The following is a 115,343-nucleotide window of genomic DNA, read 5'->3' on the forward strand; positions in this document are numbered from 1 at the left end:
ATGATTTCGTCGCGCACCCATTCGTACACGCGGTCGCGTGCGGATTGGTTCGAGCCTGGTTCGCTGACCGTGGTCGACACCGGTGAACCCTTCCTGTTGCGGCCTGGGGGGACCGCCCTCAGACTACTGGACACACGGCGTACATCCTGTGTATACACAGAATGTACTGCGTGTGTGGTGCGCGCCACACCCTGTCCAGGTCGAACGAAGGAGCGTTTCCCCATGGCCCCGAACCGTCGGTATGCCATCTGGCTGTCCGGACCCAACACCGCCGCCGCGGAAATCGCCCGTCAGGTGGGCTGCGGCGCCGTGGTCCTCGACATCGAGCACGGCACGTTCGACCTCGCCGCGCTCGAACGCTTCATCCCGCTGTGCAAGGCCATCGGCCTGGAGGTCGTCGCCAAGGTGCTCGGCCCGGAGCGCGGGCCCATCCAGCAGGCGCTCGACTTCGGTGCCGACGTCGTGGCCATCCCGCACGTCGAGAACGTCGCGCACGCTCGCGCGGTCACCGCCTTCGCCAAGTTCCCGCCCCTCGGTGACCGCAGCTTCGCCGGTGGGCGTACATCCGCGTACGGTGGCTTCACCGACGAATGGGTGCGCGAGCAGGACACGCGCACGCGGTGCTATCCGATGATCGAAGACGCGGGCGCCATCGACCAGATTGAGGAGATCCTCGCTCTGGACACCGTGGACGGGATTTTCGTCGGCCCCTCCGACCTGTCGCTGCGCCGCGGCCGCGGCGCCTACACCCGCGAGGCGGGCGACTTCGACGACCTTGCCCGCCTGGCCGCCGCCGCCCGACAGGCAGGCAAGCCATGGGTGCTGCCCGCATGGTCCTCGGAGGAGAAGAAGTTCGCGGTCGAGCACGGCGCGGACCAACTGGTCCTCACCATGGAGCACGGTGCGCTGCTCGCCGGGTTCGCCGCCGCCCACGCCGAAGCCGTCGAACTCGACCGCGTGCCCACCCTCGCCCGGACCGCACCATGACCAGCCCGCGCATGACCAGCTCGCGGACCGCCGAACGCCTCGACGACCTCACCGGACCACCGCCCGGCACCGGCCGCACCCGCTGGTACATCGGCGGCCTGCTCGGCGTCGGGATGTTCGTCAACTACATCGACCGGGTCAACCTGTCCGTCGCCACCCCGGCCATCATGGCCGAGTTCGACATCTCAGCGGCCCAGATGGGCGTCGTCGCCTCGGCGTTCCTGTGGACCTACGCCATGCTGCAGATGCCCATCGGCACCATCATCGACAAGATCGGCGTGCGCTGGGTCAACCGTGCCGGCGTGTTCCTCTGGGCGGTGGCCTCGTTCCTGTCGGCCGCCGCAGGCGGACTGGGCCTGCTGCTGGTGGCCCGGCTCCTGCTCGGAGTCGGCGAGGCGCCCACGGTGCCCGCGGGCTGGAAGGCCATCGGCCAGTGGTTCCCGAAACACGAACGCGGCACGGCCACCGCCATGTTCGACGGTTGCGCCAAGATTTCCAACGTCATCGGCATCCCCATCATGGCGTTCCTGGTGCCGACGTTCAGCTGGCACGCCGCGTTCATCTTCACCGGTGTCCTGAGCGTGCTGTACCTCCTCGCGTGGTGGCTGCTCTACCGCTCACCGGCCAACGCGGTGGCCGACGGCCGCATGTCGGCCGCCGAATTGGACTACCTGCGCGCCGGCGGCGCCGAGGACGAGAACGCCGAGACCGGCGGTTCCCTGCAGGGCATCGGCTACCTGCTGGGACGACGCAAAACCTGGGGCCTGGCACTGGGTTACGCGTCCTACACCTATGCCTACTACGTACTGCTCACCTGGTTGCCCGGCTACCTCGAGAAGGAGTTCGGCGTCAACCTACTCAAGGGCGGCATCTACAGCATGATCCCGTGGCTGGTGGCCGTCATCGCCCAGTTCCTCATCGCCGGTGTCCTGATGGACCGCTGGACCCGGCGCAGCGGCGACATCACCCGGGTGCGTCGCATCGTGTTGGTGACGAGCATGCTGGCGGCCCTGTCGGTGACGGGCGCCGCGTACGCCGACACCATCGGCGCCGCGCTGGTGTTCCTGTCCATCGGCGCAGCGGGACTGGCGGTTTCGGTGCCCGCCGGGTCCAGCATCGTCTCGCTGATCGCCCCGCAGGGGTACACCGGGTCCCTGGCCGGCATCGTCAACTTCGTCGCCAATCTCATCGGCATCGCCGCCCCGATCGTCACGGGGATGGTCGTCGACCGGACCGGTTCGTTCGCGGGGGCGTTCATCGCCACCGGAGTGATCCTGGTCGGCGGAATCCTCTGTTACACCGTCGTTCTGGGCCGTATGGACCGCATGCCCGCACCCTCGATCAAGGAGTAGACATGACCACGAGCATCACCGTCGCCGTCGCCCAGTTCGCCCCCGGCGAGGACAAGGATCGCAATCTAGCCACCATCACCGGCTTCGTCACCACCGCCAAGGCAGCGGGCGCAGAACTCGTCATCTTCCCCGAGTACGCGATGTTCACCGCACCAACGATGGACGAACGCTTCCTGTCCTCGGCCGAGTCGCTCGACGGGCCGTTCGTCGCCGCGGTGCGGGACCTGGCACGCCGCGAAGCGATCACCATCGTCGCGGGCATCAACGAGACCACCGACGGACCCGACCAGATTCACAACACGCTGATCGCCGTCGACGACGGCGGCAAGGTCGCTGCCACCTATCGGAAACTGCACCTCTACGACGCGTTCGGCTACTCCGAATCCCGTTTCGTCCGACCGGGTTCGGCGTGCGCGCCCGAGACGTTCGCGGTGGGAGGGCTGACCTTCGGCATGCAGACCTGCTACGACCTGCGGTTCCCCGAGACCACGCGCAGGCTGGTCGACGCCGGCGCCGACGTGGTGGTGATGCCAGCGGAGTGGGTGCCCGGCCCCCTCAAGGAAGACCACTGGACCACACTGCTGCGCGCGCGGGCCATCGAGAACACCGTCTACGTGGCCGCCGCCGATCAGTGCGGCGGCAACGGAGCGGGCAACAGCATGATCGTGGACCCGATGGGCGTGGTGCTGGCCTCCATCGGCGAGGAGGAGGGCATGGTATCCGCCACGGTGCACGGCGACCGTATCGCTCGGGTGCGGCAGAAGAATCCGGCGCTCGCCCTACGCCGCTTCACCGTCACCGAACGGTAGGGCTGGCCGGGCGTGTGAGCTGTCAGCAGATCGGTGGGACCTGAATGTGCTTGCGCGTTGCCTCAGGTTCGATCGAGGATGGATGCACAGGTTCGAGTTAGGGGTTTGGGGAGACGCGTCGATGGCGCTAGGCATCGTGAAGTTCTACAAGTCCGAGAAGGGGTGGGGCGCCATCTCCTCGGCGGAGTTACCACCGGGGTTGGATGCGTTCATCTCCTTCGCTGACATCAAGGGGCAGAAGGGCTTCCGGGAGTTGGCCGTCGGAGACCGCGTGGAGTTCGAGTACCAGCCGGCCCGCCAAGACAGTTTCCAGTTCGTGGCGACATGGGCTCGCAGAATCAGCGACGCAGACGGCGACGGGGGAGCGACCGTCTGGTCGTAGCCCTGTCCCGGCGGGCATCGAGTGTCCCGGGTGAGTCCTTGTCTAACCGGGAGAGCTACGTGAGCGCTCGACGTCCGTTGCGGTGGCGCCATGTTTGGGCTGAGGAGATCACCCTTTTGACATCTGCCCGGTTATTGGTGCGGAGGCTGAACGTTGCGACGGCTATACGCGGCATGTCGGCGCGGTCGTCAGCCGGGCACGTCCATGCGCTGGGTCCCGACCACCGACAACAGCCGCAGCGCTTCCTCGGCAGGAGAACCCGGGTCGGCGGTGTAGAGAAAGACTCTCTGATCAAGGTCGGCGACATCGAGGGTGTCGCAGTTGAGGGATATCGGTCCCACCACCGGATGCGCAAAGGTCTTGCGCGTGATTGTGCGGGCGCCAACGTCCCGCCGTTGCCAAAGCCGTGCGAATTCCGCACTGCCGTCGAGCAATTCGGCGATGAGCGCGCAGGTATGCGGATCATCAGGATACGTGGCAGCGGCAACACGCAGATGCCGGACGCAGATCTCGCCGAACCCATCCGCGCCAACCAGGCCCCACAACCGCTGACCATCCGAGCCCGGCCCGAGGAACACCCGCCTGGCGACGTTGCGTTCCCGAGGGCTGAGCGCCGAGAAGTCCTCCATCAGTGCGCATGCGAGATCGTTCCAAGCGATCACGTCGTAGTTGGCGGAGACGATGATTCCTGCCGCGAGCGGTAGCCGGCGCAGCAGATCGTGAAGGCTCCGCCGCACCTGCAGGGGTGGGCCGCCGGGCGTCGCGGGCTCGACCCCGGCCAGCCGATGCAGGTATCTGCTCTCGCCGTCGCTCATCCGCAGTGCGCGCGCCAGACCCGACAACACTTCTCGCGACGGGCGGGGAGCCCGGGCCTGCTCCAGCCGGGTGTAGTACTCGGTGGAGATGAAGGCCATGTGGGCCACTTCGTCGCGGCGCAGGCCCGGTGTTCGGCGACGCGGACCGGCAGGGATCCCGACGTCTGCCGGTGCAATGCGCTCCCTGCGGCTGCGCAGGAATGCACCCAATTCGATCTTGTCCACCTGCCCATTCTGCCCGCGAGAGTGCGCTCATCCAGGTACGACCAGTACCTGGATGCCACGGTTGGGGCTTGTCCAGACTCGGTTGGCATGAGCACAACAGAGACAGGCAACGGTCTGCTGGCCGGCAAGGTCGCCTTCATCTCGGGCGCCGGTCGCGGCATCGGCGCGGCCGCGGCAAGGCTGTTCGCACGCGAAGGAGCCCGCGTGATGCTGGCAGCGCGAACCGAGTCCCAATTGGCCGACGTGGCCGCAGCAGTCCGGCTGGGTGGCGGTGAAGCGCACTACGTGAGGTGTGACCTGCGGCAGGCGGACAGCGTGCGGCACGCCGTCGGCCGAACCGTCGAGGTGTTCGGCCGGCTTGATGTGGCTTTCAACAACGGCGGCATCATCCAGCCGCCCCGCCCCCTCGACACCGTTCCTGAAACCGACTTCGACGACATCTACGCCGTCAACCTCAAGGCCGTGCACCTCGCGATGTCCGCGGAGGTGGAAGCGATGCGGGCCAGGGCGGGTGGAGGTGCCATCGTCAATACATCGAGTATCGGGAGCTTGCGCAGCACCCCGGAGATGGCGCCGTACTGCGCGATGAAGCGTGCGGTCAACAGCCTCACGGAGTCGGCTGCCGTGACTTACGGGCCGGAGGGGATTCGTGTCAACGCGGTGTCGCCGGGTTCTACCTTGACGGAGATGATGCGGGACTGGGACGCCGACAGCCCGGGGGTGATCGACGACATCGCGGCCCGCACGCCCTTGCGCCGGGCCGCAGACCCCATGGAGGTGGCCGAGGCGGCCGCCTGGCTGCTCAGCGACCGCGCGTCCTTTGTCACCGGTGCACTTCTGCGCGTCGACGGCGGCTTGCACGTCTGACCTGTTGGCGGTCATCATCGGTGCCCGGACGATCACTCGCGATCGTCCTTGCCGGACTGTACGCCACAGCCTGGGGCGCTCGACGACGCCGCGAACTAGGACCAGGACTCGTCGAGCTCGCCCAGTGAGGCGATCAGGGCGCTGTTCGCACGATAGTCAACCGGACACGCGATGACGCTGACGGTGTCGGCTGCCAGCGCCTCGCGCAGGGTCGGCAGCAGCTGGTCGGCGGCGGAGACACGGTAGCCACGGGCACCGAAACTCTCTGCGTACGAGACGAAGTCGGGATTGCCGAAGGCCGTGTCGACGTTATGGCCGATCTCCAGGTCCATCTTCCAGCTGATCAGCCCATAGGCATCGTCGACCCAGATGAGAATCACCATGGGCGTCCCGACCCGCAGCGCGGTCTCGATCTCCTGGGAGTTCATCAGGAACGATCCGTCACCGGTCGCCACGAGGACCTTCGCCGCCGGACGCGCGATCTTCGCGGCGATAGCACCGGGCAATGACCACCCCATGGTCGACAATCCATTGGAGATGAGGCACGTGTTCGGTTCATAAGTCGGATACAGCCGGGCCATCCACATCTTGAGGGCACCGGTGTCGACCAACACGATGTCGTCCCGGTCGAGCGCCGCCCGCGTATCGGCGACGATCCGTGCCGGGGTGAGGGGAAAGCTGTCGTCGGCGCGCCCGCGGTCGAGTTCGTCTGCGAGCAGACCCCGGATGCGTTCGTCACCGGACGAATACGGGCGATCAGAGCCCACCGCACCGGCCAGCGCGTCGAGGCTACGGCCGATGTCGGCATGCAACCCGACGGCGACGTCGTAGTGAACGTCGACCTCGGCCGGAAACCGGTGCACGTGAATGATCTTGGCGTCGCCGCGTGGATTGATCCGGACCGGATCGAACTCCTGCAACTCGTAGCCAACGGCGACGATCACATCGGCCCGGTCGAACCCGAAGTTGACATAGTCGTGGCGCATGAACCCGACGGCACCCAGGGCGAGCGGGTGGTCGTCAGGCATGACGCCCTTGCCGTGGAACGTCGTGGCGACCGGCACGCCGAGGGACTCGGCAAACCGTCGCACGGCCGCCGACGCATCGCTGCGCACCGCACCGTGCCCCGCGAGCAGCACGGGGTTGCGTGCACTTCGCAGGATCTCGGCGGCCCGAGCGATCTGGGCGGCGGACGGGTCGTCCGACCGCGGCACATTGACGCGTAGCGGGGCGGCTTCGGCCGGCGCGTCGGCGTCCTCGACGTCCTCGGGGACGGCAAGGTACACCGCTCCCGGTCGCTCGGTCTGCGCGAGCTTGAACGCCTTGCGGACCATCTCGGGAACCGACTCAGGCGTCGCGACCAGCGCGGACCACTTGGTGACGGGCGCGAACATCGATACCAGGTCGACACTCTGGTGGGATTCCTTATAGCTGCGCCGCATTCCTACTTGCGCCGAGAGTGCCAGCACCGGAGCCGAATTGGTGGTCGCGTCGGCCACTCCGAGGAGCAGATTGATGGCGCCGGGACCGAGCGTGGCCGAGCACACCCCGGCCCTGCCGGTGAGGCGGCCGTAGACTTCCGCCATGAACGACGCACCCTGCTCATGGCGGGTGAGTACATAGTCGATCGACGAGCGGGATAATGCGTCGACCAACCGGATGTTCTCTTCCCCAGGGATCCCGAACACGTGCGTGACGCCCTCGTTCTCCAAACATTCGACGATCAACTCGGCGGTGCTGCGCTTGGTCTCCGGCATACGCTCACGGTACCGGGAAGGCTTCCAAGGTAGTCCGAACATGTTCGGCTGCTCGCCACGCTCGATTCGGAGCGCCGACCTGCGGACGCTCAAACATCGAGACTGCGAATCCGTAGGGACGGAATGAGCTCAGGCGATGTCGGTGGCTACTCGATGTGGTACCTCGTCCCGCCTACGTGGTGGTCAGCCCGTCGCGAAGCGGTCAGAGGGTGCTGGCCTGGCGCACGAGTCCGAGGCTGAAGGCGAGCCCTGCGGTGGATGTGCGCCTCCGGAATCCGGTCAACCACACCAGGCTCCACAGCGCTGCCTGCAGCAGTGCCAAGGGAATTGCCGGGCAGAGCCAGAAAGGCCGGTGTTTGCGCAGTAGGCGAGCTTCCCCGCGCCCGAGCCTGAACTGGCGAGCGAACACGTCACGCAGCGAGTCGGGTTGAGTTTTGGTCACCACTGCATCGGGCACAAACTCCAGCCTGTACTTCGCGTCGGCCGCGCGGCAGAAGAAGTCCACTTCATCGGCTCCGCCGGAGAACGACTCGTCGAATCCGCCGATATCGTCGAAGACGGCGCGAGTGAAACCGCAGTTTGCGCCGTTGGCGTAGGTATAGCGCCCCAGCAGGGCGCGATACAGTCGGCGTTCCCGACGAAGGAGCCGGCCGTCGGGCAATGCGCAATCCAGTCCTCCGCCGACAAGTTGCGCGCCGCGGCGGAACGCGCGGGCATAAGCCTCCAACCATCCGTCGTGGACCACGTCGTCGGCATCGGTGAGCACGATGAAACCGCTGTGCGCGGCTGAGACACCGACATTGCGGGCGACATTGACACCGGCGGCGCGGGAAGCATCAGCGAGCCGAACCCGCGGACTGGCATAGCCGCGCACGACTGCCGCAGTGCCGTCCACCGAACCGTTATCGGCGACCACAACTTCGAAGTCGGTATCAGAGGACTGGGCCAGGATCGCATCGATTTGCCGAGGCAGGGTGTCGGCACCGTCCCGGCACGGGATCACAATGCTGATCTCGGTCACCCCTGCAATATAAGCGTATTGTACGATTTTTAGCGAACGTGATTCCGTCTGTACCGGCGATGGTCAGCAGCACGCCTCCTGTCGGGTCGAACGACGCGCACCGGTCCGCTGCGGACGATGAGCGAGGGGTCTACTTGGCGCGTCACCATTTGCGACGCCGCGATAAAATCGCCGGAGAGGATAACCCTGGCGAAGACCCAGTCCGCGCTTGACGCCGCGGTAGTGGCTGGTGAACAACGCGTTAAGGCCAGCTCGCGGCGGTATCTGCAACAGTATGGACATATTGTAGTTGTGCTACATTCCTCTCCGATCAACGAGTGGCCGAGTCCCGGAGAAACATGCAAAGAGCCGAATCCGCCCCAGTCGAGAACGCGTGCTACGGCAGGATGGGTGAGCACGTACGGCCTCAAAGGATCGCGTCGCTGGCAAATAGTCAGGTCGATACCTGCAACGCGTTTGCCCGTTCCGGGCGACGTCATGCCCAAACGCTCAAGGTGCTTCTGGCCGGCGCTCTCTGCGGCGCTGCGCCCCTGACCTCCGGGGCTGGCCCGGTCCATGCAGACTCGCCAGGACCTCGTGATCAGAAGTACATCGACCTGCTGACGTCCGAAGGGCTGGGGTGCTCGACGGATGTTCCCTGCACGGCCACGGGCACTGACCAGGATCTAATCCAGCTCGGGCAGACGATCTGCGCTGCGCTGCGCAGCGGACGATCGGAGCAGGGGCTCATCAACTACCCGCCCGGCGGCGTCGCCGTAGACCGGTATCGCGCTGGGCTTCTCATCGGCATCAGCGAAGCGGCCTTCTGCCCGGGAATCTCCGCGCCCCCAGCGCAACCCGCCTAATTCCGGCTGATGCCAAAGACATTCGACGCCTGAACTCATGTAGTCATCTCGTGGCGCCGCGCCTTGTGCACACAAGGGCCAACGAGTTGTGCGCACGTAACCCTTCGCTCGGCGACTCATCCACGGTGAACGGCAAATTCTCGGAGCGCATGGACGAGTTGGCCAGAAACGCACACCGCGTGGGGTGGCGGTGCATAGAACGTAGCCGAGTCGTTGCCAATGCAAATACCGTCACGGGTTCCGTGAGTACCTATTCCACTACAAAGCCGAGGTCACGGCCCACGGGTCAGCCACCGCCTATGCGTAACGCAGTGAAACGAACGGAGGGGTACCCGAGGTCAAGAATTTGCGCTGGAACTCAGGTGCGCTCTGTGCGCATTGCGCCGATCCCGACCTCACGTCCGCCGTTCGGATGACACATGTATTCCGCTCCACGCCAATGCAATCGGCAACTTCAGACTAGATTGTTGGGCGCCTCCGAGTGTGCAACAATATGCGCGTATTGGATTGCCGATGGCTATGAGTTACGCGGTCACTTCGCCTCTGTCGGGGTGAAGGCACTGTCTACTCGGTGGGGGTTGCAAGGGGAGTGCACATTGTTCAAGAGGCTGCGTAACTGGTGGTCCAAGCCCGTCGTTCGGCCCGTCCCTTTCATGCTTGAGGACCGCTCGGCCCTGCCGGAGCTTGCGAGAACGGACGGCGACCGGCCCTGCGCCAAGAGTGGCTAAATCCGCCTTTCTCCGAGTATGGCAAACGTGGGGTGTCGTGACGCCGGGTTGTGCGGTGGGGGGATGCGGCTGGTCTTGGGCGGCAGGGGTCTGCGCGCTGGTCCGTCCTCGGCTCTCGTAGAGGGCGGCTGCTGAGGTTACTGCGGAGGTTGCCGTAGGCGACGTGGTTGCAGATCGGGAAGATGGTGACCACCGTTCCGTGCAGGAACGGAAATGTTCTGGCGCCCAGATTGATTCGCTTCAAGCGCACCCGTCGCGCCCCGACGATTCTGCCGTCTGCGTTAGCCGGCGAGGTGGGACGGTACACGACGGTCACCTCCCTGTGAGCGGATCGATCGCGGGCCGGGATCATTGCAACCCGATATCGGATGCACGCTCAACGATCAGGTGGCCCGGCAGGAGCCTGCCGTCCCGGCAGGCCGATATCCGAATATTGCTACATCTGACAACCACGAAGCTCCGGGCTCCTCCTATACGGTGAGCCGATGACATCGGACGACAAGGCCGAGTTGATCCGCGACGCCGCCCTCGCCGAGTTCGCAGCCCGCGGAGTAGCCACCACATCGCTGCGTGAGGTGGCGTCGGCGGCTGGAGTGTCGGTCGGGCTGATCCAGCATCATTTCGGCACCAAGGCCGACCTGGTGGAAGCTGTGGATCGCCATGTCACGGAGGTAGTTCGTACGGTGCTCGCTACCGGCACGACGGCCATCACGGTCGAGGATTATGGACAGCAGGTAGCCGAACTGCTGGCAGAGCACACCACGGCGGTCGACTATCTCGCCAGGGCGCTCGCAGATGGCACCCCATACGGATCGTCGATTTTCGACACCCTGACCGACATGGGAATCGCGCGCTGGGAGCGGCGAGCCGAGAAAGGCCTCGCCGCCGCCGACTTGGACATTCCTTGGGCAGCGATCAACAGCGTCCTGGTCATCTTCGGTACCGTGTTGCTTCGTCCGCACATCGAACGTCATCTGCCCGATTCGCTGTTGTCGCCGTCGCAGCTGGCGCGCTGGCAGGCAGCGATCTCGGCATTGTTGAGACGCGGATACCTGCGCTGAGCCCAATAAGTGTGTAGCGGCCAGCGCACGCTCAATCGGTGCTGAACTCGGCCGGCCTCCTTGCTCGCGAAGCAGTTGTCACATCGCAGACCAAGCAGACGAACTCGCGCGCCACGTCGAAACCGCACTGCGGGAAGCCATGTCCGACGCTGCTTATCAGCGGCTGTTACGCCTCCTTGAGCGAGCTGTCGACCTGGCGCCCACTCTCGACATCGATGTCTGAGCGACCGAGGCGTCAGGCTGGTGGCGTGACCAGGGCCCGGATGCCGCCTTCAGTAAAGCGGAGGAGAGCGTCGTGGCGCTCGTCGACGTCATCGGTGTGCATCCGGCCGGCGGTGAGGCTGTCAAGGCGCAGGTTTTTGGAGTAGGTGTGCAAGCTGGCGGCCACCAGGTGCAGGTAGGCATCGTGGATCGCGACGTCGTCGGCGTCCGGAAACAATGACTGCAAGGCGGCGATGAAGTCGGCGGCGATGGCGTTGTAGTCCTCGGCGACCAAGCGCTTGATGGGTTGTCCGGAGTTCGCGAGTTGGGCGATGAAACGGAAGTAGTTGTCCCACCCCGGATCTCCAGCTCGCTGGCGCATGGGTTCGGTGAAGGCGTCGATCAGTGCGCGCAGTCGCCGTGCCCGGCTCCCGCGGGCGGATAGTGCTGCCAATCGGGTGCGGCGGTCGTCGTTCAGGGGTTGGATACGGCGCAGCAGGACAGCGCGAAAGAGGCCTTCCTTACCGCCGAATTGGTCACTGACCGACGCGAGACGGGTGCCGGCATGGTCGGTGATGTCGCGGACGCCGACGCCGAAGTAGCCGCGGTCGGCGAAGAGCTCTTCGGCGCTGTTGAGCAGCCGGTCCCGAAGGTTCTTGCGGTTGGCTTCGCGCGTGCTGCGTGGGAACTGTTCGGCTGATGCGGAATTGGTCATGAGTCGATGATGGTGTGTGTGATGCGGCCGATGCCGTCGATGGCCAGCTCCAAGGTGTCGCCCGGACTCAACCAGTGGCCGGTTTCCATGCCGCTGCCGCCGGGAAGTGTTCCGGTGGCGAAAAGTTCACCGGGTCGGAGGCGTTCGCTTCGGGAGGCGTGGGCGAGGACCTCGCTCAGGCTGTGTTGCATACCGGCGCTGGACACCGTCGACACCGTCGAGCCGTTGATGGACACCGTGCCGCGTAGCGTGTCGACGCGGGGCAGGATTTCGTCGGCGGTGACCGCGACCTCGGACAGCGAGCTGGCGAAGTGCTTGGACTTCTGCGGGCCGAATCCGCTGTCCATTTCGGCACGTTGAACGTCGCGGGCGCTGAAATCGTTGAGCGCGACGAAGGCGCCGATCGCGTCGAGCGCCTCGGCCGGGCTGGCATTGAACAGTCCGCGCGCCAGCACGAATCCGATTTCCAGCTCGTAATCGAGGGCCTGACTGTAGATGGGGAAGCCGATCGGCGTACCCGACGGTACGAACGTCATCGCGTTGGACATGTAGTACATGGGTTGGGCGTAGAACAGCGGCTTGGGTTTCAGCAGTGGGAACGTGCGTCGGGTGAGGGCTTCGACAGTCTTGACGATTCGGTACTGACCGGGATGGAAGCGTCGGACCAGCCCCCGGCTGGCGTCCAGCACATGCTGCTCGTAGAGCATGAAGTCGCGGAAGGATACCGGCTGAAACGGCAACAACATTGCACTGTGCTGAAGGTGCTCATCGGCGCGGGCGAGTTCCCAATTCTCATCGAAAACCCGTCCACCCAACGGGGTGTCGTCGTCGGTCGGCTGCCAGGAGCCGGTGGTGTCCTGGGCCTGCAGCTGCACACCGTCGGCGGTGCGTACACGTCGGAGCTTCACCGAGAATCGTTCCTCCCGTCGGAGCGGAACAGTCGTTCCACAGTATCGCAGAACGATGCTACTCTCGGAACAATCGTTCCGCCTCGGTGAGGAGTCTTGCGTGCGGGAGATCGCCGACGACGTGTTCTGTGTGGAAGGCACCGCGGTCAACTGGGTGTTACTGCGCGACGGTGCGGAGCTCACGCTCATCGATGCCGGCTGGTCGGGAGACACCGGGCGGGTGGAGGACTCGATCCGCGCATTGGGTCGGCATCCCCTGGACGTTCAGGCGATCCTGTTGACCCACGCCCACCTGGACCACATGGGTGCCATCAACCATTTCCACAAGCGTTACCGCACCCAGGTGTTCATGAGCAGTGCCGAAGTCGGCCACGCCCGCGACGGGCACCTACAACAAGCAAAGCCCGGCGACATCGTCAAGCGGTGCTACCGGCCCTCGGCGCTGCGCTGGACCGCACGGATCATCGCGGCCGGGGCGCTGAAACCGGTCAAGCTCCCGCACGCCCAGCCCTATCCGCACACCGGTTCGCTCGATCTACCCGGAGCCCCCGTGCCGGTCGCATGCGGGGGACATACCTCTGGCCACAGTGCCTTTCACCTGCCCCACAAGGGTGTCCTGATCACCGGTGATGCGTTGGTTACCGGACACCCGCTGTCACCGGTCAGCGGTCCTCAACTGCTGCCACCGTTCTTCGCCCACAACCCCGCCGAGGCCGAGGACGCCTTGACAATCCTGGCCGGAATCGATGCCGAAATTCTCGTCCCTGGGCACGGGGACCCGTGGCGCGGAACCCCGGCCGCCGCTGCCGAGCACGCCCGCCGACGGGCGAACACCACCAACACACCCTGACGCGGGCGCCGGCACCGCATTCGGAAAGGACTCCCCATGGCAGAGGCATCCCTGCTGCAGAAGCTCGCCGTCACGATGTGCGCTGTCACCGGCAGCACGGACGTGGCCGCCCGTTGGGCCGGGGCGGCACCGTTCCTGCCCGCCCTGTTCGTGCTGCGCTATGCCAACATGGGCGGGCTCGATCACGCATTGTTCGCCGCGCAGATCCGCGGCGCTCGGTCCTTCCGTGACGACCGCTGGTGCGGCTACTGGAACAGCATCGCCGACGCCCACGCGCGGCGAGCGTCCGACATGCTGCGCAGCCTGGCCGGCGCCGACTCCGCCGCCGTGCCCGACCTGACCGACCCGAACGCCGCGACCGCCACCGGACACGTCGAGCGGCTGGCCGCGTGGATCGCTCCCGCCGCGGTGCTGTTCGCCGATCACGGACCGCAACCGGACGCGCCCGGCCTCACCGCGCTCGTCGACGAGCACGCACCGGCCGGCGATCGTGACCACATCAGGTTGGCTTATCAGGCGATTGACGCATGGGTAAAGGCGATCACGTACTACCAGGTATGTGCCTTTCCTGGTCACGCCCCTCATCGGATGCGGGCCTACTGGCACTCGCGGCATCTCTTCGACGCCCTGATTGGCGCCTTGGCGCCCACGCTGGGCCTCACCGTCGAACACGTTGACATCCCCGTCGCCGGTGGTGACGCCGTCCGCGGCTACCTCGTCGTACCGCCCGGATCGGGGCCGCACCCGGTGGTGCTGACCACCAACGGTTTGGAGGGTACCGTCCAAGAGTTGGCGATCCCTCAACTGCGCTACCGCAATTCGGGCATGGCGATGTTCCTGATGGAGATGCCCGGCAGTTACGCCTACACCGATCGGATGCGCCCGGAATCAGAGGCGTTCTACCACCAGGTTATCGATCATCTCGCCGCCGATCGACGGCTCGCCCCGGATCGGATCGCAATGGTGGGGGTCAGCTTCGGCGGGTACTGGACCGCGCGCCTGGCCGCCACCAACGATCGGCTGGCCTGTGCGATTGCGTGCGGGGCACCCACGCACCGTTCTTTTCACGGGGGCGCACTGGGTATCCCGCAGATCATCCTGCACGCGTTGGCCGAGACCGTCGGGGCGGTCCACCCCATCGACCTGATGAGCAAGCTGAGGGCGTTGTCCATTCGGGATCTCTACCGGGACATCACGATTCCGCTGTTGGTGATCAATGGGGATCATGACACCCTGATGAGCACCCAGGACTCCAGCGACCTCGCCCACGCCGCAGCGGACGCCACGTTGCTGCTCTATCCCGACGACGATCACTGCGCGATGGGTCACTACCGCCAATGGCTGGACCGCTCCCAGCAGTGGCTCCTCGACCACCTCGCGGTGACGGCGCGCTAGACACAAGCGTGGCGGGAACCACGCGGACTGCACCTCAGTCGCGGTAGTCCGGTTGCGTACGATCGAGCATCCGCAGCATCGCCGCCCAAGCCAGGTCGTATCCCACGTCGTCGGTGAAGTCATCTCCTGCCGCGTCGCCGACGAGCTGCTGGGCGGTGTGCTCGCTGATGCTCGGGTCGGGAAGGACCAACTCTCCGAGTTGCGATGCAGCGACCTGGATTTCGCAGGCCTTGTTCAAGTAGTACATCCGCAGGAAGGCCCGCGCGGGGGTCGCGCCCACCGTCAGCAGGCCGTGGTTGCGTAGGATCAGCGCGTCGTGTGCCCCGAGATCCGCGACGAGTCGCTTCTGCTCGTCGAGGTTGAGCGCCACACCCTCGTAGTCGTGATAGCCCACTCGGTCGAAGAACTCCATCGAGATCTGGTTCACCGGCAGCAGTCCCGAGGCCGCCGCCGCCACGGCGCAACCGGCGAGTGTGTGGGTGTGCAGCACGCACATCGCGTCCTGACGCGCTGCGTGGATCGCCCCGTGGATGACGAAACCGGCCGGATTCACGCGGCTGCGTGGTTCACCGATGACGTTGCCGTCCAGATCGATTCGTACCAAGCTCGACGCCGTGATCTCCTCGAAGAACAACCCGTACGGGTTGATCAGGAAGTGGTCGTCCTCGCCGGGCAGTCGCACCGAGATGTGCGTGAATACCAGGTCGGTCATCCGGTAGTGGGCGACCAGACGGTACACCGCGGCAAGTTCCTGGCGCAGTTGCGCCTCGGTCGCCGCGGGGTCGCGTGAATCGATACCCATGCTCAGTATCCTTGGGCGGTAGGGCCGGCCATGCGGTCGGCGACCAATTGCTGGAACATGGCGGTCACCTGATCCCAGTGTGGCACCAGGCTGGTGCGATCCGAGGCCGGCGAGTGCCGCCCCGCCTGCAGCTTGTCCAGGATCGGCAGGTCCTGTTCGTTGACCCCGAACAGCACCTCGGCCAGTCGCTTACGGTTCACCGAGTGATCCTCGGATGCACCGTCCTGGTCGACGAAGATCGCCATGTGCTCGACGGTGCGGTCGGCGCTCAACGCTTCGAAGCCGATCACCTGAAACCAATCGGCCTCCAGGAACAGCAGTGCATTGGGGAACACGCAGAAGATGTCCTGGTTGTCGGTCTTCTCCGGCGGGACCTCGCCGAGGAACGGCAGCGCCTCGGATGTCTTCGCCGCCTTGCCCGTCGCCCCCCGCGGGTAGCAGCCGCCGATGATCTCCGGTGCCAGCACCTCGTCGTCGACGTCGAGCGATGAATTCACCGGGCCGACCTGCGGATGGATGAACGGCAAGTGGTAGAAGTCGAGAAAATTCTCGACGACCAGTTTCCAGTTGGCGGCGACGTCGAACACGCGCTCCGCGGCCAGCCGGATCCGGCCGAAGTCGATGTGTGACCATCGTTGCGCCAGCGGCGCGACGAACCGATCGAAGGACGCCGCGGCCGCGGCGATATCGCGTTCGGCGAGGTCGACGAACACCATTCCGGCCCACACCCGGCTGGCCACCGGCAGCAGGCCCAGCGCCCGCTTGTCCGCCGGCCCGCTGCGCCCCTGGCGCTCGCGCTGGAAGTACGGAGTCGCTGCGAGGCTGCCGTCCAGGTCATAGGACCAGCAGTGGTAGGCGCATTGGATACGGCGCTTGACCGTGATGGGTTCCTCCGTCAGAGCCATCCCGCGATGCCGGCACGAATTGTGGAAGACCCGGATCTCGCCGTCCTCACCATGGATCATCAGAAGTGGCTGGCCGGCAACGGCAATCGGCTTGACCTGTCCCGGTTCGCCCACCCAGTGGGCGTAGCCGGCCCAGACCCAGCCGGTGCCGAAGATCCGCTCACGTTCGAGCTCGTGCACCGCAGTGCTGGTGTACGAGTGCGCGGGAATGATCGCGCACTGGGAGCTGTCGCTGGTCAGCGGTCCCGTCGCCACCCGGTTCCCCGTGGAGGTGGTGTGGAAGTCGACATCGTGCATCGTGTGCCGTCCAATCGTCATGGTGCCGTTGCTGCTGATACGCCCAGTGCCGAGTCGAAGGCATCCGCCGCCCAACGCATCAGGGTCATCGACTCCGCCCAGCGATCCGAGATCTGCACTCCCTGCGCGTCGGTGATCGCATACGGCGTGGTTCCCAGCTCGGTGACGAATCGCGCCGGACGGTCCGGGTGGCGCCGCAGCAGCGACCCGAAGCCCCGGGCCCACCAATCTCGGAACCGGGCTTCCCACGGCTGCGCCATCGGATGTCCGAGCGGCACCTGGATCTGGGCGCGGGTCGCGATGCGCCCCTGCAGAGACCCGGACCGCTCCAGGATGTTCGCGACGAGGGATTCGTACTCCGGTTCGGGTAGTTCTGGGATCTCGTGCGCGCAGACGTAGTGCGACAGGTCGGCGGCGAGCTCGATCGACTCGTCGAGGTCCTCGAGCAGCATGCAGGTGAACCGCAGGTCGTTGGTGACCGTGTTGCGGTGCGTCTCCAGCTCCATCTCGATGCCCGCGTCGGCGCACATCCGGTGCCACCTGCCGAGCAGATGCGCCAATGCGGGCACGTCGAACCCGAATACCCGTGCGCAGCAGATGATCCAGTCCGCCCCGACGATCCTCGCGTAGTCAATCGCCTGGCGGATGTCGTCGTCGGTGGCGGCGAACACCAGGACGCACCCGCGCAGACCGTGCGCGGCCAGCAACGGGGCGATGTCGGCCGCCGAGGGTGCCTGCCGCGCCCCCAGGTCGACTCCGATGCCCGCGTAACCCGCCCCAGCGATCCGCGCCACCTGTTCGGACAGGGTCCATGGTGCGCCCCGCCACGGCAGGTCCTCCATCGCCCACATCGACTGGTAGAGCCGCAATTCCGTCACGACCGCACCTCTGCCCGGTTGATGGCGCGATCCGGCCGGCCATTGGTGCGCCATGACACCACCGCGTCGGCCTGCCGTCGCACGTATTCGGCGTCGGTGGCGTCGGACAGAAAACCGACGTGCGGCGTCGTGAGCACCCGGGGATGGCCGAGCAAGGGATGCGATGCGGGCAGCGGCTCCTGGGCGAACACGTCGAGAGCGGCTCCGGCGAGATGCCCCGAATCCACGGCGGCCAGCAGTGCCTCGGTATCGACGACCGCACCCCGGGAGACGTTGACCACGTGCGCACCGCGGGGCATCCGTGCGTAGGCGTCGGCGTCGAGCAACCCGCGGGTGTCCTCGGTCAAGGGCAGGAACACGCCGAGGACGTCGCTGACGGCGAGCACGTCGGCGTAGGGTGCCAGGTCAACCCCGGGCACCGCCACCGCACCGGGACGCTCGGCCGCGACGACGCGGCGCGCTGCCGCAGAGGCGAATTCGGCGTACCGGCGACCGATGGAGCCCAGGCCCAGGATGCCGACCGTGAGTTCGGACAGCCGGCGCGGGGCCTCGGCGGGGCGGGCGTCCCACGGGTGCGCGACGCCGCAGCCCATGAAGAAGGGGAGTCGACGGATCAGCGCCAGGGTGAGCGCCCAGGCGTGGGTCGCGACTTCCTCACTCGCCACGGCGCCGACCGTCGCCACCCATATCCCGCGGCGGGAGGCGGCCTCGACGTCCACGTTGTCCGAGCCGTTCGACAGCAGGGAGATGACACGCAGCTTGGGCAATCGCTCGAGTAGGGCATCGTCGACGGGTGCGTACCCGACCAGCAGCGCCTCGGCGTCCTGTGCCGCGGCAGCGATCACGTCGGGGTCGCGCGACTGCGCGAAGGTCACCTCGAAACCGTTGGCCCGCAACAGCTCCATCCCCACGGTAGGGTCATCACCGTCGTCGAGATCGGTGTAGACCGCCAGCGGTGCGCGCATCAGTGGCCCACCCCATGCAGGTGCGAGAGGAACTGGCGGGTGCGGTCGTGACGGGGATCGTCGAAGAACTGGTCGGGTGGCGCCTGTTCGACGATCACGCCGCCGTCGAAGAGCATGACCTCGTTGGCCACCCGTCGTGCGAACCGGGTCTCGTGGGTCACCACCACCATGGTCATCCCGGCGTCGGCGAGGCCCTCCATCACCTCCAGCACCTCGCCGACCAGCTCCGGGTCGAGTGCGGACGTCGGTTCGTCGAAGAGCATCACCGAGGGGTTCGTGACCAGGGCGCGGGCGATCGCGACGCGCTGTTGCTGACCACCGGACAGTTCGCCGGGGTAGTGCCGCAGCCGGTCGGCCATGCCCACCCGCTCCAGCATGGCCTGGGCGCTGGCGGCCGCGTCGGTCTTGCTCATTCCGACGACCTCGGTGAGTGCGAGGGTGACGTTGCGCAAGACGTCGAGATGCGCGAACAGATTGAAACGCTGGAATACCATCCCGATGTCACGGCGCTGCACCGCCAAGTGGCGCTCGGGGAGTCGGCGAGTGGAGCCGTTCGACGACGTGGTGACGCCAACCTGCTTGCCGTTCAACAGAATGTCCCCGGCATCGGGGTGTTCCAGGAGCGCCATCAACCGCAAGATCGTCGACTTTCCCGAGCCCGACGGGCCGAGCAGGGCCTTGACTTGCCCTCTGGCCACGGAGAAATCGACGCCCTTGAGGACCTCGGTGTCTCCGTACCGGCGATGCAGATCGATCGCCTGCAGGACGGGCGTACTCATGCGGGCACCGCCGCGCCGACCTGGTTGCCCGGAACCTGGCCGATGCGCCCCGCGGAGATCCACCGGTAGCGGCGCTCGACGATGTGTTGCACGGCCATCAGCGCCGAGACGATCACCAGGTAGTAGACCAGCGCGGCCGAGTAGTACTCGGCGTAGCGAAAGGTCACCGACACCTGTGACTGGGCGGTGGTCAGCAACTCACGCAGCGAGATCACCGATGCGAGCGACGTGTACTTCAGCATCGCGATCAGCTCGTTTCCCGACGGCGGGATCGCCACCTTGATGGCCTGCGGCAGAACAACTTTGAACAAGACCTTGTGCGGGGCCAGGCCAAGGGCCCGGGCCGCCAGGTGTTGCCCCTCGTCGACCGAGAGCAGCGCCGACCGCAGGATCTCCGCCATGTATGCGGCCTCGACGATCGAGAACCCGATCAGCGCGGCGAGGAAGGGCGTGAACCAGTCGTCCCGCAACGCGGGCAACAGCTGAGGCCCGGCGTTCCAGATCAGCAGCAGCACCAGCAGTGTCGGAATGGCCCGGAAGAACCAGACGTACGCACCTCCCAGGGCAGTGGCGAACCGGTTGGAGGCGATCCGCAGCAGTGCCACACCGAACCCGACGATCGACGCCAGCACCATGGCGCACACCGCCAGTGCCACCGACAACAAGGCGCCCCGCAGGAACGCGCTCGACGTCAGGGCCGCAGTGAACATGTCCCATTCGAAGTCCATGGCGGTCAGGGGCTGACGAGTCGGGACGGATCCAGACCGTACTTCTTCGCCAGGTCGGGCAGGGTCCCGTCGGAGATGAGCTGCTTGATGCCGGCGGTCACGGGCTGCGTCAACTCCGAGCCCTTGCGGGTGAACACCCCGAACTGCGTCTCGGTGGGGAAGATCCCGGGTTTGGAGACCAGCTTGCCGCCCGACTTGCCGACCATGTCGACGACGGCGACATCGGTTTCGATGAGGGCATCGGCCTTGCCGTTGGTCACCGCCGCGACCGTCTCCGCGGTCTTCGGGTAGGGCTGGATCGTGATGCCGGGCTTGCCCGCGGCGGTGAACTTGTCCGAGAGTCCCTTCAGCGTCAGCTCATTGGCGCCACCGCCTTGCACGGCGACGGTCTTGCCGGACAGGTCGTCGGCTGAGCGGATCGACTCGTCGCCGCTGCGGACGATCAGCCCGGGACCGGTGGTCATGAATGGGATGCCGTCGGCGACGAGTTGGCGCTCGGGGCTGACGTAGAGGGCGGACCAGGTGATGTCGCAACGCTTTGCGTTCAACGCCGGGATGAGCCCGTCGAAGGACGTGTTCTGGAACACCACCTTGACGTCCCAGAGCTTGCCGAGGGCGCGGGCTCCGTCGGAGTCGAACCCCGTCGGGTTGGCCGTGTCCCCGTTTTCCAGATATTCCATCGGCGGATACTCCGGGTCGGTGCACACCGACAGCTGCCCCGCCTGGAGCAGACCGGCCGGTGCCTTGCCCGACGCTTCGCTCGTACCGCCACCGCCACCACAAGCGCTGAGCAGGACGGCGCTCAACGCCGCACCGAGGATGGTGGCGACGTGGGCAGGCTGGCTCCGCCGATTCATGGGGACTCCTGTGATGGGCTGCGGGGTGCAGTGAGAACAGTAGGAGCGCCGCCACGAACCATCAACACCAAAAATGCACTTGCGCTCGGCAATATCGATGATTCGTCAAGCTAGACTGGTCGATAACGTACGTATCTGCGTACTGGCGCCGAGGTATTGAAGATCTGCGTAGTGGAGGCGAGGTGTTCGTTCTTTGTTAAGTTCAGATGACTCGCGGTTCGGCAGCCGACTCGACGACCTCGACGATCAGATCCTTGCGGCATTGCGCGTCGACGGGCGGATCGGGCCGGGGGAGTTGGCCACCCGCCTGGGCGTCTCCCGGACGACGGCGTCCAAGCGGCTGGCGGCCCTGCTGCATACGACCGACGTGCGCGTGGTCGGCATGGTGCATCCCGAGACGGTCGGCGTGCGGTCCCTGGCGCATGTGTCGATCGCCACCGACGCCCCGGCGATCGAGGTCGGCAGGCGCCTGGCCGCGCGCCCCGAAGTTCCGTTCGTGTCGTTGGCCAGCGGTGCCTATCCGTTGATCGCCGAGGTCCGTGCTCACGACGACACCGAACTCTCCGAACTGCTGGACGTCATCCGCTCCCTGGACGGCGTCGAATCGACCGAGACACTCGTCTACACCGATCTGGTGCGCGATGTCCTGGGGCCGACCAAGGTGTCGGTCGCGTGGCTCGACGGCGTCGACCGGCGACTGCTCTCGCTGCTGCAGCTCGACGGCCGGATGCCCTACACCGCGCTGGCCGCCCGATCCAGCGTTTCGGTGGGGACGGCCCGGGCGCGCACCCTGCGCATGATCGAGGCCGGGGTGGTCCGTATCGGTGCGATTGCGGCGCCGGGCCGGGAAGGCCGCAAGGTCGACGTCGGGCTCGGGGTCCGGATGCGGGGACGGGCCGGCGCGGGCGTCGAGCGGATTCGCCAGCTCTCGGAGGTCCGGTTCTTGGCCACCACGATCGGGCGGTACGACGTCGTCGCGACATTGCACGCCGACACCCTCACCGACGTGGTGACCGCTCTCGAAGAGGTTCGGTCCCTGACCTCGGTGACACAGCTGCACAGCTGGGTGCACCTGCACACCCTGAAGGAGAGCTACCGCTATCCGATCGAGACGGGCCGATGAATGCACCGGTGCCCGATCGCGGTCACCATCACCGAACTGCCGGTTGTGGATTCGGGCCCGACGGAGGACCCCACCACAGCTCATGGATATGGTGATCGGACGCGCTGATACACACCACGTGCTGGGTCTGCTGCGCCTCGAAGGTGTAGCCCGTGACGACATCTGGGCCGCAGGGCGGATTATCGGTTGCGGCGGTCAAGTTACCGGCATGCCAACCGTCGGCCCACCACAATTCGTAGAGCCGCCCATCGGCACCGACATACACGATGTGCTGGGTGCCCTGCCGGTCGAAGGCGTAACCACTGATTCGGCGTGCGGGAAGCGCGAGCGCGACCGTGCTCAAGTCGGTGACATGCCAGCCCGCCGTGCGACCGGACCACAGCTCCAGCAGTCGCCCGTCCGCTGCGGTGAAGACAACGTGCTGAGTGCGCGTCGCCGTTGTCGTATAGGCGGCGAGATTTCCGGACGTGCTCGTCGGTCCCGGCGTACTCGTCACGCCGCTGAGATCACTGGAATGCCAGTCGTCGCCGACACCGGACCACAGTTCGTACAGCCGACCGTCGGCACCGGCGAAGACCACGTGCCGGGTGCCCTCACTGTCGAACGCGTACGCTCTGAGTTCGCCGTTCGGGGCCGGCCCCGGCGTTCCCGTGAGAGAAGTGAGATCGGTGGATTTCCAGCCTGTTTGGCCGTATGACAGATCGTAGATGTGCCGTTCGGTGCCGACGAACACCACATGCTGGGACCCGCCGCTGTCTGAGACGTACCCAGCGATGGTGCCCGGTCCGATCGCCGGCGGGGCCGTTGCCGTGGCGGCCGTCAAATCGCCGCTGTGCCATTGACCGGCATCCGACCACATTTCGTGCAGATGGCCGTCAGCGCCGACGAAGATGATGTGCTGGGTCATCTGGCCGTCGAAGGCATAACCGTAGATCGCCGACCGGTCGGCGACCGGTACGTCGCGTGCAGTGGCGGTGAGATCGGTGAAATGCCAACCGTTCACGTTCCACCACAACTCCAGCAGATGCCGGTTCTGGGCCCCGGCATAGACGATGTGCTGGGTGCCCTGTGCCTCGAACGCGTACCCGGCCAGGGCGGCCCCATCAGCCGGCGGAGCTCCTGTCGATGCGGTCACGTCGTCGGCCTGCCAGACCCCATGGCCGGCAGGATCGCTCCACGCCGGCGGCCCGGGCTGGATGGCGGGTGCGGAACAGGCCACGGCGAGAGTCGACAAGAGTGCGGTGAGCAGCAGAACGTATCGGCTCATCGTCTGCACCCTTTCTGCTCCCGGCGGGCGCATGCGCCCACCTGATCACTGGCTGTCGGTCACGTTGCCAGGGTCGACACTGCGTTGATACCCAGCCGAGTCAGAAGCCAATTCCGAAGCCCCGGACCGTAATCCGGGCGATCCAGCGCGAAGTCAACCGCAGCCTTGAGGTAACCCTCGGGGTTACCCAGATCATGCCGCGCGCCCCGGTGCACGACGACGTGCACGGGATGGCCCTGGGCCACCAGAGTTGCGATGGCATCGGTGAGCTGTATCTCGCCACCGGCTCCCCGCGGGGTCGACCGTAATGCGTCGAAGATGGCCCTATCCAACAGATAACGGCCCGCGGCCGCATAATTCGACGGGGCATCACCGGGCGCCGGCTTCTCCACCATGCCGTTGACGCGCAGAACGTCGGGGTTGATGATCGGCGGCATCGGGCTGACGTCGAACACGCCGTAGGCGCCGATTTCTTCCTGCGCGACCTTGATTGCGCAGAGCACGGATCCGCCGAAAGCCTCGCGGACCGCCATCATCGTCTCAAGGACGCCGGTGGGGAATACGAGGTCGTCAGGCAGCAACACGGTGATCGCGGTCTCGTCGGGGGAGAGAAGTGATTCCACACATGACACGGCGTGCCCGAGGCCGAGTGGCTCACGCTGGACCACCGACTCGACCTTTATGAGTGCGGGTGCGCGCCGCACCTTCTCCAACATCGAATGCTTGCCGCGGGCTTCCAGGGTGCCCTCCAGGACGAGGTCCTCGACGAAATGGGCGACCACGCCGTCCTTTCCCGGGGAGGTGACAATGACCAGTCGCTCGGCCCCGCCTTCGGCTGCCTCGGCGGCGACCAATTCGATTCCCGGCGTGTCGACCACCGGGAGCAGTTCTTTGGGCACGGTTTTGGTGGCAGGCAAGAAGCGGGTGCCCAGCCCGGCGGCGGGTACGACGGCGGTGCGCGGTAAAAGTACCTGTGGCGCAGACATGAGGGGACCATAACTGATAATCCAGTGGTTGGCTCATCTCAAGTCAGTAAACTCTTGGATATTAGTACGTTCGTATCATTGCGTCGTTCAAACGTATGACTTCGTTCGTACTCATCTCGGTGAGAATCCAACCATTCGTGATGCAGCTCACATATTGCTTGGTTATCTCGCCGCGCGCGTAGAGGTAAAAGCCTTGTATAAGTTATTCGAGGCGATGAGCCTCGATGGTAGGTGGTCGTTGCGAGCGCAACCAACGGAGACTGCGAAGGCGGGCGACCGGTCGGAGTTCTCGGGAAGGCTGCCGCAACTGATGGTTATGTGCAGGTAAAACGCACTCGGATCGCGTCGATGTCGCGGATGTGGGAAAGCCTGCGAATTATCTCAATCATGTTCGATAATATCGACGATATGCCTTGAATGGCTTCTCTGATGCTGCCGAATTATCGATATCACGATCGCGTTTCTGGTATCAATTGGATGGTTTTTTTCTCGGATATGATCACTAATTCAATCGGTACCTGCAGACATGCAATTACGCCACATAATTCAATAATATCGAATGAGAAAAGATACGCGATGCGGCAATTTTGGCAATCGATATTCCACACGAAACGAGCTCACAATGACTAGTTCCCGGCTTTGCGTCGTACGTTGCTTGGCGTTGCTGGTCGTCGCCTTCGGGGGTACCTACATGGTGTGGAGGTGGTCATCCACCATTGCTTGGGACGCCTGGTGGATCGCCATCCCGCTCGTGCTCGCGGAGACCTACAGCCTGAGCGAATCGGTGCTGTACGGCGTGACGATGTGGAACTCTCGCCGGCGCCCGGAACCCCCGCCGGCGCCGCCCGGGCGGACCGTGGACGTGTACATCGCGACCTATAACGAACCACTGGATATCGTGCTGACCTCGGCGATCGCAGCACGTGACATGACCTACCCGCACCAGACGTGGATTCTCGACGACGGCAACCGGCCGGAGTTCGCCCAGGCGGCCAAGCAAATCGGCGTCGGCTACATCGTCCGGGGGCCCGACTGGGACGGCCGTCCCCGATTCGCCAAGGCAGGCAACGTCAACAATGCGCTCTTCCAGACCTCCGGGGAGTTCATCGCGGTGTTCGACGCCGATCAAGTCCCCGACCCGCGCTTCCTCGATCGCGTCTTGGGCTACTTCGACGACCCTGAAGTGGCCTTCGTCCAGACACCGCAACGGTTCTGGAACGTTCCGCGTTCCGATCCGCTCGGCAGTGGCGCCGACCTGTTCTACGGGCCCATCCAGCAGGGGAAGGACGGATGGGGCGCCGCATTCTTCTGTGGCTCCAACGCCGTGCTGCGGCGTGAAGCCCTGATGGCTCTCGGTCTGACCATGTTCTCGCGCTCGGCCGCCGAGCGTGTGCGCAAGGCGCTGCATGATGGACGCCGCCGCGTGCAGGCGGCCGTGAGCGTCCATCTGCCCGGTGATATCGGGTCGATCATCGGTCGGCGTGCGGTCGGTCTTCTGGTGGAAGCCGAGGCGCGGGTGCGACGGGGCGACGTCCTCGCCGATGTCACCTACGACCTGCGCCGGCAGATCGCCAGCGTGGCCGTTCCGGACATGTTGCCGCAGCCGGTCATCGATGCGATCAACGACACCCTGGGTGAAGCCGAAGTGGCCCGCACCGACCGGGCATTGGCCATCGATCCGATCGTCACCTCGTCGATCACCGAGGACATGGCGACGGCGATGCATCTTCACGCACTCGGGTGGGCCAGTGTCTATCACCACGAGGTCCTCGTGTACGGGCTTGCGCCCGAGGACGTGCGGACGATGTTGTCCCAACGTCAACGCTGGGCGACCGGGACGATGCAGGTGTTCTTCTCCGACAATCCCCTGTTCCTGCGCGGACTGACCATCGGTCAGCGACTGATGTACCTGGCCACGATGACCAGCTATCTCAACGGATTTGCCGCCGTCGTCTACATTGCCGCACCCATGGTGTTCCTGGTCAGTGGGATCTTCCCCATCAGATGTGACTCCATCGCGTTCTTCGTGTACTTCATGCCGTTCTTTCTCTGCTCACAAACGTTGTTCGTCGTCGCAGGCAACCGAGCCCGGGGACTGTGGCGCGGTCAGCAGATGTCGTTCGCCCTGTTCCCGACCTGGATCAAGGCCACGATTGCCGGGGCCAGCGCGGCCTTCTTCGGCAAGGCGCTGACCTTCTCGGTCACCCAGAAGACCAAGCAGGCCACCGGGATCGGCCTGCGCCATATCCGTCCGCAATTGGTCGCCATGGCTGCCTTGGTGCTCGCCGGAGGGTACGGCGCCGTTCAAGCCGCGGATGGTGACCGGCCGCTGTTCGCCTCCATCATCACGCTGGTGTGGGTCGGTATCGATATCGTGCTGCTCTCGGCGATGGTGCGCGCGGCGCTCTACCGCGGGCCCGGCGAACACATTGTCGATCCGTTCCCTGCGGCGCTCACCGATGAGGTGCGTGACGTCATCGTCGACATCGACTACCGCGCGCTCGCCGCGTCTGCCCCCGACTGGCAGGCGCACACTGCACCCCTGCCGGTGGCACCGCAGGTGCCCGGCCAGGCGACGGGACCGGAGCTGGCCACTCGGCTTGATCTGGCGCCCAGATTCGACGCCACCGCCGCGCTGGCGATGCGTTCGCAGGTTGCGGCAGGCCTGCGCGAGGGCGCCTCGGTGGTCCTTGTCGATGTATCGGGTGTCCGCACCATCACTCCCTCGGCAGTGGCCGTCGTGGTGGATCTTCTTCGGCTGTTGCGAAGCGGCGGCGGCGATCTGCGCATCTTCGGAGATTCCCGCACCTTCACCCTCGCCTACGAGACGATGGCCCTGTCGCACGTGACGCGCCTGCACGGCGACTCGGAGGAAGCGGCGGACCCGGCCTACCGCGGCCCGTGGCGCAGAGGCCCGGCGCTGCCCGGACGCGGTGCGCACCGGCACCCGACGATGATGTCCACCCCGAGATGACGGTGAGCGGCCGGCCGATATCGGGGCCGAAATGAGCTGTCGGTCAGGACCGTTGCCGATCGGCAAGAGCACGCTTGAAGGCGTTCTGGGATTGACCGGACGAGTTCAAGCGCCAGTCACGTTCCTTGTCCATCTGGAACCAGATCACCGCTGCGACCCTGTCCTCGCGGGCGAGGAACTCGAAAAGGCTGCCGATCCAGGCGGCTTTGTCGGTGCCGGACTGGGGCCCTTCGACACTGGCCGTCTCACCGATCACAATCGGACGGTTGCCCTCCAGCGCCCGAAGTTGGCGCAGACCTTCGGCGAAAATCTGCTCGGGACCCCGCCACGTGTGCCCGCCGCCATCGCCCCAGTTGTAGCCGTCCAAGCACAGCAGATCGACCGCATCGGCACCGGGGTAGGCGCCGGCCAGATCCTGGGATCCTTCACCCGGGGCATCAGGGCACCACATGAACGACACGTTGGTCGCCCCTGCTTGCGTGAAGCGTTGCCGGACATGGGCCCATGCGGCCCGGTAATCCTCGGCCGAGTTGCCGTTCACCCCGATCGACCACGGGTAGTGGTCGCTGTTCATCTCGTGTGCGAACCGAAGCACGATGGGCTGGCCCCACTCGCCGAGATTGTGTGCCCACGTGTCGAGTTGATGATCGAGATCGCCGGCAGCGATACGCGCCAGCGCATAGGCGGGTTGGTCGGTTCCCGCGCCCGGCTCCCACGGCTCCAGCGTCAGTACCGGCTGCGCACCCGAACTCGCGATGACGTTGAGTTCGGGGATCGGCGTGCGGTCGTCGAGGGAGGCGAATCGCATCACATAGCGCGGCTGCGAACCGGTCATCTCCCGTACCGTCCACAGATTGCTGGACGGAGCCCCGTCGTCGGGCAGGAACACCCCCCAGTCGACCCAGTGAGGCGCACTCGGTCCGGCGACGGGGGCGGCCGTGTGGCCGCAGCCGGTGATGGCCGCCAGCACCGAGATCGTCGCAGGCAATGCCAAGGGCGAGAAAGTCGTTCGGCGAACCGCATGGTCGCGAATTCGCTTCCGGTCATTCGACTTGGGCCGATGAAAGGCGCTGAGCATGACATATGATATGCACGACAACGGAGTTCGCACATTCCCGAACTCGGCCGGACCCGATGACGAACCGGAGTTCCGCGGTCACCCCACACGGCGACGGCGCCGTGGGCAAAACGTCATCGTGCCGTTGATCGCGATGGTGTTGGCCGTCGTCTCGGTCATCGTCATCGAACCGCAAATCCGGCCGCTGCAACTGCTACTCGGGCGGTGCAAGGTCAGCAACGCCAGTGCGGTCATACCCAAGGACGGTGTGCTGTTCGGGGTCAACCTCGACTGGAAGTCCGAGACGCTGGATGAGCACCGCGCGAACATGGGTCATGCGCCGGCTGTGGCAGTGGAGTTCTCCGACATCCCGTATGACCGGCCGACATGGGAACACACCAAGAGCGCGGCCCGCCAGATCAAGCAGAACGGCGGGGCGCTGCTCTTGACACTGGAACCGCACGGCGGACTCGACACCGTGAGTCCCGAGGTGATCCGCACACTCGCCTATGACCTGCTCGACCTGAACAACAGCGGGGTCGCGGTCGTCGTTCGCTTTGCCCACGAGATGAACGGGTCCTGGTATGCCTGGGGCCAGCAGCCTGACCACTACAAGGCGGTGTTCCGCCAGGTCGCCGATGCGGTCCATCAGATCGCGCCGGGATCGGCGATGATGTGGGCGCCCAATTATGGTGGCGGATATCCCTTTTCCGGCGGCAAGTTCGCCGCCGCGCCAGGTACCGAGGTCTACCACGAACTCGATACCGACCATGACGGCGTCCTCACGATGGCAGACGACTCCTATGAGCCCTATTACCCTGGTGACGCATACGTCGATTGGGTCGGGGTATCGCTCTACCACTGGGGCAACCGGCGCCCCTGGGGCAACAACGAGGTCACCGAACCGCACAAGTTCATCGACATGTTGACCGGCACCTACGACGGCACCGCCGGTGACGACCGCGGCGTGCCCGACTTCTATCAGGTCTACGGCGTCGACCACCACAAGCCGGTTGCCATCGTCGAAACCGCCGCCATCTTCACCCCTTCGCGCACCGGCCAGTCCGAGCTGGCGGTCAAACAGGCGTGGTGGCGTGAGGTGTTCTCTGCCGAGACGCGCCAGCGCTTCCCGCAGCTGAAGATGATCAACTGGTTCGAATGGCGCAAGTTCGAGATCGAGATCAACGACTGGGTGGACTGGCGGACGGCGGGTGCGCCTGCCATCAAGAATGCCTTTGTTGCCGACCTTCCGGGCTGGCTGCGCTACGCAGATTCGGTCGACGCCTGCGAGTAGCTCACCGTGTCCGGACGCCGCTCAGTACGACGATATCCAGTGAATCGGGCAACGAAAGAGTGCAACTAGGTAGTCCACTACTCACGTGCAGGAAGGGGGAGATATGTCATCATGATCTTGAAATACAGCGAACAACGGCCCGCCTTTCTCAGATGCCGAGGACACGTGCCCACGACTGTGCTGTGCTGGCCACCGCACTCGCCGGATCGGGTACGGCGCACAGCGGGCCACAGCCAGTGAGCGCTGGGTGTGAACCAAGGAGTCGGCATGGCCGAGGACCACCGCTATCGGTCGCCAATGTCGGTTGTCGTCGTATGCTCACCGCCGCAACGGATTTGCGCCAGCATCTACGGGTGGCTGGAGGAGTTGGGCGCCTCGGTCGCCGTGCTGGCCGTGCACGCCTCGCTGGGCGAGTTCATCCAGTCCGACCACCATTCCGCCGGTCGGCGAATCGATCTCGTCGTGGTCGCACAGACCTTCGACGACGACGGTGACGTCGCAGCCCTGAGCAGGATTTGCGCGGCCGGGTATCGCGTCGTCTGTTTCGGAACGAGTCTCAGCGATGCCGCGGTACTACGCTGTCTCGGCGCCGGGGTGGACGCGTTTGTCGTCGGCGATCGCCACCCCGCAGGATACGCGGCGGTCACGATACGTACCGCTGCCGAACTGAAGATGTCCGCGACCGGCGTCATGCTTCCCGGCCTGACGCACCGAGAGTCGCAAGTGCTCATCGCGTGGTGTCACGCCAGCACAAAAGAGGATGTCGCTGAACGGCTGGATATCGAACGTGCCACGGTGAGTTCACATCTGCAGCGAATACGGGCCAAGTACGCCGCCGTCGGGCGCGCAGCGAGCACCAAGGCCGCCCTCATTGCCCGGGCGGTACAGGACGGGCTCGTCGACGTCTACGAACTGTGACCCCTCGAGGGTCGAGGATGCCGAACAGTTCTTGTTTCAACCGAGGGGGACAGGAGTCATCTCGGTGAGCACGTTGAAGTCGAACCCGTCGGCCTCGGCCAGATACGTGCGGAGGGCCGTGTGTCCGGCGTCGAGGCGCTGCACGCCGCGGGCGCATTCGTACACCAGCGAATTCGACAGCGTGTTCACCAGGTTGAGGTCAAGGGTGCCCGCGGTACGGGCCAGCGCGGCCAGCAGGTGCAATCCCTCGTAACACGATTCACCCATCGTCCCCACCAAGGGCGCGTCGGCGCCGAACCGTCGGGCGTATCGCCCGACGAAGTCGAGACTGTCGGACGTGCACAACGACGAGAAATAGCCGGCGCCGACATACAGGCCGCGGCAACTGTGATCGCCCGCCGCCAGCAGCATGTTCTCGTCCATCAAGGGCGTCAGCCGCACCGCCTTGGCGTCCAGCTCGCGTTCGGCATACTGCCGGTGGAATTCGACGGCGTCCTGTCCGACCAGGAGAACGACCACCGCCGTGGCGGTCGAACGCTCGAGTCGGTCGAGATGTGCGCCGAAGTCGGACGTGCCCAGCGGAACGTACATCTCGTCGACGAGTATCCCGGATCCTGTGGTGGCGAGATGTTCCCGGATAGCGCTGGCGGTCCCGCGGGGCCACACGTAATCGTTGCCGACCAACGCCCAGCGGGAGATACGCCTCTCTCCGGCGAGCAGTGTCATCGCGGGCAACAGCTGTGTCTCCGGCGTCTCGCCGGTGACAAAAACGCCCGGGCGCCGCTCGCCACCCTCGTACAACGAGTTGTAGATGTAGGGGATCGCGCCGCCGATGGCCGACGCCAGTGCTTCCCGGACCGTGGACGTGTGTACGCCCGCGACCGCTTGTATTCTGCCTGCCATGGCGAGTTCAAGCACCTCGGCTCGAACTTCGTGGACCTGCGCACCGCCGTCGATGTGCACGAGTTTGACCTCGCGGCCGAGTATGCCGCCATCGCGATTGATCTCCTCGGCTGCCAGCTCCGCACACAGTTGCGCCGACGGGCCGATGATCCCGAGCGGTCCCTGTAGCGGATTGACCACGCCGACGACGACGGCGTCTGATTCCGTGCGTGCGTTGCTGTCCATGCGGTCCATTTCCACCACCAGGTCGGGGTTGTCGTTCGATTACCCTGAACCACCCGCTACGGTAATCCACGGCGGGAGGTAACGACAGTTGGGAACCGTGAGCCAGGCTGCGCTGGCATTGAGCGCGATCCAGAACTCGCTGCTGGAGCGGGTTCGCGAGGTGCTCGCCGCAGCGGGGTGCACCCTCGAGGAGTGGCGGATTCTGGATTGCCTCAAGCGCTCTGGAGCGCTCGCCATGTCCGAGATCAGCGAGACGACATCGATTCCGCCATCGGCACTCACCAAGATCGTCGACCGCATGGTGGCCAACAACCTGGTGTATCGCCGGACGGACAACGTTGACCGGCGCAAGATCAATCTCCGGCTGACCTCGCGTGGCGCCAGCTCCCACCGGCAGCTGGCCGAAACCGTCGATCGCTGTGACCTGCTGTACGACCAAGATCAGCTGCAGAAGCTGACGGCGTTGTGCGACTTGGCGCGGGACGTGGCGGATTCCGCCCCGCGAAAAGGTGGGATCCCGGCCTAGGGGCGCGGCCGGGCTCGGTCACCCGGCATAGATCTCGTCATAGATCGCGGCGATGTCATCGGCGTCGGGGACAAGTGGATTGTTGGCCGGTGACCCCGAGGCCAGTGCTTGCTCGGCCATGGTCGGAATGAGCCGATCCCAGTCGCCGCGAGAGATGCCGTAGTGCTGGGGTGTCGGCACGGTGAGGTCGCGGCAGAGTTCGGATATTCCCTCTACGAACTTCGCGGCAGCGGCCGCGCTCGGATCGTGCTCGCCGGCCATCCCCATGACACGCGCGCAGTCGGCGTACCGATCCAGGGCGCCGTCGATCGAGTATCGCGTCACTGCAGGGAAGAGCATGGCATTCGAAAGGCCGTGTGCCACATGGAAATGCGCCCCGATCGGCCTGCTCATTCCGTGGATCAGGGCGACGCTGGAGTTGGAGAACGCCATTCCGGCCTGCGTGGCCGCGATCATCATGGCCGCACGCGCTTGCTCGTCGCTCCCGTCGGTGACCACCCGCCGGATGTTCTGACCGATTGCTCGGATGGCAAGAAGGCAGAGACCGTCGGAGAACGCGTTGGCCTTGCGGCTGACGTATGCCTCGACGGCGTGGGTGAGCGCGTCGATACCGGTGTCGGCGGTCAATCGCGCCGGCATCGACATGGTGAGGCGGTAGTCGATGATCGCGGCGACCGGCAGGAACGACGTCCCGATGCAGAGCATCTTCTCGTCGGTGGCGCTGTCGGTGATGACGGTGAACTGAGTGGCCTCCGATCCGCTGCCGGCGGTGGTCGGGATCGCCACGATCGGTAGCGCGGGGCCGTTGTAGAGGTTGGGCGCCTTGAACTCACGCATCGGTTTGTCATTGACGCCCAGCACGGCAAGTGCTTTGGCGGTGTCCATCGGGCTGCCTCCACCGAAACCGACGACGCTGTCGGCCCGATGTTCGGCGAGCGCCGCCTTGGCGGGGGCCAGCGAATCTGTGGTCGGGTCGGGCACGGTGTCGGAGTACACGGCGGCACTCGCCCCGGCGCCTTCCAACGATGCGACGAGTCTGTCGACCTGGCCGGTGCTGACCAGGAATGCATCGGTCACGATCAGGGGGCGCCGGGCGCCGAGGTCGTTGAGCACTTCACCGGCTCTGGCGACGGCGCCGCCGCCGATCCTCATGGTCCGCGGCACTGAAATGGCATGTGTCACATGGGTCATAGGTGTCCTCGTTCGTGCTTGCTGGTTCGGTTCGTAGCAGTTCGCGGGAGTGGCCCGCACCGACCGAAGGGGGAATCGCTATCAGCCTGCTGGGCGAATATGCACCAGTCAACAGCCAGATCCGCACGAGGCTCGTGCACTTCTGCACGGCATGATGGGGCTATGGATTCTGCCGACAACCTCCGTTACCTACTCGAGGTGACGCGCTCTGGCTCTCCGCAAGATGCCGCACGGCGTCTCGGGGTGGACCGCACGACGGTGACCCGCCGGATTGCAAGCCTGGAGAGAGCGTCCGGAGAGCGCTTGTTCGATCGCTCCAGCGGTGCCTGGCAGTTGACCGACGCCGGCCGGCGCATGCTGCCGCACGCCGAGGCCATCGACGCGGCTGTCGCGTCGGCTTTTCACGATTCCGAGCGGCACCAGGGCCTGCACGGACAGTTGCGGATCGTCGCCTCGGACGGGTTCGGGGCTTATCTGCTGACCCCGGGTCTACGACCGCTGATCGACGAACATCCCGACCTGGAGGTTGCGGTGGTCACCGCCACGGCACACGGTGTGCTCACGATGCGCGACTTCGATCTGGCCATCACCCTGGAGGAACCTTCGTCCCACGCGGGTGTGGTGCGTCCGCTCGCTGACTACGAGCTCGGCCTCTACGCGGCCTCGGCGTACGTCGGAAAGCACGCCGAGGTGCGCAGTCTCGATGACCTCGCCGCACACGTCGTCATCTGGTACGTCGACGCCTTGCTCGACGTCGCCCCGCTGCGATTCCTGGGCGGTCTGCTACCCGGTATCCGTGCCCGCGTGCAGACCACCAACATCGCCGGACATCACCAGGCGGCGCGCGCCGGCTTGGGTATCGCGCCTCTACCCACCTACATCGGTGACGCGGACGACACCCTGATTCGTTTGTTGCCAAGGGAATTCGCCGTCACGCGACACTACTGGGAGGTCGTTCCGCGCGAGATCTCGCGGCAGGGGCGCGTGCGGGTGTTGCGCGCTCTGCTGGACGACTTGGTCCTGACGCATCCCCGGCTGAGGCCGCCCGGCCGGCGGGCGGCCCTCGACAACGCGAAAGTTAAATAGTTTGCATCTGTATAAATGCGCAGTTCAAGACGGTGTATGTAACGTCGACGTAACATAACACGATATCGTTAACGTAAACGTAACGAGGATGTCTTCAGCATTGACCGTCCGGCTGGCTAGCGTGTGCTTTCGATCACGAGCGGATCGGGGCGCAGATTCCCGGCCGGAAAGGTGCACACGTGAAAGACATTCAGGTCGCGGCCATTCAGTTCGAGCCGACACTGTTCGACAAGGCGGGCAACATCGACCGCGTTGCAGAGTTGGTCACCCGCGCAGCCGCCGGCGGCGCCAAACTGATCACCGCTCCCGAAATGTGCACCACGGGTTACTGCTTCTTCGACCAGCACGAGGCTGAGCGGATGGCAGAGCCGTTGCCCGGTCCGACCACGGAGCGTTTCGTTCAGATTGCCCGCGAACACCACTGCCACATCGTGTTCGGGATGCCGGAGCGTGATGAGGAGACCGGCTTGCTCTACAACGCTGCGGCGTTGGTCGGTCCTGATGGGCTCATCGGAAAGCACCGAAAAACGCACGGGTACATCGCGGAACCCAAGTGGGCCGCCCCGGGAAACCTCGGGCACCAGGTTTTCGACACCGAGATCGGGCGCGTCGCCGTGCTCATCTGTATGGACATCCACTTCGTGGAGACGGCACGACTGGCCGCGGTGGGGGGCGCCGAGGTGATCTGTCATCTCAGCAATTGGTTGGCCGAACGAACCCCAGCGCCGTACTGGATCTCCCGAGCATACGAAAACGGTTGCTACCTCATCGAAAGCAATCGATGGGGTTTGGAGCGGGGTGTGCAGTTCAGTGGCGGGAGCTGCATCATCGCACCTGACGCCACCATTCTGGACCAGATAGATTCGGGCGATGGGATCGCCACGGCGACCATCACGGTCGACGCCCCACGTACCGACTGGGCAGATCGTCCCGCACTCCGCGCGCGGCGGCCCGAACTCTACCGTCAGTTGCAGATCAACAGCTACCTGTGGAATCCGAAGGACTTCTTCGGTCTCTACGGCCACCGTGGACTGCCTGAGGGGAAGTTGGCGACGGTGGCGGTGGCGCAATTCGCACCGGTCGCCGACCTGGATGTCAATCTCGCCACGATCAGCCGGCTCTTCAGCTCGTCGGTCGCCGAACGCGGTGCAGAACTCGTCGTCTTTCCGGAGCTGTCGCTGACCACCCGGGCGGTGACGCTGCAGGATCCAGTCGTCGGACATCTCATGCAGGCGGCCACTGCGGCATCGGCTTGGCTGGTCGTCGGTCTGGCAGAGTGCGACCCGGCCGATGGCCGACAATACAACTCAATGGTCCTGATCGGTCCCGACGGTATCGAGGCAGTGCACCGCAAGATCCACCTCCGCGACGGTGAACATGCACTGTTCGACGCGGGTTCGGCCTGGACCTATGCAGATATCCCGCTCGGCCGCGTCGGATTGCTGCATGGCGACGATCTGCTGTTACCGGAATCCGGCCGGATACTCGCCCTCAACGCCTGCGATGTGATCGCAGGAAGTGCCGACAATCGCGAGCGGATCATGCTGGGCCACAACGGAAGCAAAGTCGGACAGAGCTATCCGATTCCTACCGGCCCATCGTTGACCCACTGGCACCACATGCGGGTGCGAGCAGGTGAGAACAACGTCTACCTTGCCTTCGCGAACACCGTGGACGCCGACGGGGGCGGCGGGTGCTCGGGCGTGTTCGGCCCGGATACCTTCGCCTTCCCACGTAGTGAACAGGTGTTGGCCGGCCAGGAGGGCGTGGCCGCCGTGCGGATCGACACGCGGGACGCGGCTTCGGTCTACCCGTCGAATGTGGTCCGCCGCAAGGATCTCGTCACCATGCGCTTGCCGCATTGGTACGGCGCGCTGTCGGGCCCCGATGGGCCGGTGCGCGACGCCGACAAGCTGTTCGAGGACTGGCGCGTTCAGGAATCGAGTCACGCAGCGATCTCGTAACCCGACGCCTCACAGGTGTGGACGTGCGCGCATGGCGTCCACACGGTCCCGTCGTGTCACGTCATGCCGACGGTCGGTACGTCTCACCCCACGGGGTGTCCACACGAAGAAGGTGAATCCTTGTCCCTCAAGAGTTATTTCCAGGGCCCTGCGACGAGTCTGGACGAGCAGGTCGAGAGTTATGCGACCACGCGCGTGCCCGACGATCAACGGTGGCGACGACCCGCCGTGCTGCTTGTCCTGAGCGGCAACATCACGGCGATGTTCTGGTTCGCCCTGGGTGGCCAGATCGGCTTCCTGGTGGGTTGGCCGATGTTCCTGATCCCGGTGGGGTACATGGTGATCGGCGCGACGATCATCGGCGCGCTGGTGATGCGCATCGCCAGCCAGGAGGGCCTGTCGCTCACCTTGTTGTCGCGGGGCCTCGGCTTCGGCGCCAAGGGCTCGGCGATCGCGTCCATCGTGTATGCCGTCAACTACGTCTTCTACTTCGTGTTCGAGGGCAGCATCGTGTCACACGGACTGAGTCACCTCCTGGGCATCCCGATCGACTCGGGCCAGGCGACGGTCGTCTTCGCCGTGATCGCCGCAGCGGCTCTGTATTTCTCCTGGCGTGGAATGCATTCCATGAATCTGCTGCAACGCTTCGGGCTGCCGATCTTCCTGATCCTGTTCGTCATCGGCATGGTGATGCTGGCGAACGGCTACGTGCTGGTGGGCCCGGGGGAGTGGGCGGCGCAAGGCGGGCTGACCGCAACGTCGATGTGGCAGGCGATGAGCCTCGCCAACGGGCAGGTGGTCTTCCAGGCGTTGATCGCGACCGACTACGGCCGGTTCGTCAAGCGTTCGGTCGGTTATGCCGGAACTGCGGGCCTCATGTTCGTCGAGTTGGCGATGATCGTGGTCGTCATGTTGTTCGGTGTGCTACTCGGTTTCACCATGCTCGGGCACTTCGAGGGCACGGATGCGCAGCGCCAGCTCTCGGCAACCGATCCCGGCCTGATCTTCGCGGTTGTGATGGGAGTCTTGGGAGTCGTCTTCGCGGTTATCACCCAGGTACGCATCAACGTCATGAACCTCTATTCCGGCTCGTTGGCGTTGTCCAACGCCTGGGATGCGCTGTCGTCCAGACGAGTTGGCCGGCAATGGTGGATGGTGGCGTTGTGCGTCGCCGGCATCGCCTGCTACCCGGTGAACATCCTGCAGTACACCGGGGAGTTTCTTGCGGTCACCGGGATCATGACCAATACCTGGATCTTCATCCTGCTCAGTGACTACTACGTGTGCCGAAAGCTGCTCAACTTGGCTCCCTCCCGCGACATCGAGTACCGAGACGGTTTGGTCAAGGACTGGAACGTGTGCGGGATGGTGGCACTCGGATCAAGCCTGCTGGTCGGAGCGCTCGGTGTGGCGGGGTTTTACCCCATGTACCTGGCGTCGTTTGCCGCCATGCTGCTCGGCCCGGTGATCTACATTCCGCTGACGACCGCCACCAGGGGCCGCCAGTACGGGATACGGCTCGAGCCGAATGGCGAGCCGCGCGAGCAGGAGCGTGCGCAGATCGTCGACGGCGTCTAGTCGTTCGCCGCCAATAGGGTGCCTTCGAAGCGGAATCGGAACAGATCGGTGAAATGGGTTGCGCAATCTCGCTGAGCGGGCGGCCGGCTGGACGACGCCTTTGTTGTCCGGGAACTTTCCGGTGAGTCGTTCGTGTCTATGGTGACGGACGTTCCGATCACACGACGGGCACGATCCGACGCGCATGCCGGTACCTGCTTTTGGCCGGGTCGCAGCTCGACGCTCACCGTCGGTGACAGGATGTGTGTCGGCGCCGTCCCGAGCGGTGTGGGGTCGGCCGCCACGCCTGCCGAGATCCGGTCGGAGGCCAAGCGCACCGCTCGGCCTGATCACGCTGACCGATGTCCTGAAGCGATTGTTGCCCCCGGCCGCGGTCGCGAACTGAGTCACCAACGGTCTCGGGTGATCAAAGCCGCGGCGATCGAGGCTGGGACCGTTACGGCGTGTGCCGGTATATCTCGAATGCCAGGCATAGTTCGGCCAGCTGCCGGGGTTGTGACAGCGATCGTCCGGTGCGTTCTTCGATGCGCCGCAATCGATATCGAACTGTGTTGGGATGGCAGAACAGTTGGGCAGCCGTCTGCGACATCGATCCACCGTTGTCCAGCCATGCGTTGAAAGTGTCGACGAGCAAGCCGCGCTCTTCGAGGGAAAGGTCTTTGAACGTGCCGAGGACGATGCGTTCGAGCTTCCTGTTGACTTCGGGTGCGCTCACCGCCGCCACGCCGAGTACTGAGTCATCGAAGACGACGACATGGCCATCGGTGCTGCCGCGCGCCTCCAGTGCGATGCGCGCATACCGCAGAGCCTGCGCCGTATCGGCCAGGTCATGGAACAGTGGGCTGACCCCTACGGCGGTGTGTGCTATCCGAGACAGCACGCCGAGAACGTGGTTGCGAGCCGCAGTAGAGGGGATGTGCGCAATTCCGGTCTGCAAGTCGGGCAGCAGCCGCCATGCGGAGAAGACGTCGGCGCTGCGCAACAGCTCGGTAATGCCCGGAAGGGCCTGCTTTCCGACTGTCGGCGTGGCTGCGGCGACCACCAGATACGGCCCTTGTGCAGGGATGCGGAGCAACTGTGCGATGTCCCAGAGCCCGTAGTCTCCGGTCGGTCGTCCATCCAGGAGTGCTTCGGCGAGCGCCGCTCGTTCGGCTTCGTCGTCGATGATCTGCTGGCTGGCTTGCTGGCGGTATGCCGCCGACATCGTGTCGGTGTAGATGTCTTGTGCTCGCCAGAACTGTGAGGTGGCGCGGATCAGCGCCGGTCCGCTGATGCCGGGGTGAGCGGCTGAGAGTTCGATCATCGTCTCCCACAGGGCGTGAGTGGCGATACGGAATGCGTGCATCACCGCCGACAGCGGCACGCCGGCCGCTGCCCGGGTGCCGCCTGTCGCAACAGCCGACGACGGATCGAAGTCAGCGCCTGCGGTAATTGCGTCGAAGACCGCTTGCAGTTTGGCCTTGGTATCGGCCACCAGCACTTCATCCGGAATGACGTGCAGTTTCTTGTAGAACGGCACTTCAGCGCGGATCGTGGCGACCGTTTTGGCTACCAGGGCGTCGAGCTGGCCGTTGAGCAGGGCGCCGATCGTGGCGAGCTGCGCGTCGACATCGGAAGCAGGCACAGGGGTCAGCGTAGAACAGACCTGTGCTCGTTGTTCACGACGACAATGCGAACCGGCAGCACTTTGGCGCTACGTCCATCGACAGGCCGGCCCGGGGCCGTAACGATGGTATTTCACGGAGCGATGTCGAAGTGCATCGCGAAAACCACTGTGTTGCCATGTGATTGATGATGAAGGTGCGTTTGTGATCACTCAGCCGTTTCAGAAGTCCAGCTACGACTCTGTCGTCGCCGCGCTGCCGTTCACCGTTGACCCGAGCAAGATCACCGTGCAACCCGGTGTGTCTTACAGTCCCAGCCCGATCAAGATCCACGACTATGCGGTGGGAGTGATGGCCGCCTTCGGATCGGTGGTGGAGCACATCGGCACCGTGCGTGGGTTGCCCGCCCAGACGATGACATTGAATCGGCGGCATTGCGGTCTGGCGCTCAACTCCGGCCAACTGCACTTCCTCAACGGTTACGCCACCCTGCTCGACACATGGCCGATTGGGCCGGACAACGGGACCTACCGCACCGCCGACGACCGATACGTACACATGATCGGCCTGCACCCGCATCTGCGGGACGCCCTGCTGGCTTACCTGAACTGCGCCAACACCGCCGCAGCGATCCAGGCCGCGACCGCCGGCAAGACCGCTCAACAGCTGGAGGACGAGGCCGCGGCCGCGGGGCTGGCACTGGGCATCGTGCGTAGTCCTGAGGAATGGCTGGCTCTACCGCAGGGTGCGGCGACCGCCGCTCGGCCCATGATCGATTTCGGACATACGAAGACCGCTGGCGGGCGTCGCCTGGGTCCCGCGCTACGCCGCCCCCTGGAAGGGGTTCGGGTGATCGAGCTGACTCACCTGGTTGCCGGGCCGACCATCGGACGCCTGCTCGCCGAGCAGGGCGCCGATGTCATCAAGGTGCAACCCCCGATCGGCGACTGGGTCCTGCCGCTGTGGCTCGATGTCAGCTGGGGCAAACGCAATATCGCATTGGACATCAAGGGGCGCCGCGGCTTCGCGCGATTTGCCGAACTCCTTTCGGAGGCGGACGTTTTGGTGTCGAGTCAGCGTCCAGAGGCACTGGCGAAGCTCGGTCTCGACGAAGTAGGCCTACAACGGATCAATCCCAATCTGGTAGTCGCAGAGGCGTCCTGTTACGCAAGCGGTACCCCCTGGCACGGCCGGCGTGGCTTTGAACAAATCGCACAAGCGGTTACCGGTGTCATGCACACCCACTCACAGGACCTTCCCGAACCAACCGTGGTATCAGTCTTGATGAACGACTACCTCACCGGATACCTCGGAGCGATCGGCGCAGTGGCCGCACTCGCCGCCCGGGAAGTAGACGGCGGCTATTGGAAAGTCGGCGCGGCACTCACTCGATGCTCAATGCATGCGCTCACCGTGGTGGAACCGCAACACGCCGAGCAGTACGCCGCTGTGAGCATGGCAGATCTGGTTGAGTTCGGTGTCGACCAGATCGGTTCCTCAGGCGTTTTCACCCGACTCGCACCGACGGTGGCATTCAGCCACGTCCCCTCTTATGCCGCAACCGCCACCAACTGGCCGGCCACCACTGCCGACACGGCAGGCTGGCTGCCCCCGACATCAAGCGACGATCCGAGCAACATCACCCATATTCCCTCGAAGATGGCCCGGGAGGACATGATTCGCGGCCTCATCCCTTGCTACGGGATCGAGGATCGTGGCGATGGCGGAGGCGGCCTCAGCCTTGCCTCTCCGCAGTTGATGAAGCTCGTGCAAGAAGCCCGTAGCCAGCCCTGAACCTTCTGCTCACCAACCACCAGCACGACGAAGGAATGCACGATGTCAACAAACCTCCGCACCCAATTCGACGAGATCGCCGATCGCGCGCGAGCAGCGTCCGAGCATCTCAAGGACTCGGCCGAACGTAGCAGAGACCGCCTGGCCGAGGACGTCGCACAGGCCAGGGACAGGGCCGCCGTGTCGGCCGATCGACTGGGATCGAAAGTCGTTGACGCAGAACACGAAGCCGCATCGGAGTGGAACGACGTCCGGCAGAGATGGCAGGCCCATATCGCCAAGGTGAAATGCGATCTCGACGAGAAGCGCGCCCAGATCACCGCCAACCGTGCCGAGCACGACGCAGAACTCGCCGAGATCTACGCCCTGGACGCCATCGATTTCGCGCTGGCCACCGTCGACGAAGCCGAAGCTGCTGTCCTCGACGCCGTTTACGCACGGGCCAACGCCATAGCTCTCGGCAGTTGAGCGAACGCCCGGAACCGATACTCGCCACTGGGTGGCCCGGTGTCGGCAGTGGTGACGCATTGCCACGCTGCCACGCGGTTCGCAACTGTCACAGGCCGTCTCGCGAAATCCGGCTCCGGGCGACCAACTCGCACGTCAAGGCTACCGCGCAACTCTGCGACAGCAGCAACGCGACGATCACGAGGATCTGTGCCACGCAGGCCTGAGCTGCCGATCCGGTGCTCAGCAGTACGCCGACGAAAGCACCGGGCAGGACCACGAGACCGGCGGTGCGCGCCTGATCGAGGTTGGGCACCAGCGCGTCGGCGCCGGCATCACGAATGATCTCCATCCGGGCATCACGTGGTCTGAATCCCAAGCTCAAGGCGGCCTCCACCTCGCCCCAGCGCACCTCGAGCATGTTCAGCGTCAGCCGAGCCGCCACCGCCGAGGAGGTCATCGTGCCGCCCAGCACGATGCCGACGATCGGGATGAGGGCGACTCCTGTCAGCGGGACGACCCGGCTCAGGAGCAACGGTGACAGGGAGACCGTCAGACCGGCCAACATCGGGGCCGTCAGCCACGCGGCGCCGCGGGCGGCCTGGGCGCGGCGCACGGCGGTGATGGTGGCGACGCCGATCATGACCACCAGGACCATGACCGACGTCCACAGCCGGGCCATCGCCGACGCCAGTACCGCCGACACGGCCGCCAACTGACCGGCTGCGCGCGCCGTCGCGACGGGCACGGTCCACACGGGTCCCAGCCGGCTCAGCCCGTACACCGCCGCGGCCATCACCATCACCACACAGACTGCGTACAGGTGAGGGCCGACTATCAATCCGGACATGCCCGATCCTTTCGCAGAACACTCAGACCTTGCCATCCGTGTCGGATGGTGCGCGCCTCCTACACTGACGCCGTGACTGTTCTCGAGTTCTCCGACTCGATCCTGATCGGCCGCGGACGCGACGAAATCTATGCGCTGGTATCCGATGTCACGCGCATGGGGGAGTGGAGTCCACAATGCCGAGCGTGTTGGTGGGACGATCCCGCCACCGGACCGGTGGTCGGCGCGTGGTTCACCGGCCGCAACGAGACCGCCGAGCGAACCTGGGAGACGCGCAGCCAGGTTGTCGTCGCCGACCCCGGGCGCGCATTCGCCTGGGAGGTCAACGACGGCTGGGTCAGGTGGGGCTTCACCGTGGACGATGCCGACGCGGCCACCCGGCTGACACAGTCATGGGTGTTCCTGCCTCGCGGGATCGTCGGCTTCGGTGAACGCTACGGTCCGCAGGCCGACACCGAGATCGCCATTCGCAGCCGCGCTGCCGTATCCGGCATCCCCGTGACGCTGGCGGCAATCAAGGCCACCGCCGAACAGGGCGGCTGAGACGGGTGAAATATGCTGCGACGGAAGCGATGTAACTACGCCGCTCCGGTACTCGCCGCGGCGTCGAGTTCGCGCTTGGTCTCCTCGTCCAACTCGATATCGCGGACCGCCGTGTTTTCCTCGAGGTGCGCCACCGACGATGTTCCGGGGATCAACAGCACGTTCGGCGCCACCGTCAACGTCCACGCCAGCGCGATCTGCGCCGGGGTGCGATCCAGCTTCTGCGCCTCGCGCCGGACCGCGGGATGCCCGAGCACCGGGTTGTCCGCGGTGAACGCCGAGCCGAGTGGGAAGAACGGCACGAAGGAGATCCCGCGTTCGGTGCACAGGTCGAGAACGGGCTGAGCCGAGCGGTCGACGAGGTTGTAGGCGTTCTGCACCGTCACGATGTCGGTGCGGTCCAGCGCGATGCGCAGGTGCTCCTCGGAGATGCTGCTCAAGCCGATGCCCTCGATCAGGCCCTCGTCACGGGCGGCGATCATCGCGGTCAGCTGCCGGTCGAACAGCTCACGGTGTACCGGGCCGACCGAGCTCGGATCACCGGAGTGGATGCGCAGGTTCACCGCGGCCAGCCGATCGACACCCAACGTGGCCAGGTTCTCCTCGATATCGGCACGCAACTCGTCGGGCTGCTGCGCAGGAGTCCAGTTGCCCGCGTCGTCGCGGCGGGCTCCCACCTTGCTGACGAGGGCGAGGTCCTCGGGGTAGGGATGCAGCGCTTCCCGGATCAGCTCATTGGACACCCGCGGCCCGTAGAACTGCGCGGTGTCGATGTGGTTGATACCGAGTTCGATCGCCCGCTTCAATACGGCGATGGCCTGGTCGTGGTCGCGGGGCGGGCCGAACACCCCGGGGCCGGGGAGCTGCATGGCGCCGAATCCGACGCGACCGACGGTGTGTGTGCCGAGTGAGAAGCTGTCCATGATTCCTAGTTACCTTCCCTCGGGCCGGTTTGTTCCGCATTGAGTGGTCGAGTTTCCCACTGCGGGTCTGTCTGCTCGCCTCGGCAGGCGTCGGATCGCCGATTGATGGCAATTCACAAGCAGCGAAAAATGCGTCACACAGACTGCACGGTTTGGGTAGTCGGGTGGCGGCCCGGCGTTGCTAACGTCGGGCCGCATGAAACGTCATCCGCTGTGGGCACTCGTCATCGGCGCGGCCGGCTCCCTGGCCCTGGCCGTCATCCCGCCGGCGGGTGCCGCGCCCGACGAATCGGTGATCACCAGCGCCGTGTTCTTCGGTGACAGCCTCACCGACGCCGGTACGTACGGCTTCCGGTTCACCACCAATCCCGGCCGGACCTGGGCCCAGCACGTCGCCGGCACCCTCGGCCAGCCGGACACCCCCAACGAACACGTCGCCAGCTACGACGATGTCTATCAGGGAAAGCCCGGTATTCCCGGCCCCGGCGGCCTGAACTATGCCGAAGGCGGCGCCCGCGCCGAACTGCCCTATTCCGTGGTGTCGAAAAATCCGCAAGGGACGCCCATTTCGGCCGGCATCCAGGTACAGCGCTATCTGGCCCAGCACGCGACGTTCGCGCCGGACCAACTGGTGACCCTCTGGGTCGGCACCAACGACGTGGCGCTCAACTTCGATCCGCGATTCGGTAAGAGCCTTGCCGACGACCTGCGCGCCGACCGCGCCCCGACCCGGGAGAAGATGGACGCCGAACGCGCCCGGGTCCGCCAGGCCGCGGCGGCCGAAGCCCGCACCGCATCGACGATTCTGCGCCACGGTGCCCAGCATCTCTTGGTCTTCACGCTCTTCGACCTCGGTGTGCTGCCGTGGTTCGAGACGCCGGCCGCACGCGACTACGTCAACGACCTGACCGCCGCCTACAACGGCGCGCTGTTGGACCAGCTGCCGAAGGATCCGCGCCTGCAGATCTTCGACACCAATGCGTTCGTCACGGATCTGTTGACGGACCCGGCACGGTACGGCTTCACCCACGGGGCGAACGAGGACGCCTGCGCCCAGCCCGGACAGGATTACTGTGACGCGGACACGCTGAAGGAGGCCGGCGCCGACCGCACGTATGTGTTCGCCGCCGCCGAGCACATCACCACCCATGCGCACGAACTGCTTGCCGAGCGGGTGCAGCAGCAGATGGGTGTGCGGCCCAAACCGTGAACCATCCGCGCGCAACAGTGCGCGTTTTGTGTAGTTCGCCGGGTAGGCGTCATCTCTAACGTCAGAGACGACAGCAATTCTGCTGGCTGACAACACACTTGACCCAAGCGAGGCGCGGACGTGAAGGTATCGCAGGAAACAATCCACGAACGGTCGAAGCTGGCGTTCACCGCGATCGGCTACGGCGGCGCGCCGATCGGCAACTTCAACGGCACGTTCACCGAATCCGCGGCGGCGGACATGGTCGCCCAATCCTGGGATCAGGGCGTGCGCTACTTCGACACCGCACCCGGGTACGGCAACGGTCTGAGCGAATACCGGCTGGGCCATGCGCTACGCACGTACGACCGCTCCCAGCTGGTGCTGTCCACCAAGGTGGGGCGCGTGCTGACCCCGAGCCTGAACGCGCCCAACCAGGACGGCCAATACCAGAACATCCCGCCGCTGGTGGCGTCCTTCGACTACAGCTACGACGGTGTGATGCGGGCGGTGGAGCAGAGCATGCAGCGGATGCTCACCGACCGCTTCGACGCGTTGTTCGTCCACGACTGCGACCGCTTCACCCACGGCTCAGGACAACCCGAGTACTTCCGCCAGGCGATCGTCAGCGCCTTCCCGGCCTTGGAGGCACTGCGCGAACAGGGTGTGGTCAAGGCGATCGGCTTCGGCGTCAACGAGACCGACGTGATGACCGAGGCGGTCAAGACCACGGACTCGGACCTGTGCCTGTTGGCGGGCCGGTACACCCTGCTCGAGCAGGAACCACTCGACGAGCTGCTACCCATCTGCGCGGAGCGCGGTATCGGGATCGTGCTGGGCGGCGTCTACAACAGCGGCGTGCTCGCCACCGGGCCGGTCGTGGGGGCTCGCTTCAACTACGGCCCCGCGCCGAAGGACGTGCTGGCCAAAGCCGGCCGCATCGAGGAGATCTGCGGGCGGCACGGTGTCGCGCTGCCTGCGGTGGCCCTGCAATTCGCCTACGCGCACCCCGCCGTCGTCAGTGTGTGCATCGGTGCCCGCAACGCAGTTCAACAGCGGCGCAATGCCGAGCTGTTCGAAACCCCTGTTCCACAGGAGGTGTGGGACGACCTCCGGACGGCCGGGCTGATCCGCGAGGACGCGCCCACCCCGGCCGCCTGACCGCGGGTACTCAGTCGGTGCGTCGGTGCGGTGCCTTGAACGGGTTCATCGCACCGGCGTCGATCACCAGGGTGGTACCCGTGATGTAGCGGCCGTCCTCACCCGCGAGATACACCACGGCATTGCTGACATCCACGGGGTCGAGGAACGGGATTGCCAGCGCATGCATCGCGGTGAGCGCCGGCAGCGCCTGGTCCTGGGTGGCCCCTTCGACACCGCCGGCGAACAACCGGTTGTAGCGCGGGTTGTTGATCATCAACGTGTTGACGTTGGTCGGGTTGATCGAGTTCACCCGGATCCCGTACGGCGCGAGTTCGCCTGAGAGCGTGCGCATCAGACCGTTCACGCCGTGCTTGGACGCCGCGTAGTGGCCGACATTGAGCTCGACGGTCAAGCCGGAGATAGAACTGATCAGGATGATCGCGCCGCCCTCGTTCTGGGCGAGCAACGTCGGGACGGTGGCTTTGATCGTCTTCCACACCCCGGTGAGGTTGACGTCGATCTGATCCTGGAACTGCTCTTCGGACAACTCCCACAGTGCAGCGGTGTCGTTCAGGGTGCCCGCGTTGGCCACCACCACGTCCAGCCGCCCCAGCTCGGAAACACCTTGCTGTACCGCCTTTTCCAGGCCCGCCAGGTCGCGGACGTCCACCTCGGCGGCAAAGACGCGGCGGCCGCGGCTCTTCACCAGATCGACGGTCGTGACCAGGTCATCGGAATCCGGCATCGGGTAGGGCACGGTGGCGATCTGCGCGCACACATCCAGCGCGATGATGTCGGCGCCTTCGTCGGCCAGCCGTAGCGCATGGGAGCGGCCCTGGCCGCGGGCGGCACCGGTGATCAGGGCGACCTTGCCCTGCAGACGAGACATGACTACCTGCCTTCGATAGGGAGAGGTCCGCCGCCGCCGCTGCGGGGGACAGCGGCGACGGCGGACCTGGAATGAGCGTGCGCGGTGGGATTTACCTACTGGTGTTGTTCACGGGCCCGCAGCTCGCGGTACTCGTCGGCGCGTTCGTCGGTGATGTGCGGCAGCGGCGGGAAGTCCAGCCAGCCGGGCACGAACGGACTGGCCAGATCGCGGTCGGTCGGGATCTCGACCAGCACCGGTGCCTGGGCGTCGAACGCCCGCTTGAACGTCGGCTCGAGGTCGCCCGCCGACTCCACCCGGAAGGACTCCAGCCCGAAGGACTTTCCGACCTCCTTGAAGCTGGGGCTGTAGGGCGTACCGTCCGGGCGGTTGAACTCGGTGCCGATGATCCGATCGGTGGCGTTGCGCTGGCCGCCGCGAATGGAGATGTATCCGGAGTTGTCCTGCACGATGAACACCACCGGGATGTTGTGCTGAACCGCCACCCCGATCTCCTGCACCGTCATCAGGAAATCGCCGTCTCCGGTGATACTGGCCACCTGGCGTTCGGGCGCGGCCAGCTTGGCGCCCAATGCCGCCGGCACGGGCCAGCCCATCGACGAGAAACCACCGGTGGTCAGGTGGGTACGCGGTTCGTACACGGGGAAGGTCTGCTTGACCGCACCCTGCGTGTTGCCGGAACCGACGAGTACGATCCCGTTGCGGTCCATCACATTTCGCAGGGCAGCGAGCGGGCGCTGCAGGGTGAAGGGGAAGCGGTCGGTGTCCCGGCGGGAGGACAGCTCGATCTCCCACGCCGCCTTGCGCTCGGCCACCTCGGCCAGATAGTCGCTGCGGTCCGGCTTGGCCGGCAACGAATCGACGATGGCGGCCACCGTCGGCTTGGCGTCGGCGACGATTCCGACCTCGGCCGGGTAGATCTTGCCGATCTCGTGCGGGTCGATATCGATGTGGATGAGCTTGGCGGGCGGGAACGAGAAGGACTTGCCCTGCGCGTAGCTGGATGCCGACCAGTCGGTGAAACGGCAGCCGATGGAGACCACCACATCGGCGTTGGCGGCCAGGTGGTTGCCGTGGATGGTGCCGGTCTGCCCGACGCTGCCGACGAACAGATCGTGGTCTTCGGGGAAGGCGCTCTTGCCATTCCACGTCGTCGCCACCGGGATGTCGAACCCCTCGGCCAGTGCCCGCACCTCATCGGTGGCGTAGGCGCTGATCGCGCCGCCGCCGACCACGATCATCGGCCGCTTGGCGGTCGAGAGCACGTCGACCGCGCGCGTGATGGCCTCGGGGTCGGGGTACTGCAAGCCGACCGGCAACCGACGGGCCAGGTCGTGGAAGTTCACCTCGGCGGTCTCGGCGTGCAGGTCCCACGGCACCTCGATATGCGCGGGGCCGCGGCGGCCGGTCAGCATCGTGGAGAACGCTCGATGCATGATGAACGGCAGATCCTCGATGCTGTTGGCCACCCAGCTGCGCTTGGACACCGCCTCGGTGACCTGCGGAAAACCGTTGTCCTTCTGGCGATCCAGCTCCTGGAGCACGCCGCGGCCGCGCATATGGCGCGGCGGCCCACCGGTGATCACCAGCACGCTGGTCGAGTCGCTGTAGGCGGTCGCCAGGCCGAGGACGGTGTTCGATGCCCCGGCGCCGATGGAGGTCACCGCGCACATCGGCCGGCCCGACACCCGGTAGTAGCCGTCGGCCAGGTGCACCGCGCTCTGCTCGTGGTAGGTCTGGATGAACGGGATCTTCGATTCGTTCTCGTTGAAGGCGTCCATCAGACCCCAGATGCCGTGGCCCGGGATGCCGGCGACGTAGGGGACTCCATACTCCTTGAGAATGCGGGCGATGACCTGTCCGCCGTTGAGCCTTGGCATGAACTATCCTTTCGTACTTTCGCGCGGTTGCCTCACAGTCTGCCCAGGGTGACGCAGCTCTCGTCAGACGCAATCTGAGCAGTGAACTCAAGTTTTCCTGCACAATGTGACCCGGAGGTGTGTTCGACATGGCAATGACGGTCAAGACCGCCCTCGAACTGGAGGTATTCAGCCGTGTCCCGCTGAAGGTCTACGCCGGCGAGGAAAACCTGAACCGCCCGATCCGCTGGGTTCATCCCACCGAAATCCCCGACATCGCGACCTTCCTCAGCGGCGGCGAGATGTTGCTGACCGCGGGCCTGGGCATCGGTTCCACCGCCGAGCAGCAAGTCCGCTACCTCGACGAGATCGCCGACGCGCAGGCCGCGGTGCTGATCATCGAACTGAGCGGGCGCGCGTTCGCCGCCATGCCCGACGCGTTGGTCAACGCCGCACGCGAGCGCGGCTTCCCCCTGGTAGGGCTCGACGGCGAACTGCCTTTCGTCGAGGTGTCGGCGCAGGTGCACGAATCGATCATCGACCAGCGGGTGCTGGATCTGAGCGCTTATGAGCGGCTCAACGCCACCTTCATGCAATTGTTGCTGGCCGGCCGCGACCCGGTGCTGTTCACCGACGCGCTGGCCGCCGAAGTCGGCCACCCCGTCGTGCTCGAGGACGCCACCTGTCAGGTCGTCGCCTACTCGGGAGCCTCCGATGCCGGTGACGCGGTGCTGGCCGAATGGGAGCATCATTCCCGCATCGACCACGACTCAGCAGCCGGCGACGGCAACCCCAACGAAGCGCACAACTGCAGCCGGCGGGCGGTGGTGCTGCGCGGGGAACGGTGGGGCTGGCTGCATGTCCTGCACGACGGTACCGCGGTGTCGGGCACCGCGGGCTATGCGCTGGACCGGGCCACCGACGGCATCGCCATCACCCTGCTCGGCGCGCGGGAGAGCGGAGCGAAATCCGCGCAGCGGCAGAACGCTCTGGTCAGCCGGTTGCTGCTGGGCGACATCTCCGGCGACGCGTTCGTCAGCAGGGCCCTGCGGATCGGTCGCGACTTTCGCGAACACGCGCTGGTGGTCATCTTCGTCTGCCGGGAGAATCCGATCGGGAATTCCGGTGACGACGCCATCGAGGAGCTGTGCCGTGGCATGCGGGTACCCGCCGTGGTCGCCGACCTCGGCGAGCACACCCTGGCGATCGTCGGGTTGACCAGGACGAGTTCGGAAAAGCAAGTGGTGCAGCGGCTTTCCGCGCTGAACGTGCGGGCCGGGATCAGCCGTCCGGTCAGCGCCAATCAGCTTCCGACGGCCGTCGACCAGGCCCGCAGTGCCGCCTCGGTGGCGGCGGCCCGCCCGGAGAAGGCGGTGCACCGATTCGACGACCTGGGTGTGCTGCGCCTGCTGGCGTCGCTGGCCGGCGGTCCCGAGCTGGCCCGCTACATCGAAGACGAACTCGGCCCGGTGCTCAAGCACGACGCCAAGGCCACCAACCCGCTGCTGCCCACCTTGCGCACCTACCTGGCGTGTGACGGGAACAAGTCCCAAGCCGCCGCGGAACTGTTCGTCCAGCGGCGCACGCTGTACTACCGGCTGGAGCGCATCACCAGCCTGCTCGGCCGTTCGCTCGACGACCCCGACACCCGGCAGGCGCTGGTGTTCGCCGTGCGCGGGCACGATCTGCTGCATCGCGGCAACCGCTGACCGGTATTGCATGGTGTGAGCAGGCATGCGCACCAGCGCTGCACACTGTGCTGCTCCCGGCGGAGGGCGCAATCGGCCTAGTTTTGGAAGATGGCCCATCACATGGGCTCATCCCATACGTCCTCTCAGCCCAGAGGAGCGCCACATGGCCATTTCCGCGTCCGCCGTGCAATCGCACGTGATCACCGACCCGCCCGACGTTCTCGACACCGACATCGCGATCGTCGGGTCCGGCATGGGCGGCGGCACCCTGGCCTACGCGCTGCGGGAATCCGGCGCGCGGGTCCTGATCATCGAGCAAGGGGACTTCCTGCCCATCGAGAGGGAGAACTGGTCGTTCGACGCCGTGCACACCGGAGGCCGGTACAAGAACTCGGCGGCGTGGCGCGACGCCAGCACCGGCACCGACTTCGTGCCGGGCAACTACCACTACGTGGGCGGCTCCACCAAGCTGTACGGGGCGACACTGCCGCGCTTCCGGGAATGCGACTTCGGCGAGATCGAACACGTCGACGGCGTCTCACCGGCGTGGCCGGTGTCCTACGACGAGCTCGAGCCGTACTACTGCCAGGCCGAGCGGATGTTCTGGGTGCACAGCAACAAGGGCGAGGATCCCACCGATCCGTGGCGCTCGCAGGATTATCCCTTTCCCGGTGTGCCGCACGAGGGCGCGATGGCCCGGCTGGTGGAGAGCGCGAAACGGCAAGGATTGCATCCCTTTTCGGCGCCACAGGCGCTGGACCGCCGCCCCGGAGGTGCTTGCGTCCTGTGTTACACCTGCGATTCGTTCGCCTGCATGGTCGATGCCAAGGGCGACGCCGACGTCGCCGCGGTACGCCCCGCGCTGCACGGTGGGGCAGGCAACATCCGGTTGCTGACCAACGCGGAGGTCACCAGACTGGACACCGATGCCACGGGCCGGCGCGTCACCTCGGCGTCGATCATCCATAGCGGACGCCGCATCCAGGTGCGGGCCAAGCGTTTCGTGCTTGCCTGTGGCGCGGTGAACACCGCGGCCCTGCTCCTGCGCTCGGCCTCCGATGATCATCCGAACGGACTGGCCAACAGCTCCGATCAAGTGGGGCGCAACTACATGGCGCATGTCACCACGTTCTTCCTGGCCATCGATCCGCGCCGCAAGAACGAAGCCGTCTATCAGAAGACGATCGGCATCAACGACTGGTACTCCGCCGGGCCGACCAACAAGTACCCACTCGGCAACGTCCAGGGGTTGGGCAAACTCCGTGGTCCCCAAGCCAAGATGGGCAAGCCCTGGGTGCCGATGCCGATTCTCGACGAGGTCACCAAATACACCCTGGACCTGTTCATCCAGACCGAAGATCTGCCGCTGCCCGAGAACCGGGTCACCCTCGGCGCCGGCGGCCAGATCACCTTGACCCGGCGGGAAACCAACCTGGCCGCCCACCACGAACTCATCTCGAACATGAAGACCGTCGTACGCAAGGCGGGTTTCCCGGTGGTGATGACCCGCAGCCTGGGCGTCGAGGCAACCTCGCATCAGTGCGGCACCGCGGTGATGGGTGACGACCCGGCCACCAGTGTCGTCGACGCCGGCCTGCGCACCCACGACCTGGACAACCTGTGGATCGCCGACACCTCGGTCTTCCCGTCCTCGGCCGCGGTCAACCCCGCGATCACGGCGGCGGCCCTGGCCCTGCGGCTCGGTCACTCCGGCGCGCTCACCGCGTAATCACCTCTGACACAGCACGTTTTCGTTCAGCCGACGATGGAGAAGCTCGCCGTGAAGACCGACCCTGCCCTGGCCGCCCTGTTCGAGCCGATCACGCTCGGCACCGTGGCGGTCCGTAACCGCATCGTCATGACCGGGCACGGCACCGGGATGGCCAAGGACTACCTGCCCACCGACCAGCACGTCGCGTACTACCGGGAGCGCGCCATGGGCGGCGCCGGCCTGATCGGGATGGCGTTCCCGCAAATCCATCCCACCTCGCAGGACGTCCCCGGGGAGCCGCAGGCCTGGCTCCCCGAGATCGTGCCGGGTCTGCGCAAGATCACCGACGCCGTGCACCAGTACGGTGCCCGCATCGTCATGCAGCTCGGACACGGTGGACGCCAAGGGCATTCGACCTTCACCGAGCGCGCGTTGTGGGGGCCGTCGAACACGCCGTGCCCGTTCAACCTCGAGATGCCCAAGGAGATGGAACTCGAGGACATCGACGAGATCGTCGCCGGTCACGCCATCGGCGCCCGGCACGCCAAGCAGGGCGGTATGGACGGGGTGGAAATACATTCCGGCTACGGTGGTTACCTGCTGGCGTCGTTCCTGTCACCGTTCTCCAACCACCGCGACGACGAGTACGGTGGCTCACTGCAGAACCGGATGCGCTTGGTGCTGCGGGTGATCGACGCGGTGCGCGACGAGGTCGGACCCGACTACCTGGTCGGCATCAATCTGCAGGGCGACGATTTCAGCCCGGGCGGGCTGACCATCGGGGACGCCCAGCAGATCGCCCAGGCCATCACCGCGACCGGCAAGATCGACTACATCTGCGTGAAGGCCGCCACATACAACGAGGCACACCAAAACGTGCCGGACATGCAGCACCCGAAGCGAATCTGGGAGAGCCTGGCCGCCGCGGTGAAATCCGTCGTGGACGTCCCCGTCATCGCGGTCGGCCGGATCAACGACCCGCACGATGCCGCCGATATCCTCAACCTCGGCCACGCCGACCTGGTGGCCATGACCCGCCAGCAGATCGCCGACCCGGAAACCGTCAACAAGATCGCCGAAGGGCGGCTCGACGAGATCCGCCGCTGCATCGGCTGCAACCAGGGCTGCATCGACCGGTTGTTCGCCATCACCCATTCGTCGTGTGTGCACAATCCGGCCGCCGGTTACGAGCAGGAACTCGGTGCGGGCACCCTGATCCAGGCCACCTTCCGGCGCCGCGTCGTGGTGATCGGGGCCGGTCCGGCCGGCATGAAGGCCGCCGAGGTCGCCGCCCGGCAGGGACACGAGGTCATCCTCATCGAGCGCCGCGACCGTACCGGCGGGCAGCTGCGCATCGCCGAAAGGATCAGGGGCCGTGAAGAAATCCGCGGTGTCATCGACCACCTCGACGTGATGATCCGCAAACACGGCGTGGACCTACGGCTGGGTTGGGCACCCAGCGCCGACGACGTACTGGAGCTGCGGCCCGATCACATCATCGTGGCCACCGGCTCGGCCCCCGGACCGGACATCGTCGGCAATCTCGCGCAGGGCAAGCCCTTCACACCCGGCCTGGACCAAGAGCACGTGCTGTCGGTCTGGGACGTTCTCGAGGACGACAAGCCGGTCGGCCGGCACGTGGTGATCGTCGACGACGGAGAGGGCGGCTGGAAGGGGATCGGCCTGGCGCTGCAACTGCGGGCCGACGGCCATGAGGTCGACTTCCTGACACCGCTGCCGTACGTCGGTGCCAAGCTGGGACCGTTCAGTGCCAACCTGGCGGTGCCGCGGATCCACGCCTCCGGCATGGTGACTCACCCGTTCACCCGGCTGGAAGCGGTCACCGGGTCGACGGTGGACATCCTGGAGAAGGGCGCCCCGGCCCGAATTGCCAACGTGGACACGGTGATCCTCGCCGGCTGGCACCGTCCCGTCACCGATCTGTACTTCGCGCTCAAAGGCCGCGGCGTGCCCATCGAGCGGGTCGGCGACGCGATCGCCAGCCGCACCATGATGGACGCCGTCCACGAGGGCGAGCGCGCGGCCCGCCGGATCCGCGGCAGCGCAGCCGATACCGAGACAGCCGCGGCCGCACCGGCATTCGCCGGGTACTAAGCGGCATGGTCTCGGCGCCCACCGAACGCCGGCTGAGGAAGGCGCGCACCGGCGTCAGCGTGCTGTTCGTGTGCTTCGGCATCAGCATGGCCACCTGGGCCGTGCACCTGCCGTCGGTGCAACGGGCCACCGGGATGTCCACGGCCATGGTCGGCACCATCCTGCTGGTCTCCGGGCTGGGCGCCCTGACGGGGATGCAGGTCTGCGGGCCACTGGCCGACCGGCTGGGCGGTGCGACGGTGGGGCGCTACGCCGCCGGCGCCATGGCGGTGAGCGTCCTCGCACCGCTCGCGGCAACCAGCACGGCGTGGGTAGCCGCGGGAGCCCTGCTCTTCGGTACGGCCACCGGTGCCGCCGACGTGGCGATGAACACGGCGGCGGTACAGGTCGAACGCGCCTACCGGCAGCCCATCATGGGATCCTTCCATGCCCTCTTCTCGATGGGCAGCGTCGCCGGATCGCTCTTGGCGACAATCGGTTTCACCCTCCACCTGACGACGCCGGCGGCATCGGCGGCGGTCGCCGCGGTCGTGCTGGTGGTGCTGCTGGCCGCCGCCGGACTTCTGCGTGGTGCGCAGCTGGGCGACCCGGCTCCCGTGGCGGCCGGCGAGGTGGCCGCACCGGCGTCGACACACCGGCTGCAGGTGGTCGTGCTGGGATCGCTGGCCTTCCTGCTGCTGCTGTCCGAAGGTGCGGCGATGGACTGGTCGAGCCTGCATGCCCAACAGCATTTCGGGAGCACCCCGGCGCTCGGGTCGATCGCCTTCGGCTGCTTCGTCGCCGCCATGACCGCGGGCAGGTTCTGCGCCGACGCCGTCGCCGGCCGGTTCGGTGCGGTGGCCACCATTCGGTGGGGCTGCGCGGTTGCCGCGCTGGGCGTGACCACCGTGCTGCTGGCCCCGGACATGCGGCTGGCCTTGGCCGGCTGGGTGCTGTTCGGCGCCGGACTGGCAGGCGGCATTCCGCAGGTGTTCACCGCCGCAGGCAATATCGGGCCTGGGGCAGGGGCTGCGCTGGCTCGGGTGGTCGGCATGGGTTACGTGGCGCTGCTGGCCGGGCCGGCGTTGATCGGCTGGCTGGCCGAACTCAGCTCCATCAACACCGCTTTGGCGCTCCCGCTGGGCGCGGTGGTGGTTTGTGCCCTCGCGGCCACGGCGGTGCGGGCACGGGAGCGACACCCGTAGGGACTGTGCAGCGAATCGGTGAGGTATTGCACAGCTTGAGTCTCCCGACGGTGATCCACACCGCACAGACTGGGTTTACGTCCCACCGCGTCCGCGCGTGACGTTTCAGCCAGCAGTACAGCGCAAGGAGAACACAGTGTCGGTTCTACTCAAGGCGCCGGCCGCCCAGGCCGGCACGCCCCACAAGAGCAACCCGCAGGTGGTGGAGACGGTCGCCACCGTACTCGACGACATCCGGGCCAACGGCGATGCCGCGGTGCGCAAGTACTCCGAGCAGTTCGACAAGTGGGCGCCCGAGTCGTTCCGGTTGTCCGAGGGCCAGATCGCCAAGATCGTCGCGGACCTGCCGTCCACCGTGATCGACGATCTGTCCTTCGTGCAGCGCCAGGTCCGCAATTTCGCACAGGCGCAACGCGATTCGATGCACGATGTCGAGATCGAGACGCTGCCCGGTGTTCGCCTGGGGCACAAGCACGTTCCGGTGTCGGCGTCCGGGGCCTATGTGCCGGGCGGGCGGTACCCGTTGACGGCATCGGCACACATGACCGTGGTCACCGCCAAAGTGGCCGGCGTGGAACGCGTCGCCGCGACCACGCCGCCCAACGTGGGCACGCCACCGCCGATCAGTGTCGCCGCCATGCACCTGGCCGGAGCCGACGAGATCTACGTCCTCGGCGGGGTCCAGGCCATCGGTGCGCTGGCCGTGGGTACCGAGACGATCGCCCCGGTCAACCTGCTGACTGGACCGGGTAATGCCTATGTCGCCGAGGCGAAGCGCCAGATGTTCGGCGAGGTCGGTATCGATCTGTTCGCCGGGCCCACCGAGGTGCTGATCATCGCCGACGACACCGCCGATCCGTTCGTGGTGGCAGCGGACCTGCTGAGCCAGGCCGAACACGGGCCTGACTCGCCGTGCGTGCTGATCACCACCTCCGAGCGCGTCGGGCGTGAGACGATCGCCGAGGTGAACCGCCAGCTGCAGAACCTGCCCACGAGTCCGGTGGCGGCCGTGTCCTGGGAGAACCACGGTGAGGTGCACCTGGTCGAGACGCTGGAGGACGCCTTCGCCCTTGGCGACACGGTGGCCAGCGAACACGTGCAGATCCTCACCGCCGACCCGCGCCGGGCGCTCACCGAGATGCGCGACTACGGCGCGCTGTTCCTGGGGGAGAAGACCTGTGTTTCCTTCGGTGACAAGGCGATCGGCACCAACCATGTACTCCCGACGCTCGGTGCCGCCCGGTACACCGGTGGCTTGTGGGTGGGCAAGTTCCTCAAGACCGTGACGTACCAGGAGATCGACAACGCCGAATCGAGCGCCGAACTCGGCAGGATCTGTGGCCGCGCGGCACGCCTGGAGAACTTCGAGGGGCACGCCCGCTCGGCCGACGTCCGGGCCGCGAAATTCGGCGCCGACGAACTGCCGTGGACCGAACACCGCTTCACCTCGGAGGCGGCGACGGTCGGTCAGTAGCCCGAGCCAGACTTCAGGAGGAATCGATGCCCGCTCCCACGCTGCCCACGTTGCGGGCCGTGGATCACGTCGCCTATACCGTGCCCGACCTCGACGAGGCCGTCCGGTTCTTCGTCGACCACTTCGCGGCCGAGCTCGTCTTCACCGACGGTCCCTTCGTCGACGAATCCGGTGACGGGATGCGCCGCCGGCTCGATGTCGATCCACGGGCCCGCTGCACCATCGCGATGATCCGGATCGGCAAGCACCACAACGTGGAACTGTTCGAGTACAGCGCGCCCGGTCAACGCATCGAACGCCCCCGCAACAGCGATATCGGGGGGCATCACCTGGCCTTCTACGTCGACGACATCGAGGCCGCGTACGACTACGTGCGGGCGATCCCCGGCGTCGTCGTGCAGGAGGGTCCCAACGGTGTCGACCCGGCGGCGCCGGTGGCCGGGCAGCGTTGGTTCTACTTCCAGACACCGTGGGGTATGCAGTTGGAGCTGACCACGTGTGCCACCGAGGGTTTCTACGACGGCCTGCCCGGCGCCGGCATGGCCCCGCCGAGCGCGCAATGGCGATGACGGCGCAGGCGCCGCCGGCCGAGCTGCGGCGCGAGCGCGACTCCCTCGGTGACTACGAAGTCCCCGCGTCGGCGTACTACGGCGTGCACACCGCCCGAGCCCTGGACAACTTCCCGATCTCGGGTATCGCGGTGTCGACCTATCCCCATTTCGTCGATGCCCTGGCCGCGGTGAAACAGGCTGCCGCGCAGGCCAACAGCGAGCTGGACCTGCTCGATGCGCGGCAGGCGCACGCGATCGTGTCGGCGTGCGGCGAGATCCGGGATGGCCGCCTGCACGACCAGTTCGTGGTGGACGTGGTCCAGGGTGGCGCCGGCACCTCGACCAACATGAACGCCAATGAGGTGATCGCCAACCGCGCCCTGGAGTTGATGGGACACCGGCGCGGCGACTACGACCGGCTGCATCCCCTCGAGCATGTGAACCGCAGCCAGAGCACCAACGATGTCTATCCGACCGCGATCAAGGTTGCCTTGCAGGTGCAGATCCGCACGTTGCACGCCACCCTGCTGGCGGTGGCGGAAGCGTTCGGGCGCAAGGCGACCGAGTTCGCCTCCGTCTTGAAGATGGGCCGCACCCAGCTTCAGGATGCGGTGCCGATGACGCTTGGCCAGGAATTCAGCACGTACGCGGTCATGGTGGCCGAAGACGCCGACCGGCTGCTGGAGGCGGCGCTGCTGGTATCCGAGATCAACCTCGGCGGCACCGCGATCGGTACCGGCCTCAACGCTCATCCCCGGTATGCCGCTCTGGCCTGCGAGAGGTTATCCGATATCACCGGTTTCGCGCTGTCGACCGCGGGCAACCTGGTCGAGGCCACTCAGGATGTCGGCGCCTTCGTCCAACTCTCCGGTGTGCTCAAGCGCACGGCGCTCAAACTGTCCAAGATCTGCAACGACTTGCGGCTGTTGTCCTCGGGCCCGCGCTCGGGCTTCAACGAGATCAATCTGCCTGCGATGCAGGCCGGTTCGAGCATCATGCCGGGGAAGGTGAACCCGGTCATCCCGGAAGTGGTGAATCAGGTCGCCTTCGAGGTCACGGGCAACGACGTGACGATCAGCATGGCCGCCGAGGCCGGGCAGTTACAGCTCAACGCATTCGAGCCGATCATCGCCCACTGCCTATTCCAGTCGCTGGCGCACCTCGATGCGGCCTGCCGTACCCTCGTCGACCGCTGTATCGTCGGAATCACGGCCAACCGAGACCGGTTGCACGACTCGGTGACCCACTCCATCGGGGTCATCACTGCCCTGACTCCCTACATCGGTTACGCCGCTTCGGCCAGAATTGCCAAGACGGCGTCACGCACGGACCGATCCATCCCGGATCTGGTGGTCGAGGAAGGACTGCTGAGCGCCGAGCAGGTCGACCGGCTTCTCGCCCCCGAGGCTCTGGTCGGACCGCGGGAACTGCTGTCGATGATCGCCGACAAGAAAGAAGACCTGACATGACCAACGTCTTGTACCTGTACGGCGGATGGCCCGGCCACAGCCCCTACAACATCGCCGAGTGGACCCGCGGCCTGGTTTCGGAGCTGGGCTTCGACATCGAAGAGTCCCAAGACATCTTCACCCTGGACCGCGACCTCACCGGCTACGACCTGATCATCTTGGGCTGGAACAACGCGCTGACCACCGAGGACCTGTCGGACTCCCAGGAAGACCACCTGCTGGCGGCGGTCGAGGCGGGCACCGGAGTGGCCGCCTGGCACGGCGCGGCGGCGGCGTTCCGGTCCAGCCTGCGCTACCACCTGATGCTGGGTGGCGACTTCCTGGCTCATCCCGCGGGCGAGGGTCATCCGCAGCCCTACACGGTGACCATCACCGATCACGACCACGAGGTGACCCGCGGCGTCGACGATTTCCCCGTGGCCTCCGAGCAGTACTACATGTCGGTGGATCCCAACAACACCGTGCTGGCCGAAACCACCTTCAGCGGTGAGCATTTCGCGTGGTTCGACGGACTGACGAGTCCGGTGGCCTGGGTGCGGCAGTGGGGGAAGGGCCGGGTTTTCTACCACTCGATCGGCCATGCCCCGCAAGATCTCGCGGGTGAGGACGTGCGACGCCTGACCAAGCAGGGTATTGCCTGGGCCGCGCGCCGGTAACGGGTTGTCACGCCCGGAAGGCGCGCAGCGCCTCGATGACGAACCGGTGATCCTCCTCTTCGGCCAACCCGGACACGCCGACGGCTCCGATCAGCGAGCCCCGCACCCGCAGCGGCACGGCTCCGCCGGCCAGGGCGATCTCGCTGCGCCGGTAACCGCCCGCCTCGAAGTAGTCCGCCGGTTCGGCGCGCTGCGCACAGGCCAGCGCCCACGACGAACAGTTGTGCTTGGCGACGGCGCGGAACTTGCGTGCCAACCAGTCGTCGTTGGTCGCCGCCGACCCGGCGAGTGCGGCGTGGAAGACGCGTTGCTCGCCGAAGTTGATGGCGATCGCAACCGGCAGGGTGCGGGCCGTTGCCGCGCTGACCATCGCGGTACCCAGTGCCCACGCGTCGTGGTATCCGAAGGACGGGAAATCGAGCGCGGCCTCCTCGGTCACGGCGGCCAGGTGCCGTTCACGCCAGTCGGTCTCGGGCATCGGCCGGTCCTTTCATCGCGGGTGTCCGGACACGACGGTAGGTCCGCGGGCGGCCGCAGGGAATGCGCACAGTGAGTAAGCAAGGGGCGCCCAATTGCACAGGTTCGTCGCTTCGCGACGATCCGACGGGCGGCTGGGCAGGACTGGTGGGACCGATCCGCCGCGCGCGCCGGGAAGGGCTATTTGACCTGCATATTTGCGGCGAGTTACGGCCATATTGCGGGGCGCGGGAGGTAATCACTGCGTGAAAACACTTCGACATTGCTTGCACGTATTGAGTCTGTTTGCCGCCGTCCCGTTCATCGACACTTCATCTGTGGCCATGGTCACAGGCACCCCGGCGCCGGGCACCTTGCGAACGCTCCCGCCGCCGGTACGCCAAGACCCGTGGTTGACCAATCCAGCCGATCACCAGACCCTTAGTGCAAGGAGACCACGATGTCAGTGACCAACTCCGGAGGGCAACCGCTCTCCGGTGACAATGCCCACCTGAGGGTGCTGGGCTACGAAGAGAAATTCGATCGCAAGATCGGCATGTGGTCGAACTTCGCGCTCGGCTTCCTGTACCTGTCACCGTTGGTGGGCGTCTTGTCGATGTTCACCCAGGCCCTCACGACAGCGGGTCCGCCGTCGATCCTGTGGTTGGTCATCGCCGCCTTCGGGCAGCTGTTGGTGGCCATGGTGTTCGGCGAGATCGTGTCCCAGTTCCCGATCGCGGGCGGCCTCTACCAATGGGCGCGGCGGCTGTGGAACGGTCCGTATGCCTGGATCATGTCCTGGATCTACATCGCGGGTGTCGTCGTGGGCTGCACCACCACGGCGATGTTCAGCGCCGATTTCGTGCTGGCCCTGTTCAATCCGGACTCCAATATCTCGTCGACCCCGCTGCAGAAGCTGATCATCGCGACCATCGTGGTGGTGATCTGCGTGTTCTTGAACTCGACGGGTTCGAAGACGTTGGCCACCATCGCCAAGGTGGGATTGGCCGCCGAACTGGCGGGCATCATCGTGGTCGGGCTGTACCTGCTGATCTTCGCCCGTAAGAACGATTTCTCGGTGCTGTTCAACACCTTCGGTACGGGTGGCGACGGCGATTACATGAGCGCCTTCGTCACCGCGGCGATCATCGGCCTGGTGCTGTACTACGGCTTCGAGGCCTGCGGCGAGGTGGCCGAGGAGACCCCCAACCCCAGCCGGTCCATTCCACGTTCGATGATGCTGACCGTGGTACTCGGCGGCGCCGCGGCGATGTTCGCCTTCATCGGCTACATCCTGGCCGCACCGAACCTGGCAGCCATCGTCGCAGGCGACGTCGCCAACCCGATCACCGCGATCCTCACCGACAACTTCGGCGAGGTCGGCACCAAGGTCTTCCTGGTGGTCGCGCTGACGTCGTTCCTGGCGTGTGTCATGGGGCAGCAGGCGGCCGGCGGACGGCTGATCTTCTCGTTCGCCCGTGACGACATGTTCCCCGGCGCGCACATCTTCAAGAAGATCTCCAGCCGCAAGATCCCGCTCAACTCGACCATCCTGGTCGCTTCGCTGTGCTTCTGCCTGTTCTTGCTGCTGTACTTCCTGCCGGACGCGCTGTTCCGGGTGGCCGCCTTCCAGATGCTGGCCGGCTACTTCGCCTTCCAGATGGTCGTGCTGGCATCGATCCGGGCCCGCGCGAAGGGCTGGAAACCCGGCGGTCAATGGACGCTGGGCAAGTGGGGCTGGCCGGTCAGCATCGGTGCCCTGACCTACGGTGTGCTGTCGATGATCGTGCTGGCCCGCCCCAACGGCGATCCGAGCCTGCACTTCGCGGACCGCTGGATCGCCCTGATCGGCTTCCTGGTGGTGGTCGCCGTCGGCGTGATCTACATGGTGGTCGCCAAGCCCTATCGGAAGTCGACCGCGCCCGAGGGCGATGCCATCGAGATCGCCGACATCCTGCGCAAGCACCGCGCCCAGCACGATATGGCCGCCTTCGCCGAAGAGGTACCGCTGGCCGAGCCGACACCGCCGGTGGCGCAGCCCCACCATCGCCGGGCTGATCGCGAGGAAGTCGGCGCCGCGGACTAGCGCGCTGCACGACGAGGCCCTGCCGGAGAATGCTCACCCCGGCAGGGCCTCCGTCGTCGTCAGCCGACCACGGGTCCCGTGGTGTTCCGGACGACCAGCTCGACCGGTTTGACCGACCGCCGGCGCTGGTGGCCGGCGATGACGTCCAGCAGCATCTGGGCCGCCGTGCGTCCCTTGTCTTCGAGCGGTTGCCGGATGGTCGTGAGTCCCAGCAGATCGGCGATCGGGGCGTCGTCGAACCCGATGACCGAGACCTCCCGCGGCACCGCGATGCCCAGTCCGCGAAGCACTTTCAGAACCGCGGCGGCGTGCACATCCGAGGTCGTCACCACGGCCGTCGGCCGGGCGCAGGCGATCAGCTCGGCCGCGGCGGCCATGCCGCTGGCCATGTCGATATCGGGGGCCTCGATGACCGTCACGGCGGCGGCGTCGACGGCGTGCGCGAGCAACGCATCGCGATAACCGGTGAAGCGCTCGGCCAGGTACGTCTCGGCCACCATCGGCACCTGCGCCAGCGAGCGGCAGCCGGGGAAGTGCCGGCCACCGATGCGGTCGGTGAGCACCGCGATGCGCCGATGCCCTTGAGTGAGAACGTGATTCATCTGATCGGTGCCGCCTTGGCGATGGTCGGCCGTGACGTACGGCAGATGCGGCAGGCGCGGGGAATCGATGGCCACCGCGGGCAGCCCGCGGGACCGGATCGCCTGGACCACCTCGTGGTCGTTGGGCAGACAATGCATGACGACCCCGTCGACCAGGCCGCGCAGCACCGCCGGTGTCGCCGGGCGTGCCGTCGGTTCGGGCGCATCCGGACGCGCAACGGGCAGCAACGTCAACGCCACATCGGCGAGCTCGCCCACCTCGACAATCCCCTTGAGCAGCAGGGCGGTCGACGGATCCTCGACGGCGTTGGCCAGCGGGCCGGGCACCAGCACGCCGACCGCGCCGATCCGGCCCGAGCGCAGGAAGCTCCCGGCGATGTTCGGCCCGGTATAGCCGAGTTCGGCGGCCACCGCGAAGATATGGTGACGCTGGGTTTCCGACACCCGCGGAGAACCGCTGTAGGCGTAGGACACCGACGCCTGGGACACGCCGGCGGCCTTGGCGACGTCCTTCATGGTGACCATCGGGTTGCTTTCTGGTGCGGGGCCGGCGTTACGGGCGGATATGAGAGTAGCCCTCCCGGCCGGAAGGGCTACTCAGGTGAGCGCGTCGCGCGATCAGGACTTGACGATGAAACCGGCGTCGATGACCAGGGGAGTGGCGGTGATGTAGCGGCCCGGTTCGGTGACCAGGTAGAGGATGGCGTTGCTGACGTCCTGTGGCTGCATCCACGGCACCGGCAGGATATGGGTGCCGGCGAAGGTGTCGATCACGTCCTCGCGGGTGGGCTTGTCCAGGTCGGGACGGAACAGCCCGTACACGAAGTCGTTGTTGATCATGTCGGTGTCCACGCAGGTTGGGTTCACCGAGTTGACCCGGATGTTGTACTGACCGAGTTCGCGCGCCAGCGAGGTCATCAAACCCGTGACACCGTGCTTGGCGGCCGCGTACGACGAGATGTTCTCGGCTCCCTTGAGTGCCTCGGTCGACCCGATGAATACGATTGAGCCACCCTGGTTCTGGGCGATCATGGTGGGAATTGCGGCCTTGACGGTGTGGAACACGCCGTTGAGGTTGATGTCCACCATCTCGCGCCAGTCCTCGGGATCGATCTCCCAGGTCTTGGCGCCCGAACAGATGCCGGCGTTGGGTACCACGATGTCCACCCGGCCGAATTGCTCGATGCCACGGTCGAATACATCCTTCACCTGTGCGTAGTCCCGGGTGTCGGCGATGTCGACGAAGATCTGGCCGCCGAGTTCCTCGACCTGGCGCACAGTTTCCTGGAGGTCGGATTCCGTGGTGCCCGGGTAGGCGGTGGTGCTGGGTTTGCCGCACAGGTCGAGACCGATGATGGCGGCGCCCTCCCTGGCCAGGGTGAGCGCGTGCGATCGTCCCTGACCGCGGGCGAGCCCGGTGATGAAGGCGACCTTGCCGTCGAGTTGTCCCATGAATGACTCCGATGATCTGGGTGTCTTTGTCGAGCCTCGTTCGAGGCGTGGTGAATCGTATCACCACACGCGGCCTCATCAGGCTGCATCAGCTGGACTGATACGATTCACTCGTACCGTGGCAGCCGCACTTGAGGAGGGCATCGATGGGCTCCGACGCCGCAAACATCCGGTTGGGAATCGTCTACCGGCCGCAGATCGCTCCGGAGCATCTGGCGGCCGCGGCTCGTGCGGCAGACCGGGCCGGCGTCGACGAAATGTGGCTGTGGGAGGACTGTTTCCTGGCGGGAGGCATCTCCGCTGCGGCGATTGCGTTGTCGCACAGCGAGAATTTGACCGTCGGAGTCGGTGTGTTGCCGGTCCCGATGCGCAATGTGGCGGCGACCGCCATGGAGGTCGCGACGCTGGCGCGGGCATTCCCCGGCCGCGTCCGGATCGGCCTGGGGCACGGTGTGCAGGAGTGGATGGGCCAGATCGGGGCGCGCGTGGATTCGCCGATGACGCTGCTGCGCGAATATCTGACGTGCCTGACCGCGCTCCTGCGGGGCGAACGGGTGACCTTTCACGGACGCTACGTCAACCTCGACGAGGTCGCGCTGGACTGGCCACCGCCCCCGGGTACCGAGGTGCTGGCCGCGGCGATGGGCCCGAAGACGCTGCGGTTGAGCGGCGAGCTGGCGGCAGGCACGGTGCTGTCCGGCGGCACCACACCCGACGGCGTGCGCGCCGCGACGGCCCACATCCGGGCCGGCGGTGAGCGGCGCACCGAGCCGGCCGCGCATTCGGTGGTCACCTACGTGCTGTGCGCCACCGGGCCGACCGCACAGGCGGACCTGGACGCCGAGATACGGCTCTGGGAGCTCGACCCGAACCAGGATGTCGGCCTGGCCGGCGATGCCGACGAGGTGGCGGCGGGCATCGGCCGGTGGGTCGCCGCCGGGGTGGACACGGTGGTGCTGCAACCGGGCGCCGAGGTGGACGTGCAGGAGTTCGCCGGGTTTGTCGGGCGCGATGTGCGGGCGGCGCTGGCGCGCTGACGCTACGGGGACCGGCCGATGTCGACGATCCGGTCGATGACGGCGAGCAGTTCGTCATCGCCGGTGGAGGGCACCGGCTTGCCTGCGACGGCTCGGGACAATGCGCTGTAATACCGGCCGTCGCCGATGAGCTTGATGGCCCGCGCCAGGGCCAGGTCGCCCAACGCGCCGTGCAGGACGGCCAGCCAGTTACCGGACGCCTCCTCGATGGCCGCACGGGCGCGCGCGTTGCCGGCCTGCTGCAACCGTGACACCGCGACCAGTACCCGGTCCAGTGGCGTGCCCTCGTAGCGCGAGGTGCGGACGTAGTACCGCGCGGGGCCCTCGTCGGCGCTGCGCATCCGTTCGACGTCCACGGCGGCGAGGGCGAGCAGCCGCTCGCACAACGCGTTGCTGAGCTCCTCTTTCGCGGGGAAGTGGTACAAAAGGCCGCCTTTGGACACACCGGCTTTGGCTGCGACAGCATCGAGGGTGGCGTAACGCTCGCCCTCGACGGCGAGCAATTCCTCATACGCGTCGAGGATGCGGTCGCGTGCCGAGCTCATCGGCAGAGCGTACATTCTCGCTTTCGAACTGTACCGTCTGGACGGTACAGTTCGACGGGTGAAGGTCTATGCAGGGCTGCTCCGCGTCCCGGGTGTGCTGACGCTGGTGGCGTCGCAGACCTTCGCGCGGCTGCCGCTGGGCATGCTGTCCCTGGCCGTCCTGCTGCATGTGCAGGAGAAGACCGGCTCGTACGCCCTCGCCGGTGCCGTGGTGGCGTGCGTCAGCATCGGTGAGGCACTCGCGATGCCACTGACCGCGCGGATAGCCGGCAAGGTCGGCCGCGCAACGACGTTGATGGCGGCCGCCGCGGTGAACGGCGGTGCGCTGGTGGCCCTTGCGGTCGCGGGTTCGGCACCGGTGATGCTGCTGCTGTCGGGTCTGGCGATCGGCGCCTCGGTGCCCCCGCTGGCGCCGGTGGTCCGCGCGCTGTACCCCTACATCGTGTCCGGCCCGGGCCTGCGGGCGTTGTTCGCGCTCGACACCACGGCGCAGGAGGTGTGCTGGGTGGTCGGACCGCTGGCCGCCACCGTGCTGGCCTCGGCTCTGTCGACCGCCCTGCCCTTGGTGGTCGCCGGGGCTGTCACGGTGGTGGGCACCGCGTGGTTCCTGTACAGCGCCCGCCATGTGCGGCCGGCGCCGCGGCACAGCGGTGCGGCCTTCGGCCGGGTGCTGGGCAATGGCGCCGTCGCGCTGGCCATCGCGGCCAGCCTGCCGCTGATCGCGTCCTTCACCGCGCTGGAGGTCGGCGTGGTTGCGCGTTACGGCACGAGCAGCGCCATGACCGGTGCCGCGATCGCCGTGGCCAGCCTCGGCTCGCTGGTCGGCGGAATCATGTTCGGGCACCGCCGATTCGGGGTGCGTGGCCTGGTCGCCGCGTTGGCGACCGTCGCCGTCGGGACCGCGCTGTTCGGCGTGGTCGGGCAGCACGGGCTGCAGCTGGCGGTGCTGTTCGCCTCCGGCCTGGGTTTCGCGCCGGCCCTGGCCACCCTGTATCTGATGGTGTCGCGCGCCGTCGACGAGCACGCCTCTGCCGAGGCGTTCGGCTGGCTCAACAGCGGGAACCTCGCCGGCGGAGCGATCGGCACGGCAACCGGGGGCGTGGTGACCGACACCCACGGCTTCACCGGCGCCGTCGTCGTGTCCGTGGTCCTGGCGGCCGTCGCCGCGCTCAGCCCGCTGGTCGCCAGGGCCGCGGGCCCGGTGCGGGGCTTGGGCGATGCGCCGGCCGACCTGGTGGGTGCTTGCCACGGCGGCGCCGAGGCTACAGGATCAGCCGATGAGCACCGCACCGGTAGCGGCCGCCGCTGGACTTCGTGAGCCCGTCGCCGCGGGGGATGGCACGTGAGCACCGGACTCGACGCGGCGGTCGTCGGCTCGGGGATCGAACCGCCCGTCGAGCCGAAGGTCCGTCGCGCCTTCGGACTGCTGGAGCGGATCGCGCCGGCCTGGGGCGCCCGGTGGGCTATCGAGCTGTGGTGCACGCCACCCACGATGGAGTTGAGCCAGCGCATGCCGCCGGGTGTGCCGCAAAGCCGGCCGCTGGAGGCCCGATGGGACGGACATCGCGTCCGCGGTGAGATCTGGGGCGACGGCCCGCCGGTGTACCTGGTGCACGGCTGGGGTGGCTGCCGCGCGCACATGGGTGTCTTCGTCAAACCGCTCGTCGCGGCCGGATACCGCGTCATCGCCTTCGACCTGCCCAGCCACAACGAATCCGAACCGGGCGCGCTGGCTCCCGGGCGCACCACCATCCTGGAGTGTGCCGAGGCCGTCGGCGCGGTCGTGCGCACGTACGGCGCCGCCCACGGCATCATCGGGCACTCGTTGGGCGCCAAGGCCGCAGCGCTGGCGGTGGCCCGCGGGACCCGCGCCGAACGCCTGGTGTTCCTCGCCCCGATGGGCGATTTCTCGCTGTATCTCGACCTTTTCGCCGATCGCCACGGTTTCGGCCCGCGGATCCGGAGTCGCCTGCACCGCCGCCTCGACGAGCGCCTCGGCATGCCGCTGTTCGACACCGACATCTCGGCCATGGCGGCCCGGCCCGACAATCCGCCGCTACTGCTCCTGCACGATCCCGACGACCGCGACAGTCCCTACCAGACCAGCAGTGCCATCGCGGCGGCCTGGCCGGACGCGCGGCTGGTCACCACGACGGGCCTGGGCCGGCTGGCCCACTACCGCATCCTGCGGCACCGCCCGGCGCTGAACGCCGCCGTCGAGTTCGTCACCGAGGCGTGAGGCTCAGTCCTCCTTGCGGATCAGCTTGCCCAGCGCCACCCGGTCGGCGGTCAGTAATTCGTCGATCCTGGGCTGGTTGACATCGGCGACGATGATCTCGCCGACCTCCTGATAGACGTTGCTGAAGATGCCGTGCTTCTTCATCTTCTCGGTCTGGTACACGTTGTCGTCGGTGGGCGTCACGTAGTAGACGATCTCCGGCTTGAACCGGTGGATCAGCCACAGGTGGATGACATCCATCAGGCGCTTCTTGCGCAGCTTCTCGGCGTAGGTGTTCTGGTCGCGGACGGTCAGGATGTTGCGGCCGTGCCGATCCTTGATCGGGTCGACCACGACGTCGGCCAGCTTGTCGTCGCCGTCGCCGTAGATGCCGAGCTCCAGCACATCGGACCCGGCCCGGCGCGGGCGCAACTGCACGCGCAGCGTCTCGCCGAGCTGATAGTGCTCGCCCCACAGCGCCAGCCATTCCTCCAACAGCTTCTTGGGCACCTCTGTCTGCACCAGATGCTGATGCTGGGTGGAACCCTTACCCATCGATTTGGTGGTGGCCGTGCGTCCCGACGACGCGGCCAGCGCGGCATCGCTGCGCGGGCCGCCGACCAGTGTCTGCGGTGTGCGGTAAGGAGATTCGACCAGTCGCATCTTGCGCTGCAACCGGGCCAGCGCCAGCATGCCGTCCTGGCGCAACGCCGTCGCGAACTCTTCGGCGGCCACACCGTCGATCTGGTGGCCGCCGTAGGTCATGAAGTTGAAGACGAACCCCATCTTGCCGAGTTCCTCGGGGAAGGCCCGCATTTCGTCATCGGTCATGCCGGTGGTGTCCCAGTTGAACGACGGCGAGAGGTTGTAGGCCAGCATCTTGTCCGGATACACCGCATGGACGGCGGTGGCGAACTCGCGGGCATCGGCCAGGTCGGCGGTCTTGGTCTCCATCCACAGGATGTCGGCGAACGGGGCGGCGGCCAGCGACTTGGCGATCGCGTACGGGATGCCACCCCGGATCTGGAAATATCCCTCCGGCGTCTTCACCCGTTCCGGGTCCCACGCGACGTCGGCGCCCAGTTCCTTGGCCTTCTCCCGGGCCGAGTACAACGACGCGGTCTTGGCGAACTTGCGCCATTCCTTGGCACTGGTGGCCGGCGGCTCGCCCTCACGCTCGCGGAACTCCAGCAGGTCGGCGACCGCGTCACCGTAGGTCTGCAACCCGGCGTCGTCCTGCCAGGCGTCGACGAACGCGGACTCGACCCCGTCGAACAGCTTGTCCAGCGACTGCCGGGGGTTGTCCTTCCACGATGCCGCGGCATCGGCCACCAACCGCAGGATCCCGTGCTGGTCCAGCCAGGCCTCGGCCGTGGCGTACTCGCCGTCGGGCAGCGCATACAGCTTGTGCCCGTTGAGCTCGGTGACACCCAGGTCGAAGAACCGCCGCGTCATCGCCAGGAAACAGGACTTGTAGGACGGGATGCGCAGATTGGTGGCACCCAGCAGGAAGGGCTGGTCCCGCTCGTCGGCGCGGCTGTCGATCAGGTTGGCCGCCTCGGCGTCGGTGCGGGCCACGATGATGCCGGGCACCCGCATGATGTCGAGCTGGAACCGGGCGGTGTTGAGCCGCTTGATCTGCTCGTCGGACGGCACCAGCACCTTGCCGCCCTGGTGACCGCATTTCTTGGTGCCCGGACGCTGGTCCTCGATGTGGTAGCCCGGCACACCGGCCTCGACGAAGCGCCGGATCAGATTGCGCACGTGCGGATCACCGCCGTGGCCGGTGTCGGCGTCGGCGATGATGAACGGCCGGTAGTCCACCGGCGGGGTCGCGGCCCGTTGCTCCTCCGTCATCTGCAGCCGCAGGTACTGCTGGTTGCGGTCGGCGGTCAGCAGCGCGCGCACCAGGCCCGCCGCCTCGTCCGGCACCTGACTCAGCGGATAGCTGGCCAGGTCCGGACCGGGATCCTCACTGATGGAGCCCTTGGCCGAGGTCGCCCAGCCGCCCAGGTAGATGCCCTTGATGCCCATCCGCTTCATCACCACCGCCTGGCCGGGCGAATAGGGGCCGAAGGTGGTGATGCTCTTCTTCTGCGCGAACAGCTCGCGCAGCAGCGGGTAGAACGCGGTGGCCGCCTCCCGCGCCACGGGGTAGTCCGAGGGGATCGTGCCGCGTTGCTCGGCGACCTGCCGGGCCGAGTACAGCCGGGTGATGCCCTCGAACCGTCCGCTGTCGAAATAAGCCTGGGTGGCCGCGACGTCGTCGTCGAAAGCCGAGGTGGAAGTGACGTTGTTTTCGATCGCGGTCATGTCAAGCGCTCCTCGTCGAGCTCGGGTCCGGTTCCATCATTGCCGCCGTGGCAGGCGGTGACACCCCGTTCGCTGAAATCATTCACCGCCAATCGCGGAACGCGGCCAGCAGCTTGTCCCGGAAAGCGGGGTCCAGGGTTTCCGGGTCCGCCTTGCCGAGCGTGTCCAGCGTGTCGATGGTGCCACGCAACTGCTGCAGATAATTCTCGCAGCCGTCACAGTCGAGCAGATGGGCGTCGAAACGCGCACGGGTGTCCAGATCGAGTGCGCCGTCGAGATACGCGGTGACGAGCTCGACGAGCTCATGGCAGTCCATCGCGTCGTCTGTCATGACGCCTCCTTCAGATAGTCCTCGAGTGCTTGTCGGACGGCGGCCCGGCCCCGGTGCAGCAGCACCCGTTGATTGGCGACGGTGATGTCGAGCAGCTCGCACACCTCGGTACTGTCCATGCCCAGCACATCGCGCAGTGTGACCACCTCGCGCTGACGAGCCGGCAATTTGTCCAGTTCGCGGCGGGTCACCGCCAGCAGTTCGGTGGCCAGCACCGAGCCCTCGGGGGTGTCCGGAAACGGCAGCGGCGCGGCATCGTCGCGCCAGTGACCGGGCCAGCGCTCGCCGGCGGCGCGGAACCGGGCAGGATCCACCGTCGGGCCGGCGAAGGCCAGGACGGCGACATCGGCGTCGCGACGCTCCCGCAGTCCCCGCGATTTGGCGGTGTTCACCAGCACCGTGAAGAGCCAGGTGCGCAGCGACGATCGGCCCTCGAATCCGTCGATGCCCTTCACCAGCGCGATCCAGGTCTCCTGGACCACCTCCTCGGCGATCTCGCGGTTGGGCACATAGCCACGGGCGACGCGCAGCATCGCCGGGGTGTGCCGGTCGACGAGATGGGCGAAGGCCGCCTCGTCGCCGCCGCGCAGGGCAGCGACGAGGGCGGCTTCCTCCGGGGCCGATGTGGTCACTGGGATCGAAGTGTAGCCGCCATCGCGTCGGCCAGCGTCCATGCCGAAACACCGATCAGCACAACATCTTTGATCAGGAACTGGCCCGTCATCGACAGTAGTGGGAAGCCCCCGGCGGACGCTTCGCCGATTCCGGGCGTGGTGAACAGGAAGCTGATCGTGGCGACGAAAAGGCCGATGGCCAGCACGCTGCCGACCGCCGAGACCCGCGGCCACCATGGCTTCACCGCCAACAGCACCGCGGTGGCAACCTCCAGGACGCCCAGCAGGGTGGCGAAGGTGGGCACCGAGAAGATGCCGTACAGCCAGCTCATCAGCGGACTGTTCGCCACCAGGGGCTCGATGCCATGGGCTTCGTAATCGGTGAACTTGAGCAGTCCGATCCACCCGATCACCAGCACCAGCCCGTACCTGAGCAGGACACTGCTGATGGTGGAAAGAGTGGATCCGGCCCTGGCGAGCCGGGCTTCCTGCAAGACGGTCATATCGGGCTCCTTTGCGCTCCGGTCGAGACGGTGACGCAAAGGGAGTGTGCCGGCGAGCCGCAGGCGTTACACGCGGCCGCTAACTGGCCCTGGACTGCCGGGCCGGCTCGGCCAGACCGAGATGGTCGCGCAGGGTGGCACCGGCATAATCGGCGCGGAACACCCCGCGCTCCTGCAACAGCGGCACCACCTTGTCGACGAACGGGTCCAGCCCGCTCGGCGTGACGTGGGGAACCAGGATGAACCCGTCGCTCGCATCGGATTGCACCAGGTGGTTGATCGATTCGGCCACGGTGGCCGGTGATCCGACGAAGTTCTGCCGACCGGTCACCTCGACGATGAGCTCGCGCGTGGTGAGGTTCTCGGCCTCGGCCTTGGCTCGCCACTCGTTGGCGACGGCGATCGGGTCCCGGTGCATGCGTACGCTCGCCCGCCCCTTGGCGATGGTGTTCTCCCCGACGATGGGATCCACCGTCGGCAGCGGGCCATCCGGGTCATGGTCGGACAGGTCCCGATTCCACAGCTGTTCAAGGAATTTGATCGCCGTCGCGGGGGACACCTGCGCCAGGCGCACCTCATGGGCGATATCGGCGGCTTCGGCGTCGGTGTCACCGAGCACGAAGGTCGCCGCGGGCAGGATCAGCAACTGATCGTGGCGCCGCCCGTATTTGGCCAGCCGGCCCTTCACGTCGGCGTAGAACGCCTGCCCGTCGGCCAGGGTGCCGTGCCGGGAGAAGATGGCGTCGGCGGCGGCCGCCGCGAACTCGCGGCCGTGGTCGGAGTCGCCGGCCTGGAAGATCACCGGGCGGCCCTGCGGGCTGCGCGGCACGTTGAACCGGCCGCCGATGTCGAAATGCTGGTCGTGATAGGAGAACGCGCCGGCCTGCGGATCGGACAGGAACACCCCGCGTTGCTTGTCGGCGACGATCTCGTCGCCGCGCCAGGAGTCGAAGAGGGTGTGCGCCGCCCGCAGGAAGCTCTCGGCCCGGGAGTACCGCTGGTCCTCGGCAAGGTACCCGCCGCGCCGGAAGTTCTCGCCGGTGAACGCATCCCACGACGTGACGACGTTCCACGCGGCGCGGCCGTCGGACAGGTGGTCCAGTGAGGCGAATTGCCGCGCCACCTCATAGGGTTCGTTGAAGGTCGAGTTGATGGTGCCGGTCAGCCCGAGCCGGTCGGTGACCGCGGCCAGGGCGGCCAGCACGGTGAAGGTGTCCGGCCGGCCCACGACATCGAGGTCGTAGATCAGTCCGTTCTGTTCACGCAGCCGCAAACCCTCGGCCAGGAACATGAAGTCGAACTTGCCGCGTTCGGCGGTCTGCGCGAAATGCACGAACGAGCTGAACTCGATGTGGCTGCCCGACGCCGGGTCGCTCCACACCGTGGTGTTGTTGACGCCGGGGAAGTGGGCGGCCAGGTGAATCTGCTTGACGGGCTTGCTCATCGGGCAACTCCTGCGTACCGGTTGGTGGGGCGGGGCAGACCGAGCAGGTCGCGCAGCGTGCCGCCGGGATGCTGGGCGCGCAACGCCCCGCGGCGGCGCAGTTCGGGTACCAACGCGCCGGTGATCTGCTCCAGGTCGTGCGGCAGGGTGGCCGGGCGCAGCCGGAAGCCGACCGCTCCGGCCGCATGCCAGTGCTGCAGCAGGTCGGCCAGCTCCACCGGGGTGCCCACGAACACCTCTGCGTCGCTGCGGTATTCGGCGCCCAGCCACTCGTCGAGGCGGGCCTTACGGGCGCGCGCCGCCGCGGTGGTGTCGGCGAGGAACACCACGAGGTCGGCGAACACCCGCACCGCGGGCAACCCGGACGGCCGCTGGGCGGCGATGGTGTCAACCAGCGCGGTGGTCTCCTCGGCGGTGTGTGGGGTGACGAATCCGATATCGGCGCCACCGGCGATGAGCCGGTACACCGGGTCGACGTGCCCGAGGGCGGCGACGATGGGCTGACCCTGCGGTGGGCGTGGGGTGATCGACGGCCCCCGCACCGAGAAATGTGCGCCCTCGAAGTCGATGTAGTGCAGTTTGTTCCGGTCGATGAACCGCCCGGTGGCGACGTCACGGATTTCGGCGTCGTCCTCCCAGCTGTCCCAGAGCCGCCGGAGCACCTCGATATAGTCGGCGGCCTCACCGATCAGGTCCTCGGTGACGAGGGATTCGGGTATCACTCGGCGGCCGAAATGCCCGGCCGCCTCGGGGCTGGCCGAGACCTGGACGCGCACACCCGCCCGCCCCGAGCTGACGTAGTCCAGGGTGGCGATGGCCTTGGACAGGTGGAACGGCTCGGTGTGGGTGGCGATGACGGTGGGGATCAGGCCGATATGACGGGTGGTCGGGGCGACGCGGGCGGCGATGAGCACCGCGTCGCACCGACCGCGGACCCGGTCGGTGCGCTCATCGGCCCGCCAGGGATGGTCGGACTGCAGGGCCAGCCCGTCCTCGATGGTCACCAGGTCCAGCAGACCCCGTTCGGCGGTGCCGACCAGGTCGGCCCAGTACCCGGCGGTCAGCAGGTCGTCGGGGCGGGCGTCCGGTTCGCGCCACGCCGCCGGGTGCCATCCGGTGCCGTCCAGGGCGACGGCCAGGTGGATGAAGTCGGGATCAGCCACGGGCAGTATCTCGCTTTCCTCGTTGTCACCGACAACGCATGCTCCGGGGTGACCATTCCGGGGCGGGACCGCCGGCCCGTCCAGTGTCCGGCGTTGTCCTGTGGGTTCAAGAGATCGGCGCACGGTGATGCCAAGGCGGATCAGTCCGGGGTATCCGCTGCCGCGGCGATCACCTGGTCCAGTACCTCGCGGGAGGCGGCCAGCTCGCGGATGCTGCGATCCAGCCGGTCGCGTTCGGCATGCAGGGCGGCGATCAGGCGCGGGGTCGCTCCGGGTGCCGGGCCGCCATCGGTGTCGCGCATACACGGCAACAGCCCAGCGATGGTGGCGCTGCGCAGGCCCGCGGCGAACAACTCCTGGATGTGGATCACCCGGTCGACGGCCCGCTCGGGGTAGTCGCGTTGTCCGCTCGGCGTCCTCGCGGACACCAACAGGCCCTGTTGCTCGTAGTAGCGCAGCGATCGCTCGCTGACCCCGGTGCGCCGCGCCAGCTCACCAATCCGCATGGGGCCGTTATACCGAATCGGCTTGCCCCTGACACCGGTGTCAGCTCCTACCGTGCCGTCATGACCACAGTTCCCTATACGCACCGTCCCATCACCGACCGGCCACCCCTGACCTGGCCGGGTGGCGCCCGGGTGGCGGTGTACATCGGCCTCAACATCGAGTATTTCCACCCGGGCCAGGCGTCCACCAGCATCTGGCCGGGAACCGCCGACCTGAACCCCGACCCGTTGAACCACGGCTGGCGCGACTACGGAGTTCGGGTGGGCATCTGGCGCACCATCGAGGCGCTGGACCGGCACGGGGTGCGTGCCAGCGCCCTGCTCAATTCCGATGTGGTGGCACACCACCCCGAGATCGTCGCCGCGGGCGTGCAACGCGACTGGGCCTGGCTGGCGCACGGGCGGACCAACTCGGCGTTGCACACCGGGCTTGCCGTCGACGAGGAACGGCAGCTGCTGAGCGAGATCACCGGCGCCATCGTCGAGGCCACCGGACGACAACCACTCGGCTGGATGGGGCCGGGTCTGACCGAAACGCAGCACACGCCGGGATTGCTGGCCGAACTGGGGTACCGCTACGTACTCGACTGGACCAACGACGACCAGCCCTACCCGCTGACCGTGCCCGGCATGCTGAGCGTGCCTTATTCGGTGGAGCTCAATGATCTGCTCATCTTCGGAAAAGGGTTCACCGGAGCGGAATTCGTGCAGATGGTGATCGACCAGTACCAGCAGTTGCACGCCGACGCCGCACATGGCAGCGGCCGGGTCCTGGCGCTGGCCTTACATCCGTTCGTCATCGGCCAGGCCTTCCGGCACAGGTACCTGGACCGGGCCCTGGAATTCCTGGCCGGCGCACCCGACGTGTGGTTGACCACCAGTGATGAGATCGCCGCGCACTATGTGGAGCAGCGCGGGTGAGTCACGCCGGGGGAGCGATGCCGAGACCGCCGCACAGACACAAGAACGCCGTCGCGAACGGGCTGTCGGCGGTCGCGGCCCGCACCTGCGGCCAATCCACCGCTTCCCGGACCGCGCGCACCCCAGGCAGCAGCGCGCCGAAATCGCAGTTGTGTTCGTCGAACGCGCGCAGTTTGTGGGTGATCACGCACGTCGGGGTGAGGACGGGCATCGGGATGGCCAGCACATCGCGGACCTCGGCGTGCCGTAGCGCCGCGGCGGTGACCGGGACCCGGTTGATGCGGAACAGCACATCCACCAAAACCTCCGCGGTGGTGTCCCGGAACGCTTTGAACAGCCAATCCTCGGGGCACGGCAGCAACTGGAAGCCGGCCGCCCGGAGCGTTGCGGCGGCCGCGTCCACGTCCGACTCGGCCACCACGAAATCGACGTCGTGGACCGGCTCCGGCCCGCCGTACACCCACAGCGCGTAGCTGCCGGCCAGGGCGAACTCGGGGCCGTCACGCTTGAGCGCCGCTGCGGCGTGCCGCAGCGATTCCCGCAACGCGTCGTGTCTGGCGCCGAGCGCGCTGTCGTGGGTGTGGTTGTGCTCGCTCATTGGGTATGGAGTACCCATGCGGGTTGCCACTTTCAACATTCTTCACGGCCGGAGCCCCGGCGACGGGGTGGACATCGACACGTTCGCCGACTGCATCCGCACCCTGGACGCCGATCTGCTGGCGCTCCAGGAGGTCGACGTCCATCAACCCAGATCGGGCAGTGTGGACCTGACGGCCGTTGCCGCCGACGCCATGGGCGCGGTGGCGCAGCGGTTCGCGGCCACCATCTCCGGCACGCCGGGCGCGGTCTGGGCGGCCGCTACGGGGGCCGAGCAGCCGGGCACGACCGCCTACGGTGTGGCACTGCTGTCCCGTTATCCGGTGCGCGACTGGCATGTCGTCTATCTGCCGCGGATCCCGTTCACCTTTCCGATGTACCTGCCGGGACCCAACCGGGTGATGATGGTCGACGAGGAGCCGCGGGCCGCACTGGCCGGATGTTTCGACACCCCGATGGGGACGTTCACCGTGGCCAGCACCCACCTGAGCTTCGTTCCCGGCTGGAATCGCTATCAGCTGCGCCGGCTGTCGCGCGACCTCTCGGCGTTTCCCGGGCCGCGAATGTTGTTGGGGGACCTCAATCTCACCGGCGCCGCGGCACGCCGGTGGTCCGGCTTGCGGTCACTGGTGTCCGCGTGCACGTTCCCGGCTCATCAGCCGGCCCGGCAGCTCGACCACCTGCTGACCGATCACCCGCGACTGCAGGCCCGCCACTGTGCCACACCAGAATTGGCCATCTCGGATCACCGCCCGCTGGTGGCCGACGTCGAACTGGCCGCCGAACCGTCCCCGTGCGCAGCACGAGAAATCACCGAAGGAGAATGCTGATGCGCAACGATGGTCCGGGCGAGAAGTCCGAAGAAGACGTCACCGACGATCCGCACGTGGCCGCGAGCCGAGCCAATGCCGACGGTGACGGTGCATACGTGGGCAGAACGAACCCCGATGACGCGCTCGACGCCGAGGAATCCGGCGCGGAGGCGAGGGCATCGGACCCTAATGAGGGAAGCTGACGATCAGTACCAGCACGGCGGCCGCGATGACGGCCCAGGCGGCCAGCGGGGCCAGCACGCCGCGACGCCGGCGGGCGGTGACGAACGACGCCACCACGGCCAGCCCCGCGACGGCCGGTACCCCGTACTGGATGAGGGTGAAGCCGAGCGTGTTCAGATGCGCGCAGTCGGGCTCACTGCAGCCCGCGGTGCCCATGATCTGCATGTAGGCAAAACCGACCACTGCGGCCGCTGCGGGGATGGTCGCCAGGGCGAGCACCCAGTTGAGCACCGACGAATTGCGCACCGAATTTACTTCCAGACCAGCACGTCTTGGCCACCGCTGCTGTACACCACGCTCTCCGGTGCCGGGCCGGTGACATCGAAGTAGATCTTGCCGGTGTCACTGGTGCCCTGCTGCAGTGGCGTCGGGTTGACACCCGTCGCGGTGGGGGCCGGCACGGCTCGATAGTCGGTGCCCACCGCCGAGCGGGCATTGAAGTCGGTCACCACCGGGGTGGCGGTGCCCTGTACGGCCTGCACCGTGGCAGTGGCCTCGTACAGGGTTCCGTTCACCGGCACCGGCAGCGTATCGGTGCTGGGGCGCAGGTCTTCGACGGTCCACGCGGTCACCGTGCCGGCCGGGCCGTTGAGTTCCTGCTGGTTGCCGTAACTCTCGCTGGCCGGCACGGCACCTGCCGAAGCCGCTGTCACGACTGCCAGCGACGCGGTGGCGAAGGTGGTTCCGGCGGCCCCGGCGATAGTTTTGGCGCGCATGATGATTCCTCTCCGTTGTTGGTTCGGACACCGGTCGACTACCCGGGTCCGCGGAGCGGGAAACGTCAGATGTCGCGTTCCCAGGTCCAGCCGGTGATGGCCGGGTCGTCCTCGCCGTATTCACGGGTGTAGTGCTTGGCCGCCAGTCGCGCGTCCACCATCTCCTGGCGCAGCACCGCGGCCGAACTGCCCAGTCCGGGCACCCGATCGATGACATCCATCACGAGGTGGAACCGGTCCAGGTCGTTGAGCATCACCATGTCGAACGGCGTGGTGGTGGTGCCGCGCTCCTTGAACCCGCGCACATGCAGTTGATCGTGGTTGGTGTGCCGGTAGGTCAGCCGGTGGATCAGCCACGGATAACCGTGATAGGCGAAGATGATCGGCTTGTCGGTGGTGAAGAGTGCGTCGAAATCCCGGTCGGACAAGCCGTGTGGATGCTCCGATTCCGGTTGCAGACGCATGATGTCGACCACGTTGACCACCCGCACGCCGAGATCGGGCAACCGGCGCCGCAGGATATCGGCGGCGGCCAGCGTCTCCAGGGTGGGAATGTCGCCGGCGCAGGCAAGCACCACATCCGGCTCACCGGTGGTGCTGCTGGCCCACTCCCAGATCCCCGCACCACGCGTGCAATGCGCGATCGCCTCGTCCATGGTCAGGTAGGTCAGCGCGGGCTGCTTGCCGGCCACGATGACATTGACGTACTGACGGCTGCGCAGACAGTGGTCGGCCACCGACAGCAGGGTGTTGGCGTCCGGCGGGAGATACACCCGCACCACTTCGGGACGCTTGTTGGCCACGTGGTCGATGAAGCCGGGGTCCTGATGGGAGGCGCCGTTGTGGTCCTGGCGCCAAACATGGGACGTGAGAAGATAATTCAGTGATGCCACCGGCCGGCGCCAGTCCAGGCGCGCACTGCTGGACAACCATTTGGCGTGCTGGTTGAGCATCGAGTCGACGATGTGCACGAAAGCCTCGTAACAGCTGAACAATCCGTGCCGGCCGGTCAGCAGGTAGCCCTCCAGCCAGCCCTGGCACAGGTGCTCGGACAGCACCTCCATCACCCGGCCGCCCGGTGCCAGGTGCTCGTCGTCCGGGGAGACGTCGGCCAGCCATGCCTTGTCGGTGGCGTCGAAGACCGCCGAGAGGCGGTTGGACGCCGTCTCGTCGGGTCCCATCAACCGGAAGTTGTCCGAGTTGCGCGCGATCACGTCACGCAGGAAGGTGCCCAGCACCCGGGTGGCCTCAGCGGACTCGGCGGCCGGCCGGCCCACCTCCACCGCGTAATCCTGGATCGGCGGCAGATCGAGGTCGCGCAACAACACCCCGCCGTTGGCGTGCGGGTTGGCCCCCATCCGGCGGTAACCCTGCGGGGCGAGTGCGCGCAGATCGGACCGCAACCCGCCGTTCTCGTCGAACAGTTCGTCCGGGCGGTAGCTGCGCAGCCAGCGTTCCAGCGCCGCCAGGTGATCCGGATTGGTGCGGGTTTCCGACAACGGCACCTGATGGGAGCGCCAGGTGCCCTCCACCTTCACACCGTCCACCTCGGCCGGCCCGGTCCAGCCCTTCGGGGTACGCAGGATGATCATCGGCCACACCGGGCGGCCGGTCTCACCGTCGGTGCGTGCGGCCCGCTGGATGGCACCGATCTGGTCGAACGCGTCGTCCAACGCCGCCGCGAGCTGCTGATGCACATTTGCCGGGTCGTCACCGGCAACGGTGATCGGGAGATAGCCGTATCCGGTGAACAGCGACTCCAACTCCTGCTGCGGGATACGGGCCAATACCGTCGGGTTGGCGATCTTGTAACCGTTGAGGTGCAGGATGGGCAACACCGCGCCGTCGCGGACCGGATCGAGGAATTTGTTGGAATGCCAACTCGCCGCCAGTGGCCCCGTCTCCGCTTCACCGTCGCCGACCACCGCGGCCACCACCAGGTCCGGATTGTCGAAGGCGGCACCGAACGCGTGCACCAGCGCGTAGCCCAGCTCACCGCCCTCGTGGATGGAGCCGGGGGTCTCGGCCGCCACGTGGCTCGGGATACCGCCGGGAAAGGAAAACTGGCGGAACAGCTTTCGCAATCCGTCGACATCCTCGCCGATGCCGGTGTAGACCTCGCTGTAGGTGCCCTCCAGGTAGGTGTTGGCCACCAACCCCGGCCCGCCGTGACCGGGACCGGTGATGAACACCACATCGGAGTCCCGGTGCCGAATGACCCGGTTCAAGTGCGCGTACAGCAGGTTGAGCCCGGGGGTGGTGCCCCAATGTCCCAGCAGCCGCGGTTTGACGTGCTCCGGCCGCAACGGCTGGCGCAGCAACGGATTGTCCAGCAGGTAGATCTGGCCAACCGACAGGTAATTGGCGGCCCGCCAATACGCATCCAGCTGCGCGAGTTCGACATCGGAGAGCGGTGCGGTGGTGGTCATGTATACCGGTGTACCCGTTCGTCCCGAGTGTCCGAAAGGGGCTTAGGTCACGACGTTGACCGGGCGGACTCCCCAGATATCGTCGCAGTACTCCTCGATGGCCCGGTCCGAGGAGAATTTGCCGCTGCGCGCGCTGTTCAGGATGGACATCCGAGACCAGGCGTCGCGATCCTTCCACGCGGCGCTCACCCGGTCCTGGCATTCCACGTAGGACGCGTAGTCCGCCAGCACCAGGAACGGGTCGTCGTAGCGCAGGTTGTCCACCAGAGGTCGGAACACCTCGGTGTCGCCGTGCGAAAAGTGACCTCCGGCAATCAGATCGAGCACCGACGCCAGCTCCGGGTTGGCCTCGATGAAGTCCGCCGGCCGGTACCCGTCGTGCTTGAGCGCCTCGACCTCTTCGACGGTCAGGCCGAACAGGAAGAAGTTCTCCGCACCTGCCTCCTCACGGATCTCGACATTGGCGCCGTCGAGCGTGCCGATGGTCAGCGCGCCGTTCATCATGAACTTCATGTTGCCGGTGCCGGAAGCCTCTTTGCCGGCTGTCGAGATCTGCTCGGAGAGGTTGGCGGCCGGGTAGATCAGGTGGGCGTTCTGGACGTTGAAATTCGGCAGGAACACCACCTTCAGGTACTGGTTCACGGTCGGGTCGTTGTTGATCATGTCGCCGACGGCGGTGATGAGTTTGATGATGCGCTTGGCCAGGAAATACCCGGGGGCGGCCTTGCCGCCGAAGATGAAGGCCCGCGGCGCGATCTCGATTCCCGGGTTCTTCTTGAGCCGCAGGTACTGGGTGACGATGTTGAGCACGTTGAGATGCTGGCGCTTGTACTCGTGGATCCGCTTGACCTGGATGTCGAACAGCCACGTCGGGTCCAGTTCGACACCGGTCTCGGCCACCACGAACTCGGCCAGCCGGGCCTTGTTGGCCCGCTTCATGTCTCGCCATTCCTGGCGGAAGCCGGGATCGTCGGCGAACGGCTCCAGACCGCGCAGCCGGTCCAGGTGGGTCAGCCAGCCGTCACCGACGGTGCGGTCGAGCAGGGCGCGCAACCCGGGGTTGGACAGTGCCACGAAACGCCGCGGTGTCACACCGTTGGTCTTGTTGGAGAAGCGTTCCGGCCACAGCTCGTAGAAGTCCTTGAGCACACTGGATTTGAGCAGCTCGGAGTGCAGCGCCGCGACACCGTTGATGGCGTGGCTGCCGACGGTGGCCAGGTAGGCCATCTTGACGGTCTTGCCGTTGTCCTCGCCGATCAACGACATCCGGCGCACCCGCTCCTCGTCACCGGGGAATTTGGCGCGCACCTCGTCGAGGAAACGGCTGTTGATCTCGTAGATGATCTCCAGGTGGCGCGGCAGGCTCTCGCCGAACAGGCCCAGCGGCCACTTCTCCAGGGCTTCGGGCAACAGGGTGTGGTTGGTGTAGCCGAAGGTCGCCACCGTGATGGCCCAGGCCGTGTCCCAGTCCAGGCGGCGCTCGTCGACCAGCAGGCGCATGAGCTCGGCCACCCCGATGGAGGGGTGCGTGTCGTTAAGTTGGAGTGCGAACCGCTTCGGCAGATCGAGCACCGATACGTCGGCCAGATCGTCCATGATGTGCAGGACGTGCTGCAGCGAGCAGGACACGAAGAAGAACTGCTGCAGCAGCCGCAGCCGCTTGCCCACCTCGGGCTCGTCGTTCGGGTACAGCACCTTGGTGACGGTCTCGGAGGTGACCTCTTCCTCGACGGCCTTGTAGTAGTCACCGGTGTTGAAGGCGTCCAGTGCGAAGGACTGCACCGCACGGGCGCTCCACAGGGTGAGCACGTTGCACGTCTTCACCCCGTAACCCTGGATCGGGGTGTCGTAGGCCACGCCCTGGATGATCCGGCCGGGGATCCAGCGGACGCGCTGCACACCGGCGTCGTCGGCGTAACGCTCGGTGTGCCCGCCCCACAACACCGGGTAGTGCACGTCGGGTTTGGCGATCTCCCAAGGGTTTCCGTTCACCAGCCAGTTGTCGGTCTTCTCGACCTGCCAGCCGTCGTGGATCTCCTGGTCGAAGATGCCGAATTCGTAGCGGATTCCGTAGCCGATGGCCGGCCGGGCCAGGGTGGCCAGCGAGTCCAGGTAGCAGGCCGCCAGCCGGCCGAGGCCACCGTTGCCCAGCCCGGGCTCCTCTTCGCAGGCCAACACCTCGTCCAGATCCTGACCGAGCTCGGCGAGTGCGGCGCGGGCCGCGTTCTCGATGCCGAGGTTGAGCAGGTTGGCACCCAGCTGCGGACCCATCAGGAACTCGGCGGACAGATAGCAGGTGACCTTGCTGCCGAGGTCCAGCGACGTCTGCGTGGAGGCGACGCGATTGTCCTGCATGCGGTCCCGGACGGCGAGGGCGAGTGCCCGGTAGTAGTGCTCGGGCCGCAGCGCCGCGGCCGGGCGGCCGATCGAGTACCGCACGTGGTCGACGATGGCGCGGCGCAGGGCGTCGGCCGACAAGCCGGTGCGGGCACGCTCGGCGGTGGGGGAGGGCGCGTCGAGATCGGTCATGCGTGCAGTCTGGCAGGGGTGCGTGCACATCGCGCGCGCAACAGGCGTCGGACGGGTTAACGGATATGAGACGCTGCGGGCATGTCCGGTGTACCCGAGCTTGTCGACGTTCTGCCACAACACCGCATCGACGAAGCCGCTCTCGGCCGCTATCTGGGCGCCCACGGTATCGACGGTCCGCTGGTGATCCACCAGTTCCAGGGCGGCCAGAGCAATCCGACGTTCCATTTACGCACCGGCGCAGGCGAATTCGTGCTACGCAAGAAGCCGCCCGGCGTGCTGTTACCGCGCGCCCACGATGTCGGCCGCGAGTATCGGGTGATGGCGGCGCTGGCCGGGTCAGGTGTGCCCGTGCCGCGGATGCGGTTGATGTGCGAGGACACCGACGTGCTCGGGACGGCGTTCTTCGTGATGGACCACGTACCGGGCCGGGTGTTCCCCGACCGGGTGCTGCGCGACGGCTCGCCGGCCGAGCGGGCGGCGATCTACGAGGACCTGGCCCGGGTGCTGGCCCGACTGCACGGCGTGGACTGGCGCGCGGCCGGGCTGGAGGATTTCGGCCGGCCGGTCGGGTACCTGGCGCGACAGGTGGCGTTGTGGACCCGGTCCTGGGAGGCCGTGAAGGTCGAGGACTGCCCCGACATGGAACGGCTGGCGGCCTGGCTGCCCGAGCATCTGCCCGCCGACCAGGAGGCGACCATCGCGCACGGCGACTACCGGCTCGGCAACGTGTTGATCCATCCCACCGAGCCGCGCATCGTCGCGGTCCTGGACTGGGAGCTGGCCACCATCGGGCACCCGCTGGCCGACCTCGGATATGCCGCCATGACCTATCACCTGCCCGGTGACGACGATCCGCTGACCGGGGTGGCCGGTGAAGACCTGACCGGCACCGGCATCCCGACCGAGGGTGAATTCGTCGCGAGTTACTGCCGGCACGCCGGTGTCGACGTGCCGGAGGACCTGAACATCTACATCGTGTTCTCGATGTTCCGGCTGGCCTCGATCGTCGCCGGGGTGTGGCGGCGGGGTCTGGACGGTAATGCCGCCGACGCCAGGGCGGGCACCGGAGTGTTCCGGGATCGCTACCGCAACCTGGCCCGACGGGCGTGGGAACTGGCCGCCCGGCTGTGAAAACGACCGACGTGGTAGTAAAGTTCTGACGAAACGAGAATTGCATTCTTCAAAAACGATAGGGTCCTCTCATGGATGTTCGGCTCACCAGTGAGCAGCAACAGCTCCGGGACGCCGCCGCCAAGCTCGCCGACGATCTCGGCCCCGGCGCCGTCGGCGAACTCGACGACACCGCGCGGGTGGCCCGCTTGGAGAAGACCGTCGCCGCCACCGGCTGGCGGTCGCTGCGCTCGGACGGTGCCTCCGGCGTCGAGGTGGCCCTGGTGGCCGAGGAGTTCGGTCGCCGACTGGTCGACGTGCCGTTCCTGGGCCCGGTGCTGGCCGACGATCTCGGGCAGGACGGCGCCACGATCGTGATCGACGGAGTGGCTCCCGACGCACGCGGTCGCACCCGCGGCGTCTGGCTGGACGGGACGACGGTGCACACCGGTGACCTGGGTGAGGCCGCACCGCGGGTGGACCTGACCCGGTGGGCGGCGCCGGTGTCGGGCGCCTCGAGTCCGGTCGGTCAGGCCGACGCCCAGCGCGCGCACGCGTTGGCCCTGGTGGTGACCGCCGCCGACATCCTCGGCGCCGCCCGCGGCGCCTTCGACCTGGCCACCGACTACGCCAAGGTGCGCGAGCAGTACGGCAGGACGATCGGCTCCAACCAGGCCATCGCACATCTGCTCGCCGAGAGCCTGGTGCTCGTCGAAGGATCGATCAGCATCCTGCGGTATGCGGCCTGGGCGGTCGACGAGGAGGAACCACAGGCCGCGCTGGAGGCGGCCCGCACGGCCAAAGTGTACTGCGCGAAGTCCGCCCACACCGTCTGCGAGACGGCCATCCAGGTGCACGGCGGCATCGGCAACACCTGGGAATGCCTGGCCCATGTCTACCTGCGGCGGGTGCTGGTGTCCACCGGTGTGTGGCCGGTGTCGTTGAAGGAGATCTCCGTTGGACTTTCGTGACTCGACCGACGAGGCCGCCTTTCGGGGTCGCCTGCGCGCCTGGCTGACCGAGCAGGCACCGAACTTCCCCAAGACGACCGAGGAGTATTGGGCCCGCCAGGGCGAGTGGCACCAATCCCTACACGCGGCAGGGTTTTTCGGCGCAACCTGGCCCAAGGAGTTCGGCGGCCTCGAGCTGCCGCCGGTGTACGACGTCATCGTGGACGAGGAACTGGCCCGAGCCGGCGCTCCACCGCGGCCGAGCCTGGGATATCTGGTGACCGGTCTGGGCCGGCACGCGAGCAAGGAACTGCAGCAGCGCTTCCTGCCCGGGATGATCGACGGCACGCAGCGCTGGTGCCAGGGTTTCTCCGAGCCCGGCGCCGGGTCCGATCTCGCCTCGCTCACCACCACGGCCACCCTCGACGGTGACGAGTACGTCATCAACGGCCACAAGATCTGGACCAGCTACTCCGATGTGGCGGACTGGTGTCTGCTGCTGGCCCGCACCGACAAGAACGTGCCGAAACACAAAGGCATTTCGGCGTTCCTGGTCGACATGCACCAGCCCGGTATCGAACAGCGACCACTGAAGATGATCAACGGGGTGAGCAACGAGTTCGGGCAGGTGCTGTTCGACGGCGCCCGGGTGCCCGCGACCCACATGGTCGGCAAGCCCGGCGACGGCTGGGCGCTGGCGATGACCGTCGTCGGCCACGAACGCGAACCCTCCACGCTGGGTTACGCCGCCCGCTATGAGAAGACGGTGAACCAGCTGGCCCGCGGGAGTGCGGCAAGCGATGAACTGGCCTGGGCCACAGTGCAAGTGCAAGTGCTGCGCCAGCACGTGCGCCGCCGGTTGTCCGAACAGCTCGACGGGATATCGCACGGCCCCGAGGGATCCATCGACAAACTGCTCATGACCTGGGTCGAGCAGTCGGTGGGGCACGCGGTGCTGGCCCAGACCGGGACCACCGATCCGGACCTGTTCGGCACCTACCTGTACAGCCGGTCCCAGAGCGTGATGGGCGGCACCTCGCAGATCCAGAAGAACATCATCGCGGGCCGAATCCTCGGAATGGCGGTTTGACATGTACGACATGCCCGCCGAGATCCGGGTCGAGGCCGATGGCCCATTGCGGATCATCACCTTGAACCGGCCCGAGGAACTCAATGCCGTCAACGACGCGCTGCACATGGGCCTGGCCCGGCTCTGGAACCGGTTGAGCCTGGACCGCACCGCCCGGGTCGCGGTCATCACCGGTGCGGGAAAGGCCTTCTCGGCCGGCGGCGACTTCAACTACATCAAGGAGATCAGCGAGGACGTCGACCTGCGCACCAAGACCATCGCCGACGGCCGCGAGATCGTGCTGGGCATGGCGCGCTGCCGCATCCCGGTGATCGCCGCCGTCAACGGACCCGCGGTCGGACTGGGCTGCAGCGTGGTCGCGCTGTCGGACATCGTGTACATGGGCGAGAAGGCGTTCCTGGCCGACCCGCACGTGCAGGTCGGGCTGGTGGCCGCCGACGGCGGCCCGTTGGTGTGGCCGATGCAGATGAGTGTCCTGCAGGCCAAGGAGTACGCGCTGACCGGTGCCCGCATCCCCGCCGCGAAGGCGGTCGAACTGGGCCTGGCCAACCATGTGGTGGCCGACCCGCTGGCCGAGGCGCTGGGGGCGGCCAAGCGCATCCTGGAACTTCCGCAGCAGGCCGTGGAAAGCACCAAGCGCATCCTCAACATGCAGGTGGAACGCAATGTGCTGATCACCCTCGACTACGCGACCACCGCGGAGGAAATCACCTTCGGTACACCCGAGCTCAAGGCCAACATCGAGCGGCTGCTGCAAAGCAACTGAGGCATTGCCGCACCGTCCTATACTCACGCGATGAGCATGAAGGTGTGGCTGGCGGTCGCGGTCGGAATCGCTTCGGTGGCAGTCGTTCCGGTGTCCGCGCACGCCGATGTGTGCGGCAGTGTCGGTGGACGGCGTGGCCACGTCAGCGTCGGCGGGTGCACCGATATCGCCGGTGCCATCGCCGACTGGGCGCCGCCGCCGTCGGAGTACGCGCCGCTGCCCGAGGACTTCGACACACCGCCGCCACCACCGCCCCCGCAGATCGGTTCGAATGTGAGCGTCTGCGGCAACGTCGGCGGGCCGCGTGGCCGCATCAACGTCAGCGGCTGCACGTAGCGGCGGCCTACACCGCCGTCAGATACCGCTTGGTGATGATGCGTTGCGCCACAGCGGTTATCGGCCCGCCCAGCCGGCTCCACCAGGTGGCATGCCGGGAGAACGCGATGACTTCGGCGTACACGGTGCCGTCGGCGGGGTCATAGCGGACGGTGAACAACTCCTCGCCTGATTCCGGATGCCCGGGCAGTGTGCCGTATGCGAACCCACGGCGGTTCTCCTCCGCCAAGACGTAGACGACGCGGCACGGCGCGCGCAGCGGCCCGAAACCGACCGTGACCTCCGCGCCCACGGTGGCGATGTCGTTGTCGGCGCGGACCAGTACCCCGGCGCCGCGCTGCATGCCCCAGCGCAGCACGGCGTCGCCGGCGGATTCGAAGCGGGCCCGGCCCGTGCCGATCGGTGCCACCACGTGCACGTGGTGATACCCGGCGGGCAGCGGGCCCTTGGTCGCGCCGATCTCGGGGTAGGTCAGGTCCACCGGTTCACTATCGCAGTCAGGACGGCTCGCCGGGCGAAACCTGGGCGGTGCGGAACCTGTCGCGGTAGGCCCTGGGGGACAGGCCGAGCTGGGTGACGAACACCCGGCGCAACGTCTCGGCGCTGCCGAATCCGGCGATCTGCGCGGCGTCGGCGACGCTGTGCCCGGCGTCGAGGGCACCACGGGCGGTGTCGATCCGCACCTTCTCCACGTAGCGTGCCGGGGTGGTGCCGAGCTCGGCCTGGAACAGCCGGGTCAGCTGCCGGGTGCTCAAAGCGGCCACGGCGGCAAGGTGTTTCACGCTGTGGTCGGCCGCCGGGTCGGCCGCGATGGCCGCCGTCACCGCGCGCAGCGCCGACTCCGGCGGTGGGTCGGCCTCCACCAGGGCGGAGAACTGCGACTGACCGCCGGCACGTTTGAGGTAGACCACCAGGGAGCGCGCCACCGAGCGCACCAGATCGGTGCCGTAATCCTGTTCGACCAGGGACAGGGCCAGGTCGATGCCGGCCGTCACCCCGGCCGAGGTGTACACCTGTCCGTCGCGCACGAAGATCGCGTCCGGTTCGACGGTGATCTGTGGGAAGGCGTGGGCCAGCAGGGTGACATGGCGCCAGTGCGTGGTGGCCCGCCGCCCGTCCAGCAACCCCGCGGTGGCCAGGATGAAGGCGCCGGTGCAGATCGAGGCCAGGCGACGGGTGCGCGGCGGTACCGCCCGCACCGCGTCGACCAGCGCGGGATCGACGGGCCGGCCGACGAGGGTGTCGCCGCCGGCGACCAGGACGGTGTCCGCGGAGTCGATGTCGTCGAGCCGATCGGTGACCGCGAACGGGGTGCCGATCGAGGTGCTCACCTCGGCGCCGTCGGGGGAGGCGATCCGCAGTCGGTAGTGGGCGCCGAATCGGTTGGCTTCGGCGAAGACCTCGGCGGGCCCGGCGGCGTCCAGAAGCTTCACCCCGTCGAAGACGACGATGACCATTTCTCGCGCTGCCACTGCTCCATTGTGTCGCATTCTGTGGGAAAGACGGCCGATCGGTCATGCCCGGTGCCGGCCCCGCCCGACGAGACTGGTCTGCAGCAAGCCATAAAGCCCTGCCGAACAAGGAGATTCGATCATGACCGGTGTTGCCGAGACCATTGCCGATGTCACCATCCCGGATACCGCGCTGGTGCGCGATGTCACCACGTTCATCCGCGATACCGAGGACGACCTGCTCTACCACCACTCCCGACGGGTGTTTCTCTTCGGGTCGGTGCGGGCCCGGGCGCGGGGCCTGCGCCCGGATCCGGAACTGCTCTACACCGCGGCGATGTTCCACGACATCGGGCTGACCCAGAACTACCGCGACTCACAGTTGCGTTTCGAGGTGGACGGCGCCAACGCCGCGCGGGACTTCTTGCGTGCGCGGGGCGTCGACGAGGCATCGGCACGGCTGGTCTGGCTGGGGATCGCGCTGCACACCACGCCCGGTGTGCCGGAGTTCCTGGAACCCGAGGTCGCGTCGGTGATCGCGGGTGTCGAGACCGATGTTCTCGGTATCGGACGTGATCAGCTGCCCCCTGACGTGCTGGCCGCGGTGACGGCCGCGCATCCGCGGCCCGATTTCAAGAACCGGATCCTGCAAGCCTTCGCCGACGGCAACCTGCACCGGCCGGCCAGCACCTTCGGGAACATGAACGCCGACGTGCTGGCCCACTATGACCCCTCGTTCGTCCGAGAGGACTTCGTCGAGATGATCCGCAACAGTTCCTGGCCCGAATAACGCCTCTTGACGGCGTGGCGGCGGCGACCGTAGTGTTGCCGCCATCACAAATTGAAACGTTTCAAAGGTGGATGATGACGGCTGGCCGGACCGAGCGGGTGTGTTTCCTGCTGCAACTGCGGCGGGACCGGATCGCCGACTACCTCCAGGCCCACCAGACCGTCTGGCCGGAGATGTTGGCGGCACTGCACGACGCCGGGTGGCGCAACTACTCGTTGTTCGTCCGGCCCGAGGACGGGCTGGTGGTCGGTTACCTGGAGACCGACGATTTCGCCGCGGCCCAGCAGCGGATGGCCCGCACCGACGTCAACACGCGCTGGCAGGCCGGCATGGCCGAGTATTTCGAGGCCGGCACCCCCGATGCGGACATCCGTCCGCTGACCGAGTATTTCCATCTCGTCTGACACAGGAGTCACATGAAAATCGGAGCGCGGTCCACCACCGGTTGGCGGGCGACCATCGCGGTCGCGATGTCGAACTACATCGAGGCCGGGTCGATCATCGCGATCGCCACCAGCCTGGGGTTCTGGCAGGCGGACTTCGGCATCAGCAACTTCGCCGTCGGCCTGCTGGCGGCGTTGAGCGCCAACGCCTTCGGTGCCGCGATCGGTGCCGTGCTGGGCGGACCGCTGTGCGACCGGTTCGGGCGCAAGGCGATCTACACCTATGACCTGTTGGTGTACATGGCCGGCGTGCTGCTGGCCGCCTTCGCGGTGAACTTCGCCATGCTGCTGACCGCCTTCGTCATCACCGGCATCGCGGTGGGCGCCGGCGTACCGGCCTCCTGGACGTACATCGCCGAACAGGCGCCCTCGGCCGACCGGGCCAAGCATGTCGGCACCGCCCAGCTGGCGTGGTCGGTGGGCCCACTCATCGGTTTCGCGCTGGCCGCCGCGCTCGCACCGCTGGGGCTCCTGGGTTCCCGGCTGATCTTCGGCCACTTGTTCGTGGTCGCCGCCGTGGTCTGGTGGGTGCGTCAGGGCCTGGCCGAATCGCAGATCTGGAAGGACGAGGCCCTCAACGAATCCGCCTCGCTGGCAACAACTGTCGGCAACCGCGGACTGCGCGGCCTGTTCTCCCGCAGGGTCAATATCACCGCGCTGCTGTTCCTCGGCGGCATCTATCTGTTCTGGAACACGGTCGCCGGCCAGGCCGGCATCTTCATGCCCCGCGTCTACGACACCGCGGGCCTGCACAGCCCGGTGGCGCAGAACCTGCTGCAGGTGCTGGTCTGGGGCGCCACGGTGGCCGCGACCTATTTCGGCTTCATGCGCTACGCCGACCGGATGAGCCAGCGGCTGCTGTACGTGATCGGCGCGGCGCTGGGCATCGTCGGCTGGATCGTGCTGGTGGCCTTCACCGACGGCGGCGTGCCGACCATGCTGGTGTTCGCCGTGCTCTGGGGCATCTCCTCGGGCATCGGGGCGCAGGCCTTCTACAGCCTCTGGGCCAGCGAGCTTTTCGCGACCCCATATCGGGCCAGCGCGCAGGGTGTGATGTTCTTCGTGGTCCGTACCGCCACCGGTCTGCTGAGCTACTTCTTCCCGACTTTGCTGGCCGCCACCGGCCTCACGGCCGTCGGCATCCTGCTGGTCGCGCTGCTCACGGTCGCCCTGCTGATCGGCGCCGTGTGGGCGCCGACCACGCGGGGGAAGACCCTGCAGCAGATCGAGGTCGAGCGCTACGGCACTCCCGTCTCGTCGTCCCATCCCATCGAAAGGAGCGCGGTATGAAGCTCGCGCCGCTGCTGGACAACCTCGCCATCGAACTGCCGTCATGGGCATTCGGAAACTCCGGCACCCGGTTCAAGGTGTTCGGAACGCCGGGAACCCCCCGCACCATCGAGGAGAAGATCGCCGACGCCGCCACCGTGCACCGGCTGACCGGCCTGGCGCCCTCGGTCGCGTTACACATCCCGTGGGACATGGTGGACGATTACGCCGCACTCGGTGCCCACGCCGCCGAACAGGGTGTCCGGCTGGGCACCGTGAACTCCAACACCTTCCAGGACGACGACTACAAGTTCGGCAGCCTGACCCATACCGACAAAGCGGTGCGGCAGAAGGCCATCGACCATCACCTGGCCTGTATCGACATCATGGCGGCGATCGGGTCCCGGGACCTGAAGATCTGGCTGGCCGACGGCACCAATTACCCGGGACAGGGCGATATCCGCGGCAGGCAGGACCGGTTGGCCGAGTCCCTGGCATCCATCTACCAGCACATCGGCCCGAACCAGCGAATGGTGCTGGAGTACAAGTTCTTCGAGCCGGCCATGTACATGACCGACGTGCCGGACTGGGGCACGGCCTACGCACAGGTCAGTGCGCTGGGCGAGCGGGCCGTGGTGTGCCTGGACACCGGGCATCACGCCCCGGGCACCAATATCGAGTTCATCGTCGCCCAGCTGCTGCGCCTGGGGAAGCTGGGATCATTCGACTTCAACTCCCGGTTCTACGCCGACGACGACCTGATCGTCGGTGCGGCCGACCCCTTCCAGTTGTTCCGGATCATGTTCGAGGTGGTCCGCGGCGGCGGTCTCGACCCGAATGCGGGGGTGGCGCTCATGCTCGACCAATGCCACAACGTGGAAGCCAAGATCCCGGGGCAGATCCGGTCCGTACTCAACGTGCAGGAGATGACCGCCCGGGCGCTGCTGGTCGACACCGAGGCACTGGCCGACGCACAGGACAACGGTGACGTGCTGGGCGCCAACGCAATCATGATGGACGCCTTCTACACCGACGTGCGACCCGCGCTGGCGCAGTGGCGCGCCGACCGCGGCCTGCCGGGGGATCCGATGGCCGCCTTCGCCGCCTCGGGCTATCAGGACATCATCAACGCCGCCCGCGTCGGCGGTACGCAATCGAGCTGGGGAGCATGACGCATGCCTGACACCGTGACCGAACTGATCGCCCGGTCCAACCGGCTGGGATCGGATCCGAAGAACACCAACTACGCCGGCGGGAACACCTCGGCCAAGGGCACCGGCCGCGATCCCGTGACGGGCGCCCCGGTGGAACTGTTGTGGGTCAAGGGTTCCGGCGGCGATCTGGGCACCCTGACCGAAGACGGCCTGGCGGTGCTGCGGCTGGACCGGATGCGGGCGCTGGTGGACGTGTATCCCGGCGTGGAGCGGGAGGACGAGATGGTCGCCGCCTTCGACTTCTGCCTGCACGGTCGCGGCGGCGCGGCGCCGTCGATCGACACCGCCATGCACGGCCTGGTCGAAGCCGACCACGTGGATCATTTGCACCCCGACTCCGGGATCGCCCTGGCGACGGCCGCCGACGGTGAGGCGCTGACCAAGCAGATCTTCGGCGATCGGGTGGTGTGGGTGCCCTGGCGGCGTCCTGGGTTCCAGCTGGGCCTGGACATCGCCGAGATCAAGAAACGCAACCCGCAGGCCATCGGCACCATCCTGGGTGGGCACGGCATCACCGCGTGGGGTGCGACATCGGCGCAGGCGGAGGCGCATTCGCTGGAGATCATCCAGACCGCCGAACGCTATATCGCCGAGAACGGCCGCCCGGCGCCGTTCGGCCGGGAACTGCCCGGCTTCGGCGCGCTACCCGTTGACGAGCGCCGGGCCAGGGCAGCTGCGCTGGCGCCGTTCATCCGGGGCCTGGTCTCCACCGACCGGGCGCAGGTGGGCCATTTCACCGATGACCCGCGCGTGCTGGAATTCCTTGCCGGCGACGAGCATCCGCGCCTGGCCGCGCTGGGTACCAGCTGCCCGGACCACTTCCTGCGCACCAAGGTCAAGCCGATGGTGCTGGACCTGCCGACCGACGCCTCGCTGGACGAATACCGGGCGCGGTTGGCCGAGCTGCACCAGGCCTACCGCGCGGACTATCAGGCGTACTACGACCGGCACGCGGATCCCGCCTCACCACCGATCCGGGGCGCCGACCCGGCCATCGTGTTGATCCCCGGCGTCGGCATGTTCAGTTACGGCAAGGACAAGCAGACCGCGCGGGTGGCCGGCGAGTTCTATCTCAACGCCATCAACGTGATGCGCGGCGCCGAGGCGATCTCGCACTATGCGCCGATCGACGAGTCGGAGAAGTTCCGCATCGAATACTGGGCGCTGGAAGAGGCCAAGCTGGCCAGGATGCCCAAGCCCAAACCGCTGGCCAGCCGCATCGCGATGGTCACCGGGGCGGCCTCGGGTATCGGCAAGGCCATCGCCACCCGGCTGGCCGCCGAGGGCGCCTGTGTGGTGATCGCCGACCTGGACGCCGGAAAAGCCGCTGCCGCAGCGGAAGAGATCGGTGGTCCGGATGTGGCGATCGGTATCGCTGCCGATGTCACCGACGAAACCGCCGTGCAGGCCGCCGTCGACGCCTGCGTGCTGGCCTTCGGGGGCATCGACATCGTGGTCAACAATGCCGGACTGTCACTGTCGAAATCCCTGCTGGACACCACCGTCGCCGATTGGGATCTGCAGCACAACGTGATGGCCCGCGGTTCCTTCCTGGTATCCAAGGCCGCGGCCCGGGCGCTGATCGACCAGAAACTGGGCGGCGACATCATCTACATCTCGTCGAAGAACTCGGTGTTCGCCGGACCCAACAACATCGCCTACTCGGCCACCAAGGCCGACCAGGCGCACCAGGTTCGGCTGCTGGCCGCAGAACTCGGGGAGCACGGCATCAAGGTCAACGGCATCAACCCCGACGGAGTGGTGCGCGGATCGGGCATCTTCGCCGGCGGCTGGGGCGCCAAACGGGCCGCGGTGTACGGGGTGCCGGAGGAGGAACTCGGCGCCTACTACGCCCAGCGCACCCTGCTCAAACGCGAGGTACTGCCGGAGAACATCGCCAACGCCGCGTTCGCGCTGTGCACGTCCGACTTCTCGCACACCACCGGGCTGCACGTGCCGGTGGATGCGGGTGTCGCGGCCGCCTTCCTGCGGTGAGCGCCGGCGCTCAAGTCGCCGCCGTCGACCTCGGGGCCACCAGCGGGCGGGTGATCGTCGCGGACCTGGACCGGTTCCAGATGCGCACCGTGGCCCGGTTCGACAACGACCCGGTGCGCATCTGGAACGGAACACGCCAGGCCCTGCACTGGGACCTGCCCGGCCTGTACGGTCACGTGCTGAGCGGGCTGACCCGTGCCGCAAGGGAATCCGACCGGCTGGTCGGCATCGGAGTGGACTCCTGGGCGGTGGACTACGGGCTGTTGCGCGACGGGCGGCTGCTGTCGGTGCCGCATCACTACCGGGATGCCCGCACCGAACGGGGCGTGGAGCTGGTGCACCAGCGGATCGGCGCGGCCGAACTGTACGCCCGCAACGGGTTGCAGTTCCTGCCGTTCAACACGCTCTACCAACTGGCCACCGAGGACCTACTGGATCAGGCCGACACCGTGCTGCTGATCCCGGACCTGGTGACCTACTGGCTGACCGGGCGGCGGGCCGCCGAGCACACGAACGCCTCCACCACCGGACTGCTCGGGCTCGACGGTGCCTGGGATACCGATCTGATGTCGCGACTCGGATTGTCACCCAAACTGTTTCCCGGCATCGTCGAGCCAGGGACGCCGTGTGGGCGGGTGCTGCCCGGTTTGGGATTCGATGCGCAGGTGGTGGCGGTGGCCTCCCACGACACCGCATCGGCGGTCGCCGCTATCCCGATGGACGCCGCCACGTCGGCCTACATCTCGTGCGGCACCTGGGGACTGGTCGGCCTGGAGCTGCCCGGCCCGGTGGTCACCGAGGCGAGCCGGGCAGCCAATTTCACCAACGAGGCCGGCGCCGACGGGCGGAACCGCTTCCTGCACAACGTGATGGGACTGTGGCTGCTCAGCGAAACGGTGCGCCAGTTCGACCGTGACGGTCGCGGCGCGGACCTCGCCGCGCTGCTGTCGCAAGCCGCCCAGGCCCCGGCGCCGGCGGGCGTGTTCGACACCGAAGATGCACGGTTCCTGCCGCCGGGCGATATGCCGGCCCGGATCACCAACTGGTACAACGAACGCGGCCTGCCCGCGCCGGACGGCCCGGCGCAGCTGGTGCGGGCCATCCTGGAGAGCCTGGCCGCCGCGTTCGCATCCGCGGTGCGCACCGCGGCCGAGCTGGCCGGCACACCGGTGCACGCCGTGCACATCGTCGGCGGGGGATCGCAGAACGAGCTGCTGTGCCAGCTCACCGCCGACCGGCTGGGCCTGCCCCTGCTGGCCGGGCCGGTCGAGGCCACCGCGCTGGGCAACATCCTGCTGACCGCGCGGGCCCACGGCCTGGTCACCGGTGACCTGGACGACCTGCGGCGGCGGGTCGCGGACTGGTTTCCGCCGCGCCGGTACGTCCCACGCGCCGATCGGGCCGCCGTGATGGTGTGATGGTCCCGTGGTGAGCATGCGGGAAGTCGCTGCCGCGGCCTCGGTGTCCGTCGGCACGGTCTCCAATGTCCTCAATGCGCCGGACAAGGTGGCCCCCGCGACGGTGGCCCGGGTGCAGGCGGCCATCGATCACCTCGGTTTCGTCCGCAATGACGCCGCCCGGCAGCTCAAGGCCGGCCGATCGCGCAGCGTCGGCTTGGTGGTGCTGGACATCGGCAACCCGTTCTTCACCGATATCGCCAGGGCCGCCGAACGCCGGGCCGGTGAGCACAACCTGACGGTGCTGCTGGGCACCTCCGACGATGACGGTGGACGCGAACGCGCCTATATCGACGCCTTCGACGAGCAACGGGTGTACGGGCTGCTGGTGTCACCGGTGAGTGACGACCTGGGCCGGTTGACCGCGCTGCGCGATCGTGGCACCCCGGTGGTGCTCGTCGACCGGGACGGCAGCGGAACACCTTTCGATTCGGTCGCGGTGGACGATGTGGCCGGCGCCCGGCTGGCGGTGACCCACCTGTGTGCGACGGGCCGGCAGCGGATCGCCTTCGTGGGGGGCCCGGATACGCTGCGCCAGATCCGCGATCGGCGCCGCGGTGCGGCCGAAGCCGCCGCCGAAACGCCCGGCGCCCAACTGGAGAACATCGATGTCGCTTCGCTGAGCGTGCTGGCCGGCCGCGCGGTCGGCGAACGGTTGCGGGAGCGGCCCCCGGCGCGGCGCCCCGATGCGGTGTTCTGCGCCAACGATCTGTTGGCCATCGGGGTGCTGCAGGCGCTGACCCTGATGGGTGACCTGCGGGTGCCGGAGGACATCGCGCTCGTCGGGTACGACGACATCGATTTCGCCCGCTCGGCCGTGGTGCCGTTGACCTCGGTGCGGCAGCCGACCGCCGACATCGGGGCGACCGCCGTGGACCTGCTGATCGCCGCGGCCGAGGACGGTGGCGGCCGGCGCAAGCCCAGACACGTGGTGTTCCAACCCGAACTGGTGGTCCGGGCCTCGACGGGATAGCGCGCCGTCAATACGGCGGGGGTTCGGCGTTCTCGTCGATGGTGTGTTGGTTGAGTCGTCGTTCGGCGTGGATGCGGGCGGCGCGCGTCTCGGCGCGGGTGCGGCGGCGTTGCGGCATGGCCAGGCCCCGGTCGGTGGTTTCGCTGACCGGTGCGGGTGGTGCCGGGGTGTCAAGGGGTCGGTCGGGGAACAGGATTCGGCTCAGCGGCACGGTGGTGTAGGCGTGGCCGGTGGGGCTGGTCCAGGTGTGTGATCCGTCGGGGTGCTGATGTTTGGTCCAGCCGCCGAAGGTCTTGAGGAGGTGGTGGGTGCGGCACGTGGCCGACAGATTGCCGGGGTGGGTGGACCCGGCCGGCCAGGGCACGCTGTGGTCGAGGTCGCAATGCTGGGCGGAGCGGTTGCAGCCGGGGAAGACGCAGACGAGATCCCGGATGCGTACCCAGGTGGCGATCTTCGTGGTTGGGCGATAGCCGGGCACGGCGGGCAGATCGGCGGGGTCGGCCAGGGGCGTGATGCGGGCGCCGGTGGCCACGAGTTCGGTGAGCAATGGGCCGGGCAGCACGCCGCCACCGATGAGCACACCGGGGGAGGCGACGGTCGCCACGGGGTCCGGGCGGCGCGACCCGTCACCGTGCAGGTCGGGGTCGCGAGGTGGAGCCGATGGCGGTGCCGAGTCGGTGAGTACGTACACCGTGACCGCGGTTGAACGCGGATCCTTCTGTGCCGCCGGGCAATCCGGGTTCCCGCACAGGCAGGCGAGCCGTTCGGCATCTGGGTCGGCGCCGAGCACCCCGAGGGCGTCGGCCATCCGCTGGGGTGTGGTGCGCGGGTCGTCGTCACACACGGTGGCGGCGATCGCGGTGAGGCGGGCCCGCAGGGCGGCGGCATCGGTGGCGAACAACCGCCCGTAGACACCGACCGTGCCGGCGAGATCGTCGGCACCGCCGAATTCGAGGTACCGCGAGCGTGCGGCGCAGCGGGTGCCGTGCACGGCGGATGGATCGAACTTCTCGATCCACACATCGATGGCGTCCTCCAGTCCCTTCTGGGACAACGTCCCGAGGTGCGCCGCGATGCCTGCCAGCGCGGCATCGATGAGCGCCAGGGGTTCGTCGTGGATCACGAGCCGGGTGCGCCAGGTGATGGCGGCGGCGATCTTGGCCGAGATCTCGCCGGCGGCGAGCAGGGCCCCGACCTTGGGTAGCCGGTCCCGCAGCGCGACGGCGATGCGCATCTGACCGGAGGCGGCCTGCTTGGACATCCCGCAGGCGGCCGATACCTCGGCGGTGGCGTACTCCCAGCCGTCGATCGCGGCATGGGCGATCACGTCGTCCTCGTCATCGCAGTGGTGCGCCACGATCGTGGCGATGACCGCCAATCGGTCTGCCGCCGCCACCGCTTCGGCCCGGGTGGCTGCGCGCAGCGCGTCGATCAGCGCTGCGGCATCCGCCTCGGCCGGTTCGAACATGTGTTCATACTACGTGGACCCACCGACAGGTGTCACCGATTGCGCACCGCCGCAATATCATTGGAGAGTTGTCGCTGAAAAGTCGCTCGGAGGCGGGCATTCGCACTCACCCGCACTCCGGACTCACGGCACGATCAGCACGTCCAGCGTCCGTGGGCCGTGCACCCCTTCGACCCGCTCCAACTCGATATCACTGGTGGCGCTGGGCCCGGAGATGAAGGTCAGCGGCCGGGTCGGGTCCAGTGCGGCGAAGCCCTGCGGCACGGTGTCGACGATCTGCCCGGCGCGCACCACGCAGATGTGGTGATCGGGCACCAGGGTCAGCGCCCGGCGGCCCTGGGCGGATCCGGCGTCCAGCACGATGGTCCCGGTCGCAGCGATGCCGACGGCGCAGCCGGTGAGCACGGCATCGGCCCGGTCCAGCGCCGAAACGTCCAGCGGGGGAGCGTCGGCGACGGTGTGCACGCCGGTCACCCACTCGGCCGGGATATCGGCGGGCACCAGCACGGTCGCATCGGGCGTGACCAGCCCGCGCACCGTCGCCGCGATATCGGTGACGCGGTGCACCCTGGCGCGGTACTCGGCGACGGCCTCGGCGAAGCGCTCGACGTCGGGCGGGCCGGTGAGCGGATCTCGCGCGTATTCCCGCGGTACCACAACGGTTTCCGGAGGTGCACCCGCCAGCGCCGCCCGGATCCGGCCGAGCACCGCCGCCCGTGCGTCCGTCATGAGTCGCTCCCGTGGGTACGCTCCCACCACTGCCGGAAGGTCTCCTTCGGCGGTTCGGGGATATCGCGACTGGCGGTCCATTTCGACGCCGGCCAGGGCAGGGCGGCGATGCGGTGATCCTTGCCGGCGAGCAGCCGGCCCGCGCCGAGGGCCTTCTCGGCCAGCGCGAAGCGGCCGGGTGCCGACATCGCCCAACCCGCGGCCTTCATCGCCAGGTCCTGCCCGCCCGGCAGCCCGCCCCTTACCCCCCTTTCCGAATCCACCTGCTGGGCCCGCAGATGCACCAGGATCGAGGGGATGTCGATGCGCACCGGGCAGGCGTCGAAACACGCCCCGCACAACGACGACGCATAGGGCAGGCTGGCGTTGGGGTCGTCGTGCCCCGTGGTGCCGGTCAGTTGCGGGGACAGGATCGCCCCGATCGGCCCGGGATACACCGACCCGTACGCGTGGCCACCGGTGCGTTCGTACACCGGGCACACGTTGAGGCAGGCGCTGCACCGGATGCAGTGCAGCGCAGCGCGTCCCACCTCGTCGGCCAGCACCCGGGTGCGGCCGTTGTCCAGCAGCACCAGGTGGAAGCTCTGCGGGCCGTCGCCGGGATGGACCCCGGTCCACATCGAGGTGTACGGGTTCATCCGCTCCGCGGTCGAAGACCGGGGGAGCAGTTGCATGAACACTTCCAGATCCGTGAACGTCGGGATGATCTTCTCGATGCCCATCACGGTGATCAGCGTCTGCGGAAGGGTCAGACACATCCGGCCGTTGCCCTCCGACTCGACCACGGCGAGTGTACCGGTCTCGGCCACACCGAAATTCGCGCCGCTGACGGCGACCTTCGCGGTGAGGAACTTGCGCCGCAGATGGGCCCGGGCGGCCATCGCCAGCACCCGTGGATCGTCGGTCAGCTCACCGGCCCCGGGCATCTCGCGGGTGAAGATCTCGCGGATCTCGGCGCGGTTGCGGTGGATCGCCGGCACCAGGATGTGGCTGGGTTTGTCATGGCCGAGTTGCACGATCAGTTCGGCCAGATCGGTCTCGAACGCCGCGATGCCCTCGGCTTCCAGGTGCTCGTTGAGCCCGATCTCCTGGGTGGCCATCGACTTGACCTTCACCACCTCGCCGGTGCCGGTTTCGCGGATCAGCGCGGTGATGATGCGGTTGGCCTCGGCGCCGTCGCGCGCCCAGTGCACCACCCCGCCGCGGGCGGTGACGTTGTGCTCCAATTGCTCGAGCAGCTCGGGCAGCCGGGCCATGACATCCTGCTTGACGGCGCTTCCGGTGGCGCGCAGCTCTTCCCAGTCATCGCATTCACTTACGGCGGCAAGGCGTTTGGCGCGGATGGTGTGGGTGGCGTGACCGATGTTGCGGCGCAACTGGGCATTGTCGAGCGCGGTGCGCGCGGCCCGGGGGAACGGCACGTCGCCGCGTAGATTCCCGACGACGCCGGGGGTGCCCAGGAACGTCACGAGCCCGCGCCTTGGCCGGCCAAGATCTCCGCCAGGTGCACGGTGCGCACGCCGACGCGCAGCCGGCTCAGCCCGCCCCCGATGTGCATGAGACACGACGAGTCCCCGGCGCTGCACACCTCGGCGCCGGTGCCGAGGATGTTGGTCATCTTGTCGGCGAGCATCGCGGTCGAGGTGTCGGCGTTCTTCAGGGCGAAGGTGCCGCCGAAACCGCAGCACGAGTCGGCGGCCGGCAACTCCACCAGCGTCAACCCGCGGACGTTGCGCAGCAGCCGCAGCGGCTTGTCGCCGACGCGCAGCATGCGCAACGAGTGGCAGGTCGGGTGGTAGGTGACCCGGTGCGGGTAGTAGGCCCCGACATCGTCGACGCCGAGCACGTCGACGAGGAGTTCCGAGAGTTCGAAGGTGCGGGCGGCGACGGCTTCGGCGCGGGCGGCCAGCCGTTCGTCACCGGCGCGCCGGGCCACCATGGCGTGCTGGTGACGCACCGAACCCACACACGATCCGGACGGGGCCACGACGGCGTCACAACCCGCCGCCTCGAACACGTCCACGTGATGGCGCACCACCGCGGTGGCCTCGTCGAGATAGCCGGTGTTGATATGCATTTGCCCGCAACAGGTTTGACCGGTGGGGAACACCACCTCGTGGCCTAGTCTTTCCAGCAGGGCGACGGTGGCGATGGCGGCGGGCGGAAAAAGCGCATCCGCCAGACAGGTCGCGAACAGGGCGATTCGCATAGCGTCCTCAGATTAGCGCCGGTGTCGGCCGCGACGGCGGCGAACGAGCGGACGGAATGATTGAAACGTTTCAATCACGTTAGTGTGACGCCGGTCATAAGTCAATCCGGGGAGGGCATCCGGCAATGGAGCGGCGCTGCAAGCGGATTCGCCCGTCCAGCGCATACGCGCGGCCCACCGTGCAATAACGTGGCGGGTGTGGTGACCCCAGCGACGCACCCCGGCGGCGGCTTCAACCCGCCTGAGCCCACCACCAAGGGCGGGCCGGACTACGGCCGGTTCGTCGACGCGGTGCGCACACTGCAGGACCACGCCCGCGCCGCCGACGCGCCCGACGCGGTGATCACCGAGGCCGCGGATCTGATCGAAAAGGTGTCGGCGCTGCTGGCGCCCTACGAGGCCGACGAATGGCATTCCCCGTCCGGCCGGCGGATGGACCTGCCCAATCGCGGCAACGTCTTGTCGGTGCCGGTGAACCTCGTGGTGACCGAGGACGGCCGGATCGGTGGGACGGCCCGGTTCCGGCGCTTCCATCTGGGCCGCAACGGTGCCGTGCACGGAGGTGCGCTGGGACTGCTGTTCGATTCGCTGCTGGGCTTCACCACCGCCAAACTGACCAAGAGCCCGTTCCAGCGCACCGCGCACCTGGGCATCGACTACCGCAAGATCGTCCCGATCGAGAAGGAGCTGCGGGTGGACGCCGGAATCGACCGGATCGACGGGCGCAAGATCTTCGTCAGCGGCCGACTGCTGGACGGTGACGAGTTGCTCACCGAGGCCGACGCGCTGTTCATCCGGCTCAAGCCGGGGCAGCCGTGACCGAGTCGAAGTATTCGGCGGTCAAGCGGCGCTGGGCGCGCTGGCGCGACCGGCTGCGGGAACGGCCCGTCGCCGATTTCGTGTACCGCGTCGTCGTCGGGGTGGTGGGCCTGCTGGTGCTGGCCGTCGGCATCATCGCCATCCCGTACCCCGGTCCGGGATGGGCGATCGTCTTCCTCGGGTTGGCCATCCTGGCCACCGAATTCCGCGCCGCCCAGGTGGCGCTGCACTGGGTGAAGCAACGGTACGACACGGTGATGGCCTGGTTCGCCCGCCAGCACATCGCCGTGAAAGCCCTGAGTGCGGCCTTCACCGGGCTGGTGGTGGTGGCCAGCCTCTGGGGTCTGGGCGCCCTCTACTGGCTCGGCGATCTGATCGGCTTCGAACCACCCTGGCTGAAGAGCCCGATCGGTATCGGCTCCGACTGACCCACCCCGATAGCATGGTCGCGTTCTGTGTACCTGCCTGAGGAGAGTTCCCGATGAGCGCCGCCGCCAGCCCCGCCCCCGCAGCCCCGATCCGGGTCGCTGCCGGGACCACCGCTGGTGCGGCCGTCCGCGCTGCCGGCCTTCCCGAACGCGGCGCGCCGGACGCCATCGTGGTGGTGCGGGACGCCGACGGCCGGCTGCGTGACCTGTCCTGGGCGCCCGACGCCGATGTCGAGGTGGTCCCGGTGGCCGCCGACACCGAGGACGGCCGCAGCGTCATCCGGCACTCGGCGGCGCATGTGCTGGCCCAGGCCGTGCAGGAGCTGTTCCCGGAGGCCAAGCTGGGCATCGGTCCGCCGATCACCGACGGCTTCTACTACGACTTCGATGTCGCCGAGCCGTTCACGCCGGAGGACCTGGCCAAGCTGGAGAAGCGGATGGCCAAGATCGTCAAGGACGGTCAGCTGTTCTCCCGGCGTGTCTACGAATCCAAGGAGCAGGCCCGCCAGGAACTGGCCGACGAGCCCTACAAGCTGGAGCTCGTCGACGACAAGTCCGGCGACCCCGACGTCATGGAGGTCGGGGGCGACGAGCTGACCGCCTACGACAACCTCAACGCCCGCACCAAGGAACGCATCTGGGGTGACCTGTGCCGCGGACCGCACATCCCCACCACGAAGTACATCCCGGCGTTCAAGCTGACCCGCAGCAGCGCGGCGTACTGGCGCGGCGACCAGAACAACGCCAGCCTGCAGCGCGTGTACGGCACCGCGTGGGAATCGCAGGAGGCGCTGGACCGGCATCTGGAACTCATAGAAGAGGCGCAGCGTCGTGACCACCGCAAGCTCGGGGTGGAGCTCGACCTGTTCAGCTTCCCCGACGAGCTCGGCTCCGGCCTGCCCGTCTTCCATCCCAAGGGCGGCATCATCCGCAAGGAGCTGGAGGACTACTCGCGGCGCAAGCACGAGCAGGCCGGCTATCAGTTCGTCAACACGCCGCACATCACCAAGGAGCACCTGTACATCACGTCGGGCCACCTGGAGTGGTACGCCGACGGCATGTTCCCGCCGATGCAGATCGACGCGGAGTACAACCCGGATGGCAGTGTGCGCAAGCCCGGCCAGGACTACTACCTGAAGCCGATGAACTGCCCGATGCACCACCTGATCTACCGGTCCCGTGGCCGGTCCTACCGCGAATTGCCCTTGCGGCTCTTCGAATTCGGGTCGGTGTACCGGTATGAGAAGTCCGGCGTCGTGCACGGCCTGACCCGGGTGCGCGGCATGACGCAAGACGATGCGCACATCTACACCACCCGCGAGCAGATGCGCGACGAGCTGGCCTCGCTGCTGCAGTTCGTGCTGGACCTGCTCTCGGACTACGGACTGGACGACTTCTACCTGGAGCTGTCCACCCGGGATCCGGCGAAGTCGGTCGGATCCGACGAGCTGTGGGAGGAAGCCACCGCGACGCTGCGCGAAGTGGCCGAGGGGTCCGGGCTGGCGTTGGTGCCGGACCCGGGCGGCGCGGCGTTCTACGGACCCAAGATTTCCGTGCAGGTCAAGGACGCGTTGGGCCGGCACTGGCAGATGTCGACCATCCAGCTGGACTTCAACATGCCCGACCGGTTCGAGCTGGAGTACACCGCCGCCGACGGCAGCCGGCAACGGCCGGTGCTGATCCACCGCGCGCTGTTCGGGTCGATCGAGCGGTTCTTCGGCGTGCTCACCGAGCATTACGCGGGGGCGTTCCCGGCCTGGCTGGCGCCGGTGCAGGTGGTCGGGGTGCCGGTCGCCGACAAGCACGTGCCGTATCTGGAAGAGATTGCCGCCGAACTGAAGTCGCTCGGCATCCGGGTCGAGGTGGATGCCAGCGACGACCGGATGGCCAAGAAGATCGTGAACCACACCAACCAGAAGGTGCCGTTCATGCTGCTCGCGGGAGACACCGACATCGAGTCGCGGGCCGTTTCCTTCCGGTTCGGGGACCGCAGCCAGGTCAACGGCGTGCCCCGGGAGGCGGCCGTGGCGGCCATCGCCGACTGGGTCGCCCGTCGGGAGAATGCGACGCCCAACGCCGACCTGTTCAAGGTGGACGCGTGAGCGAAGCGTGCGGGGGACGCGCATGACCGAAGGGGAGCGGATCGTGGACACCGGTGTCGGCGATCCCGACCATCTGCAGCGGCTGTGGACCCCGCACCGGATGAGCTATATCGCCGAGTCGCCGATGAAGAAGGGCGCCGGGTCGGCGCTGTCATCGGAACCGTTCACCGACATCCCGCAGATGGCCGACGAGGACGGCCTGATGGTCGCCCGCGGTGAGCTGGTGTACGCGGTGCTCAACCTGTACCCGTACAACCCGGGCCATCTCATGGTGGTGCCCTACCGGCGGGTGTCCGAACTGGAGGACCTCACCCCCGAGGAGAGCGCCGAGCTGATGGCGTTCACCCAGAAGGCGATTCGCGTCATCAAGGCGGTGTCGCGGCCGCACGGCTTCAACGTCGGCCTGAACCTCGGTACGTCGGCCGGCGGGTCGCTGGCCGAGCACCTGCACATGCACGTGGTGCCGCGCTGGGGCGGTGACGCCAACTTCATCACCATCATCGGTGGCTCGAAGGTGATCCCGCAGCTGCTGCGCGACACGCGCGAACTGCTGGCCACCGAGTGGGCGAATCAGAGCCCAGTGACGGGGCAGTCCGGCAAATGAGCGACTTCTACCTGATGACCCGGGCGGCGTACGTGAAGCTGTCCCGACCGGTCGCCAGGGCGGCGCTGCGCGCCGGATTCACCCCCGACAGCATCACGGTGCTGGGCACCGCCGCGTCGGTTCTCGGTGCGCTGACCCTGTTCCCGATCGGCCAGCTCTGGTACGGCGCGCTGGTGGTGTGGTTCTTCGTGCTTGCCGACATGCTCGACGGGGCGATGGCCCGAGAGCGCGGCGGCGGCAGCCGGTTCGGGGCGGTGCTGGACGCCACCTGCGACCGGATCGCCGACGGTGCGGTGTTCTGTGGCCTGGCCTGGTGGGCGGCGTTCGGCATGCACAACGCCCAGCTGGTGGTGGCCATCCTGATCTGCTTGGTGACCTCGCAGGTCATCTCGTATATCAAGGCCCGCGCCGAGGCCAGCGGCCTGCGCGGGGACGGCGGCATCATCGAACGTCCGGAACGGCTCATCATCACCCTGACCGGTGCCGGGTTGAGCGGCCTGTTCGGCGTGCCGCTGATCCTGGAGATCGCCATGTGGCTGCTGGCCCTGGCCAGCGTGGTGACCGTCGCCCAGCGGCTGCATGCGGTGCGGACGTCGCCGGGCGCCATGGACCCGCTGACCCCGGCGCCCCCGGCGACCGAGGTGGGCGAAGAGTGAGCACACCGTCGGCCGGGCTGCCCAAGGTGCGTGGACTGCGGGTACCGCTGGGTGGTGAGCTCACCGACCTCGGGTACGCGGCGGGCTGGCGCGTCGTGCGGGCCATGCCGGAATTCGCCGCCCGCAACATGTTCGAGGCCGGTGCGCGGTACGCGGCCCGTGGTGGCGGACCCGAGCAATTGCGCAAGAACCTGGCCCGGATCCTGGGGGTGCGGCCCGCCGAGGTGCCCGGCAGCCTGATCCGGGCGTCGCTGGCGTCCTACGCCCGGTACTGGCGGGAGGCGTTCCGGCTGCCGTCGATGGACCACCGGGTGCTCGCCGCCCGGCTGCAGGAACTGGTCGAGGGCGACGGGCATGTCGCCGACGCCCTGGCGGCCGGCCGAGGCGCCGTGCTGGCCCTGCCGCACAGCGGAAACTGGGACATGGCCGGCGTGTGGCTGACCAACACGTACGGCCGGTTCGCCACCGTCGCCGAAAGACTGAAGCCGGAGTCGCTGTACCAGCGGTTCGTCGACTACCGGGAGAGCCTGGGTTTCGAGGTGCTGCCGCTCAACGGTGGGGCCCGCCCGCCCGGCGAGGTGCTCGCCGACCGGCTGCGCGGCAACGGGCTGGTGTGCCTGATGGCCGACCGTGACCTGACGCGCTCGGGTATCGAGGTGGAGTTCTTCGGTGAGGCCACCCGGTTGCCCGCCGGCCCGGCCCGGCTGGCGCTGGAGACCGGTGCGGCGCTGCTACCGACGCACTGCTGGTTCTCCGGTGACGGCTGGGGCACCCGCATCCACGCACCCCTGGACACGTCCTCGGGCGACGTCACCGTGATCACCCAGGCGCTGGCCTACCACTTCGCGGCGAATATCGCGCAGTACCCGGCCGATTGGCACATGCTGCAGCCGCAGTGGCTGGCCGACCTCTCCGACGAGCGCCGTGCCCGGCTCGAAGGCCGGTAGGGGAGCGTCGATGCGCATCGGGATGGTGTGCCCGTATTCGTTCGACGTCCCCGGGGGCGTGCAGGCCCATGTGCTGCAGCTCGCCGAGGTGTTCCGATCCCAGGGGCACGTGGTCAGCGTGCTGGCGCCGTCCTCGCCGCATGTGCAGGTGCCGGACTATGTGGTGTCGGGCGGCAAGGCCGTGCCCATCCCGTACAACGGGTCGGTGGCCCGGTTGCGGTTCGGCCCGGCCACCCACCGCACCGTCAAGAAATGGCTCAGCCAAGGCGATTTCGACGTGCTGCACCTGCACGAGCCGAATGCGCCGAGCCTGTCGATGCTGGCGCTGATGATCGCCGAGGGCCCGATCGTCGCCACCTTCCACACCTCCACCACGAAGTCGTTGACCCTCAGCGTCTTTCAGGGAATCCTGCGGCCCTGGCACGAGAAGATCGTGGGCCGCATCGCGGTGTCGGATCTGGCGCGGCGCTGGCAGATGGAGGCACTGGGCTCCGACGCCGTCGAGATTCCCAACGGGGTGCCCGTCGCGACGTTCGCCTCGGCACCACTGCTGGACGGCTACCCGCGCCCCGGCCGGTGCGTGTTGTTCCTCGGCCGTTTCGACGAGCCGCGCAAGGGGATGGACGTGCTGCTGGCCGCCCTGCCCCGGCTGGCCGCGGCCTTCCCGGACATCGAGGTCCTGGTGGTGGGCCGCGGTGACGCGTTGGCGCTCACCGAGAAGGCCGGTGAGCTGGCCGGACATCTGCGATTCCTCGGCCAGGTGGATGACGCCACCAAGGCGTCGGCGCTGCGCAGCGCCGACGTGTACTGCGCACCCAACACCGGCGGTGAGAGTTTCGGCATCGTGCTGGTGGAGGCGATGGCGGCCGGCACCGCGGTGGTGGCCAGCGACCTGGATGCCTTCCGGCGCGTGCTCGACAACGGCCGGGCCGGCCGGTTGGTCCCGGTCGACGACGCCGGCACGCTGGCCGATGCGCTGATCGCGGTGCTGGGCGACGACACCCTTCGGGCCGGCTACGTCGAGGTGGCCGGCACCGTCGTGCGTCGCTACGACTGGTCGGTGGTCGCCGCCGACATCATGCGGGTGTACGAGACGGTGGCGATGTCCGGGGTGCGCGTGCGGGTGGCCGACTAGTGCTGGTCCTGACGATCGTGCTGGCGGTGCTGATCGGCGCCGCGATCCTGCTCACCGGTTCGTGGGCCTATCTGACCGCCAACCGGCTGGACCGCCTGCACGTGCGGTACGACCTGTCCTGGCAGGCGTTGGATGCCGCGCTGGCCCGGCGGGCGGTGGTGGCGCGGGCGGTGGCCGTCGACGCCTTCGGGCAGGCGCCCGAGGGCAAGCGACTGGCGGCGCTGGCCGACGCCGCCGAACGCGCCCCGCGCGCGGCACGCGAAGCCGCCGAGAACGAACTGTCCGCGGCGCTGGGCACCGTCGCCCCGTCGGCTCTGCCGGTGGCCCTGGTCGCCGAACTGGCCGATGCCGAGGCCCGGGTGCTGCTGGCCCGCCGGTTCCACAACGACGCCGTCCGGGACACCCTGGCGCTGCGCGAACGGCCCATGGTGCGGCTGCTGCACCTCGGCGGCACCGCGGCGCTGCCGAGCTATTTCGAGATCGCCGAACGCGCCGGACCGGCGGCGCGGGACACCGGATCGGTCAGCACGCGGGTTTCGGCGCGGGTGGTGCTGCTCGACGAGGACGGCCACGTGCTGTTGTTCCGCGGATCCGACCCGGCGCGCGACGGCGAGGACGCGCGACTCTGGTGGTTCACCATCGGCGGGGCCGTCGAGCCCGGCGAGGAACTGGCGGACGCGGCGGCCCGCGAACTCTTCGAGGAGACCGGCTTGCGGGTGCCCGCCGCCGACCTGGTCGGACCGGTGTGGCGGCGGGACGCCATCATCGACTTCAACGGCGCGGTGGTCCGCAGCGAGGAGCTGTATTTCGTGCACCGCACCGGCCGGTTCGAACCCGTGGCCACCGGCCACACCGCGCTGGAACGCCGCTACATTCACGGCCACCGTTGGTGCGATGCGACAATGATCGACGAGCTGGTCGCCAAGGGTGAGTCCGTGTATCCGCTGCAGCTCGGCGAGTTCCTGGCACAGGCCGGCGAGCTCGCCGATGTGCGCGGCGCGGGACCCGGAACGCAACCTCAACAGATCCGCTGAGGCTGCGGATCCAATTGATTTGGCGCCACCTTTAGACTGGATCAGTAGAAAACTGGAGGAGATTGCGATGGATTTCGGCGGGCAGGAGCGCAGCGACCGGGAAATCGGTGCGGCAGGTAACAACGGTAACCAGACCGGCACCGCCCGGGTGAAGCGCGGCATGGCCGAGATGCTCAAGGGCGGCGTCATCATGGATGTGGTCACCCCGGAGCAGGCCCGGATCGCCGAGGCCGCCGGTGCGGTGGCGGTGATGGCCCTGGAGCGGGTGCCCGCCGATATCCGCGCCCAGGGCGGGGTGTCGCGGATGAGCGATCCGGACATGATCGAGGGCATCATCGACGCGGTCACCATCCCGGTGATGGCCAAGGCCCGCATCGGGCACTTCGTCGAGGCGCAGATCCTGCAGTCGTTGGGTGTGGACTACATCGACGAGTCCGAGGTGCTGACCCCGGCCGACTACGCCAACCACATCGACAAGTGGCGCTTCACCGTGCCGTTCGTCTGTGGCGCCACCAACCTGGGTGAGGCGCTGCGCCGGATCACCGAGGGCGCGGCGATGATCCGGTCCAAGGGGGAGGCCGGCACCGGGGACGTCTCCAATGCCACCACCCACATGCGGACCATCGGCGCCGAGATCCGCCGGCTCACCTCGTTGAGCGAGGACGAGTTGTTCGTGGCGGCCAAGGACCTGCAGGCCCCCTATGACCTGGTGGTCGAGGTGGCCCGGGCCGGCAAGCTGCCGGTCACGATGTTCACCGCCGGTGGCATCGCGACCCCGGCGGACGCGGCGATGATGATGCAGCTGGGCGCCGAGGGCGTGTTCGTGGGCTCGGGCATCTTCAAGTCCGGTGACCCGGCCGCCCGCGCGGCGGCGATCGTCAAGGCCACCACCTTCTACGACGATCCCGATGTGCTGGCCAAGGTCTCCCGCGGCCTCGGTGAGGCGATGGTCGGCATCAACGTCGACGACATCCCGGTCCCGCACAGGCTCGCCGAACGCGGCTGGTAAACACAACGCGTGGCGATTGAAGAGATCCTCGACCTGGAACAGCTCGAGGTCAACATCTATCGCGGTGGGGTATTCAGCCCGGAGTCGGGCTTCCTGCAGCGTACGTTCGGTGGGCACGTCGCCGGCCAGTCCCTGGTGTCAGCGGTGCGCACGGTGGACCCGAAGTTCCAGGTGCACTCGCTGCACGGGTACTTCCTGCGGCCCGGTGACGCCCGTGCGCCGTCGGTGTATCTCGTCGAGCGGATCCGCGACGGCGGATCGTTCTGCACCCGCCGGGTGAGTGCCATCCAGCACGGCCAGACCATCTTCAGCATGTCGGCGTCCTTCCAGGCCGACCAGAGCGGTATCGAGCACCAGGACGCGATGCCCGCCGCGCCCGGACCGGACGACCTGCCCGGCTTCCGGTCCGGCGGTGCGTTCGACGACGCCGGTTTCGCTCAATTCGCCGAATGGGATGTCCGCATCGTGCCGCGGGACCGGGTCGCCAAGGTGGCGGGCAAGGCATCCCAGCAGCAGGTGTGGTTCCGCCACCGCGACCCGCTGCCCGACGACTCGGTGCTGCACATCTGCGCGCTGGCCTACCTCAGTGACCTCACCCTGCTCGGCTCGGCGCAGGTGAACCACCTCGAGGAGCGCAAGCACCTGAACATCGCGTCGCTGGATCATGCCATGTGGTTCATGCGGCCGTTCCGGGCCGACGAGTGGTTGCTCTATGACCAGTCGTCGCCGTCGGCGTGCGGCGGCCGGGCACTGACCCAGGGCAAGCTGTTCAACCAGTACGGCGAGATGGTCGCCGCGGTCATGCAGGAGGGGCTGACCCGGTACCAGCGGGATTTCGTCCCGCCCACCAAGTGACCGTCCGGGTCGGGGTGCTCGCGCTGCAAGGCGATACCCGCGAACACCTGGCCGCCCTGCGCGAAGCCGGCGCCGACGCACTCTCGGTGCGCCGGGTTGCGGAGATGAAATCGGTTGACGCCCTGGTGATTCCCGGCGGCGAATCCACCGCCATCAGCCATCTGCTGCGGGAGTTCGAGCTGTTGGAGCCGCTGCGTGCCCGGCTGGCCGACGGGATGCCGGCCTACGGATCCTGCGCCGGGATGATCCTGCTGGCCGACGAGATCCTGGATGCCGGCGCCGAAGGCCGGCGGGCCGAGCCGTTGCACGGTATCGATATGACGGTGCGCCGCAACGCCTTCGGGCGCCAGGTCGACTCCTTCGAAGAGGACATCGCGTTCCAGGGGCTGGACGGCCACGTGCATGCGGTGTTCATCCGCGCGCCCTGGGTGGAGCGGGTGGGCCCCGAGGTCGAGGTGCTGGCCCGCGCCGGCGGCCATCCCGTCGCGGTGCGGCAGGGCCGGATGCTGGCGACGGCGTTCCATCCCGAGGTGACCGGTGACCGGCGGGTGCACAAGCTGTTCGTCGACTCGCTCGGGTGAACGTTGCGCCAACGCCGCCATGGAGTTTGCTGTCACAGCGGCGGCCGGTGACGCGCACAGCTTGTTCACATGTCTGCAGTCCTCAATGGCTATGTGACACCCCAAACGACCGCAACGTTCTTCGTACCGCCGACCCACGCCGACCCTGACTTCCCGTCGGCGCAGCCGAGGAATCTCCAGCGCTGGGCGCTGCCACTGCTGCTCGCCGGCACCGCGGTGCTCTACCTCTGGCATATCACGGTCAACGGGATGGGCAATCAGTTCTATGCGGCGGCGGCTCAGGCCGGGTCGCAGGACTGGGAGGCGCTGCTGTTCGGGTCGCTGGATGCGCGCAATTTCATCACGGTGGACAAGCCGCCGGTGTCGCAGTGGGTGATGGGCCTGTCGGGTCAGTTGTTCGGGTTCAGCAGTGCCAGCATGTTGGTGCCCGAGGCGTTGATGGCCGTCGGGTCGGTGGCGTTGCTGTACGGGGCGGTGCGCCGGATCGGTGGGCGGTGGGCGGGCCTGTTGGCCGGTGCCGGGTTGGCGTTGACGCCGGTGGCGGTGTTGATGTTCCGGTTCAACAACCCGGATGCGGCGATGGTGTTGTTGATGACGGCCGCTGCCTATTGCGCGGTGCGGGCACTGGACCGAAACGGGGCCCGGTGGATGGTGTTGGCCGGGGTGGCGTTGGGGTTCGCGTTCCTGGCCAAGATGCTCGAAGGGTTGATGGTGTTGCCGGCGATCGGCTTGGTGTATCTGGTTGCCGCGCCGGTGGGGGTGCGGCGGCGGTTGGTGCATCTGTTGGCGGCGTTGGTGGCGTTTGTGGTCTCGGCCGGCTGGTATGTGGTGCTGACCTTGGTCTGGCCGGCGTCGTCGCGGCCGTATCTGGCGGGGTCCACCGACAACAACTTCATGAACCTGGTCCTCGGCTACAACGGCTTCGGTCGGGTACTCGGGCACAACAATTACGGGTTCCAGCGCGGACCGCAGATCGGTGCGGCGGCCGGGCAGGCCGTCGGGCAACCGCATCACGGGATGGGCGGCTGGGGCGACCAGCAGCAGGGCCTGCCCCGGCTGTTCACCGGTGAGTTCGGCTACGAGATCGGGTGGCTGTTGGTCGGTGCGCTGCTGGCGACGGTGCTGGTGCTGGCCTCCCGTGGCCGCGCCCCCCGCACCGACATCGTCCGGGCCGGCGCCATCTTGTTCGGGGGCTGGCTGCTGATCGACGGTCTGGTGCTCAGTTTCATGAAGACCAACGTGCACCCGTACTACTGCATGTCGCTCGCGCCCGCGGTGGCCGCCATGTTCGCCATCGGCGTGCACGAGATGTGGCGGCGCCGCGACGGCTGGTTCGGGCGGATCGGTCTGGCCGTGTTGTTGCTGGCGACCGGCGGTTGGAGCTGGTGGATCCTGGGCCGCAACGCGGGCTGGTTGCCGCCGCTGCGATGGGTGATCGTCGCGGTGACCGTGGCGGCCACGCTCACGCTGCTGTGGGCGCTGGGCGCACCGCGCCGGCGGCGGCTCGCGACGGCGGCGACGGCGGTGGCCGTGCTGGGCGCGCTCACCGGTTCGGCGGCGTACTCGCTGGCCACCGTCGGTCAGCCGCACACCGGTGGGGGACCGGCGGTCGGCCCGGCGCACGCCGACGGCCGGCACGGCTGGGGCCAGCCGACCGACAACGCGGACCTCGACACGATGCTGAAGAACACCCGCACCACCTGGTCGGCGGCCATCAACCGGTCCTCGGCGGCGGCGTCGCTCGAACTGTCCACCGGCACACCGGTGATGGCGATCGGCGGATTCATCGGCAGTGACCCGGTGCCCACCCTGAGCCAGTTCCAGGGCTATGTGGCGGGCCACCAGATCGGGTACTACATCCTGCCCGACTCCAACGGCCACGGCGCGTTCGGTCGCAACGTACACACCGATATCTCGGACTGGGTGAAGGCCCATTTCACGCCGGTCAAGGTCGGCACCAACACGGTGTACGACCTGACCGCGCCGAAGGCCGGCGGGCGCTCAGAGGACGGGCAGTAGCAGCCGTGACGCCGATGTGACGGTGTTCAGACTGCTGGTGCCCACGCTCGCGTGCCGGAAGTTCATGATCGCGGGCACGTCCGGATCCTGGTCATCGCCGGCCAGCACCAGCTGGATGCGGTGCCCCTTACCGAATCGTCGGGCGTTGGGTACCAACGGGATCCGATATTCGATGGGCTCGCCGATCGGGACCGCGATGGGTCTGCGGCAGGGCAGGACCGGTGCTCCGGGGGCACTCGCGGCCGGGTCCACCTCACGCAGGCCGGCCCGCAACCAGCCGGCCGTCACATCGGTCACCTCGCCATCGGGTGCCACATCCTGCAGGGTGGCCAGCCATGCCGTGTCGGCTGCGGTGGCCGATGCGATGAGCCGCAGCTCGATCTCCCCGACGACATCCAGGTCGGCCGGCAGCTCCGGCGATGTCCAGGTGAGCACCGCCGGCGGGTCGAGCTTGCCGGCTTTGACCCGGCCGGTCCCTGCCCCCAACGTCATGAAATCCCTTGTGCCGGGCTGTCCTTCGTCCGTGCCGAGAACACCGTCGGCGCGCAGCACGAAATCGGTGGCCGTCGCTGCCGGAGGCCAGGACGGGCTGGTGTGCCAATCCGCAGACTCGTCACCGGGAAGGGCGTACCGGACCCGGTCGCCCTCGAGGATCCCGGTGTCGCGACCCTTGAGCCAGTGGTCGTACCAGGCCAGCGCCTCGGTGTGCATGCTTTCCCATGGCCACGTCAAGCCGTACCGGTCGAGCAGGCCCAGTTGCACATTCGGGTTGTGCGCCAGCGCTTTCCACGTGACGAACGTCGAGGGCAGGTGCAGCGGTACGTTCTCCCAGTCGCAGCCCAGGTAGACGGGGATGTCGATATTGCCCAGCAGCGGTGTGAGATCCCGGTCGTCCCACCACTCGTCGCGCACGGGGTGGGTGACCGACACGTCCAGCCAGAGGTCATCCCAGGGGTGCGGGTCGTGCGGCAGTTTGAGCAGCTGGTGCATCAGCGTCACCGCGGCCTCGCCGTTCATCGTGCCGAACTTGCGGTGCAGCGGGCCCACGTTGAGCACCTTGCGGGCGATCTG

108 protein-coding genes (2 of these 108 cut by a window edge) are annotated in these 115,343 nt (G+C 67.1%); 61 read left to right on the plus strand and 47 right to left on the minus strand.

All coding sequences use genetic code 11. The annotated features are described in order from the left end of the window. A protein-coding gene (locus BN977_RS29110) for a GntR family transcriptional regulator (protein ID WP_051562034.1) crosses the window boundary here: on the minus strand, positions 1-80 show its 5' portion. The gene continues 580 nt to the left of window position 1, outside the view; only the first 80 of its 660 coding nucleotides appear in the window; the start codon lies at positions 78-80; the stop codon falls past the left edge of the window. A gap of 142 nt (positions 81-222) precedes the next feature. Here BN977_RS29110 and BN977_RS29115 point away from each other — a divergent pair, with 142 nt between their 5' ends. The 4 genes from BN977_RS29115 to BN977_RS29130 all read left to right on the plus strand — a co-directional run bounded on the left by BN977_RS29115 (position 223) and on the right by BN977_RS29130 (position 3,530). Continuing rightward, positions 223-987 carry an HpcH/HpaI aldolase family protein gene (locus tag BN977_RS29115; protein WP_051562036.1) on the plus strand — a complete coding sequence of 255 codons (765 nt, stop codon included), beginning with the start codon at positions 223-225 and terminating at the stop codon, positions 985-987. Positions 988-998: 11 nt separating this feature from the next. Then, positions 999-2,339: an MFS transporter gene (locus BN977_RS29120; protein WP_051562195.1), complete on the plus strand. Its 1,341-nt coding sequence runs from the start codon at positions 999-1,001 to the stop codon at positions 2,337-2,339. Positions 2,340-2,341: 2 nt separating this feature from the next. Beyond that, positions 2,342-3,148: a carbon-nitrogen hydrolase family protein gene (locus BN977_RS29125; protein ID WP_036403469.1), complete on the plus strand. Its 807-nt coding sequence runs from the start codon at positions 2,342-2,344 to the stop codon at positions 3,146-3,148. A gap of 121 nt (positions 3,149-3,269) precedes the next feature. Continuing rightward, on the plus strand, positions 3,270-3,530 hold the full coding sequence (locus tag BN977_RS29130; RefSeq protein WP_024450609.1) for a cold-shock protein: 261 nt from the start codon (positions 3,270-3,272) through the stop codon (positions 3,528-3,530). 188 nt (positions 3,531-3,718) lie between these two features. Here the strand turns inward: BN977_RS29130 and BN977_RS29135 are convergent, their stop codons facing one another. After that, positions 3,719-4,570: a helix-turn-helix transcriptional regulator gene (locus BN977_RS29135; protein WP_024450608.1), complete on the minus strand. Its 852-nt coding sequence runs from the start codon at positions 4,568-4,570 to the stop codon at positions 3,719-3,721. Positions 4,571-4,657: 87 nt separating this feature from the next. Between BN977_RS29135 and BN977_RS29140 the strand changes: the two genes are divergently transcribed. Next, a complete protein-coding gene (locus BN977_RS29140) occupies positions 4,658-5,437 on the plus strand; it encodes an SDR family NAD(P)-dependent oxidoreductase (protein ID WP_024450607.1) in 780 nt (259 codons plus the stop codon). Between the two features lie 95 nt (positions 5,438-5,532). Here BN977_RS29140 and BN977_RS29145 read toward each other — a convergent pair whose 3' ends face one another. Both BN977_RS29145 and BN977_RS29150 read right to left on the minus strand, forming a co-directional pair. Then, positions 5,533-7,194: an acetolactate synthase large subunit gene (locus BN977_RS29145; RefSeq protein ID WP_036403474.1), complete on the minus strand. Its 1,662-nt coding sequence runs from the start codon at positions 7,192-7,194 to the stop codon at positions 5,533-5,535. Between the two features lie 202 nt (positions 7,195-7,396). Then, a complete protein-coding gene (locus tag BN977_RS29150; RefSeq protein ID WP_234709684.1) occupies positions 7,397-8,215 on the minus strand; it encodes a glycosyltransferase family 2 protein in 819 nt (272 codons plus the stop codon). A 386-nt stretch (positions 8,216-8,601) separates the two neighbouring features. Here BN977_RS29150 and BN977_RS33710 point away from each other — a divergent pair, with 386 nt between their 5' ends. Continuing rightward, positions 8,602-9,060: a DUF732 domain-containing protein gene (locus tag BN977_RS33710; protein ID WP_165576382.1), complete on the plus strand. Its 459-nt coding sequence runs from the start codon at positions 8,602-8,604 to the stop codon at positions 9,058-9,060. Positions 9,061-10,273: 1,213 nt separating this feature from the next. Beyond that, the gene (locus BN977_RS29160) at positions 10,274-10,849 is read left to right on the plus strand and encodes a TetR/AcrR family transcriptional regulator (RefSeq protein ID WP_024450604.1); all 576 of its coding nucleotides are present in this window, start codon (positions 10,274-10,276) and stop codon (positions 10,847-10,849) included. A gap of 235 nt (positions 10,850-11,084) precedes the next feature. Here BN977_RS29160 and BN977_RS31620 read toward each other — a convergent pair whose 3' ends face one another. Then, positions 11,085-11,765: a TetR/AcrR family transcriptional regulator gene (locus BN977_RS31620; RefSeq protein WP_051562038.1), complete on the minus strand. Its 681-nt coding sequence runs from the start codon at positions 11,763-11,765 to the stop codon at positions 11,085-11,087. Further along, a complete protein-coding gene (locus tag BN977_RS29170; protein WP_036403481.1) occupies positions 11,762-12,673 on the minus strand; it encodes a fumarylacetoacetate hydrolase family protein in 912 nt (303 codons plus the stop codon). The genes BN977_RS31620 and BN977_RS29170 overlap by 4 nt, the downstream gene beginning before the upstream one ends. Before the next feature lie 100 nt (positions 12,674-12,773). Here BN977_RS29170 and BN977_RS29175 point away from each other — a divergent pair, with 100 nt between their 5' ends. Beyond that, entirely contained in the window at positions 12,774-13,523 is a 750-nt protein-coding gene (locus tag BN977_RS29175) for an MBL fold metallo-hydrolase (protein WP_036403483.1), read from the plus strand. A gap of 36 nt (positions 13,524-13,559) precedes the next feature. Beyond that, a complete protein-coding gene (locus BN977_RS29180; RefSeq protein ID WP_036403485.1) occupies positions 13,560-14,918 on the plus strand; it encodes an alpha/beta hydrolase family protein in 1,359 nt (452 codons plus the stop codon). 34 nt (positions 14,919-14,952) lie between these two features. On the opposite strand, the gene BN977_RS29185 is transcribed toward BN977_RS29180, so the two are convergent. From BN977_RS29185 to BN977_RS29215, 7 genes are read right to left on the minus strand one after another with little or no spacing between them, the layout of a single operon-like run. Then, the gene (locus BN977_RS29185; RefSeq protein WP_036403488.1) at positions 14,953-15,720 is read right to left on the minus strand and encodes a class II aldolase/adducin family protein; all 768 of its coding nucleotides are present in this window, start codon (positions 15,718-15,720) and stop codon (positions 14,953-14,955) included. 2 nt (positions 15,721-15,722) lie between these two features. Further along, positions 15,723-16,943, minus strand: coding sequence for an aromatic ring-hydroxylating oxygenase subunit alpha (locus BN977_RS29190; protein ID WP_036403490.1), 1,221 nt, complete (start codon positions 16,941-16,943; stop codon positions 15,723-15,725). After that, a complete protein-coding gene (locus tag BN977_RS29195) occupies positions 16,940-17,800 on the minus strand; it encodes a sugar phosphate isomerase/epimerase family protein (protein ID WP_036403492.1) in 861 nt (286 codons plus the stop codon). The genes BN977_RS29190 and BN977_RS29195 overlap by 4 nt, the downstream gene beginning before the upstream one ends. Further along, positions 17,797-18,765, minus strand: coding sequence for a C-terminal binding protein (locus tag BN977_RS29200; protein ID WP_036403495.1), 969 nt, complete (start codon positions 18,763-18,765; stop codon positions 17,797-17,799). The genes BN977_RS29195 and BN977_RS29200 overlap by 4 nt, the downstream gene beginning before the upstream one ends. After that, positions 18,765-19,544: an amino acid ABC transporter ATP-binding protein gene (locus BN977_RS29205; protein WP_036403497.1), complete on the minus strand. Its 780-nt coding sequence runs from the start codon at positions 19,542-19,544 to the stop codon at positions 18,765-18,767. Before BN977_RS29205 ends, BN977_RS29200 begins: the two co-directional genes overlap by 1 nt. Continuing rightward, complete coding sequence (locus tag BN977_RS29210; protein WP_051562042.1) at positions 19,541-20,272, minus strand: amino acid ABC transporter permease; 732 nt, start codon at positions 20,270-20,272, stop codon at positions 19,541-19,543. The genes BN977_RS29205 and BN977_RS29210 overlap by 4 nt, the downstream gene beginning before the upstream one ends. 5 nt (positions 20,273-20,277) lie before the next feature. Beyond that, positions 20,278-21,129 carry an ABC transporter substrate-binding protein gene (locus tag BN977_RS29215; protein WP_036403499.1) on the minus strand — a complete coding sequence of 284 codons (852 nt, stop codon included), beginning with the start codon at positions 21,127-21,129 and terminating at the stop codon, positions 20,278-20,280. 193 nt (positions 21,130-21,322) lie between these two features. On the opposite strand from BN977_RS29215, the gene BN977_RS29220 reads away from it, so the two are divergent. After that, on the plus strand, positions 21,323-22,252 hold the full coding sequence (locus BN977_RS29220; RefSeq protein ID WP_036403502.1) for an Lrp/AsnC family transcriptional regulator: 930 nt from the start codon (positions 21,323-21,325) through the stop codon (positions 22,250-22,252). A 28-nt stretch (positions 22,253-22,280) separates the two neighbouring features. Here the strand turns inward: BN977_RS29220 and BN977_RS29225 are convergent, their stop codons facing one another. Both BN977_RS29225 and BN977_RS29230 read right to left on the minus strand, forming a co-directional pair. Further along, entirely contained in the window at positions 22,281-23,519 is a 1,239-nt protein-coding gene (locus BN977_RS29225) for a hypothetical protein (RefSeq protein ID WP_036403504.1), read from the minus strand. 59 nt (positions 23,520-23,578) lie between these two features. Then, complete coding sequence (locus BN977_RS29230) at positions 23,579-24,505, minus strand: UTP--glucose-1-phosphate uridylyltransferase (protein ID WP_036403506.1); 927 nt, start codon at positions 24,503-24,505, stop codon at positions 23,579-23,581. A 655-nt stretch (positions 24,506-25,160) separates the two neighbouring features. Between BN977_RS29230 and BN977_RS29235 the strand changes: the two genes are divergently transcribed. Next, a complete protein-coding gene (locus BN977_RS29235) occupies positions 25,161-27,479 on the plus strand; it encodes a glycosyltransferase family 2 protein (RefSeq protein WP_306372271.1) in 2,319 nt (772 codons plus the stop codon). A 43-nt stretch (positions 27,480-27,522) separates the two neighbouring features. Here the strand turns inward: BN977_RS29235 and BN977_RS29240 are convergent, their stop codons facing one another. Both BN977_RS29240 and BN977_RS33405 read right to left on the minus strand, forming a co-directional pair. Beyond that, on the minus strand, positions 27,523-28,590 hold the full coding sequence (locus BN977_RS29240) for a glycoside hydrolase family 26 protein (RefSeq protein WP_131590234.1): 1,068 nt from the start codon (positions 28,588-28,590) through the stop codon (positions 27,523-27,525). A 45-nt stretch (positions 28,591-28,635) separates the two neighbouring features. Next, positions 28,636-28,791, minus strand: a complete 156-nt coding sequence (locus tag BN977_RS33405) for a hypothetical protein (protein ID WP_234709685.1) — start codon at positions 28,789-28,791, stop codon at positions 28,636-28,638. 13 nt (positions 28,792-28,804) lie between these two features. On the opposite strand from BN977_RS33405, the gene BN977_RS29245 reads away from it, so the two are divergent. Together BN977_RS29245 and BN977_RS29250 are read left to right on the plus strand one after the other, a co-directional pair. Continuing rightward, complete coding sequence (locus BN977_RS29245) at positions 28,805-29,830, plus strand: glycoside hydrolase family 26 protein (RefSeq protein WP_234709686.1); 1,026 nt, start codon at positions 28,805-28,807, stop codon at positions 29,828-29,830. A gap of 267 nt (positions 29,831-30,097) precedes the next feature. Next, the gene (locus BN977_RS29250) at positions 30,098-30,748 is read left to right on the plus strand and encodes a helix-turn-helix transcriptional regulator (RefSeq protein WP_084172711.1); all 651 of its coding nucleotides are present in this window, start codon (positions 30,098-30,100) and stop codon (positions 30,746-30,748) included. A gap of 36 nt (positions 30,749-30,784) precedes the next feature. On the opposite strand, the gene BN977_RS29255 is transcribed toward BN977_RS29250, so the two are convergent. Then, positions 30,785-31,876 carry a substrate-binding domain-containing protein gene (locus BN977_RS29255; RefSeq protein ID WP_036404836.1) on the minus strand — a complete coding sequence of 364 codons (1,092 nt, stop codon included), beginning with the start codon at positions 31,874-31,876 and terminating at the stop codon, positions 30,785-30,787. 97 nt (positions 31,877-31,973) lie between these two features. Between BN977_RS29255 and BN977_RS29260 the strand changes: the two genes are divergently transcribed. Then, positions 31,974-32,402 carry a MarR family winged helix-turn-helix transcriptional regulator gene (locus BN977_RS29260; RefSeq protein ID WP_165576383.1) on the plus strand — a complete coding sequence of 143 codons (429 nt, stop codon included), beginning with the start codon at positions 31,974-31,976 and terminating at the stop codon, positions 32,400-32,402. A gap of 18 nt (positions 32,403-32,420) precedes the next feature. Here the strand turns inward: BN977_RS29260 and BN977_RS29265 are convergent, their stop codons facing one another. Further along, positions 32,421-33,584, minus strand: coding sequence for an iron-containing alcohol dehydrogenase (locus BN977_RS29265; RefSeq protein ID WP_036404842.1), 1,164 nt, complete (start codon positions 33,582-33,584; stop codon positions 32,421-32,423). A 171-nt stretch (positions 33,585-33,755) separates the two neighbouring features. On the opposite strand from BN977_RS29265, the gene BN977_RS29270 reads away from it, so the two are divergent. From BN977_RS29270 to BN977_RS29280, 3 genes are all read left to right on the plus strand, one after another. Next, positions 33,756-34,679, plus strand: coding sequence for a LysR family transcriptional regulator (locus BN977_RS29270; protein WP_036403509.1), 924 nt, complete (start codon positions 33,756-33,758; stop codon positions 34,677-34,679). Positions 34,680-34,858: 179 nt separating this feature from the next. Continuing rightward, positions 34,859-36,643 (plus strand): nitrilase-related carbon-nitrogen hydrolase, encoded by a 1,785-nt coding sequence (locus BN977_RS29275; protein ID WP_084172713.1) that lies wholly within the window; start codon positions 34,859-34,861, stop codon positions 36,641-36,643. Positions 36,644-36,763: 120 nt separating this feature from the next. After that, positions 36,764-38,221 (plus strand): purine-cytosine permease family protein, encoded by a 1,458-nt coding sequence (locus tag BN977_RS29280; RefSeq protein WP_036403512.1) that lies wholly within the window; start codon positions 36,764-36,766, stop codon positions 38,219-38,221. Between the two features lie 436 nt (positions 38,222-38,657). Here the strand turns inward: BN977_RS29280 and BN977_RS29285 are convergent, their stop codons facing one another. Beyond that, positions 38,658-39,845: a PucR family transcriptional regulator gene (locus BN977_RS29285; protein ID WP_084172715.1), complete on the minus strand. Its 1,188-nt coding sequence runs from the start codon at positions 39,843-39,845 to the stop codon at positions 38,658-38,660. Positions 39,846-40,029: 184 nt separating this feature from the next. Here BN977_RS29285 and BN977_RS29290 point away from each other — a divergent pair, with 184 nt between their 5' ends. Both BN977_RS29290 and BN977_RS29295 read left to right on the plus strand, forming a co-directional pair. After that, positions 40,030-41,619, plus strand: a complete 1,590-nt coding sequence (locus BN977_RS29290) for a CoA transferase (RefSeq protein WP_036403517.1) — start codon at positions 40,030-40,032, stop codon at positions 41,617-41,619. 42 nt (positions 41,620-41,661) lie between these two features. Continuing rightward, entirely contained in the window at positions 41,662-42,087 is a 426-nt protein-coding gene (locus BN977_RS29295) for a hypothetical protein (protein WP_036403519.1), read from the plus strand. Positions 42,088-42,175: 88 nt separating this feature from the next. Here BN977_RS29295 and BN977_RS29300 read toward each other — a convergent pair whose 3' ends face one another. Beyond that, on the minus strand, positions 42,176-42,916 hold the full coding sequence (locus BN977_RS29300) for an ABC transporter permease (RefSeq protein ID WP_036403521.1): 741 nt from the start codon (positions 42,914-42,916) through the stop codon (positions 42,176-42,178). Between the two features lie 72 nt (positions 42,917-42,988). Here BN977_RS29300 and BN977_RS29305 point away from each other — a divergent pair, with 72 nt between their 5' ends. After that, positions 42,989-43,459, plus strand: coding sequence for an SRPBCC family protein (locus BN977_RS29305; RefSeq protein WP_036404848.1), 471 nt, complete (start codon positions 42,989-42,991; stop codon positions 43,457-43,459). A gap of 35 nt (positions 43,460-43,494) precedes the next feature. Here BN977_RS29305 and BN977_RS29310 read toward each other — a convergent pair whose 3' ends face one another. Next, on the minus strand, positions 43,495-44,382 hold the full coding sequence (locus tag BN977_RS29310; protein ID WP_036403523.1) for an oxidoreductase: 888 nt from the start codon (positions 44,380-44,382) through the stop codon (positions 43,495-43,497). A gap of 196 nt (positions 44,383-44,578) precedes the next feature. Between BN977_RS29310 and BN977_RS29315 the strand changes: the two genes are divergently transcribed. Both BN977_RS29315 and BN977_RS29320 read left to right on the plus strand, forming a co-directional pair. Beyond that, positions 44,579-45,592, plus strand: a complete 1,014-nt coding sequence (locus BN977_RS29315; protein WP_036403525.1) for an SGNH/GDSL hydrolase family protein — start codon at positions 44,579-44,581, stop codon at positions 45,590-45,592. 120 nt (positions 45,593-45,712) lie between these two features. Continuing rightward, positions 45,713-46,732 (plus strand): aldo/keto reductase, encoded by a 1,020-nt coding sequence (locus BN977_RS29320; RefSeq protein WP_036403527.1) that lies wholly within the window; start codon positions 45,713-45,715, stop codon positions 46,730-46,732. A gap of 10 nt (positions 46,733-46,742) precedes the next feature. Here BN977_RS29320 and BN977_RS29325 read toward each other — a convergent pair whose 3' ends face one another. Together BN977_RS29325 and BN977_RS29330 are read right to left on the minus strand one after the other, a co-directional pair. Next, positions 46,743-47,603 (minus strand): mycofactocin-coupled SDR family oxidoreductase, encoded by an 861-nt coding sequence (locus BN977_RS29325; protein ID WP_036403529.1) that lies wholly within the window; start codon positions 47,601-47,603, stop codon positions 46,743-46,745. Between the two features lie 95 nt (positions 47,604-47,698). Further along, entirely contained in the window at positions 47,699-49,483 is a 1,785-nt protein-coding gene (locus BN977_RS29330; RefSeq protein WP_036403530.1) for a thiamine pyrophosphate-binding protein, read from the minus strand. A 128-nt stretch (positions 49,484-49,611) separates the two neighbouring features. Between BN977_RS29330 and BN977_RS29335 the strand changes: the two genes are divergently transcribed. From BN977_RS29335 to BN977_RS29370, 8 genes are all read left to right on the plus strand, one after another. Further along, positions 49,612-51,171, plus strand: coding sequence for a PucR family transcriptional regulator (locus BN977_RS29335; protein ID WP_024450569.1), 1,560 nt, complete (start codon positions 49,612-49,614; stop codon positions 51,169-51,171). Positions 51,172-51,316: 145 nt separating this feature from the next. Further along, on the plus strand, positions 51,317-52,882 hold the full coding sequence (locus tag BN977_RS29340; RefSeq protein WP_109790304.1) for an FAD-dependent oxidoreductase: 1,566 nt from the start codon (positions 51,317-51,319) through the stop codon (positions 52,880-52,882). A gap of 51 nt (positions 52,883-52,933) precedes the next feature. After that, complete coding sequence (locus BN977_RS29345) at positions 52,934-54,979, plus strand: oxidoreductase (protein WP_165576384.1); 2,046 nt, start codon at positions 52,934-52,936, stop codon at positions 54,977-54,979. Between the two features lie 5 nt (positions 54,980-54,984). Beyond that, positions 54,985-56,163 carry an MFS transporter gene (locus BN977_RS29350; RefSeq protein WP_051562050.1) on the plus strand — a complete coding sequence of 393 codons (1,179 nt, stop codon included), beginning with the start codon at positions 54,985-54,987 and terminating at the stop codon, positions 56,161-56,163. Between the two features lie 136 nt (positions 56,164-56,299). Continuing rightward, entirely contained in the window at positions 56,300-57,637 is a 1,338-nt protein-coding gene (hisD, locus tag BN977_RS29355; protein WP_024450565.1) for a histidinol dehydrogenase, read from the plus strand. A 26-nt stretch (positions 57,638-57,663) separates the two neighbouring features. Next, entirely contained in the window at positions 57,664-58,206 is a 543-nt protein-coding gene (locus tag BN977_RS29360) for a VOC family protein (RefSeq protein ID WP_081664235.1), read from the plus strand. Next, positions 58,203-59,657, plus strand: a complete 1,455-nt coding sequence (locus tag BN977_RS29365; RefSeq protein ID WP_036404862.1) for an aspartate ammonia-lyase — start codon at positions 58,203-58,205, stop codon at positions 59,655-59,657. The genes BN977_RS29360 and BN977_RS29365 overlap by 4 nt, the downstream gene beginning before the upstream one ends. Beyond that, positions 59,654-60,313 carry a ThuA domain-containing protein gene (locus tag BN977_RS29370; RefSeq protein ID WP_036403531.1) on the plus strand — a complete coding sequence of 220 codons (660 nt, stop codon included), beginning with the start codon at positions 59,654-59,656 and terminating at the stop codon, positions 60,311-60,313. The genes BN977_RS29365 and BN977_RS29370 overlap by 4 nt, the downstream gene beginning before the upstream one ends. Positions 60,314-60,320: 7 nt before the next feature. On the opposite strand, the gene BN977_RS29375 is transcribed toward BN977_RS29370, so the two are convergent. Then, positions 60,321-60,791 (minus strand): heme-binding protein, encoded by a 471-nt coding sequence (locus BN977_RS29375; protein WP_036403532.1) that lies wholly within the window; start codon positions 60,789-60,791, stop codon positions 60,321-60,323. A 438-nt stretch (positions 60,792-61,229) separates the two neighbouring features. Here BN977_RS29375 and BN977_RS29380 point away from each other — a divergent pair, with 438 nt between their 5' ends. Beyond that, on the plus strand, positions 61,230-62,855 hold the full coding sequence (locus tag BN977_RS29380; protein WP_084172716.1) for an APC family permease: 1,626 nt from the start codon (positions 61,230-61,232) through the stop codon (positions 62,853-62,855). A 59-nt stretch (positions 62,856-62,914) separates the two neighbouring features. On the opposite strand, the gene BN977_RS29385 is transcribed toward BN977_RS29380, so the two are convergent. Further along, entirely contained in the window at positions 62,915-63,982 is a 1,068-nt protein-coding gene (locus BN977_RS29385; protein WP_036403534.1) for a LacI family DNA-binding transcriptional regulator, read from the minus strand. Between the two features lie 93 nt (positions 63,983-64,075). After that, positions 64,076-64,909, minus strand: a complete 834-nt coding sequence (locus BN977_RS29390; RefSeq protein ID WP_036403535.1) for a mycofactocin-coupled SDR family oxidoreductase — start codon at positions 64,907-64,909, stop codon at positions 64,076-64,078. Between the two features lie 146 nt (positions 64,910-65,055). Here BN977_RS29390 and BN977_RS29395 point away from each other — a divergent pair, with 146 nt between their 5' ends. Further along, positions 65,056-65,946 (plus strand): LLM class flavin-dependent oxidoreductase, encoded by an 891-nt coding sequence (locus BN977_RS29395; RefSeq protein ID WP_036403536.1) that lies wholly within the window; start codon positions 65,056-65,058, stop codon positions 65,944-65,946. A 2-nt stretch (positions 65,947-65,948) separates the two neighbouring features. Here the strand turns inward: BN977_RS29395 and BN977_RS29400 are convergent, their stop codons facing one another. Then, complete coding sequence (locus tag BN977_RS29400) at positions 65,949-66,491, minus strand: TetR/AcrR family transcriptional regulator (protein ID WP_036404867.1); 543 nt, start codon at positions 66,489-66,491, stop codon at positions 65,949-65,951. Between the two features lie 58 nt (positions 66,492-66,549). On the opposite strand from BN977_RS29400, the gene BN977_RS29405 reads away from it, so the two are divergent. Beyond that, positions 66,550-67,809 (plus strand): MFS transporter, encoded by a 1,260-nt coding sequence (locus BN977_RS29405; RefSeq protein ID WP_036403537.1) that lies wholly within the window; start codon positions 66,550-66,552, stop codon positions 67,807-67,809. A 24-nt stretch (positions 67,810-67,833) separates the two neighbouring features. Then, positions 67,834-68,730 carry an alpha/beta fold hydrolase gene (locus BN977_RS29410; protein ID WP_036403539.1) on the plus strand — a complete coding sequence of 299 codons (897 nt, stop codon included), beginning with the start codon at positions 67,834-67,836 and terminating at the stop codon, positions 68,728-68,730. A 3-nt stretch (positions 68,731-68,733) separates the two neighbouring features. Here BN977_RS29410 and aceA read toward each other — a convergent pair whose 3' ends face one another. The 7 genes from aceA to BN977_RS29445 form a co-directional block, all read right to left on the minus strand. Then, positions 68,734-71,022: an isocitrate lyase ICL2 gene (aceA, locus tag BN977_RS29415; protein WP_036403541.1), complete on the minus strand. Its 2,289-nt coding sequence runs from the start codon at positions 71,020-71,022 to the stop codon at positions 68,734-68,736. A gap of 82 nt (positions 71,023-71,104) precedes the next feature. Next, the gene (locus tag BN977_RS29420; RefSeq protein ID WP_191262585.1) at positions 71,105-71,353 is read right to left on the minus strand and encodes an anti-sigma factor family protein; all 249 of its coding nucleotides are present in this window, start codon (positions 71,351-71,353) and stop codon (positions 71,105-71,107) included. Further along, complete coding sequence (locus BN977_RS29425) at positions 71,350-71,985, minus strand: RNA polymerase sigma factor (RefSeq protein ID WP_036403543.1); 636 nt, start codon at positions 71,983-71,985, stop codon at positions 71,350-71,352. The genes BN977_RS29420 and BN977_RS29425 overlap by 4 nt, the downstream gene beginning before the upstream one ends. Beyond that, the gene (locus BN977_RS29430; protein WP_051562052.1) at positions 71,982-72,470 is read right to left on the minus strand and encodes a YkgB family protein; all 489 of its coding nucleotides are present in this window, start codon (positions 72,468-72,470) and stop codon (positions 71,982-71,984) included. The genes BN977_RS29425 and BN977_RS29430 overlap by 4 nt, the downstream gene beginning before the upstream one ends. Before the next feature lie 79 nt (positions 72,471-72,549). Further along, a complete protein-coding gene (locus BN977_RS29435; protein ID WP_036403545.1) occupies positions 72,550-73,914 on the minus strand; it encodes an NtaA/DmoA family FMN-dependent monooxygenase in 1,365 nt (454 codons plus the stop codon). Beyond that, a complete protein-coding gene (locus tag BN977_RS29440) occupies positions 73,911-75,077 on the minus strand; it encodes an LLM class flavin-dependent oxidoreductase (protein ID WP_407661216.1) in 1,167 nt (388 codons plus the stop codon). Before BN977_RS29440 ends, BN977_RS29435 begins: the two co-directional genes overlap by 4 nt. 140 nt (positions 75,078-75,217) lie before the next feature. Beyond that, the gene (locus BN977_RS29445; protein WP_036403549.1) at positions 75,218-75,583 is read right to left on the minus strand and encodes a MerR family transcriptional regulator; all 366 of its coding nucleotides are present in this window, start codon (positions 75,581-75,583) and stop codon (positions 75,218-75,220) included. Positions 75,584-75,643: 60 nt separating this feature from the next. Between BN977_RS29445 and BN977_RS29450 the strand changes: the two genes are divergently transcribed. Further along, positions 75,644-76,504 (plus strand): polysaccharide deacetylase family protein, encoded by an 861-nt coding sequence (locus tag BN977_RS29450; protein WP_084172717.1) that lies wholly within the window; start codon positions 75,644-75,646, stop codon positions 76,502-76,504. Between the two features lies 1 nt (position 76,505). Here the strand turns inward: BN977_RS29450 and BN977_RS29455 are convergent, their stop codons facing one another. Beyond that, entirely contained in the window at positions 76,506-77,102 is a 597-nt protein-coding gene (locus tag BN977_RS29455) for a hypothetical protein (protein WP_036403554.1), read from the minus strand. A 16-nt stretch (positions 77,103-77,118) separates the two neighbouring features. On the opposite strand from BN977_RS29455, the gene BN977_RS29460 reads away from it, so the two are divergent. Beyond that, positions 77,119-77,931 carry an endonuclease/exonuclease/phosphatase family protein gene (locus BN977_RS29460; protein WP_051562053.1) on the plus strand — a complete coding sequence of 271 codons (813 nt, stop codon included), beginning with the start codon at positions 77,119-77,121 and terminating at the stop codon, positions 77,929-77,931. After that, entirely contained in the window at positions 77,925-78,116 is a 192-nt protein-coding gene (locus BN977_RS29465) for a hypothetical protein (RefSeq protein WP_036403556.1), read from the plus strand. Before BN977_RS29460 ends, BN977_RS29465 begins: the two co-directional genes overlap by 7 nt. Here BN977_RS29465 and BN977_RS29470 read toward each other — a convergent pair. From BN977_RS29470 to BN977_RS29485, 4 genes are all read right to left on the minus strand, one after another. After that, positions 78,100-78,402, minus strand: coding sequence for a hypothetical protein (locus BN977_RS29470; RefSeq protein WP_234709687.1), 303 nt, complete (start codon positions 78,400-78,402; stop codon positions 78,100-78,102). The genes BN977_RS29465 and BN977_RS29470 overlap by 17 nt on opposite strands. Before the next feature lie 5 nt (positions 78,403-78,407). Beyond that, the gene (locus BN977_RS29475; RefSeq protein ID WP_024452522.1) at positions 78,408-78,872 is read right to left on the minus strand and encodes a DUF1942 domain-containing protein; all 465 of its coding nucleotides are present in this window, start codon (positions 78,870-78,872) and stop codon (positions 78,408-78,410) included. A 65-nt stretch (positions 78,873-78,937) separates the two neighbouring features. Then, positions 78,938-81,301 carry a phosphoketolase family protein gene (locus BN977_RS29480; RefSeq protein ID WP_036403561.1) on the minus strand — a complete coding sequence of 788 codons (2,364 nt, stop codon included), beginning with the start codon at positions 81,299-81,301 and terminating at the stop codon, positions 78,938-78,940. A gap of 42 nt (positions 81,302-81,343) precedes the next feature. Beyond that, a complete protein-coding gene (locus BN977_RS29485; RefSeq protein WP_036403563.1) occupies positions 81,344-83,830 on the minus strand; it encodes a glycogen/starch/alpha-glucan phosphorylase in 2,487 nt (828 codons plus the stop codon). Between the two features lie 81 nt (positions 83,831-83,911). Between BN977_RS29485 and BN977_RS29490 the strand changes: the two genes are divergently transcribed. The 5 genes from BN977_RS29490 to BN977_RS29510 all read left to right on the plus strand — a co-directional run bounded on the left by BN977_RS29490 (position 83,912) and on the right by BN977_RS29510 (position 88,085). Continuing rightward, the gene (locus BN977_RS29490) at positions 83,912-84,964 is read left to right on the plus strand and encodes a phosphotransferase family protein (protein ID WP_036403566.1); all 1,053 of its coding nucleotides are present in this window, start codon (positions 83,912-83,914) and stop codon (positions 84,962-84,964) included. A 71-nt stretch (positions 84,965-85,035) separates the two neighbouring features. Then, positions 85,036-85,914 carry an acyl-CoA dehydrogenase family protein gene (locus BN977_RS29495; RefSeq protein ID WP_036403568.1) on the plus strand — a complete coding sequence of 293 codons (879 nt, stop codon included), beginning with the start codon at positions 85,036-85,038 and terminating at the stop codon, positions 85,912-85,914. Further along, a complete protein-coding gene (locus tag BN977_RS29500) occupies positions 85,901-86,983 on the plus strand; it encodes an acyl-CoA dehydrogenase family protein (RefSeq protein WP_036403570.1) in 1,083 nt (360 codons plus the stop codon). The genes BN977_RS29495 and BN977_RS29500 overlap by 14 nt, the downstream gene beginning before the upstream one ends. A 1-nt stretch (position 86,984) precedes the next feature. Then, on the plus strand, positions 86,985-87,749 hold the full coding sequence (locus BN977_RS29505) for an enoyl-CoA hydratase/isomerase family protein (RefSeq protein WP_036403572.1): 765 nt from the start codon (positions 86,985-86,987) through the stop codon (positions 87,747-87,749). 30 nt (positions 87,750-87,779) lie between these two features. After that, positions 87,780-88,085, plus strand: a complete 306-nt coding sequence (locus BN977_RS29510) for a hypothetical protein (RefSeq protein WP_036403575.1) — start codon at positions 87,780-87,782, stop codon at positions 88,083-88,085. Positions 88,086-88,092: 7 nt separating this feature from the next. Here BN977_RS29510 and BN977_RS29515 read toward each other — a convergent pair whose 3' ends face one another. Together BN977_RS29515 and BN977_RS29520 are read right to left on the minus strand one after the other, a co-directional pair. Beyond that, positions 88,093-88,566: a DUF1990 domain-containing protein gene (locus BN977_RS29515; RefSeq protein WP_036403578.1), complete on the minus strand. Its 474-nt coding sequence runs from the start codon at positions 88,564-88,566 to the stop codon at positions 88,093-88,095. 16 nt (positions 88,567-88,582) lie between these two features. Then, positions 88,583-89,575, minus strand: a complete 993-nt coding sequence (locus BN977_RS29520; RefSeq protein ID WP_036403580.1) for a GlxA family transcriptional regulator — start codon at positions 89,573-89,575, stop codon at positions 88,583-88,585. A 103-nt stretch (positions 89,576-89,678) separates the two neighbouring features. Here BN977_RS29520 and BN977_RS29525 point away from each other — a divergent pair, with 103 nt between their 5' ends. The 7 genes from BN977_RS29525 to BN977_RS29555 all read left to right on the plus strand — a co-directional run bounded on the left by BN977_RS29525 (position 89,679) and on the right by BN977_RS29555 (position 97,677). After that, positions 89,679-90,326, plus strand: a complete 648-nt coding sequence (locus BN977_RS29525) for an HD domain-containing protein (protein ID WP_036403582.1) — start codon at positions 89,679-89,681, stop codon at positions 90,324-90,326. A gap of 74 nt (positions 90,327-90,400) precedes the next feature. Next, positions 90,401-90,730, plus strand: coding sequence for an L-rhamnose mutarotase (locus BN977_RS29530; RefSeq protein ID WP_036404882.1), 330 nt, complete (start codon positions 90,401-90,403; stop codon positions 90,728-90,730). A gap of 12 nt (positions 90,731-90,742) precedes the next feature. Beyond that, entirely contained in the window at positions 90,743-92,059 is a 1,317-nt protein-coding gene (locus BN977_RS29535; RefSeq protein WP_024452534.1) for an MFS transporter, read from the plus strand. Continuing rightward, positions 92,056-93,210 (plus strand): L-rhamnose isomerase, encoded by a 1,155-nt coding sequence (rhaI, locus tag BN977_RS29540; RefSeq protein ID WP_036403585.1) that lies wholly within the window; start codon positions 92,056-92,058, stop codon positions 93,208-93,210. The genes BN977_RS29535 and rhaI overlap by 4 nt, the downstream gene beginning before the upstream one ends. A 3-nt stretch (positions 93,211-93,213) precedes the next feature. Next, positions 93,214-95,247, plus strand: coding sequence for a bifunctional rhamnulose-1-phosphate aldolase/short-chain dehydrogenase (locus BN977_RS29545; protein ID WP_036403588.1), 2,034 nt, complete (start codon positions 93,214-93,216; stop codon positions 95,245-95,247). After that, on the plus strand, positions 95,244-96,665 hold the full coding sequence (locus tag BN977_RS29550) for a rhamnulokinase (protein ID WP_036403590.1): 1,422 nt from the start codon (positions 95,244-95,246) through the stop codon (positions 96,663-96,665). The genes BN977_RS29545 and BN977_RS29550 overlap by 4 nt, the downstream gene beginning before the upstream one ends. 16 nt (positions 96,666-96,681) lie before the next feature. Further along, positions 96,682-97,677, plus strand: coding sequence for a LacI family DNA-binding transcriptional regulator (locus BN977_RS29555; protein ID WP_036404885.1), 996 nt, complete (start codon positions 96,682-96,684; stop codon positions 97,675-97,677). A gap of 7 nt (positions 97,678-97,684) precedes the next feature. Here the strand turns inward: BN977_RS29555 and BN977_RS29560 are convergent, their stop codons facing one another. From BN977_RS29560 to BN977_RS29575, 4 genes are all read right to left on the minus strand, one after another. Then, the gene (locus BN977_RS29560) at positions 97,685-99,145 is read right to left on the minus strand and encodes an HNH endonuclease signature motif containing protein (RefSeq protein WP_036403592.1); all 1,461 of its coding nucleotides are present in this window, start codon (positions 99,143-99,145) and stop codon (positions 97,685-97,687) included. Between the two features lie 123 nt (positions 99,146-99,268). Beyond that, positions 99,269-99,874 carry a LutC/YkgG family protein gene (locus BN977_RS29565; protein WP_036403595.1) on the minus strand — a complete coding sequence of 202 codons (606 nt, stop codon included), beginning with the start codon at positions 99,872-99,874 and terminating at the stop codon, positions 99,269-99,271. Continuing rightward, entirely contained in the window at positions 99,871-101,343 is a 1,473-nt protein-coding gene (locus BN977_RS29570) for a LutB/LldF family L-lactate oxidation iron-sulfur protein (RefSeq protein ID WP_036403598.1), read from the minus strand. The genes BN977_RS29565 and BN977_RS29570 overlap by 4 nt, the downstream gene beginning before the upstream one ends. Further along, positions 101,340-102,083, minus strand: coding sequence for a (Fe-S)-binding protein (locus tag BN977_RS29575; protein WP_024452542.1), 744 nt, complete (start codon positions 102,081-102,083; stop codon positions 101,340-101,342). The genes BN977_RS29570 and BN977_RS29575 overlap by 4 nt, the downstream gene beginning before the upstream one ends. 198 nt (positions 102,084-102,281) lie before the next feature. Between BN977_RS29575 and BN977_RS29580 the strand changes: the two genes are divergently transcribed. From BN977_RS29580 to BN977_RS29635, 12 genes are all read left to right on the plus strand, one after another. Further along, a complete protein-coding gene (locus tag BN977_RS29580; protein WP_036404889.1) occupies positions 102,282-102,902 on the plus strand; it encodes a PaaI family thioesterase in 621 nt (206 codons plus the stop codon). Then, on the plus strand, positions 102,899-103,330 hold the full coding sequence (locus tag BN977_RS29585; RefSeq protein WP_024452544.1) for a TIGR02611 family protein: 432 nt from the start codon (positions 102,899-102,901) through the stop codon (positions 103,328-103,330). Before BN977_RS29580 ends, BN977_RS29585 begins: the two co-directional genes overlap by 4 nt. 53 nt (positions 103,331-103,383) lie before the next feature. After that, a complete protein-coding gene (gene thrS, locus BN977_RS29590; RefSeq protein WP_024452545.1) occupies positions 103,384-105,432 on the plus strand; it encodes a threonine--tRNA ligase in 2,049 nt (682 codons plus the stop codon). Between the two features lie 22 nt (positions 105,433-105,454). Beyond that, positions 105,455-106,036 (plus strand): ATP adenylyltransferase, encoded by a 582-nt coding sequence (locus BN977_RS29595; protein WP_024452546.1) that lies wholly within the window; start codon positions 105,455-105,457, stop codon positions 106,034-106,036. Further along, complete coding sequence (gene pgsA, locus BN977_RS29600) at positions 106,033-106,692, plus strand: phosphatidylinositol phosphate synthase (RefSeq protein WP_036403602.1); 660 nt, start codon at positions 106,033-106,035, stop codon at positions 106,690-106,692. The genes BN977_RS29595 and pgsA overlap by 4 nt, the downstream gene beginning before the upstream one ends. Continuing rightward, on the plus strand, positions 106,689-107,639 hold the full coding sequence (locus BN977_RS29605; protein WP_084172718.1) for a phosphatidylinositol mannoside acyltransferase: 951 nt from the start codon (positions 106,689-106,691) through the stop codon (positions 107,637-107,639). Before pgsA ends, BN977_RS29605 begins: the two co-directional genes overlap by 4 nt. Before the next feature lie 10 nt (positions 107,640-107,649). Then, a complete protein-coding gene (locus BN977_RS29610) occupies positions 107,650-108,774 on the plus strand; it encodes a glycosyltransferase family 4 protein (RefSeq protein WP_036403604.1) in 1,125 nt (374 codons plus the stop codon). Continuing rightward, the gene (locus BN977_RS29615) at positions 108,774-109,808 is read left to right on the plus strand and encodes an NUDIX hydrolase (protein WP_024452550.1); all 1,035 of its coding nucleotides are present in this window, start codon (positions 108,774-108,776) and stop codon (positions 109,806-109,808) included. Before BN977_RS29610 ends, BN977_RS29615 begins: the two co-directional genes overlap by 1 nt. A gap of 67 nt (positions 109,809-109,875) precedes the next feature. Further along, entirely contained in the window at positions 109,876-110,817 is a 942-nt protein-coding gene (pdxS, locus tag BN977_RS29620; RefSeq protein WP_084172719.1) for a pyridoxal 5'-phosphate synthase lyase subunit PdxS, read from the plus strand. A gap of 9 nt (positions 110,818-110,826) precedes the next feature. After that, entirely contained in the window at positions 110,827-111,672 is an 846-nt protein-coding gene (gene tesB, locus BN977_RS29625; RefSeq protein ID WP_024455930.1) for an acyl-CoA thioesterase II, read from the plus strand. Further along, entirely contained in the window at positions 111,669-112,253 is a 585-nt protein-coding gene (gene pdxT, locus BN977_RS29630) for a pyridoxal 5'-phosphate synthase glutaminase subunit PdxT (RefSeq protein WP_036403607.1), read from the plus strand. The genes tesB and pdxT overlap by 4 nt, the downstream gene beginning before the upstream one ends. A 69-nt stretch (positions 112,254-112,322) precedes the next feature. Next, positions 112,323-114,272 (plus strand): glycosyltransferase family 39 protein, encoded by a 1,950-nt coding sequence (locus BN977_RS29635; RefSeq protein ID WP_036403610.1) that lies wholly within the window; start codon positions 112,323-112,325, stop codon positions 114,270-114,272. Here the strand turns inward: BN977_RS29635 and BN977_RS29640 are convergent. Further along, positions 114,255-115,343 carry the 3' portion of a CocE/NonD family hydrolase gene (locus BN977_RS29640; protein WP_024455826.1) on the minus strand. 639 nt of this gene lie beyond the right edge of the window, so 1,089 of the gene's 1,728 nt are visible here — the last part of the coding sequence; its start codon lies beyond the right edge, outside the window; the stop codon is at positions 114,255-114,257. The genes BN977_RS29635 and BN977_RS29640 overlap by 18 nt on opposite strands.

The sequence above is a fragment of the Mycolicibacterium cosmeticum genome (assembly GCF_000613185.1).
GTDB lineage: Bacteria > Actinomycetota > Actinomycetes > Mycobacteriales > Mycobacteriaceae > Mycobacterium > Mycobacterium cosmeticum.

Bases quoted from the DNA above. Each gene is read 5' to 3' on its own strand.
- BN977_RS29450 (WP_084172717.1), top strand. From the start codon at position 75,644: ATGACCACAGTTCCCTATACGCACCGTCCCATCACCGACCGGCCACCC.
- BN977_RS29370 (WP_036403531.1), top strand. From the start codon at position 59,654: ATGACCAACGTCTTGTACCTGTACGGCGGATGGCCCGGCCACAGCCCC.
- pdxS (WP_084172719.1), top strand. From the start codon at position 109,876: ATGGATTTCGGCGGGCAGGAGCGCAGCGACCGGGAAATCGGTGCGGCA.
- BN977_RS29200 (WP_036403495.1), bottom strand. From the start codon at position 18,765: ATGCGCGCACCGCTGGCGGTCTACACCGATCTCGACGACGGTGATGAC.
- BN977_RS29160 (WP_024450604.1), top strand. From the start codon at position 10,274: ATGACATCGGACGACAAGGCCGAGTTGATCCGCGACGCCGCCCTCGCC.
- BN977_RS29610 (WP_036403604.1), top strand. From the start codon at position 107,650: ATGCGCATCGGGATGGTGTGCCCGTATTCGTTCGACGTCCCCGGGGGC.
- thrS (WP_024452545.1), top strand. From the start codon at position 103,384: ATGAGCGCCGCCGCCAGCCCCGCCCCCGCAGCCCCGATCCGGGTCGCT.
- BN977_RS29205 (WP_036403497.1), bottom strand. From the start codon at position 19,544: ATGAGTACGCCCGTCCTGCAGGCGATCGATCTGCATCGCCGGTACGGA.
- pgsA (WP_036403602.1), top strand. From the start codon at position 106,033: ATGAGCGACTTCTACCTGATGACCCGGGCGGCGTACGTGAAGCTGTCC.
- BN977_RS29210 (WP_051562042.1), bottom strand. From the start codon at position 20,272: ATGGACTTCGAATGGGACATGTTCACTGCGGCCCTGACGTCGAGCGCG.
- BN977_RS33710 (WP_165576382.1), top strand. From the start codon at position 8,602: ATGGGTGAGCACGTACGGCCTCAAAGGATCGCGTCGCTGGCAAATAGT.
- BN977_RS29565 (WP_036403595.1), bottom strand. From the start codon at position 99,874: ATGACGGACGCACGGGCGGCGGTGCTCGGCCGGATCCGGGCGGCGCTG.
- BN977_RS29180 (WP_036403485.1), top strand. From the start codon at position 13,560: ATGGCAGAGGCATCCCTGCTGCAGAAGCTCGCCGTCACGATGTGCGCT.
- BN977_RS29520 (WP_036403580.1), bottom strand. From the start codon at position 89,575: ATGCGACACAATGGAGCAGTGGCAGCGCGAGAAATGGTCATCGTCGTC.
- BN977_RS29635 (WP_036403610.1), top strand. From the start codon at position 112,323: ATGTCTGCAGTCCTCAATGGCTATGTGACACCCCAAACGACCGCAACG.
- aceA (WP_036403541.1), bottom strand. From the start codon at position 71,022: ATGACCGCGATCGAAAACAACGTCACTTCCACCTCGGCTTTCGACGAC.
- BN977_RS29480 (WP_036403561.1), bottom strand. From the start codon at position 81,301: ATGACCACCACCGCACCGCTCTCCGATGTCGAACTCGCGCAGCTGGAT.
- BN977_RS29190 (WP_036403490.1), bottom strand. From the start codon at position 16,943: ATGACGATTGGACGGCACACGATGCACGATGTCGACTTCCACACCACC.
- BN977_RS29390 (WP_036403535.1), bottom strand. From the start codon at position 64,909: ATGGGACAACTCGACGGCAAGGTCGCCTTCATCACCGGGCTCGCCCGC.
- BN977_RS29125 (WP_036403469.1), top strand. From the start codon at position 2,342: ATGACCACGAGCATCACCGTCGCCGTCGCCCAGTTCGCCCCCGGCGAG.
- BN977_RS29330 (WP_036403530.1), bottom strand. From the start codon at position 49,483: ATGCCAAGGCTCAACGGCGGACAGGTCATCGCCCGCATTCTCAAGGAG.
- BN977_RS29545 (WP_036403588.1), top strand. From the start codon at position 93,214: ATGCCTGACACCGTGACCGAACTGATCGCCCGGTCCAACCGGCTGGGA.
- BN977_RS29295 (WP_036403519.1), top strand. From the start codon at position 41,662: ATGTCAACAAACCTCCGCACCCAATTCGACGAGATCGCCGATCGCGCG.
- BN977_RS29145 (WP_036403474.1), bottom strand. From the start codon at position 7,194: ATGCCGGAGACCAAGCGCAGCACCGCCGAGTTGATCGTCGAATGTTTG.
- BN977_RS29300 (WP_036403521.1), bottom strand. From the start codon at position 42,916: ATGTCCGGATTGATAGTCGGCCCTCACCTGTACGCAGTCTGTGTGGTG.
- BN977_RS29525 (WP_036403582.1), top strand. From the start codon at position 89,679: ATGACCGGTGTTGCCGAGACCATTGCCGATGTCACCATCCCGGATACC.
- BN977_RS29350 (WP_051562050.1), top strand. From the start codon at position 54,985: ATGGTCTCGGCGCCCACCGAACGCCGGCTGAGGAAGGCGCGCACCGGC.
- BN977_RS29575 (WP_024452542.1), bottom strand. From the start codon at position 102,083: ATGCGAATCGCCCTGTTCGCGACCTGTCTGGCGGATGCGCTTTTTCCG.
- BN977_RS29490 (WP_036403566.1), top strand. From the start codon at position 83,912: ATGTCCGGTGTACCCGAGCTTGTCGACGTTCTGCCACAACACCGCATC.
- BN977_RS29360 (WP_081664235.1), top strand. From the start codon at position 57,664: ATGCCCGCTCCCACGCTGCCCACGTTGCGGGCCGTGGATCACGTCGCC.
- BN977_RS29120 (WP_051562195.1), top strand. From the start codon at position 999: ATGACCAGCTCGCGGACCGCCGAACGCCTCGACGACCTCACCGGACCA.
- BN977_RS29395 (WP_036403536.1), top strand. From the start codon at position 65,056: ATGGGCTCCGACGCCGCAAACATCCGGTTGGGAATCGTCTACCGGCCG.
- BN977_RS29465 (WP_036403556.1), top strand. From the start codon at position 77,925: ATGCTGATGCGCAACGATGGTCCGGGCGAGAAGTCCGAAGAAGACGTC.
- BN977_RS29460 (WP_051562053.1), top strand. From the start codon at position 77,119: ATGCGGGTTGCCACTTTCAACATTCTTCACGGCCGGAGCCCCGGCGAC.
- BN977_RS29400 (WP_036404867.1), bottom strand. From the start codon at position 66,491: ATGAGCTCGGCACGCGACCGCATCCTCGACGCGTATGAGGAATTGCTC.
- BN977_RS29510 (WP_036403575.1), top strand. From the start codon at position 87,780: ATGAGCATGAAGGTGTGGCTGGCGGTCGCGGTCGGAATCGCTTCGGTG.
- BN977_RS31620 (WP_051562038.1), bottom strand. From the start codon at position 11,765: ATGACCAATTCCGCATCAGCCGAACAGTTCCCACGCAGCACGCGCGAA.
- BN977_RS29430 (WP_051562052.1), bottom strand. From the start codon at position 72,470: ATGACCGTCTTGCAGGAAGCCCGGCTCGCCAGGGCCGGATCCACTCTT.
- BN977_RS29230 (WP_036403506.1), bottom strand. From the start codon at position 24,505: ATGTCTGCGCCACAGGTACTTTTACCGCGCACCGCCGTCGTACCCGCC.
- BN977_RS29310 (WP_036403523.1), bottom strand. From the start codon at position 44,382: ATGGACAGCTTCTCACTCGGCACACACACCGTCGGTCGCGTCGGATTC.
- BN977_RS29435 (WP_036403545.1), bottom strand. From the start codon at position 73,914: ATGAGCAAGCCCGTCAAGCAGATTCACCTGGCCGCCCACTTCCCCGGC.
- BN977_RS29335 (WP_024450569.1), top strand. From the start codon at position 49,612: ATGGCAATGACGGTCAAGACCGCCCTCGAACTGGAGGTATTCAGCCGT.
- BN977_RS29495 (WP_036403568.1), top strand. From the start codon at position 85,036: ATGGATGTTCGGCTCACCAGTGAGCAGCAACAGCTCCGGGACGCCGCC.
- BN977_RS29130 (WP_024450609.1), top strand. From the start codon at position 3,270: ATGGCGCTAGGCATCGTGAAGTTCTACAAGTCCGAGAAGGGGTGGGGC.
- BN977_RS29250 (WP_084172711.1), top strand. From the start codon at position 30,098: ATGGCCGAGGACCACCGCTATCGGTCGCCAATGTCGGTTGTCGTCGTA.
- BN977_RS29535 (WP_024452534.1), top strand. From the start codon at position 90,743: ATGAAAATCGGAGCGCGGTCCACCACCGGTTGGCGGGCGACCATCGCG.
- BN977_RS29380 (WP_084172716.1), top strand. From the start codon at position 61,230: ATGTCAGTGACCAACTCCGGAGGGCAACCGCTCTCCGGTGACAATGCC.
- BN977_RS29420 (WP_191262585.1), bottom strand. From the start codon at position 71,353: ATGACAGACGACGCGATGGACTGCCATGAGCTCGTCGAGCTCGTCACC.
- BN977_RS29530 (WP_036404882.1), top strand. From the start codon at position 90,401: ATGACGGCTGGCCGGACCGAGCGGGTGTGTTTCCTGCTGCAACTGCGG.
- BN977_RS29560 (WP_036403592.1), bottom strand. From the start codon at position 99,145: ATGTTCGAACCGGCCGAGGCGGATGCCGCAGCGCTGATCGACGCGCTG.
- BN977_RS29385 (WP_036403534.1), bottom strand. From the start codon at position 63,982: ATGGTCACCATGAAGGACGTCGCCAAGGCCGCCGGCGTGTCCCAGGCG.
- BN977_RS29315 (WP_036403525.1), top strand. From the start codon at position 44,579: ATGAAACGTCATCCGCTGTGGGCACTCGTCATCGGCGCGGCCGGCTCC.
- rhaI (WP_036403585.1), top strand. From the start codon at position 92,056: ATGAAGCTCGCGCCGCTGCTGGACAACCTCGCCATCGAACTGCCGTCA.
- BN977_RS29555 (WP_036404885.1), top strand. From the start codon at position 96,682: ATGCGGGAAGTCGCTGCCGCGGCCTCGGTGTCCGTCGGCACGGTCTCC.
- BN977_RS29505 (WP_036403572.1), top strand. From the start codon at position 86,985: ATGTACGACATGCCCGCCGAGATCCGGGTCGAGGCCGATGGCCCATTG.
- BN977_RS29455 (WP_036403554.1), bottom strand. From the start codon at position 77,102: ATGAGCGAGCACAACCACACCCACGACAGCGCGCTCGGCGCCAGACAC.
- BN977_RS29325 (WP_036403529.1), bottom strand. From the start codon at position 47,603: ATGTCTCGTCTGCAGGGCAAGGTCGCCCTGATCACCGGTGCCGCCCGC.
- BN977_RS29485 (WP_036403563.1), bottom strand. From the start codon at position 83,830: ATGACCGATCTCGACGCGCCCTCCCCCACCGCCGAGCGTGCCCGCACC.
- BN977_RS29270 (WP_036403509.1), top strand. From the start codon at position 33,756: ATGGATTCTGCCGACAACCTCCGTTACCTACTCGAGGTGACGCGCTCT.
- BN977_RS29445 (WP_036403549.1), bottom strand. From the start codon at position 75,583: ATGCGGATTGGTGAGCTGGCGCGGCGCACCGGGGTCAGCGAGCGATCG.
- BN977_RS29225 (WP_036403504.1), bottom strand. From the start codon at position 23,519: ATGAGCCGATACGTTCTGCTGCTCACCGCACTCTTGTCGACTCTCGCC.
- BN977_RS29140 (WP_024450607.1), top strand. From the start codon at position 4,658: ATGAGCACAACAGAGACAGGCAACGGTCTGCTGGCCGGCAAGGTCGCC.
- BN977_RS29255 (WP_036404836.1), bottom strand. From the start codon at position 31,876: ATGGACAGCAACGCACGCACGGAATCAGACGCCGTCGTCGTCGGCGTG.
- BN977_RS29365 (WP_036404862.1), top strand. From the start codon at position 58,203: ATGACGGCGCAGGCGCCGCCGGCCGAGCTGCGGCGCGAGCGCGACTCC.
- BN977_RS29215 (WP_036403499.1), bottom strand. From the start codon at position 21,129: ATGAATCGGCGGAGCCAGCCTGCCCACGTCGCCACCATCCTCGGTGCG.
- BN977_RS29375 (WP_036403532.1), bottom strand. From the start codon at position 60,791: ATGCCCGAGACCGACTGGCGTGAACGGCACCTGGCCGCCGTGACCGAG.
- BN977_RS29595 (WP_024452546.1), top strand. From the start codon at position 105,455: ATGACCGAAGGGGAGCGGATCGTGGACACCGGTGTCGGCGATCCCGAC.
- BN977_RS29185 (WP_036403488.1), bottom strand. From the start codon at position 15,720: ATGGGTATCGATTCACGCGACCCCGCGGCGACCGAGGCGCAACTGCGC.
- BN977_RS29115 (WP_051562036.1), top strand. From the start codon at position 223: ATGGCCCCGAACCGTCGGTATGCCATCTGGCTGTCCGGACCCAACACC.
- BN977_RS29340 (WP_109790304.1), top strand. From the start codon at position 51,317: ATGGCCATTTCCGCGTCCGCCGTGCAATCGCACGTGATCACCGACCCG.
- BN977_RS29475 (WP_024452522.1), bottom strand. From the start codon at position 78,872: ATGCGCGCCAAAACTATCGCCGGGGCCGCCGGAACCACCTTCGCCACC.
- BN977_RS33405 (WP_234709685.1), bottom strand. From the start codon at position 28,791: ATGACCGCACTGGCGTTGCTGACCTTGCACCGCCCGAGTAGCAGTTGC.